We start from the raw sequence: 114889 nt of genomic DNA on the forward strand, positions 1-114889 counted from the left end.
TCGCAGGATCTGCCCGGTCTGTTCCCGACCGGCAGCCGCGTCTACATCACCGATATCGGCACTGATACGGTCGATACGCTGACGGCCGCCGCCAAGCGCGTCAGCGATCTCGGCTACAAGCCCGTACCGCACTTCGCCTGCCGCCGCCTCACGACCAGGACAGCGCTCGAAACCCGCATCCGCCGCTCGGCGCAAGAAGCCGGCGTCACCGATGTTCTCGTCATCGGCGGCGGTCTGGATCGCCCGGCCGGCGACTTCAATTCGACCATGCAAGTTCTCGAAACCGGTTTCTTCGATCGCTACGGCATCACCGAGATGGGCGTCGCCGGACATCCCGAGGGAAGCCCGGAATTTTCAGAAGCGGTCGCCATGGAAGCCCTGCGCCTGAAAAAGAATTTCGGCGAGCGCACCGGCGCCAAGCTGCGCGTTGTCACCCAGTTCGGCTTCGACGCCGAGCGCTTCATCGCCTGGGCGGAAGGCCTGCGCGAAGCCGGCGTCGACCTCCCCGTTCATCTCGGCGTCGCCGGGCCGGCCAAGATCACCACGCTCATCAAATATGCCGCCATGTGCGGTGTCGGCAATTCGATCACTTTCCTGAAGAAAAACGCCTTCGCCCTGACCGCCCTTGCCACCACCCATTCGCCGGAAGGCGTCGTCGGGCCGATCGAGCGGCATGTGCTGGATAATCCGCCAAGCAACATCAAGCAGGTCCATGTTTTCCCCTTCGGCGGCATCAAGAAAGCCTCGGAATGGCTGGTCGAACGCGGCTCATGGCCCAGTTCCGAGCCCAGCTCCGGGAATGTGAACGCCTCCGTCACCGCCCCCGTCGCCGCCGTGCAATAAGGAAACGTCCATGACCCGCACCATCGTCGCCTCCGCGACAAGAGAAATCGTCATCGGTTTCGATCAGCCCTTCTGCGTCATCGGCGAGCGCATCAACCCGACGGGGCGCAAGAAGCTTGCCGCCGAAATGGTCGCCGGTAATTTCGAGACGGTGATCAGGGACGCGCTGGAGCAGGCAGCCGCGGGCGCAACCATGCTGGACATCAATGCCGGTGTCACCGCCGTCGATCCCAACGCGACCGAACCGGACCTGATGGTGCAGACGCTGGAGATCGTGCAAGGATTGGTCGACCTGCCGCTTTCCATCGATTCGTCGGTCAGCGCGGCAATAGAGGCCGGGTTAAGGGTCGCCAAGGGCCGACCGCTGGTCAATTCCGTGACGGGCGAACTGGAAAAGCTCGAAGCGATCCTGCCGCTCATCAAGAAATACAACGTGCCCGTCGTGGCGATCTCCAATGACGAGACCGGCATTTCCGAAGACCCCGACGTGCGCTTCGAAGTGGCGCGCAAGATCGTGCGCCACGCCGCCGATTACGGCATTCCGGCGCATGATATCGTGGTCGATCCGCTGGTCATGCCGATTGGCGCGATGGGAACCGCCGGGCTTCAAGTCTTCCGGCTGGTGCGCCGCCTGCGCGAGGAGTTGGGCGTCAACACCACCTGCGGCCTCTCCAACATCTCCTTCGGCCTGCCGCACCGCCACGGCGTCAACGCCGCCTTCATCCCGATGGTGATCGCCAGCGGCATGACATCAGCCATCATGAACCCCTGCCGCCCGCAGGAAATGGAAATGGTCCATGCCGCCAATGTGCTCAACGGCGCCGACGCCAATTGCGGCAAATGGATCAACAAATACCGCGACCATACGCCGAACAATGCCGCGAATGCCAATGCTGGGCAACCAGTGTCGGGGGGAGATGGAAACGGTCGCCGTCGCGGCGGACGCGAGGCAAGGCGCGGGGTCATGGCGTAAGACATTACTGGTTTGGCGTCCCTTCACCCTCGTGGTTCGAGGCTCGCTCCGCTCGCGCCTCACCATGAGGGTGAAGGGACTGCGCTTTAAATAACCCCAATCCTGAGGGTGAAGGGGCGTCGAGCGCTTGCTTCATTGGCCCTATCCCTGCTTCTCTACGCAGGAGTAAGCCCGAAGCGGCACGTCAGTAGTCCTCATGGTAAGGATGAGGGTGAAGGGCGCGGCGCTCCGGTAGCCCTCATGGTGAAGTGCGATTGGAGCGCAGCGGAATGAGCCTCGAACCACGAGGGCGCTTGGCGCCGACTTCGAGATCAGGGTTTGGGTATGAGATGACTGCGTCGGGACAATTCAGGCAATCCCTCATAATCGAGAGCGATCAGCGCTTCTTTTTTGCGCCGCGACCAGCCCTTGATCTGTTTTTCTCGCGCAATAGCGTCCTTTACAAGGTCATAGGTTTCCGAGAATACGAGTTCCACGGGCCGTCTGTTCCACGTATAGCTCTTTTCATCCGGCAAATTGTTATGTTCCCACACACGGGCTTCAACCGGCTGCTTCGTGATGCCAGTGTAATAGCTGCCATCAAGGCAGCGCAGGATATAGACAGTTGCCTCAACCATTATGCCCCTCGTCCTTCGAGGCTCTCCTTCGACAAGTTCAGGATCACACCTTAGGATGAGTGGCATAATAGCGCCGCCCGAAAGCACTGCAACAGGTAAGCCGATGAGCGATCCCCTCGTCCTCTTCATGCCCTCCGGCAAGCGCGGCCATTTCCCCGTCGGCACGCCCGTCCTCGACGCCGCGCGCGCCCTCGGCGTCTATGTCGAAAGCGTCTGCGGCGGGCGCGCCACTTGCGGGCGCTGTCAGGTCGAGGTGCAGGAGGGCCGCTTCGCCAAGCATGGCATCATTTCCTCCAACGACCATATCTCCGAAATCGGCCCGAAAGAGCTTCGCTATGCCGAAAAGCGCGAGCTGAAGCCCGGTCGCCGCCTCTCCTGCTCCGCCACCATTGAGGGCGATCTCGTCATCGATGTGCCGCAGGATGTGCAGGTCAACACGCAAACCATACGCAAGGACGTCGATACCCGCGTGATCGAGCGCAATCCCGCCGTCCACATGTGTTATGTCGAGGTCGAGGAACCCGACATGCACAAGCCGCTCGGCGATCTCGACCGGTTGAAGAGCGCGCTGGAAAAGGACTGGGGCTACAGCAACCTGCATGTCGATGCCCACCTCCTGCCCCATATCCAGCAGATTCTTCGCAAGGAAAAATGGGGCGTCACCGCCGCCATCCACCATGACGAGGAAACGGACCGCCCGACGCTGATCGCGCTCTGGCCCGGCCTCAAGAACGAGGCCTATGGCATCGCCTGCGACATCGGTTCGACCACCATCGCCATGCATCTGTCCTCGCTGCTTTCGGGCCGCACGCTGGCCTCGGCGGGCGCATCAAACCCGCAGATCCGCTTCGGCGAGGATCTGATGAGCCGCGTTTCCTACGTCATGATGAACCCCGACGGGCGCGAGGCGATGACGCTGGCCGTGCGCGAGGCGGTGAACAGCCTGATCGACAAGGTCTGCACGGACGAAGGGATTTCACGCAGCGACATCCTCGACGCCGTCTTCGTCGGCAATCCGATCATGCACCATCTGTTCCTGGGCATCGACCCGACGGAACTCGGCGGCGCGCCCTTCGCGCTGGCCGTCTCCGGCGCGGTGCATCTGAAATCCTCCGATATCGGCCTGCCGATGAACCCCGGCACCCGCGTCTACATGCTGCCCTGCATTGCCGGCCATGTCGGGGCCGACGCCGCCGCCGCAACCCTTGCCGAAGGCCCGCACCGGCAGGACGAGATGATGCTGCTTGTCGATGTCGGCACCAATGCCGAGATCGTGCTGGGCAATCGCCACCGCACCGTCGCCGCCTCCTCGCCCACCGGTCCCGCCTTTGAGGGCGCGGAAATATCGGGCGGCCAGCGCGCCGCGCCGGGCGCCATCGAGCGCGTGCGCATCGACAGCCAAACGCTGGAGCCGAAATTCCGCATCATCGGCGTCGAGCAATGGTCGGATGAGCCGGGCTTCGCGCAAGCAGCCTCCCGCACCGGCATCACCGGCATTTGCGGCTCGGCAATCATCGAAGTGGTGGCGGAGATGTATCTGGCGGGCATCATCTCGGAGGATGGCGTGGTCGATGGCGCGCTGGCCGCGCGTTCACCGCGCATCACCGCCAATGGCCGCACCTTCTCCTATCTGCTGCACGAGGGCAGTCCGCGCATCGCCATCACCCAAAACGACGTGCGCGCCATCCAGCTTGCCAAGGCAGCACTTTATGCAGGCGTCAAGCTGCTGATGGACAAGCTCGGCATCGATTCCGTCGACCAGATCCGCTTCGCCGGTGCCTTCGGCTCCTTCATCGATCCGAAATACGCCATGGTTCTCGGCCTCATCCCGGATTGCGATCTGGAAAACGTGCATGCGGTCGGCAATGCGGCTGGAACCGGGGCACGCATGGCGCTGCTCAACCGCGATTACCGCCGCGAAATCGAGGAAACGGTCAACCGCATCGAAAAGATCGAAACCGCGCTGGAGCCGAAATTCCAGGAACATTTCGTCTACGCCATGGCCATACCCAACAAGGTCGATCCGTTTCCGAAACTATCGGCGGCGGTGAAACTGCCGGAGCGGAGTTCCGATGGCGATGGCGGCTCCGACGGCCCGGGCGACAGCGCCCCCCGCCGCCGCTCGCGCGAGGAACGCGCGGCAAGAAGGAGTCGGGGGTAGAGCGGGGTTGCTGCTGTGGAATGCCCCTCACCCTTACCCTCTCCCCGCAAGCGGGGAGAGGGAGACGCCAGCGTTTCTGTTTCTTTCTTGACCTCGCGTGCGGGGGAGAAGAAAGAAACGGCGACGTCTATGTCCCCCTCGCCCCGTTTACGGGGAGAGGGTAAGGGTGAGGAGCAATTCGCGCCATATACGCTTGCCCTCTTCCCCCCATCGACACCGGTTTCGCTTTCTGCGAATAAGGCCGCATGATCACATGCTTCGATATCGGCGGCACCGCCATCAAGAGCGCCCGGGCCTCATCGCCAAGGGATATCAAGGCTTTGGACAAGGTACCGACGCCGCTCGATGATTTCGAGGCATTTGCCGCCGCCATCGGCAGGATCGCGACCGAAGCGACGGGCAATGATCACAGCCTTGTCGCCATCTCGCTCGCCGGCATCATCGATTCCGACACCGGGCGCATCACCTGCGCCAATATCCCCTGCATCGACGGACGCCCGCTTGTCGCTGACCTTAGCGCAATCCTGAAAAGGCCTGTGCTGATCGCCAATGATGCAGATTGCTTCGCGCTTGCCGAAGCCATAGCGGGCGCCGGACGCGGCCATCGCGTGGTCTTCGGCGCGATCCTCGGCAGCGGCGTCGGCGGCGGCGTCATCATCGACGGAAAGATATTGTCAGGCGCCGGCGGCTTTGCCGGGGAATGGGGCCACGGACCGATTTCGGCGACATCAGCAGGAAGTCCACCCGTCGCCATACCGCGTTTCCCCTGCGGCTGCGGCCAGACCGGATGTATCGATGTCGTAGGCAGCGCCCGCGGCCTGGAAAGGCTGCATCGCCATCTCCATGGCGCCGACGCATCGAGCACGGAGATCATCGACGCCTGGACAGATGGCAACGCGAAGGCCGCTCGCACTGTGGATTGTCATGTCGATATCCTCTCCGATGCGCTTTCGCTGGTCGTCAATGTGCTCGGCGCATCCATCGTGCCCGTCGGGGGCGGCCTCTCCAATTCGCAACCGCTGATCGAACGCATCGACTTGGGCGTGCGAAGCCGCATCCTGCGCAGGACGAACAAGCCGCTGGTGGTGCGCGGAGAATGCCGTATCGAACCGGGCCTCATCGGCGCGGGACTGCTCGGGCTGGCGGAAGTACAATCATGAGCCATATCCTGCTTGAAGTCTGTGTCGACGATGCGGAAGGGCTGGAAGCGGCGATCGAAGGCGGAGCCGATCGCATAGAGCTCTGTTCAGCACTGCAACTGGGCGGGCTCACCCCCTCGCCCGGCCTGATCGTAACTGCGGCACAGGCAACGATCCCCGTTTATGCGATGATCCGGCCGCGCGCCGGAGATTTCATCTATACGCAGCGCGAGATCGACCAGATGCTGCGCGAGATCGATGCGGTCCGTGCAACAGGCCTCGCAGGCGTGGTGTTCGGCGCTAGCAAGCCGGACGGCAGCCTCGATGATCACGTGCTGGATCGCCTCAAGCGACACGCGACGGGACTTGGCACGACACTGCATCGCGCCTTCGATCTGGTGCCGGATATCGACGAAGCGGTCCGCATCGCTTTTCACACCGGTTTCGAACGCATTCTCACCTCCGGTCGGGCGCCGACAGCGCTCGAAGGGCTCGACGATCTGGAAAGAACCTTTGCGGCAGCGGACGGCAACATCGCGATCATGCCCGGATCGGGATTGACGGCAGACAATGTGGGGACCTTGCTTGCCCGGTTGCCCATAACCGAGCTTCACGCCTCGTGCAGCACTGCCCTTCCGCCACCGGATGGAAACATCATCCGCATGGGTTTTGACGATGGGCTGCGGCGCGGGACGGACAGGCACCGTGTGGGTGCGCTTAAGCAGAAGCTTGTGTAAAGACAGTTAGTTGGAACAGTTCACGGATTCAAATTGGGAAGCGTTTTCGCCTGTCATACCCCCCTCTGGCTTGCCAGCCATCTCCCCCTCAAGGAGGGAGATGGCTGGCAAGCCAGAGGGGGGTATGAGGAAGCGTGCAACGGCCAATCCATCAACTCCCCCACTCCCATTCAAAACTTCCCCGTGCGCTCATATTTTTCGAAGATTCCGCGCAGATGCTCGGCTACCACCTGGACATGCTGGCCGGCATCCTTGGCGACGACCACGCCAAGCTGATAGCTACCGAGCGGCGGCAGGCCGTGTTCCGGCCCGAGCGCAACGATCCCCTCGCCCAGAAGCGTCCTGCCGAAGGGCGCGATGGCGAGATCGGCGAGGATCGCCGAGCGTTGCCCCGTCGTATGCGCGCTCATATAGGCGACGCGATAGTTCCGCCCCGCCTTTTCGAGCGCTTCCGAGGCATTGCCGCGCCAGGCGCAGCCTTCTTCCCACATCGAAAGCGGCAGCGGGTCGCGTTCATGCGCGGTGCCGCATTTAGCGCCGGCCCATACCAATTGCTCCGTCATCAGCACTTCGACATCGTTGGTCTTCGGCACCGTGTTCGACACATTGATCATGGTGATGTCGAGCCGGCGTTCATCCAGCCGCTTGCGCAGATTGACGCTCTGGTCGATGACGACATCTACCGTCACGTTCGGATGTGTCTCGGCGAAGCGCTTGAGCACGAAGGGCAGCACCCATTCGCCGACATCATCGGGCGATCCCAGGCGAACCACGCCCGACACGGTCGGCGCCACGAATTTCGCCGCCGCCTCCCGGTTGAGCGCCAGCAACCGCCGCGCATAGCCCAGGAGCATCTCGCCATCGCTGGTCAGCGCCACCGATCGCGCGTCGCGCTCCAAAAGCGTGGCGCTGAGCGTTTCCTCCAGCTTCTTGATCTGCATCGATACGGCTGAAGGCGTGCGGAACACCGCATTGGCCGCCGCAGAAAAGCTTCCGGTCTCCGCGATCATCACGAATGTCCTGAGAACATCGAGATCGAGGATCGGCAGCGGGTGGTGCATCGGAGCTGTCATGATCGGGCCTCATTAATCAATTATTCTGAATTTATCTGTTCCTTAATTTCATTTGATTGAACCTCAAGCCTTCGACATAGTCAAGTCGGCAATACGGAAATGGCATTCAGGAGAAAGACCATGACCACCTACGACAATGGCTATCGCGATCGTTCCCGAGACCCTCACGCGGCATGGCCGGACCTGTTTTCGGATCGGATCGTGCGGATGATCGAGAGATCCACAGCTCAGATCGCCAGAAACATCAAGAAGATCGCCACAAGGAAGCGTCAGCGTGACACCGACCGCGCACTGGCGGGCCTGTCGGAGAATATCCTTCATGATATCGGCTGGCCCGACCTTTATGAGCGACAGCATCGGAAGGACGAAAACTGATGCCGCCAGACAAAGATCGACGGGCGGCATGGCTCTGTTCCCGCCGCCCGTCGATCTGTTCCTTGCACGTCAAATTTGCCGGTTTGCGACAGCTATTTCGCCGCACTTCCTTTTGGAATAATTCTATGGCTCAATAGTTTTTGGGTCTTAACTGCGCCTGAATCGCACTGAATCATGGTTCAGATGCGACAGAGTAGAGCATCGGGACAGCAGAACGGCAGCGGGAACTTGTCAGCCATGAATCAGAAAACGCTTATCAAGCGCTCATTCGTCTTCTTTCTCGTTCCCGATTTTTCCATGATCGCCTTTGCGACGGCCATCGAGCCGCTGCGGATTGCCAACCGCATGCTCGGCTATAACGCCTATCACTGGCGTCTGGCATCAACAGACGGCAAGCCTGTCACCGCATCCAATGGTGTCGAATGCGCCGTCACCTCCTCGCTCGAGGATGAGCGCCGCTTTTTGACCGGCGAGGAACGACCGTCGATGGTCTTCGTCTGTTCGGGCGTCCATGTCGAGAAATTCCAGAACAAATCGGCCTTCGCCTGGCTGCGTGAGGAGTTCAATCGTGGCGTGGCGGTCGGCGGTCTCTGCACGGGAGCCCATATTCTCGCCGCCGCAGGCCTCCTCTCCGGCAAGCGCTGCGCCATCCATTGGGAGAATTTGCCCGGCTTTGCCGAGACCTTCCCCAAGGCCGATGTCTATGCCGATCTCTTCGAGGTCGATGGAAATATTCATACCTGCGCCGGCGGAACCGCGGCGCTCGACATGATGATCAAGCTCATCAGCGACGATTTCGACGACAATCTCGTCAACCGGGTCTGCGAACAGGCCCTGACCGACCGGGTACGCAATCCGCATGATCGTCAGCGCCTGCCCTTGCGCGCCCGCCTCGGCGTACAGAACTCAAAGGTGCTGACCATCATCGAGCTGATGGAGGCGAGCCTGACCGAGCCCTTGTCTCTGATCGAGGTGGCGGATCACGTTGGCCTGTCGCGCCGCCAGATCGAGCGCCTGTTCCGCCAGGAAATGGGGCGGTCGCCGGCACGATATTATCTGGAAATCCGCCTCGATCGCGCCCGCCATCTGCTCATCCAGTCGTCCATGCCAGTGGTGGAAGTGGCAGTCGCCTGCGGCTTCGTCTCGGCATCGCATTTTTCCAAATGCTACCGCGAACTCTATGGACGTTCGCCGCAGCAGGAGCGCGCCGACCGCAAGCCACTCGTTGCAGCGTGATCAGAGTAGTGAAACAGTGAAAATTACCTCTATTCACTGTTTCACTACTCACTATCTCACTTCTCCTTCATCGCCACTCCCAGTCCTGCATTCGCCGCTGCCAGACCCGTTCACCGCTCATGCAGTCATGGGATTGCTTGGCCTGCACTTTGAGGACGGGGGCATCACCCCGACTGTTTTCGGCCTGCATCGCGCCAATCGCCCGCGCCGGATCGCCTGCCAGTTCCAGCACCAGCTTGCGCCGCACCGCTTCCGGGAATTGTTCCCATGATTTGACCGGTATCATGAATGCTCCCGGCCCGCCGATGACGCAATTTTCGTAATAGAGATCGAGATCCTTCACATCCCAGCCGCTATAGAGCGAACCGCGCGTCATCAGCGGCAAGCCGTTGAGGGTAATGCCCTTCTCAAGGGCGGCGGCTCGCGCATCGGTTACCGACCGGCCATGATTGTTCGGCCCGTCGCCCGAAATATCGACGACGCGGCGCTGTCCCTTGAAACCACTATTGTCGAAAAGCCCGGCGCTGAAATCGATAGCGGCGGAGATCGAGGTGCGGCTTTGCGGTGGCGGGACTGGCCGGTCGAGTTCGGCGGCGAGCTTTTCCGCCGCTTGCTTGCCGTCCACCAATGTCCAGGGGATGATGATGCGCTGAAAGCCGAATCCGGCCCATTCGACATAGGTGATGGCGACACGGCCATAAAGCCCTTCCAGGATGGCTTTGATCACCTGCGGGTGACGCAGCGCCGCGACATAGCCGTCGCGCTGAATCTTCTGCTCGAAAGCCTCCATCGACCGCGATGCATCAACGGCCAGCACCAGTTCCACATCGACCGGTATCTCGTCGGCGCGTGCAGGAACCGAGGCCATCATGGCCACGACTATGACCAGCATCTGGATCATTCGCAGTCCCATGCCAGACATAATACCATAGGAAATGAAAATGCCGCGGCGAAAACACGCGCCGCGGCGCTACAGCATTATGCATCTTTCAGGACGCACAAAGGACGTTGTAAGTTATTGAATCTGCGCATCGCGCTTTCCGAAAACCGATTCCAGTTTTCGGGCCGATGCGCTGATCACGATCAGTTGAACAAGGTCAGGCCTTCAGACGCTCGTTTTCGGTATCGAACGGTGATTCGACGATGACGGTCGCCTTGTGCATCTTGCCGAGAATCCCGATCTCGAATTCGGTACCGGGCGCAGAGAATTCCGGCCTGACCATGGCAAGCGCAAGGCTCTTGCCCAGACGCCAGCCATAACTGCCATGCGTCGCCCGGCCGATGAGCTTGCCCTCCTTGTAGATCGCTTCCGAGCCGCGCGCATCGGCATCGCCGATATCATGCACTTCAAGCGTCACGAAATTCCAGTTCAGCCCTTCCTCACGCGCCTTCACCACCGCGTCACGACCGATGAAATCGCCCTTGTTGGGATGCACGAAGCGGTCGAGACCGGATTCGTAGGCGTTGTATTCGATGGAAAGTTCGCGCGGGATCAGGCGATAGGATTTCTCCACCGCCATCGCCGTCATGGCGCGGATGCCGAATGGCTTGATGCCGAATTCCGCGCCCGCTTCCATCAGCAGATCGTAGATCGTGCTCTGCTGCTCGATCGGGTGATGCAGTTCCCAGCCAAGCTCACCGACGAAATTGACGCGCAGCGCGTGCGCGCTCGCCGGACCGACGCTGATTTGCCTGCCCGACAGCCACGGGAAATCCTCATTCGCCAAGCTCGTGCGGGTGAGCTTCTGCAACACCTTGCGGCTGTTCGGCCCGGCCAGCACCAAAACGCCGAACAGTTGCGTGATCGGCTTGAGCCTCACCGATCCGTCGGACGGCAGCAGCTTATAGAGATAATCATGGTCGTGGTTCTCAAAGGCGCCCGCCGAAACCAGATAGAACGAGCCCGGTTTCCATTCATAGACGGTGAACTCCGAGCGCACCCCGCCATTTTTCGTCAGAAGATGGCAAAGCGCGATGCGTCCCTGCTTCTTCGGGATACGGTTGGCGAGGATCGAGTCCAGCCACGCCCGCGCACCCGGACCTGAAACCTCCATCTTGGCGAAGGCCGACATGTCGAGAAGACCGACATTTTCGGTCACGTTCTTCACCTCGTTGCCGACATGCTCGAAATAATTCGAGCGGCGGAACGACCATACTTCCTTGACCTTGCCTTCCGCATCGGGCTTGGGGTGATTGTGGTTCATGAGCACGTCCGGCTTGTCGAGCGTGGCGACATCGATGCCATAGCCCTCGGGCGCGAACCAGTTGGCGCGCTCCCAGCCATAGACCGAGCCGAAAACGGCGCCGAGCGCCTTCTGGCGATCATAAGACGGCGAACGCTTCAAGGGCCGCGCCGCACCGCGCTCCTCGTCGGGATAATGCACCGAGAAGACCTCCGCATAGGCTTCCTCGTTCTTCTCTTTCAGATAACCCTCGGTCGCATAAGGGCCGAAGCGGCGCGGATCGACACCCATCATGTCGATGGATGGCTCGCCCTCGACGATCCATTCCGCCAACTGCCAGCCGGCTCCGCCCGCCGCCGTCACGCCGAAGGAATGGCCTTCGTTGAGCCAGAAATTCTTCAGTCGCGGCGCCGGGCCGATGATCGGCGAACCATCCGGCGTATAGGCGATGGCACCGTTATACACCTTTTTGATGCCGACCTCGCCGAAGGCGGGAACGCGGGCAATGGCCGTTTCGATATAGGGCATCAGCCGCTCCAGATCCTCCTGGAACAGCTCGTACTCGCTCTGGTCGGAGGGCCCGTCGACATAGCAGACCGGCGCGCCCTTTTCATAGGGCCCGAGCAGCAACCCGCCATTTTCCTCGCGCATGTACCAGGAGGAATCGCTCTCGCGCAGCACGCCCATCTCGGGCAGGCCCTTGGCTTTGCGCTCCAGGATCGCCGAATGCGGCTCGGTGACGATGTACTGATGCTCCACCGGAATGACGGGAACGTCGAGGCCGACCATCTGGCCGGTCTTGCGCGCGAAATTGCCGGTGGCGGAAATCACATGCTCGGCGAGGATATCGCCCTTGTCGGTCTTGACCAGCCATTGGCCATCCGGCTGCTGCTCGATGCCGGTCACCGCCGTGTGGCGATGAATAGTCGCGCCAAGATCGCGCGCGCCCTTGGCCAGCGCCTGCGTCAAATCCGCCGGCTGAATATAACCGTCATCCAGATGCTGGATCGCGCCCAGAACGCCGTCCATCTCGGCCAAAGGCCAGATTTCCTTGACCTCTTCAGGCGTCAGCAGCTTGACCGGCACGCCGATCGTCTCCGCCACCCCGGCATAATACATATATTCGTCCCAGCGGTCCCTGGTGCGCGCCAGCCTGATATTGGTGCAATTGGTAAAACCGACATTCATGCCGGTCTCCTCCTGCAATTCCTGATAGAACTTCACCGAATATTTGTGGATCTGGCCGACCGAATAGCTCATGTTGAACAGTGGCAGGAGACCCGCCGCGTGCCAGGTCGAGCCGGATGTGAGTTCCTTGCGCTCGATCAGGACGACGTCGCTCCAGCCCTTCTTCGCCAGATGGTAGAGCGTCGAAACGCCCACCACACCGCCACCGATCACCACTGCACGGGCATGGGTCTTCATATCGTGTCATTCCCCTGAATAAAGGCGGGTTCGCAGCCCGCGCATAAGGACGATTTTTCCGCACTATGCCGAGTGCCCCGGCCATTGGTAAGGCCTGTTTGCGACATGGCCGCAAAATGCCGCGACGCCATGGCGACATTGACTGGATGTAAGTTTTAACTTACAAATATCTATGACAATCTTCAAGCAGACCGCCACCTTTCAAAAGTGGTACCGGAAACTGAAGGACGCCAAAGCCAAAGCGGCGATTGTCCTGCGCCTTCAGCGGCTTGAAATCGGCAACCCGGGCGATGTCGCCCCGGTTGGTGAAGGCGTTAGCGAAATGCGCATTCATTATGGCCTCGGCTACCGCATCTATTTCCAACGTCGTGGCAACACCATCATCGTGCTTTTATGCGGCGGGGACAAAAGTACACAGGAAGCCGACATACGGACAGCGAAGCGCTTGGCCGCAGAATGGAGTGAAGACGATGGCTGAAAAAATTTCCAATCTCGATCTGGCTGACATGCTCGATTCCGACGAAATTATTGAAGCATTCCTGACCGAAGCGATGGAATCGGGCGATGCAAAACTCATCGCAGCTTCCCTGGGTACTGTCGCCCGCGCCAAGGGCATGACCAACATTGCAAAAAAGACCGGACTGGCTCGCGAGCATCTTTATACCTCGCTCAGTGAAAACGGTAATCCGACCCTGGAAACCACATTGGCCGTCCTGAAAGCCCTCGGCTTTCATTTGGCCCCAAAGCACGACGCAACCGGCTGAACACGGCTGCAGTGTCCACCGGCACGCGGCAGCAATCGGTAACGGTCCGCACATCCAAGCCTTGCCATTTCATCTTCCATCACCGATGAAGGGCTGAGTGGGGAAGATCAATCATGACAGACATGCCGATTGAACAAACCGAGGGGAAGCGCGACGGCCGGCGGCCTTTCCTGCGTCGTATCGCAACGGCGCCGCTGGCGTGGCTCGCGCTCGTCCTCCTCTTGCTTTGCGTTCTCCTGAGCATCCGCCTCATCCTGCCGATCGGCGCGATGTACTGGGACACTTATATCTATTTCGATGCCGCGCAACGCATCTATAACGGCCAGATACCCAACACCGATTTCCTGACGCCGGTCGGGCCGCTCGACTATTATCTGTTCGCATTGGGGCTGAAATTTTTCCCCAATGCCCAACCGCTTCTGCTCGCCCAATGGGTCATCCTGCTCGTCGCGGCACCGCTGATGGCGGCGATCATCGATGATGTCGCCCGCAAAGAGCGCCGTATCGCCTTTGCCCTGCTCATCCCTTTCCTGATATTCGCCATCTGCCCGGCCAATGTGCAGACATTCCATTCCTATCCCGGCCTGGATGGCTTCGGCATCTACAATCGCCATGCGACGCTGTTGCTCTACGTGCTGGTTTCCGCGCTGATGTTCGTGAAGGATGGCCGCAGGCTTGCCATCCTCTGCGGGCTGACGATGCTGGCGCTCTTCCTCATCAAGGTCACCGGGTTTCTGGCGGGAGGGCTGATCGGTCTTCTGGCGCTTTTGTCCGGGCGCATTTCCTGGCGCAGCGTCGTGTTGGCGGGCGCGATATTCCTCGCCGCCCTCATCTGCCTGGAATTCAACGGGCACATGATAACAGCCTACATCGATGAGATCGCCTTGCTCATCCGCATGAATGAACAGGCGCTGCTGCCGCGCTTTCTGACGGTCCTCTCCACCGATCTCGATATCATCATGGCGAGCGGCATCCTCGTTCTCGCCCTCGCATGGATGGGACGGGAGAAACTCCTCGCTGGCTTCTCTGCCAGCGCAGGCATCGCATCGACCCTGCTCGACAGCAATTTCGTCTGGCTGGCGGTCGCGCTTGTCGCCGGCATTTTCTTTGAAACGCAGAACACCGGCAGCCAGGATTTCACTTTCCTCTGGCCGATCCTTCTGGCGATCTTCATCCAGTCCGCGCACGAACCCGTCTCCCGACGAATTGCGATCGTGGTGCTGATCGGATTTGTCGCCATTCCCTATACGACCAAGATAGCCCACAAGACGCTGCGTGCCGTCGCCGTGTCACCGACCTATGTCGCAGCGCCCGTGACGGATATGAAAACGCTGGGGCAGGTCTCCACGCGCTGGGACATCATGGAGCGCAGCCTGCTTATGGAAAAGCATTATTTGGAGCATGGCGATACCTATAGCGATCTCTCCAGTCAGGGTCAGCTCCCGAGTTGGCAGCTTTATTCCGAACTCGACTATCAGATGTACTGGATCATCTCGGCGGACGAAGCGGTCAAGGCCATCAGGCAGTTCGAGGCCACGAACGGCATTCACCTCGCCACCCTCATGAACCTCGATTTCGCCAACCCGTTTCCGTGGCTCCTCGACCGCGACGCGACGCGCCATATCCAGATCGGCGCCGATCCCTACCGAACCGTGCCGCCGCTCGACGACGCCACCAGGCAATCGATCGCTGAGACCGATGCCGTGCTCGTCCCGCACTGCCCCCTGACCACCGGCCGCCGCGCGCTGCGCCGTATCTATGCCGACGCGCTGAAGGACCGGCAGGAGGTGAAACTCAACGATTGCTGGGATTTGTTGCTGCGGCCGGGAGTTCTCCCATCCTCCTCTTGATGGTGAAGGAAGGAAGTGCCCCCTACTTTACCTGCGCCTTGACGAAATCCCTGACGATCCGGACGATACCGCGAGACAATACCTCGTCGAGCGCCGCAATGAACTGGTCGACATGCGCTCGCTCGCAGATCAGCGGCGGCTCCAGCCTGACCACATTGCGGTTGTATTCGGTGAAGGCCACCAGCACCGCATGGTCGCGCAGGAGATGGCTGCCGATGAAGCCCGGCAGCGAGCCTTTCAACTTGTCGTCCAGCATCGCCAGGACTGGCCGCAACACGACGGGTACGGACTTGGAAAAATCGTGGAACTCGAGGCCGATCATCAGCCCCTGCCCGCGCACATCCTTGATCAGCGACGGATATTTCTCCTGCAGCACCTTCAACCGCTCGACGAGATAGTCTCCGACCGCAGCGGAATTGTCGATCAGGTGCTCGTCATAAAGCACGTTCAGCGCTTCGATGGCCGTGATGCAGGCCTCGCCGATGCCGCCGAAGGTGGCCATGGCGTGGATCAGCGCCGTCTTCGGCGTTCCATAGGCCTTCATATAGACCTCGCGCCTGGCGATCATCGCCGCCATGGCGGCCTTGCCGCCGCCGAGCGATTTCGCCAGCGCCGTCACGTCAGGCACGACGCCATAATGCTCGAAAGCATAGAATTTGCCTGACCGGCCAAGCCCGCACTGCACCTCGTCGGCCACCCACAAGACGCCGTAACGGTCGCAGAGCGCCCGCAGATTCTGCCAGAATTCGGTCGGCGCGGTGATGATCCCCGCCCCGCCCTGGATGGTTTCAAGAACGATGACGCCGATCTCCGGATCGGATTTGAAGGCGTTCTCGATCGCCTCGATATCGCCGAAGGGCACGCGCACCGTATTGCCGCTCAGCGTGAACTCGCCGCGGTAGAGCTTGCCGTCGGTGACGTTGAGCACGCCCTTGGTCTTGCCGTGGAACGAGTTCTCGGCATAGACGACTTTCGGACGCTTCGGCCCGGCGGCACGTTCGGCCACCTTCAGCGCCGCCTCCATCGCCTCCGAACCGGACGAGCCGAAGAACACCATATCGAGATCGCCGGGGCTGCAGGCAGCGATATTATGCGCCAGCGCCGCCGCATATTGCGACATGAAGGCCATCGCGATCTCGTGGCGCTTTTCCTCCTGGAAAGCCTGACGCGCCGCGAGGATGCGCGGGTGGTTGTGACCGAAGGCGAGCGAGCCGAAACCGCCGAAGAAATCAAGGATCTTCCGGCCGTTCTGGTCGATATAATACATGCCTTCGGCACGCTCGATCTTGATCTTGTTGAAGCCCAGCAGCTTCATGAAATGCAACTGGCCGGGATTGATATGGGCGGAGAAAAGCTCCGTCATCCGCGGCAGATCCATCGATTTCGCCTGCTCGACGGTCAGCAGATCCGGCTTCGCCGTCCCCCCGCTCATTGGCACCGCCGCATGGATAATAGGCGCTTCTTTTTTCACAAATCCCACGGCCTTGGCCATCGTTCTTCCCCCGTTGCTATTCCGCTGCGAGCGGCACCATCTGCGCCACCGGCTTGCCGTCCATCTTGTTGCGATATTCCTTGTAGGCGGCGACCAGCATGTCCTCGTCGCGGAATTTCGGCTTCCATCCGAAAGCCGCGAACGCGCGTGAAGTGTCCCTCACGCAATATTCGTCGGCGATCAGATATTGCTCGGGATCCATCAACGGTTTGTTGATGGCATCGAGCATTGCCAAGGCGCCCTTGACCGCCCAGGCGGGCGTCGGCAGCAGGATCGATTTCGACCCGGCCTGCTTGATCAATCCCCCCAGCAGCGCGCGCACCGAAGGCGGGTTGGAGGAGCCGAGATTATAAGCATCGTTCGGCACGCCATGCTCCCAGGCGAGACGCGCGATCTCCGCACAATCATAGACGGAAATGAACTGGTACGGGTTCTTGCCCGAGCCGATCATCGGCACCGGCAGATTATGATCGATCAGCTTGAACAGCTTTTCCAGAATGCCGAGACGGCCCGGGCCGATGATCAGCCGCGGGCGCATGATCGAGATGTTCATGCCGCGCGTACGCCAATCGATGGCGAGCGCTTCGGTCGCAGCCTTGGACTTGCCATATTCGCCGAGCGGCGCGATCGGATGGTCCTCCGTCTGTGGCGAGACGACGGTATTGCCATAGACCATATCGGTGGTGAACTGCACCAGCTTCGACGTTCCCGCCCGGTCCATGGCGCTCATGATATGAGCGGCGCCGTGATAGTTCACCGGCCAGAAGAACTCGTGGCGCTTGGCGCGAACCTGGATCGGCGAGAGCATCTTGGCCGCCAGATTATAGACCATATCGTCAGGCTTGAGACCGACTGCGTTCACCTGCGCTTCGCTGGTCACGTCGCAATGGACGAACTTGGCCTTGCCATAGTGCGGCAGGTCGGTCTTGACGATATCGGCGACGACGACCTTTTCGCCTTGATTGACCAGATCGTTTGCCAGATAGCGGCCGACGAAACCGTCGCCGCCGAAAATGATATGTCGCATGTTTTTACCCGCTACCTTGGAATCAGGCCCCAATATCAGACCCTAGTATTTTGATTTTGAATCGATCTGCGCCGTCTCGCGAGATGCTGCCCCGCTTCCATGTCCGCTCTGTGCGATCAGCACCGTACCGACGCAGATGAAGGCGATCCCGGCGATCTTCAACGCACCGAGATCCTCCTTGAAGACCGCCCATGCAAAAACGGCGACCGCCACATAGGCGAGGCTGAGAAACGGATAAGCGAAGGAAAGATCGACCTTCGAAAGCACGTAGAGATGCGATGCCATCGAGATGACGAAGACGGTGAGCCCAGCGAACACCCATGGGTTGAACAGGATCTGGAAAATGCGCTGGATCGCAGTGTCGGCGCTGAAGCTGATGGGACCGAGCGTGATCATGCCGTATTTGAGCATGATCTGTGCCGCGGCGTTGGTCATCACCGTGAACAAAATGAAAGGAATGTATTTCGTCATCGTACCCTTGCCTTACCCGCCTTGGGCTGTTGATCGCCGCACGCTACGACCAGTGGCGGACCGTTACACCGAGCATGTTGAGAAGCCGCAAAGCACTTCCCTAAAATTCGAACCATCCGCAATTTTCGATTGCAATTGGTATTCTCATATATCTCCGGATCAAACCAGCGTCAGCGCCGTTCTCTGCCAGAAATTCGAGGAGAACGCCGGATCACGATGCTCTTCAAGCTTTTTCCACTGAGGAAATGACGCAGCGAAGGTCGCCGCCGGCATCCTCTGGTCCTTATAGGGATTGACCCGCCCGCCAGCCGCGATCGTCAAGCGATCGAGTTCCGACAAAAGCGCCAATGTTCCCGCCCCCTTATTGGGAAAATCGAGCGTCAGAGTATAGCCCGGCTGCGGAAATGACAAAAGCCCCGGCGAGCCGGTCGTCCCGAACCGTTTCAGCACGGTCAGGAAAGACACCTGGCCCGCCTTGCGCGTTGCTTCGAGCATGGCCGGGATCGTATCCGGCGCTTGTGCATAAGGGATGACGCTCTGGTGCTGGTAGAGCCCCGCCGGACCATAGAGCCGGTTCCAGTCGCGTACGCTGTCGAGCGGATAGAAAAATTGTTCATATCCCGAGAGATGCTGCCCCGCGCCCCTTCCCTTCAAGTTCAGGTATGCGGCATTGAAAAGCGTCAGGCTCGCCCGGTTCAGCGCCGAAAAAGGCAATTCGAACGGCACACGCAGCCGCGTCGGTCGGGCATCGACGTTGAAATTGCCGTTCCCCGCATGATTACCGGTCAGGAGCAGGCCACGCCCGGCGCGCCGTCCCCCGGCGATCTGGTCGATCCAGGCGACCGCATATTCGTTCTCCTCATCAGCCTTTTCGGCGAGCGCGAAGAATTGATCCAGATCGGCAAACCGCGTGATCCGTTCCTCGACATCGAGCGATGCGACACGCATCAGCCTGATCCGGGCCGTCACGATCAAGCCGGTCAGCCCCATTCCGCCGATAGTCGCTGCAAAAAGCGCCTGGTTCTTGAGCGGCGAACAACTGACCGTCCTTCCGTCCGAACGCGACAACGCGAATGAAACCACATGGCGGCCGAATGTGCCGCGCCGATGATGGTTCTTGCCGTGCACGTCATTGGCGATGGCGCCGCCCAGCGTGACGAAGCGCGTACCTGGCGTTACGGCTGGAAAATAACCATGCGGCGCGGCGAAGGCGATGATCTCGGCCAGAAGCACGCCGGCCTCGGCATCGAGAATGCCGCTTGCCGCATCGAACCCCAATATCCGAGCTTTCCGGCGCATCTCGACCAGCGATCCGCGATCATTGTGACAGCTGTCGCCATAGGATCGGCCATTGCCGAAGCCGAGGAAAGCGCCCGCACCGACCGGGCCGTTTTGCAGCGACCGCTCGGCATCAGCAAATGAAACCGCCCTTCGCGGCTTTCGCTCTATGCGGCCGAAGCTCTCGAACGACATCAGCGCATGCCCGCCGTCATCAGCATCACACCGCCAAGCAGGATCATCATGATGCTGCGCCAGTCGCTGAGGAGGAACACCACGGGATCGTCATGCATCTGGTCGCGATGCGCCAGTATCCATATACGCAGATTGATGTAGAGCACGATCGGGCAAAGCGGCCAAATCATCCAGGGATAGGCATAGAGCGTCCTGACGGAATCGCTGTCGATATAAAGCGCCAGAACCATGACCGCGCCGAATGCCGAGGCCACGCCGCTCTGGGCGATGACTTCGCGATCATGGCCGAGATAGCCCCTGCCGGCGAGTTTCTCGTTCTCCTCCGGCGGCGCGTTGCGCAACTCGACATAGCGCTTGACCAGTGCCAGCGACAGGAAGAAGAAGATCGAGAAAGACAGGAGCCAGAATGAGCCGGGCGTCGCGTTGGCGGCGGCGCCGGCGAGCAGCCGCACCGTGTAGAGCCCCGCCAGCACCAACACATCGATAAGCAGCATCCGCTTCAATGCCGCGGAATAGGCTGTCGTGACGAACAGATAAAGCGTCAGGACCAGCATATATTCGGTCGGCAGTAGGGCAGCGACGCCATAGGCGAGCGCCAGCAGTGCGCCGGACGCACAAACGCCAAACCACACTGGCAGTTCACCACTGGCGAACGGCCTCTTCTTCTTGCGGGCGTGGCGCCGGTCGAGTTGCAGGTCGAACAGATCGTTGACGATATAGATGGACGATGCGGCCGCACAGAAGGAGATGAAGGCGAGAAAGGTTCGCCCGAAGACATCGTGATAAAGAATGTCGTGGGCCAGGATGGCCGGGACGAAGACCAGCGTGTTCTTCATCCATTGATGGACGCGAAGCATTCTTAAATAGCTGGCGAACCGCACGCGCGGCGCGGCGAAGAACGCATCGCCATCACTGCCCGGATTATGCTTCCGTCGCCAGGCCCGCACGGCCCGGTCAGGCGCGACGACGATGGCTTTCCGTGCCTCGTCGAAAATGGCGATATCGGCACGTGAATTGCCGGCATAGTCGAACCCGTCCTCGCCGAAGGCCTCGACCAGCATCTTCAGCTTCGCTTTCGAGGCAAGATTCCGGTAGCGGTCCGTCGAATACACCGCATCGAAAATGCCGAGGTGCTTCGCAACCGCCTCGGCGAAGGGTGTGGCAGCGGCGGTTGCGAGAACCAGCCTGCGCCCCTCCGCATGTTCCTTCTTCAGGAATGCCAGAAATTCAGGCCGGTAGGGCAGTGTCGCGGCATCGACCGTGACGCGCTCGGCTATTTCATGTTTCAGCCGCGCCTTGCCCTGCAACGCCCATATCGGCAGCAGAAAGACAAACAGAAAGTTCTTTTTCAGAAGCAGGAAGATGCCTTCCCACAAAAGATCCGTGGCAATCAACGTGCCGTCGAGATCGACGGCCAAAGGTACGTTCTTATTGGTCTTGCGCGCAGCCATCGGTTTCCACCCCCTTACCCCCCAAAGGCATTTTGTCGTCCTAGAGCAAGTCCAGGAAATTGAGAACCGGTTTTCCCAACTGCTTTTCGTTCGAACTTATCTGCGAACAAGGAACGGAGCGGTTCTCGTTTCGATCAAAACTGAAACTCCTCTAGCAGGTGATAAGAAAACGATGGATGAACGTCAGGACGGATGCCCGGCCACACCTGCGCAACTATAAGATGGGGTAAACATGAACTTAAAAAAGCCGGGAGGAAAGCCCTGCCCGGCTCTTTGCAACGACCTATACCTTGATACGACTAACCAGACGATGGTCGGGTAAGATCGAGTGTCCACGTCTGCCCGACGAGATCCTTGCCGAACGAATGATGACCTAGTTGATCGTAGCCTGGCCGCCGGTGATCTCGATGGTTTCGCTTCCCGTCAACGCCTGACGGTCACCATTGGGGAAGGTGACGAAGCAGCCGGCAGGGCAGAAATCCACCGTTTCGCCTGGAGAGAGAACCAGATCGCTCTTGGTCGAACCCTCCGTGACGACGAGGGTGCGGGGTTCGCTGTCATTGTTGACAGCGCTGGCGGCGAATGCCGGCCCGGCCCCGATGGCGACAAGAAGAAATGCAATGGCATATCTGTTCATATCATTCCCGGTGTTGCCACCGCCCCTGTGTACGGCGTTATCGCCGCCTCGACCTATAGGGCATCTCTGCCCCGTTTCAGGCCCACTTATAAAGGTCGCAAGCTGAACGGCAACTGAACGCGGTCAGATTTTTATCCCGGCAATGCCGGCTTTGGCGGCCCCCGCCGTCACCTTTCCTTTCCCGCTGCCAGTGCCGACCTTTGGCTGGCTTTTCCGGGCGGCAATCGCATCGGCGATGGCTTCGATCTGCTCGACGCGCAAATTGATGTCGCGCTGCGGGAACGGAATCTCGATCCCTTCCTCGGCAAATTTTTCCACGATCAGGAAGCGCAATTCATTCTCTACCAGGACGATTGAAGATATGTCGGACAGGAACACCCGAAGTTCGAAATCGAGCGAAGAATCGCCAAATCCCTTGAAGGCGACGAAAGGTTCGGGGTTCTTGAGCACCTGCGGATGGGAGCGCCCGATATCCAGCAGCAACGCATGGACCTTGCGCGGATCGCTGCCATAGGCCGCGCCGATGGGTATATCGGCGCGGCCGAGCTTGTTGCGATGCGTCCAGTTGGCGACATTGTCATTGATCAGCGAGGAATTGGGAACGATGATCGACTGGCGCTGGAATGTTTCCACTTCCGTGGCGCGCACGCTGATCTTCTTGACGATACCGGCAACGCCGCCGGCCTCCACCCAGTCACCGACCTTGATGGGCCGCTCCACCAGAAGGATAAGACCCGAAACGAAGTTGGACACCACGTTCTGCAGGCCAAAACCGATGCCGAGCGAGAGACCTCCGGCAACCAGCGCCAGATTGGAGAGATTGATCCCGGCCGCCGATATGCCGACCAGCGCGGCAAGCGCCAGCCCGAGATAACCGACGACGGTGCGGATCGAATTGCGCACCCCCGAATCGACCCGCCCGCGCGCCATGACGCTACCATCGAGCCAGTTCTGAAACCAGCGCGTAATGAAATAACCGATGACGAACAACAGCAGGCCGGTGAAGATGCTGGTGAAGGAGATCGAGAAATTGCCGACTTGGAAGCCGGTCATCAACCGAAGGAACCATGTCTGCAACTCCGACCACTGGAACCCGAGTTGCAGAAGGATCAGAGGCACGCCGATCAGAAGAACGACGAAATTGGTGAGAATGCCCGCAACCAGGCCGAGCTGATCGAGCGATGTCTCATCCATGCCGAAACGCTGCTGCATGGCGCGCCCGACCGAGGTACTGCCGAAGGCCTGTTCGGCCGTGATGGCTCGCGCGGTGAGGAAGCCTAGATACATCGTCACCAGAAACGCGCCATTGACGACGATCTGCTGAGAAGCGAAGCGTGCCAGCCCGATATAGCCGAGCAGCGCGGCGACGATCGGAAACAGCCCCAGGCATATGAGGAAAACCCGCAACGCCTTGGGCCACGGTCGGACAGCCCCCGTTTCCTCCTGTTCAAGCGGCTTCACCCACGCAATGGCGATGATCAAAAGCCCCACCAGCACAGTGGCGAGCAGGCTTTTCGCCACGGTCAGCGATAATGGCGACGCCAGCACCTGGTTGACCGTATTGAGAAAATAATCGAGGCCGTTGATCAGTGCGGTCGTGGTGATGAGGTAGGTGAGCACCCGCGCCGGCTTCGGCGCGATATGCACCAGCCGCCAGTTCGGCATGTCCGAGCACAGCACCGCTTTTGCCAGCCTGTGGATGAAATAGACGATGACGATCACGCTGAATAGCGACGACAGCATCTTCGCGATGTCGGTGCGCAGGACATTGAAATAGTCGAGGAAGAAATAGGTTGTCCCGAGGAAAACGCCGACCGCCGCCGAGGGAATGAGTGTCGACCAGAAGGCGGCGGAAAGCCGGCTCAGATAGGACGGGGCCTCGACGGTGGGATCGCGCAGGAAAAGATCGCCCAGGAAACGCCTGGCGCCGAAATGCAGGACAAGCGCTGCGGCCAGGGCAAAGAACGCCGCCGCCAGGAAGGGTTTGAGCTTGAACGACAAGACGAACCGCCACCAGGACGAGATCCTCCGTCCAAGCTTTTGCGTCTCGTATCCTGCGGCGCCCACGACCTGGCTGCCCAGCGAATAATTGATGTCGACACGCTGCGAAAGCGTGCGCGTGAACAATTCGCGGCGCATCTCGCCGATCCGCTCGATCATCTGGTTGACGGTAACGGAACTATCCTCCGTCTCCCCGATCATGGCGTTGATCTGCGCCTTTTCACCGGTCAGCCGGTTGCGTTCGTCGGTGACGATCGCAGGCTCTGCAGGCTGTCCCTGGGCCGGTGCTGGACCGAGTTGCTCCAGCCGCGCGTTGATCTCCGTCAGCCGCGGCCTGAAAGCCAGACCAACGCCGAGCAGCTTCTTCGTCACACCCTCCATCTGCAGGCGCAGATCGGCCAGTTCCTCGTCGCTCGTCGAGGCTTTTGCCATCTGTCCGGACAGGTCGGCCGTCTGCTTCTTCAGCGAATCGATGATTGGACGTTGTTCCGCGATGATATTCTGCTGCGCGAAGCCATGGCTGACTGGCGCCAGAAACGCGAAAAATATCGCGAAAACAAACAGGAATTTCGAGAGTTTACCTGAAAATATCAATTTCGATCCGCCCATTTCGATCCGTTATCCGCCCTGAAGCGCTTCCCGGACCTCCATTCATAGAAAACCGTGCTACCGTTCACAAGTAAAACGGGGCACAATCATGACGTCGAAATGAATCGGAATTGCAAAATCTTTCCGCAAAACACCGCAAGCGACCGATATTTTCTTGTCCCGCGGCCCCTGGGTGGCTAATGAGAGATTGCGATTGGCGCGATTTTCGTGCAGACGGACCTTTACTGTCCGGATATCGCCGTGATGTCATGACATCCACGAAACTGCGGGAGTTGATCGAGGCAATGCATTTCACAAGCGACGCAGAACAGGAAAAGCGCGGAGTTGTGCCGCTTTTCGCCTGCGTCCTATGGATCGCCGCTATTCTCTTCGCTTTTCACTGGGCCGTTCCCGGCGAAAATGACGTCGATGACGTTCTTGCCATCGCCGCGGGAAATCAGGGTGATATGCGTTCGCCGGTTCCGGCAAGGGAACAATCGGCTCCTGCACAAAACCCGATGCGGGCGGCAGCGCTGGAAGCCTGGCATCTGAAGGCCACGCCGCTTCGCCACGACGGCGGACAGGATCCAGCCCTTTTGCCCGCTTCATACGAATTCGGCATATGGAATATTGGCGGCGCTATCCCAAGCCGGATCGCCGCGCCGTCAACCGGGATATTCGGCCGCGCCTTTGCTGCGCGTGCCCCGCCGGCTGCCGCCTGAGCCTTACTCGGCGCACGGAATTGTCCCTTTGAGGGGAACTTCATCTTAAGAAAACCGGCGCTCGCGAATATCCCAGCATAGGTTTCAGCGAGCCCAACTTTACCGGATCATAAAAATGCGCACTTCAAAATGGGTCGTCGCGACCTACAGCTTCGTCATTCTGATCGGCATCATCATAGCGCTGCCGAACCTGTTCACGCAGCAGCAATTGGCTTCCCTGCCGAGCTGGTTCCCGAAAAAGCAGGTCACGCTTGGTCTCGACCTGCGCGGCGGCTCATATCTCGTCCTCGAGGTCGATGCCGCGAGCCTCAAGAAGGACCGCCTGCGCTCGATACTCGATGACGCGCGCAGCAAGCTGCGTGCCGAGCGCATCCAGCCCCAGTCGATCCGTGTCGTTGGCGACGCGGTGGTGGTCAGCATTGCCGATGCCGATCAGCGTGCGCGCGCCGAAACGGCGCTGCGCGAGCTTGCCACTCCCATCGACGACCAGACGGGTTTCGGCGCAGCGACCAACGATATCGACGTCAGCGCCGCCGATAACCAGATCCGTCTCACCCTGACGGAGGCGGGCATGCAGTACCGCCTCAACAGCGCGCTCCAGCAGAGCCTCGAGATCATCCGCCAGCGTGTCGACCAGGTCGGTGTCGCCGAACCGTCGATCCAGCGCGTCGGCTCCGATCGCATCGTGGTTCAGCTTCCCGGCCTCCAGGACCCCGCACAGTTGCGCCAGCTCCTCGGCAGCACGGCGAAGATGAGCTTCCACATGCTTGCCGACGTCAATCCGAACGATGTGCCGCCTCCCGGCGTCACGATCATGCCGGATGCGAAGGACCCGAATATCAAATATCCGATCGAGGATCAGGTGGCGCTGAGCGGCGAAAGGCTGACGGATGCGCGCGCCGGCTTCGATTCACAAACCAACGAACCGATCGTCTCCTTCCGTTTCGACAGTCTCGGCGCGCGTCAGTTCGGCGATATCACCAGCCGCAATGTCGGCCGTCCATTCGCCATCGTCCTTGACGGCAAAGTGCTGAGCGCCCCCGTCATCCGCGAGCCGATCACCGGCGGTTCCGGCCAGATCAGCGGCAGCTTCACGGTCGAGGACACCGTCGTCCTGTCGGCTCTCCTGCGTGCCGGCGCCCTGCCCGCTCCGCTCACCGTCATCGAAGAGCGTACAGTCGGCCCCGACCTCGGCGCAGACGCTATCAAGATGGGCCTTTACACCGGTCTGATAGGCTTTGCCCTTGTGGCGGTGTTCATCATCGTCCTCTACGGCTACTGGGGTATGATCGCCAATCTGGCGCTTCTGCTCCACACGATCCTCACCTTCTCGGCCCTCAGCCTCATCGGTGCGACGCTGACGCTGCCGGGCATCGCCGGCATCATTCTCGGCATCGGTATTGCGGTCGACGCCAACGTCCTCATCAATGAACGTATCAAGGAGGAAACCCGCAAGGGGCTCAATGCCATGCCGGCCCTCGACAGGGGGTTCAAGAGCGCTTACGCCACCATCGTCGACGCCAATGTGACGACGCTCATCGCCACCGGCCTTCTCTTCCTGTTCGGCACCGGCCCTGTACGCGGCTTCGCCATCACCATGATGCTCGGCATTGCCATTTCGATGTTCGCCGACGTCAGCCTCGTGCGCATGATGATGGCCTGGGTCGTCCGTCGCTGGAAGCTGAAGAAGCTGGAAATCAAGCCGTTCATCCGGTTTGGACCCGAGGGTACGAACTTCCAGTTCATGCGGGCACGCTTTTTCGGCATCGGCGTTTCCATCGTACTCTCGATCGCATCGATCGTGCTCTTCATCACGCCTGGCCTCAATTACGGCATCGATTTCAAGGGCGGCATCCAGGTCGAGATCGATACGCCGCAACCGGCCGATCTCAGCCAGTTGCGCTCGACGCTCGGTGCTCTCGACCTCGGCGAAGTCGCGCTGCAGAATATCGGCGGCCCCAGCAGCGTCCTGATCCGCGTGCAGCGTCAGGACGGCGGCGAGAAAGCACAGACGGAGGCAGTCACCAAGGTCCGTGGTGCGGTTGAAAAGCTCATCCCCGGCGTCAAGATCGAACGCACGGAGGTCGTCGGCCCGAAAGTCAGCGGTGAACTGGCACGCTCCGGCATCCTCGCCGTAGCTCTCGCTGCAGTCGCGATGCTGTTCTACATCTGGTGGCGCTTCGAATGGTATTTCGCACTCGGCGCCATCGCTACGCTCATCCTCGATACCACCAAGATGATCGGCTTCTTCGCCTTGACCGGCCTCGACTTCAACCTGACGGCCATCGCCGCCCTCCTGACGATCATCGGCTATTCGGTGAACGACAAGGTGGTGGTCTATGACCGGATGCGCGAAAATCTCAGGCTCTATAAGTCCAAACCTCTGCGCGAGATCATCGACATGAGCATCAATCAGGTGCTGGCGCGTTGTATCTTCACCTCGCTGACCACCTTCCTTGCCATGCTGCCCATGGCGATCTGGGGTGGCAGCGCGGTCGAGAACTTCGCCGTTCCGATGATCTTCGGCATTGTGATTGCGACCAGCTCGTCGATCTACATCGCCGCTCCGATCCTTCTGTTGCTGGGCAACTGGTGGAAGCGTCGTCAGGCCGAACAGCAGAAAACCGAAGGCGCGATCACCCAGAACCGATGAAAAACCCGACGGCGCACCGGGAAATCGATCTTTCCGGATGCGCCATCGGCACTTCCAAATATACTCCGGCCGTCATCCAGACGGCGAACGAAGCAAAGATGGAACACCCGTCGTCCGGAGGAGATTTCCCGCCCAATGCCGCATGAGACGCCTCTGATTGCAACGATCGTCGTCGGGCTCTGCCTTGCCTTCGTCTTCGGTGCGATCGCCAATCGGTTGCGTATCCCTCCCCTTGTCGGCTACCTGCTTGCAGGTGTCCTTGCCGGACCGCATACGCCAGGCTTCGTCGCCGACCAGGAACTGGCGCCGGAACTGGCCGAAATCGGCGTCATTCTCCTGATGTTCGGCGTCGGCCTGCATTTTTCCCTGAAGGACCTTCTCTCGGTCAGGGCGATCGCGCTGCCCGGCGCAATCGTGCAGATCGCCGTTGCCACCGCACTCGGCACGGGCCTCGGCCTCATTCTCGGCTGGAACCTCGGTGCCGGCGTCGTTTTCGGCCTGGCTCTTTCGGCAGCCAGCACGGTGGTTCTGCTGCGCGCCATGCAGGAGCGCCGCCTCATTGAAACCGAACGCGGCCGCATTGCCGTCGGCTGGCTCATCGTCGAGGATCTCGCCATGGTGATGGCGCTGGTTCTCCTGCCGGCGCTGGCAAGCGTCATCAACGGCACGCCCAGCACGGCGCTCAGCGATCCTATCGCCATCTATTTCGGCCTTGGATTGTGGGGCGTCATCGGCCTCACCTTCGGCAAGGTGGCGCTCTTCGTCGTGCTGATGCTCGTCATCGGGCGGCGCGTGATCCCATGGGTCCTGCATACGATCGCACATACGGGATCGCGCGAACTCTTCCGTCTTGGCGTCCTCGCGATTGCGCTCGGCGTCGCCTTCGGCGCGGCGAAACTCTTCGGCGTATCGCTGGCGCTCGGTGCTTTCTTCGCCGGCATGATCATGAGCGAATCCGAGCTCAGCCACCGCGCCGCCGAGGAATCGCTGCCTTTGCGCGATGCCTTTGCCGTCCTGTTCTTCGTCTCGGTCGGGATGCTGTTCGATCCGGCCAGCCTGCTCAACGATCCGCTGCCGATGCTCGCCACGCTCGTCATCATCATCCTGGGAAAATCCGTTGCCGCCTTCCTGATCGTGCGTTCTTTCGGCCATCCCATCGGCACGGCACTGACGATTTCGGCAAGTCTGGCGCAGATCGGCGAATTCTCGTTCATTCTGGCCGAACTCGGCGTCGGGCTGAAACTGCTCCCGGAAGAAGGCCGTGACCTGATCCTCGGCGGAGCCATTCTCTCGATATTGCTGAACCCTCTCGTCTTCCTCGCGATGGACCGGCTCCGACCAAGACTGGAAAAACGTCTCGCGACGGCTCCGGATCAGGCCGCCTCCATGGCTGAGCAACGAGCAGAGCCGGAAGCCGAAGTGGAGGAACTGCCGGTCACCTCCTTGACCGATCATACAATCCTCATCGGCTATGGCCGCGTCGGAAGCCTGGTGGGCGAAGCCCTGAAGGCGGCAGGGGAGCCCTTTCTCGTCATTGAGGACGCCGACAAGCCGATCGGAAAATTGCGCGACGAGGATGTGGAAAATCTCATTGGCAATGCCGTGCGCGACGAAGTGCTGAATGCCGCCAATCTCCCAAAGGCGCGCCAGCTCGTTCTTGCCATTCCCAATGCGTTCGAAGCCGGTCAGATTATCGTCAAGGTTCGGGCAGCCAATCCAGGCATCGGCATTGTTGCACGCGCCCATTCAGACGCCGAGGCGCAGCATCTGACCGATCTTGGTGCGGATATCGTTATCATGGGCGAGCGCGAGATTGCGCGCGGCATGGTCACGCATCTTCTGGAAGCAAATTCACCCATCGCCGGCGAAGCTGGTGTGATCTAACTAGATACGAAAGGTATAAGACTGGCAAAATGGGTTCGGGCAACAGGCAACATGAAGCTTAAAGATTACATATGGCCAATCGTCGGCGTCATCGCGGTCCTTGTTTCGGCATGGCTGCTCTACAAGGAGCTGCGCAGCATATCGCTCGAAGATGTAATCCACAGCCTTGATGCCATCAGCCTGCATCGCTGGTTGCTGGCCGGTGCCTCGGCGATGCTGTCCTATGTCGCGCTCGCCGGTTATGACCGCATTGCGCTGCTGCACCTGAAGAAGACCATCTCCTGGGTGTTCATCACGCTGAGTTCCTTCACGACCTACGCGCTGTCGCACAATATCGGTGCCTCCGTTGTTTCAGGGGCGGTCGTGCGCTACCGCGCCTATAGCTCACAGGGGCTGACCGGCAGCGAAGTGGCGGTTCTCGTCGCCTTCTGCTCCTTCACCTTCGTCCTCGGAACAACGATCCTGAGCGGCATCGTCCTCCTCATCGAGCCCGATATCCTGCAGCGCTTTAACGACGAGATCCCCACACATCTGGCGGTCGGGCTCGGGCTCTTGATGATCCTTCTGGTGCTGCTCTATGTCTTCGGCAGTTGGCTGCAATTGCGCCCGCTGGTCATCGGCAAATTCCGGCTGGAATATCCGCGCCTCAATCTGGTCTGGCAGCAGCTTCTGATCGCACCGCTCGAACTGATCGGCGCCGCCGGCATCATCTATTTCGCCCTGCCAGAGGCAGGCAATCCGGGCTTTCTCATCGTGCTCGGCATCTTCCTCGTGTCGTTTTCCGCAGCCCTCATCTCGCATGCGCCCGGGGGCTTGGGCGTTCTCGAGATTGTTTTCCTGACCGGACTGCCCGACATGAATCAGGCCGACGTGCTGGCGGCACTGATCGTTTTCCGCCTGCTCTATCTGCTAATCCCCTTCGCGATTTCGCTGTTCATCGTACTGATCTTCGAAAAGACCCAGTTCGCGCTGCGCTGGCGGGAAAAGGACAAGCAGCCGGATCAATAACCAGGGATTGCAGAACCCAAATTTTCGCGCCAACCGGCTATTGTTAGGCGATTAGTTTCCAAAAGCCCGGTAACGATAGCCGAGCTTTTCTTCATCAGAATCGTGCCGCGACATATTCTTGAACCAGATTTGGTTTGAGGAAGCGTCATGACGACATTGATCATACCCGGTTACAGGGGATCGGAAGCCGGTCACTGGCAGCGCCAATGGCTTTGGGACGATCCGCAGGCGAAAATGGTCGAGCAGGAGGATTGGGAAAACCCGGTTCTTTCCGATTGGTTGCACGTGCTGGAGGCGCATCTGGCCGAACATCCCGGCGCCATTCTGGTCGCGCACAGCCTCGGCTGCGTACTGGTTTCCCATCTGGCAAACCGTCCGGCGGCGGCGCATGTCGCCGGTGCCCTGCTGGTCGCTCCGGCCGATACCGAAAGGATGGCGCGCCAGGATGCGAAATTCGTAAGCTTCGCTCCCCTGCCGCGCCGCGAGCTGACCTTTCCCTCGATCGTCGTCGCCAGCCGCAACGACGAATATATGAGCTTCGCCAAGGCGCAGGCATTGGCCGATGTGTGGGGCTCTGGCTTCGTCGATCTCGGCCATGCCGGCCATATCAACCCGGCAAGCGGCTTCGGCTATTGGCCGGAAGGCATGATCCTCACCTCCTCCTTCCGCCAACCGGCGCTGATCGCGGCGGAGTGAGGATCAAGGGCGTGTGGCTATTCGAAAGCCGCTGGCGCTCTCACCCCCCTCTGGCCGGCAGGCCAGAGGGGGGTGAGAGGAAGCCCGTGGCCATCAAAACAGCAACCGCTAAGCGTGTGCCTTGCGCTCCAGAATATACTTGAGAACCAGCGTCAAAAGCGCGATGAAAGCAAGTGTCGAGGCCGCGGCAAACGCCCCGACTGTGTTGTAATCATTGAAGAGCTGCTCCACCTGCAAAGGCAGGGTATTGGTCTTGCCGCGAATGGCGCCGGAGACGATCGATGTCGCACCGAACTCGCCCATCACGCGCGCGTTGCAGAGTACCGCGCCATAAAGAAGCGCCCATTTGATATTGGGCAAGGTGACGTAGAAGAAGGTTTGCAGGCCGGTAGCGCCAAGCGAGATCGCCGCTTCCTCATCGTCATTGCCCTGCACCTCCATCAGCGGAATGAGTTCACGCGCCACGAATGGACAGGTGACGAAAAGGCTGACCAGGAAGATCGCCGGAACCGTGAACATGATCCTGATATCGTGCGCCTCGAGGAACGGCCCGAGCAGGCCCTGCGAGCCATAGAGGAAGAGATAGGTCACGCCTGCCACGATCGGCGAGACCGAAAATGGAATTTCGACGAAGGTGATGAGCAGCCGCCTTCCCGGAAAGCGGAACCGCGTCACCAACCAGGCGACGCAGATGCCGAAAACCATATTGATCGGCACGACGACAACGGCGGTGAGAACGGTGAGCCAGATCGCGTGCAGGGTCGCCGGCTCGGTGATCTCGCTCCAGAAGACGCCGATCCCGCTGCTGAAGGCATAAATGAAGATCACCGCCAGCGGCACGCCGAGGAAAAGCACCGAAAGCACGATGGCGGAAAGGATCAGCGCGACCTGCCAGGGGCCGCGCTTCTTCTTCAGCGTACCGGCGGCCGTGGCGGACGGCCGGCCGATCGCAAGACTAGCTGCGCTCTGCATATCGTAACTGCCAGGCCTGGATGAGATTGGTGGTGAGAAGCATGAGGAAAGCCATGATCAGCATGACCATCGCCAGCGCCGCCGCCTGGGGATAATCGAACTCGTCGAGCCGGATGAAGATCAAAAGCGCCGTCACCTCCGTCTTGAACGGCAGATTGCCCGAGATGAAGACGATCGCCCCGAACTCGCCGAGGCTACGGGCGAAGGACAGCGCCGACCCTGCGAGAAAAGCCGGAAAGATCATCGGCCAGATGATATGCCGGAAAATCTGCCAGGGCTGCGCGCCGAGCGTCTGCGCCGCCTGCTCGACATCATCGGACAGATCCTCCAGCACCGGTTGCACGGTGCGGATGACGAATGGCGCACTGGTAAAGGCCATGGCGATGGCGATACCGAGCGGCGCATAGGCGATCTTGATGCCCATCGGCTCGAGATACTGGCCAAACCAGCCATTGCGCGAGAAAACCGTGACCAACGCCAGGCCGGCAATCGCCGTCGGCAGGGCGAAAGGCAGATCGATGAGCCCGTCGATCAACCGCTTGCCGGGAAATTCGTAGCGCACCAGCACCCATGCAAGGAGGAGGCCGAAGCTGGCATTGATCAGCGTGGCGATCGCCGCGGTACCAAGCGTGATGCGATATGTGGAAAGCGCGCGGTCCGAGGTGACGATCGACCAGAACTCGGCCCAGCCGAGGCTCGCCGTCTTCAGCACCATGGCCATGAGCGGCAGCGCCACGATGATGACCAGATAAAGCAGCGTGACGCCCATGGTTATGCCGAAGCCGGGCAGAACGCCTTTTCTGATCCTGGATGATTTTGAAAACATGGCAGACAATAGGTCCGGTTTCAAACTTTGTGGCAGGTGAGTGCCGCTTCTTCCTTCTCCCACAAGGGGAGAAGGAAGAAGCGGCACCGTCACATTACTTCAGGAACCCGCTCTTAGTCACCGCGCCGTGAAGAGCTGATCGAGGATGCCGCCTTCGGCGAAATGCTCCTCCATCACCTTCTTCCAGCCGCCGAATTCGTCTTCCACGGTGACGAGGCGGACCTCGGGAAACTGATCCGCGTATTTGGCCTTGACCGTCTCGTCATGCACCCGGTTGAAATTCTGGGCGAGGATATCCTGCCCTTCCGGCGAATAGAGATAGTTCAGGTACGCTTCCGACACGGCGCGCGAGCCGCGCTTGTCGACGACCTTATCCACCACCGTCACCGGAAATTCCGAGAGAAGGCTGATGGGCGGCACGACGACATCATAGTTGTCCTTGCCGAGTTGCTTCTGCGTTCCCAGCACTTCGGCCTCAAAGGTGATCAGCACGTCGCCGATACCGCGCTCGGTGAATGTCGTGGTCGCGCCGCGCCCGCCGGTATCAAAAACCGGAACTTGGCGGAACAGCTTGGTGATGAATTCGCGCACCTTGGCGTCGTCATTGCCAAACGCTTCCCGGGCATAGGCCGTCGCCGCCAGATAGGTGTAGCGCGCATTGCCCGACGTCTTCGGATTGGGGAAGATCACCTCGACATCGTCGCGGACGAGATCGCCCCAGTTGCGGATGTTCTTCGGGTTGCCGGCACGCACCAGGAAGGCCGGCAGCGAATAATAAGGCGAGGAATTGTTCGGCAGGCGCGACTGCCAATCGGCGGGGATGAGATTGCCCTTGTCGTGCAGGACCTGCACATCTGTCACCTGGTTGAAGGTGATGACGTCGGCCTCCAGCCCTTCCAGGATCGAGCGCGCCTGCTTCGACGACCCGGCATGCGACTGGTTGACGGTGATGTCGTTGCCGGTCTTTTCTTTCCACGCCGCCGTAAAGGCCTTGTCGATCTGCTCGTAGAGCTCGCGCCCGATATCGTAGGAGACGTTGAGGATCTCCTTCGGCTCGTCGGCACGCGCGGGCGAAGCGCCCAGCGCCAAGGCCGGTGCCAGAGCCAGAGCCAGAGCCATTGCTGCATATAGAAAAATTTTCTTCATAGATCGTCATCTCCACGGGCACGCTTGCGCAAAGCCGCCTTGATCAAAGGAACCATGGAAAAACAATCTAGTGCCGTATATGGCAAAATCAATCTAAATCATTGATTTGAATAGATAAACTAACATATTAACTGATCGCGCAATGCTTATCGCGGACCAATGCAAAAAAGCGGGCATTTTTTTCGGAAGGCAAGCGTAGGGAGGAAATGATTTCCCGCAAAAAGAAGGCTGGAAAGGAGCTCGCTCCATCCAGCCTTTGCGCGGGGCCACATCACCCGCTCAGTTCCCACTCAAACCTCGACCGTTGATCGGTCTCTCACCTCAAACCGGAAATCCGTCTCACCAGAAGCCGCGCTGTTTCCAGCACCACAGGACGTCATCTTCTACCCGTTCGGTCCTGCGCCTGCGCCTCGCGGCGATTTCGTCGGTGTCATGCGCCATGGCGAAAAGAGGCCGTTCCAGACAGGCAAGCGCCCGTGCAAACAGCTGGCTGACCGGGAGAACACAGAGTTGGTAGATGCGTGTCATTCCAATCTCCTATACACTCACGGGAAGGCGCAAATGCTACCCTCTTCAAATTGCCCTGTTTTCGCCACACAGGTCAACGTTCCCCTAATGATGGAGGCTTTCCCCTGATTGTCAATAAGGTCGCGGCGCTGATGGTATATAAATACGATATATATTTTGTGATAAGGCGTCGAGGACACATTTCTCACGCAAAAGCCGCCCCTGCGATCAACAGGAGCGGCTTGAAATGAGGACCGAAACAGATGGCCGATGCGCTAGGCGCTGCGGATCGTCTTGAGGCCCGTTGTCCAGCGCTGCAGCTCGTCGAGCACTGTCGTGGCGCTCGCCGTGATCAGTTCGTTCGGCTTGAATACGCCCTCCTCATCGATGAACTGCATGAAGCTGGGCACCGGAATGCCTTCCGGGATCGCCACCATCTTGAGGTTCGAAAGCTGCAGCCGTGCGATCTGCGCGGCACGCAAGCCCCCGGACACACCGGCGTAGCTCAGTATGGCGGCGGCCTTGTAATGCCATTCCGATGCAAGATAGGTGACCGCATTGAAGAAGGCCGGAGGTGGCGAATAATTATATTCCGGCGTCACGAAAACGAAGGCGTCGGCGGCTTCGACGCTGGCGCTCCAGTCCTTCGTGTGCTGGTTTTCATATTGCTTGAGACGCGGATGCTTCGGTTCGTCGAAAACCGGCAGGGCAAATTCCGCCAGATCGACCAGGGCGGCGTCGAACTTGCCATGATCCATGGCAAAGCCATGAAACCATTCGGCGATTTTAGGTCCCTGACGTCCTGGTCTGGTGCTGCAGATGATGATGTGAAGTCTGGGCTTCATCAGGCAATTCCTCTGTCGGTTGGGGATTTCCCAGACGGCATAACCTGCTCCTGCCAAGGCGGGCAAGAAGGCACCTGGAGGTAACCGGCCTGAAAAGGACGGGTTCAGGAGAAAGTGATTGCCGCTTTTTTGCGGTCGCCTCATCGGCTGGCGAAATTCATTCCGCCGGTGATATCTGTACTCCGCGCCGGCGGCGCGGGCGCGATTTGAACATGCGAACACCGAAGATCGTGGCGACGGTAGCGAGGATCGTGACGCCGAGCGTCAGCCACATCCAGTCACCGCCATTCATGCCGGCGAAAATGCCCGCTCCCTTGCCGGCAAGCCAGCCGGGCGAGAACATCACCGGCGCCCATACGGCGGCGGAAAGGACATTGGCGGTCTGGAAACGCTTCTGATCCATCGACATCATGCCCGCCACCAGAGGCACTGTGCAGCGGATGGGACCGAAGAAACGGCCGAAGAACACCGCGGCGAAACCATAGCGGCGGAAATAGAGTCGCGCACGGGCGACGCCCTGGCGATGCCGGTTGAGCGGCCATTTGTGAACGATGCTGCGCCCCACCCACCAGCCGAGGAAATAGGAGATGATGTCGCCGATCACCGCGCCGATGATGGCGCCGAGAATGACGGAAAACGGCTCGATGATACCGGCGCCGATCAGCCCGCCGATTAAAAGCATGATGGCGGTGGCCGGAATGAACATTCCGATCAGGGCAAGCGATTCGCCGAATGCGATCAGCCCGACGATCGGCCCGGCCCATGCTCCATGCGCCGAGATGAAATGCCCGAGCTCGCCCAGAAAGCTTTCCATGCAGTCCCCAATACCATCAACAAGACGTTAGCTGACAGAGTTTAAGGAACTGTACAGCGATTTTCGAAAACCACGGCAGGACCACCGCGACCGCCGATTGTTGTCTTTCTAAATGTGGCAGACAAGGATCAAATATTGATGACAGGAATTTGTCTTCAAGACTGACGCATATCCCTCACCTACCGCTTCTGCGGCAACATATGGCAATCGGATGGGGCAGTGGCAAGCGCGGGAGAAGAAGATGGCGAAAACAGTTTCGGCCCCATCGAGGCGAAACTCCGGCCCACAAATCGGCATCAAGCAACAATGTATAGAAACCGGATTAAGTTTCAGCGGCAAACCATTGAAAGGTTTGGTGGGTGCGACAGGGATCGAACCTGTGACCCGCTGATTAAGAGTCAGCTGCTCTACCAACTGAGCTACGCACCCGCTTCGTCTGGACAGCGTCCTGTCGAAGTGAGCGGTTCTATAACCGCACTCATCGCACCTGTCCAGCCTTCAATCGCGCAATTTTGCAGAAAGCCTGTATGGAAGACGATCTATTCCCGCAGTCAGGCCGGTTGCGGTCAGACGAATATCATGCCTTCCGCCACTTTTACCGCCGATCCGCCGATGCGGGCGCCCGCTATGCGCCGGTTCTCGATATCGATCTCGAGCCTGATGCGCGAGGGCCGTCCCATCTCCATGCCCTGCTCGATCCATAGCTGTGTTATGCCATCCACCGGCTTGTCGAAATGATGGATTGCTCCGGCAAAGGCGGCAACGGCCGATCCGGTCGCCGGATCCTCATAGTGATTTCCCGCCGTCACGAACATGCGCGCATGAAAATCGCTGTCGAAAAGCCGCGTCTCGCGGCAATAGGCGTAGATCGGCAATTGCCGCCCATCGATTGCCGGCATGTTTTCCCTGACAAAAACCGTATCGACCGAGATCTTGGCCGCCGTGATCAGATTGTGCACAGGAATGAGCACATAGGGATTGCCGCCGCTCCAGACGCTCGGCACGTGATTCTCGAAGCCGATCTCATGCGTGCCGACACCGAGCGCCGCCGCGGCGACCTCCTTTTCGACCTCGATATCGAGCTTTTCGGGCAGACGCGGCAGATCGAATTCAGCGAAAGCGCCCTTCTTTGAAAGCCCGACGCCGCAGCGCACCACGCCGATCTTCTCCTCCAGGGCGATCAGCACATCGGCATCTTCACCGTTGAAGCCGCTGCGCTTGCGGGCAAGCGCAATGGCCGTTCCCACCGTCGGATGACCGGCGAAGGGAAGTTCGTAATCCGGCGTGAAGATGCGGATCGCGGTCGTATGGATCGGATTTTCGGCTGGCGTGATGAAGACCGTCTCTGAAAGGTTGAACTCACGCGCGATCGCCTGCATACGCTTCTCGCTGAGCCCCTCGGCATCATGGACGATCGCAAGCGGATTGCCACTCAGCGTCTCCTCCGTGAACACGTCGAATATCTCATAGGCCCGCCCCGAGGCCGTTTTACCATCCATACTTCACAATCTCCATTCCTACAGCGCCATGCGTCCTCTGTGACGCTACACAAGGACGCCGTAGACTATTGAACGGCGCATCGGGCTTTCCGAAACCCGTAACAGGTTTTCGGACCGACGCGCCGGCACCGGCATAGGCCCCGAGCATAGACATGGAGACGTCGGGCACAATCGAATATGCATTTCCGGTCAATGTTTTTCCGGCATCATCCCGCATCGTTGAAATGCCAGTCGGCAAAGGCCTTGACATAACTTGGTGTGGCCTCCCCCATTTGCCCCGGTCCGGTCACCTTGATGATCTGGTCCAGTTCCGGATCGTCCTGGCCGGCGAGATGATCCTCGATGCGGCCGATCAGCGTCGCCGCATCCTCGGCGAAGCGGTAGCGGCGGAAAAGCGCAATGCTGCGATTGCCGGTTACCAGATGGATCTTCGTCTCCTGCCGGGCATGCGACAGATCGAGGCCGGTTTCCTCATGCACTTCACGCCTGCTATTGCTGTCATAATCGACCATCCCGTCGGCAATATCATTGTCGTCGATGGAACCCGCCGGAAAATAGATGCGCCCGCCGCCGGCATTGCGCGCGGCCATACGCGCGGCGATCAGATGATTGTCTGCAGAAACCACCACACCGACGCCAAAGATATGCCATGGCCGGATTTCTTGCGGATCACGGCGCCAATAAAGCAGCGTCTCGTAGAGCGTGCGGACGAAATCGGCGCGCAGAACACCATCCCCGATGCTCGCCTGCGGCGCGAAATAGAACTCGCCATTGAAAAGATTGGGATTGGCGGCAAGCTCATCACGCCAGTTGCGCTCGATCGCCGCCTTGTTCGCAATGGCGTAATCAAGTGCTCCCGGCACGACGCGCACCTCGACGCGATCGATCGGAATGACCGTGTTCTCGGGAATTCCATCCATCAAAGAATATCCAGCGTCATTGCAACAGGGCAATGGTCGCTGGCCTTTGGTCTGTCCCAGCCGGTCCTCGGATAGCGCTCAACCGTTTGGCCCTCCGGGAAGATTACACGCCAGGGCTGACCGCGGCGCACGATATCAGGCACCGCCTGGGCGTTCTTGCGGCTGAGTGCCGGAGAGGACAGGATGTAATCGAGCTGGCAGAGATGGCGCTCCAGCGGGCCACGGGTATGATAGAGCGTCCAGCGATCCATGATGGGCCGGCGTTCCACCAGGTTTTCCGCGAACCCGTCCTGCAGCAGGATATCGATCGAACTGACGCTTTCCGTCGCCGGCTCGAAGACATAGCCGTTCACCTCATCGCCGCCGATGATGATGCGCTCGCGGTAATCGTTGAAGTCGCCGCAGATCAGCCAGCGCTTGTGTGGCGCGCCCTCGCGTCCGAACTTCTTCTCGATGATCCAGCGGACCGCCTTCGCCTCGGCGACACGCACCGGCATGGTTGCCATACGTCCGTCGAGCCCATTGCGCTGGCCCGCCATCGATTTGAAATGGCAGACGAACAGCGAAAGCGGCCGGCCGCCGACGCGAATGTCTATCTCCAGGCAGTCGCGCTTGAAGATGCGCTCATGCGGCTCGATGCCGAGCGTTGCGAGGATCGGATCGTAAAGCTCCAGATCGGCGTAGGTCAGATGTGCGTGGCTCTTCATCGAGACGAACTCGATCGGCTGGCCATCGCGGGTTTCCTCGCGCATCATCACCGCCACGTCGATGCCGCGGCTGTCATTGCCCTCCACGATGTATTTGTGACGATAGCCGTGCCCGACCATCTTGAAGAGATAGCCATATTCGAAGGCTTTGAGCGCGGCGAGATTGTCCACTTCCTGCAGGCAGAGGATATCGGCGCGGGTATCGGCAATGGCCAGCGCCGTCATCTGGCGGGTATCATCGGCATGGCCGATGGCGCGCGCCTGTTCGAGCAGCTTGTACTGCGCCTCGTCATGAATCTCGAAGAGCTGAAGACTGCGGTCCTGATGTAGTTCGTTCCGGAAGCCCGAAAAATCGAACCGGTGCATCAGATTTTCGACGTTGAAGGTGGCGATCGTTAAGGACATGCGCGGCGGAGTTTTGCCCGCCGCGTCCAAAATGACAAGACCCGCCGGCAATCTTTTACAGCCAACCACTGGGCGATCGCGTTAATCACCGCCCGGGTTTGCCAGCGCCCGGCCTGAACCCTATATAAAGGGGAAGGATGCGATGATGATGATGTCGAGAACACTCTGGATGGTGCTATTGGCGGGAAGCTGGCTGTTGCCGGCCGTCTCCGCCGCTTCGGCGATCGAGATTCGCCAGCAATCCGGCATTCAGCCGCTGCGGCCCGAGAGCCCCTCGATCGTCGGTGGCACTGGCAGCGGGGGTGGCAGCTATTATTCCGAACAGGGCGTGCTGCATTACAAGAACGGCGATCCGATCGAGCAACGGCAGCGCTCGCCCGGCGTCAAGGCGCGCGGAGCCACGCCGAGCGTAAATCACATCCAGTGGTGCCAAAACCGGTATCGCTCCTATAGCATCAACGACAATACCTATCAGCCTTTCGCCGGCACACGCCGCGGCTGCTCGTCGCCCTTCAGTCCCTAAATGCAGCAGCCATTTGCGTGCGAACGAGCCGCCCGAGACGGCTGATCCCTTCCTCGATCATCGCCTCATTGGCGCATGAGAAACTGAGTCGCAGCGTATTGGCGCCCGAACCGTCTGCGAAGAAGGCTTTTCCCGGAACAAAGGCCACCTTCTCGCTTTCGACCGAAGCGGCGAGAAGTTCCGCGCCATCGAACCCTTCCGGCAATGTCACCCAGATGAACATGCCGCCCTCCGGCCTGGTCCAGGAAATTCCTTCGGGCATATGTCTTTCGAGAGCCGCCAGCATACCGTCACGACGCCGCCGATAGGTGTTCCTGAGCTTCTCGACCTGCCCCTCGAAGCCGCGCTCCGCCACGCGGCATATGGCGATCTGGTTGATGGTCGGGGAATGGAGATCCGCCGCCTGCTTCATCAGCACGAGCTTCTGGACAACCGGCTTCGCCGCGCAGACCCAGCCAACCCGCAATCCCGGCGCCAGCGTCTTGGAGAAGCTGCCGCAATAGATCGTCCGGGTCTGCTCGATGCCGCCCGTCCGGGCGATATCGAGCGCCAGGAGCGGCGGGATCGCCTCTCCATCATAACGCAGCGACTGATAGGCCGCGTCCTCGATGAGGCCGATATCGAGCTCGTCTGCCAGACCGAGCAGACATTGTCGCGCAACACGATCGAGCGTCTCGCCCGTCGGATTGGCGAAGTCGGCAGACGCATAGGCGAATTTCACCCGCCCTCCGGCATTTGCCGCCGCCTCGCGGTAAGATAAAGGCGTCCGGTTGCCATCAGGCGAAAGACGATCATAGGCCGGTTCATAAGCATTGAAGGCCTGAAGCGCCCCAAGATAGGTCGGCCAGGCCACGAGCGCCGTATCGTTTGGCGACAGGAACAGCTTGCCGAGATAATCGAGCGCCTGCTGCGAACCGGATGTGATGAAGATATTGTCGAGTGAACAGTCGATTCCGAGCGCATTCATTTGGCCGCCAATCCATTCGCGTAAGGGCCCATAGCCTTCGCTGACCGAATATTGCAACGCGGCAGCCGTTTCCGGACCGCCGAGAATCTCTCCATAGGCTTCCCGGAATGCCGCGTCGGGAAACAGCGCAGGATCGGGAATGCCGCCCGCAAACGAGATGATGTCGGGACGTTCGAGAAGCTTCAGGAGCTGTCGGATTTCCGAAGCGCGCATCCGTGACGAACGGGTGGCGAAGATATTCTCCCAGGCAAACATGTCGCGGTCCTTGAACGTTGAATCCGATCAAATGTCAGCAATACTGACCTAAATGGCAATACCCGAAAAAGCCGGGGATGTCTCCCCGGCCCGTATTTCCCGCCTGTCGCAGTTGCGTCAGGTATTCGCTTAGTTCTTGGCCTTGTCGACCAGCGCGTTCGACTTGATCCACGGCATCATCCCGCGCAGCTTTTCACCGACCTCTTCGATCTGGTGCGCGTCGTTCATGCGGCGGATACCCTTGAAGCGCGATGCGCCCGCCCGGTATTCCTGCATCCAGTCCGAGGTGAACTTGCCGGTCTGGATATCCTTCAAAACCCGCTTCATCTCGGCCTTGGTCTCTGCCGTGATGATGCGCGGGCCGGAGACATATTCGCCCCATTCGGCGGTGTTGGAGATCGAGTAGTTCATGTTGGCGATGCCGCCTTCATAGATCAGGTCGACGATCAGCTTCACCTCGTGCAGGCACTCGAAATAGGCCATCTCGGGCGCGTAACCCGCCTCGACCAGCGTCTCGAAGCCGGCGCGGATGAGCTCGACCAGACCGCCGCACAGCACGACCTGCTCGCCGAACAGATCGGTTTCACATTCCTCGCGGAAATTCGTCTCGATGACGCCCGAACGGCCGCCGCCGACGCCGCAGGCATAGGACAGCGCCAAATCATGTGCATTGCCGGAGGCATCCTGGTGGACGGCGATCAGGCAGGGCACGCCGCCACCCTTCTGGTATTCGCTGCGAACCGTGTGGCCGGGCCCCTTCGGCGCGATCATCACCACGTCGACGGTCTTCTTCGGCTCGATCAGGCCGAAATGCACGTTGAGGCCGTGAGCGAATGCGATCGCCGCGCCGTCGCGGATATTGTCGGCGATATGCTCCTTGTAGATGTCGGCCTGAAGTTCGTCAGGCGTCGCCATCATCATCAGATCAGCCCATTTGGCGGCTTCGGCGACGCTGACGACCTGAAAGCCGTCGGCTTCCGCCTTTTTGGCGGTGGCGGAACCGGCGCGAAGCGCGATGCGCACATCCTTGGCGCCGGAATCCTTCAGGTTCAGCGCATGGGCGCGGCCCTGGCTGCCATAGCCGATGATGGCGACTTTCTTCGACTTGATCAGATTGAGATCAGCATCGCGATCATAATATACGCGCATGAGGTATTCCCTTCCTTATGTTTCCATCCAACTTTGCTCCGTAAAGAGCGAAAAACTGCTGCGTCGCGCGCCTAGAATCCCGGACGATCGCCGCATCAGTCAATTCCAGCCGGTCGCCGAGCAGCAGCCGGATTTGCATGTCCCGGACGACAAGCCCGAAGAACGTGCGAAATGCATCTTCCGTATCCTCAAAGGTAAGGAGGCCCGCCTCGCGGCCGATGTCGAGAACCGGCTTCAGCCGCCGCGCCATGGCGAACGGGCCGTTGGCCAGCACGATGGCGCCAAGGTCGGATTTCCCGGTTCCGGCATGGCTGACCGCCAGACGGTTGAGCGCCACGGAAATCTCCCCGGAGAGAACACGCAGCCAATCGCGGGCGAAGCCTTCAAGGCTGGTGAAGAGCGATTTCGCATCGAGCCCTTCGCGTGTCACCGGCACGACCCGCACCTTCGAAGCCTGCCACTGCACCGTCGCGGTCAAAAGCCCGTCGCGGTCGCCGAACCATTTGTAGAGCGTTTCCTTGGAACAGCTGGCGCGCCGCGCGACGCCCGTCATGGTCAGCGCATCGCCGCCCTCGACGAGCAGGCCGAGCGCTGCATCCAGCACGTCCTTCTGACGCGCCGTCAGACTGTCGCCGCTCACGTCCACCCTGCCCTGCACCTTCGCTCCCGCGCTGCCGTACCGTACGTTACGGTTCGGCACCATGTCGAAAGCGAAGCCAGAATGCAAGTCCTTCCGGGATCAATTTCATGAGAGGTGAAGTGCTACAGTCACATTGATGCGCCGCGGCAGTTCAAACATCGAGCCATGGGTTCTCGGGTCAAGCCCGAGGCCCCATGGCTGAGGGGCAAAAACAGTCCTGTCACCCACTTCAGGATCCAGAAATCACCAGCTGCCATGCCTTCCACGGCAACGACACCCAGCCCCCTCTCCCGTTCACATATTGACCTGGGTCCCGACCTCCACGACGCGTCCGGTGGGTATCTGGAAATATTCGGTTGCATCGGATGCCGTGCGTGCCAGGAGAATGAAAAGCCTGTCCTGCCAGAGCGGCATTCCCGAATTGGGCGAGGCTTTCAGTGTGCGCCGCGACAGGAAGAAGGAGGTCTTCATGATATCGAATTGCCAGCCAAGCTTGCGGCAGATCGCCAGCGCGCGCGGAATATTGGGCTGTTCCATATAGCCGAAGGTCAGCGTCACCTGCATGAAGCGCTCATTGTACTGCGACACGCGGGCCCGGTCGGCGGTGGCGACGCGCGGCGTCGGCGCGGTCACCACAGTCAGGATGACATTGTTCTCATGCAGCACCTTGTAGTGCTTGAGACTGTGCATCAGCGCCGTTGGCGCGCTTTTCGAATCGCTTGTCAGGAAAACGGCGGTTCCCGGTACGATGATCGGCGGCTTCTTTGATATTTGATCGACAATCAGGTCGAGGTCCACCTCGCTCTTGCGGGTCTTGTGGAAGAGGTGCCGGGTGCCGCGCACCCATGTCACCATCACCACCATGACGATAGCGGCCATCAAGATGGAAACCCAGCCGCCCTCGTGGACCTTGGCGATATTGGCGCTGAAGAACACCAGATCGACCAGGAGGAAACCTGCGGTCACCAGGCCTGCTGCCGCCAGCCGCCATTTCCAGATGCGGGTCATGACAACGAACAGCAACGAACTCGTCACGATCATATTGCCGGTGACGGCGATGCCGTAGGCCGAGGCGAGACGGGAGGAACTTCCGAAACCGATAACCAGCAGGATGACGGCGATGCCGAGCAGGAAATTGACGCGCGGAATATAGATCTGGCCAAGCAGCTTATCGGATGTGTGCTGGATTTCGAGCCGCGGCAGCATATTGAGCTGCACAGCCTGGCGCGCAAGGGAATAGGCGCCAGTGATGACGGCCTGGCTGGCGATGACGGTCGCAGCCGTCGCCAGCAGCACCATTGGTATGAGCCCCCAGGCCGGTATCATCTCGAAGAACGGGTTCGAAGCAGCCTTTCCGTGTGACAGGATGAAGGCGCCCTGCCCGAAATAGTTCAGAAGCAGGCTGGGAAACACGATCCACAGCCAGGCAGTCACGATCGGCTTGCGCCCGAAATGGCCGAGATCGGCATAAAGCGCCTCGGTGCCGGTGACCGCAAGGAAGATCGCGCCGATCGTCGCAAATGAGGTCGCGGGATTTTCCAGCAGGTAATCGACCGCATAATAGGGATTGATGGCGAGGAAAACCGTGGGATCGTCGAAAATATGCCAGAGGCCGGTAAGCCCCAGCGAGAGGAACCAGAGCGCGGTGATCGGCCCGAACACCGCGGAGACCTTGGCCGTACCGAAGCGCTGCACCGAAAAGAGCGTCACCAGGATGGCGATGGTCACCGGCACGACGAAAGGCGTCAATTCCGGCGTGATGACTTCCAAGCCTTCAACGGCGGAGAGGACGGAAATGGCCGGCGTAATGACGGCATCGCCGAAAAATAGCGCTGCACCGCATATGCCGATGCCCAGGACGACATTTGGCCGCTTACGGAAGCTCGACCGGACAAGCGCCATCAGCGAGAGGATGCCGCCTTCGCCATTATTGTCGGCGCGCAGCACGAAGAGGATGTATTTGATGGTGACGATCAGCGTCAGCGCCCAGAAGATCAGCGAGATGACGCCCAGAATATCCGCGCGGGACAGCGTTCCGTCGCTTGCGGCCGCATGCAGGCCTTCGCGAAAGGCATAGATCGGGCTGGTGCCGATATCGCCATAGACGACACCCAATGCCCCCATGAGCAGAACGCGGAAGCTGTCGCCTTCAGGTCCCGTATGCTCGGCCATCCCGTTTTCGGGACCGGCAGCTCCGGCCTCAGGCGTAACGCCGTTCCGCACATTGTTCATTGCTGATACCTCACTGCCTCAGTATCTCGCTCGCATCCCGTAACGCAACTCTCCGGGCGCCGTTCCTGAGGACGTGGGCGGACCGGATAGCCACACCGCACCGCAAATGCTTGCCAGTGAAGTTATGCGCTGAGCGAATACCCATGCCCCCTGAGCAACGAGAGCGCTATGCCTGCACGATTTCATGAAATTTCCTAATATTTTGAAATGCCGCAGGGTTAAGGAATTATGCAGTGGTCGCCAGCGCTGCCAGGAAGCGCCTGACGGTCATCGCCATTCCATGCTCCAGCGCATCGGCCGTAAGTCCGTGACCGATGGAAACTTCGGCAAGCGCCGGGATACGCCTGGCCAGCGGTGGAATGTTTTCCACCGTCAGGTCGTGACCCGCATTGACGCCGAGACCCAGCGCAAGCGCCGCGTCGGCGGCAGCGCCGAGTTTGCGCAATTCTTCCGCCGCGGCTTTCGGTGAAGCATGCGCCCCGCCATAGGGCCCTGTGTAGAGCTCGATCCGGTCCGCGCCGATGGCCTTCGCCGAAGCGAGCCCTTTCGTATCAGGATCGGCAAACAGTGATACGCGCACCGTGCGTTTCTTCAATCGCGCCACGATGGGTGCCAGGAAATCGGCTTTGCTGTCGAAGTCCCAGCCATGATCGGAGGTGGCCTGCGTCGGATCGTCGGGCACCAGCGTTACCTGTTCCGGCTCATATTTTTCGACTATATCCAGAAAATGTTCCGTCGGAAAACCCTCGATATTGAATTCGGCCCCCGGAAATTCATCATCGATCAATGCCCTGATATCACCGAGATCGGAAAAGCGGATGTGGCGCTGGTCGGGGCGCGGATGCACCGTCAACCCGGACGCACCGGCATCGAGCGCGATGCGTCCGATGCCGGTAACGCTCGGCCATGGCAGGTCGCGGCGGTTGCGCAGCATGGCGGCGGCGTTAAGATTAACGGAAAGTTTTGCAGTCATTCCCGGCCTGGCTCCTCAACGAAAGTGCTGTTGCAGCGTTATAATGGAAAATCAGCCGGCTGAAAGCTGTAACAGCGCCGTGCGTCCATTGGGACGCACAAAGGACGCTGTAAGTCATTGTATCTGCGCATCGCGCTTTCCGAAAACCGATTCCGGTTTTCGGGCCGATGCGGTAACATAACTTTCCAGTTCGACATAAGGAATCATGATGAGGCCCGAGACCACCATTCCAGTCGTCCGCCGCATCCCGACCAATCGGGCGGATGCCTTCGCCTTCACCATAGAGGGCCATCTCTCCAACGCTGATGTCGAAAACGTCTACGGTCTCTTGGAAGCCGCCTATGAGCAGCACGACAAGATCGATCTTCTGGTGCGGCTCAACGGCTATGAAGGGTTCGACTGGAACGCCGCATTCAAAGATACCACATTTGCCATGCAAACGCGTTCGCTCAAGCACATCCGCCGCTATGCGATCGTCGGCGGCCCGGCATGGATCCATGTCTGCGCGAACCTGCTGAAACCATTTCTTTCCATCGACATGAAGACATTCGATTCATCAGATGAAATCAAAGCTTGGCAATGGATCGGCGCCGAAGAGATAGGGGAATAGGGGAATAAGGCAGTAGGGGAATATGTTTTATGTCCTATCCGCGTGTAGGAAAGCGGACGCAAACGGGCAATAAAAACATATTCCCCTACTCCCCTACTCCCTTATTCCCCTATCTGACGATCGTCAGCCGTTCCGCCGCTCGGGTGATTGCCGTATAAAGCCAGCGCTCGCGCGTATCGCGAAAGGCGAAGCTTTCGTCGAACAGCACGATTTCGTTCCATTGCGAGCCCTGCGCCTTGTGGACGGTTAGCGCATAACCATAGTCGAAATCGTCGAAACGCTTCTTGGTCTGCCACGGGATTTCCGTGTCCGGCTCCTCGAACTGCGCCTTGAGCAGCTTGATCTTGGCCACGCCCCTGCCCGGCTCCTCGTCTTCCGGCGAAACCAGAAGATTGATCCCCGGCTTCACCGTTTCCCTGGATGCGGTCATCACCTTCCACAAGGAACCGTTGAGCAGGCCCTTGGCCGGATCGTTCCTGAGGCAGACAAGCTTGTCGCCCGCCTGCGGATAATCGGCGGTGAAGCCTTTCAGCTCGCGCAGGCGTTGATTGTAGCGCCGCCTGGTCCGGTTGGTGCCGACCAGCACCTGATCGGCGGCAAGCACCAGCTCCTGCGTCACGTCACCCTTGTTGATGACCTTGGCCGTACCATAGTCGCCATGCCCGAACTCGCGGCCCTCGCGCACGTCGAGCGCCAGCCGGATGATCGGATTGTCACGCGCCTGGCGATGGATTTCCGTGAGCAGGAAATCCGGCTCGTGCTCCGTGAAGAACCCGCCGCCCGAGATCGGCGGCAACTGACCGGGATCGCCCAGCACGAGGATCGGCGTACCGAAGGTCATCAAATCGCGGCCAAGCTGCTCGTCCACCATCGAACATTCGTCGACGACGATGAGCTTGGCCTTGGCCACCGGGCTCTGCCGGTTGAGCGAAAAGGTCGGCGAGATGCTGGTCTTGCCCGTGGTCTCGTCCTCTACCGCCTCTTCACCCTTCGGGCGATAGATCAGCGAATGGAGCGTACGCGCATTGGTCGCGCCTTTGGAGCGCAACACCTGCGCCGCTTTTCCGGTGAAGGCCGCGAACTGCACGTCGCCATCGACATGCTCGGCGAAATAGCGCGCAAGCGTCGTCTTTCCGGTTCCGGCATAGCCGAACAGCCGGAAAATCGGCCGGCGGCCTTCACTCAACCACTCTGAGACGGCCTTGAGCGCCGCGTCCTGTTGGGGAGAAAACTGCATGGGGTTCAATGGCAGGATTCTTCACCGAAGAGCAAGATACAATCGTTAAGGAAGTATGCTTGTTTAGGGATCACCGCCAAGCGCCCTCGTCCTTCGAGGCTCTGCTTCGCTTCGCACCTCAGGATGAGGGCTACTGGAGCTGCCGCCCTTCACCCTCATGGTGAGGTGTGAGCGAAGCGAGCCTCGAACCACGAGGGTGAAGGACTCATCAAGCCGAACGGAGCAACTGGCAAAACTGCCCGAGATCGACATTTCCGCCGCTGACGATCACGCCGACCCGCAGCCCCCTAAGCTGCGGCCCGAGTTTCCTCGCGCCGGCAAGCCCGAGACAGCCGGTCGGCTCGACGATCATCTTCATGCGCGACGCGAAGAACCGCATGCTTTCGACCAGTTCGCTGTCCGCAACCGTCAGGATATCGTCGACATCCCGCCGGATGATGGCGAACGTATAGTTCCCGAGCGACTGGGTCTGCGCGCCGTCGGCAATGGTCTTCGGCGTCGCGATACGGACGATTTTGCCCGATCTGAAGGATTGCTGCCCGTCATCACCAGCCTCCGGCTCGACGCCATAGATCTTGCACCCGGGCACCAGCGCCTTCGCGGCCAATGCGCTGCCGGACAGAAGCCCGCCACCGCCGAGACAGACGAACAGCGCGTCGAGTTCACCGACCTCTTCCAACAACTCCTTCGCCGCCGTGCCCTGGCCGGCGATGATGTCAGGATGATCATAGGGCGGGATCAGCGTCAGCCCCTGCTCTTCCGCCAGCCGCCGGGCAATCGCGTCGCGATCTTCGCTGTAGCGGTCAAAGGTCACGACGGTCGCGCCATAGCCCCGCGTCGCCGCCATCTTCGCGGCAGGCGCATCCTCGGGCATGATGATGGTCGACGACATGCCGAGCAGGCTTGCCGACAAGGCGATCGCCTGCGCATGATTGCCCGAGGAGAATGCAAGGACGCCGGCCTTCCTTTGGCTCTCGTCGAAGCGCGAGAGCGCATTGAAGGCCCCGCGGAACTTGAACGCCCCGATGCGCTGGAAATTCTCAGCCTTGAAGAAAATCTCCGCACCGAGTTCCCGCTCAATGGTGCGCGACCGCAAAACCGGCGTGCGATGCGCATGCCCCTCGATACGGCGCGCCGCCGCCAGAACGTCTTCATAAGTCGGGAGGTTTTGCATGGAGTATCCCTTTTGTCGGTACTATACATTACGCCCCTCACCCTTACCCTCTCCCCGTAAAAACAGGGAGAGGGAGGCGTCAGCATTATCGCCTCTTTTTTCTCCCCTGCACCTGGCAGAAAGAAAGGCAAAACGCCAGTGTCCCCCTCTCCCCGTTCTTCACGGGGAGAGGGTAAGGGTGAGGGGCCACTCTCCCTACATCCCCTCCGGCCCCCGGTTCATCGCAGCTACACCCGTGCGGCAGATTTCCACGAGGCCGAGCGGCTTCATGATGGCGATGAACTGGTCGATCTTGGCGCTTTTCCCGGTGATTTCAAAAATGAAATGCTCCGTAGTCGCATCGGTGACCTTGGCGCGGAAGGCATCGGCCAGACGCAGGACCTCAACGCGGTCCTCGCCGGTTCCCACGACCTTGATCAGCGCCAGTTCGCGCTCGATCGGCCGCTCATGGCCGAGTTCCGCCGCGCGCATGGAAAGATCGATCACCCGGTGCACCGGCACGATGCGCTCGAGTTGATGGCGGATCTGGTCGAGCACATGCGGCGTACCGCGCGTCACGATGGTGATGCGCGACAGATGCTGCTCGTGCTCCGTTTCCGAAACGGTGAGGCTTTCGATATTGTAGCCGCGCCCGGAGAAAAGGCCGATGACCCGGGCAAGAACGCCCGGCTCATTATCGACCAGCACCGCCAGCGTGTGCGTCACCGGCTTTTGCGTCTCGCTGGCGATGAAATAGGCCGAGCCGGAAGCTAGGTTTTGTGCGTTCATGGTTTTCCTCGGGAATATCCTGTAAAAATCAAGTCACTTGCCACTGTCTCTTCGTGCAATCGCCCGTCGAGTGCAGCCACGATGGTCTCCAGGACGGCATTGCTTTTGCCAAGCACATCCACATTCCAAAACCGGATGACAGCGTAGCCTTCATGCTTCATGAAGGCGTCGCGTCTGCGGTCATATTCACTTTCAGCATGCTGGCTGCCATCCACTTCCACAACCAGCTTGCGTTCCCGGCAAACAAAATCCCCATAGTAGGGACCGATAGGAAATTGCCGAATAAATTTATAGCCGTTCAGCCGTCTACCCCTGAGCTCGGACCATAATTTGTGTTCGGCGTCATTGTCTTGTTTTCGCAGCGACCGCGCCCGCTCGATAACCTTTTTAGGACCGCGCATCGATCGCCCCTCACCCTTGGAGTTGGCCCCTCACCCTTACCCTCTCCCCGTAAACGGGGAGAGGGAGACATCAACGTTCTGCCTCATTCTTCTTCCTGTGCGCGGGGAGAAAGGAGAAACGGCAAGGTCTATGCCCCCCTCTCCCCGCATGCGGGGAGAGGGTAAGGGTGAGGGGCAACTTGAACGGCAATCTTCTATCATCACACCAATTCCCGCCCCTTGGCGTCGATGGCGTTGGCGACGGCTTCGTCGGTCGCCTCGTCGGGCAGCAGCATCTCGTTATGCGCCTTGCCGGAAGGGATCATCGGGAAGCAGTTGGCGAGATTCGCCACGCGACAATCGAAGATCACCGGCTTCTTGACGTCGATCATCTCCTGGATCGCATCGTCGAGATCGCCCGGCTTCTCGCAGCGTATGCCATGGCCGCCATAGGCTTCCGCCAGCTTGACGAAATCCGGCATCGCCTCCGTGTAGGAATGCGACAGGCGGTTGCCGTGCAAGAGCTGCTGCCACTGGCGCACCATGCCCATATATTGATTGTTCAGGATGAAGATCTTGATCGGCGCTTCGAATTGAACCGCCGTACTCATCTCCTGCATGGTCATCTGCACCGAAGCATCGCCGGCGATATCGATGACCAGCGCATCCGGATGCGCGATCTGCACGCCAAGCGCGGCAGGCAGGCCATAGCCCATCGTGCCGAGGCCGCCCGAAGTCATCCAGCGATTGGGCGCTTCGAAGCCGAAGAACTGCGCCGCCCACATCTGGTGCTGGCCAACTTCCGTGGTGATGTAGGTGTCGTGCCCCTTGGTCATCTCATAAAGCCGCTGGATCGCATATTGCGGCATGATGACGTCCTTGTTGGACGCATAGGCCAGCGAATTGCGCGTCCGCCATTTGTCGATCTGCGCCCACCAACCGGCAATCGCCCTCTTCTCGGGCTTCGTCTCCGATGCCCGCCACTGGCGCACCATATCCTCCAGAACACGGCCGACATCGCCGATAACAGGCACATCGACACGGACGACCTTGTTGATCGAGGACGGATCGATATCGATATGGATCTTCTTCGAGTTCGGCGAAAACGCATCGAGCCGGCCGGTGATACGGTCGTCGAAGCGCGCGCCGATGCACAGCATGACGTCGCAATCATGCATCGTCATGTTGGCCTCGTAGGTGCCGTGCATGCCGAGCATGCCGAGCCAGTTCTTTCCCGATGCCGGATAGGCGCCGAGCCCCATCAGCGTCGACGTGATCGGAAAATTGGTCAGTTCCACCAGTTCGCGCAGCAAGTGACTTGCCTGCGGGCCGGAATTGATGACGCCCCCGCCGGAATAGATGACCGGCTTCCTGGCCGAGGTCAGAAGCTCGATCGCCTGCGCAATAGCATTCTGGTCGCCATCCATGGTCGGACGATAGCTGGTGCGCGGCGCGGTCTGCGGCGGCGTGTATATCCCGGTGGCGAACTGGACATCCTTCGGAACATCGACGACGACAGGCCCGGGACGGCCCGTGCTGGCGACATGGAAGGCCTCGTGCAGGACGCGGGCGAGATCATTGACGTCCTTCACCAGCCAATTGTGTTTGGTGCAGGGACGGGTGATACCGACGGTATCGCATTCCTGAAACGCATCGGAACCGATGAGCGAGGTCGGGACCTGACCGGAAATGCAGACGAGCGGGATGGAATCCATCAGCGCATCCTGCAGTGGCGTGACGGCATTGGTCGCGCCGGGACCTGACGTCACCAGCATGACGCCGACCTTGCCGGTCGAGCGCGCATAGCCTTCCGCCGCGTGGCCTGCGCCCTGCTCGTGACGCACCAGGATGTGCTCGATCTGATCCTGCTGGAAAAGTTCGTCATAGATCGGCAGAACCGCACCGCCCGGATAGCCGAAAATATGCTCGACGCCCTGGTCGATGAGCGCCTGCACAACCATCTCGGCACCCGTCATCTCGCGGTTTCCCGCCATGTCACGGCCTCCCCGGCGCGTCTCTGTTTCGCGTTTTCCTGCCGTCATCGTCGTTTTCCCGTCTATCGTTCCGTCTCTATCGGATTTGCGTTTCGTTTAGCTGGATTGAGGATAATAAAAAAGGCCCCCGAAGGAGCCTTGTGTGTCGCGCATGGGAGGCCAATGCCGGATGGTTACACCATCCTGCCCACGCGCGCTCGTACTACGATAAGAATTGTCTTCATGGTTGGAAAGATTAATCGCGGAACCATCGCGCGTCAACGGCTAAAATGAAAGGGCCGGGAATGACGACCGGCATTACTAACCTTATCTCAATACGCAGCCGCTAGCGTCTGTCTTATGGAATCGGCGCCAAGCGCCCTCGCCCTTCGAGGCTCCGTTCCGCTTTGCTCCACTACGCACCTCAGGATGAGGGCTGTTGGAGCGACGCCGCCCTTCACCCTCATCCTGAGGTGCGAGCGGAGCGAGCCTCGAAGGGCGAGGGTGAAGGGACTAACGGGGGCAAGTGGGATGCAGCACGAACAGGAGCGCGTTGTCGCGCGCAACCGCACCGAGGGCTATATCATCGAATGCGACGGCGACCGCGCCACCATCGCGGCCATCGCCGGCCCCTCGGTCACCGCATCGGAAGATTACTGGGCCGTCGGACAGCTCATCTCCGTGCGGGTCGGGGAAAACCGGCTGGTCGGGCTGATCCACAAGGTGGATATGCCCGATGCCGCATGGCAAAAGGATGCAGACAATATCATCCACATCCATATCGAGCTGATCGGCGAGGTGCGCAGCGGCCCCGAAGAAAACGCGTCCTTCACCTCGGGCGTTTCGCAATATCCGCATATGGGCGCCATCGCGCACCGCATCCGCGCCTCCGATCTCGCCGCCATCTATGCCGCGAGCGAACGTAAGACCGTTGCGATCGGAACGCTGACGCAGGACAAAAATATTCCCGCGCTCGTCTCCATCGATGATCTGCTTTCGCGCCATTTTGCCGTCGTCGGCACGACGGGCGTCGGCAAATCGAGCGCGGTAACGCTTCTGTTGCGCAAGGTGGTGACCGAGCGCCCAGACGTTCGCGTGTTGATCCTCGACCCGCACAATGAATTCGCCACCGCCTTCCCCGATCACGCGATCGTCGTCGATCCCGCCAATCTCGACCTGCCCTTCTGGATGTTCCGGCTGGAGGAATTCGCCGACGTGCTGTTCCGCGGCCGCGAGCCCAATGCGGGCGAGATGGATGCGCTGCGGGACATGATCCAGATCGCCCGCGAGCGTTTCCGCATGTCGGACAGCCAGGCATCGACGCTTCTGCGACGGCGCGAACGTGATACCCGGCCGGTAACGGCGGATACGCCCATCCCCTACCGCATATCCGATCTCCTGGCGCTGATCGACCAGCGCACGGGGCAACTCGATGGAAAGGCGGAGCGGCCGCATCTCAAGGCGCTGAAGACGCGGCTGGAATCGATTGTCAACGATCCCCGCTTCCGCTTCATGTTCGCCGCCTCGACCATCGCCGATACGATGCGTCAGATGATCGGACGCATCTTCCGCATTCCACAGGACGGCCGCCCGATCTGCGTCTTTCAGCTCTCCGGCCTGCCGTCGGAGGTCGTCAATGCGGTCGCTTCGGTACTGTGCCGCCTGGCCTTCGATATCGCAGCGTCGAGCGACGGCAAGATCCAGACGCTCGTCGTCTGCGAGGAAGCCCACCGCTACATCCCCGCCGATCCGGACGCCGGGTTCTGGCCGACACGCCAGGCCATCTCCCGCATCGCCAAGGAGGGCCGCAAATACGGCGTCTATCTCGGCGTCATCACCCAGCGCCCCGGCGAGCTCGACCCGACGATCCTGTCCCAGTGCAACACGATCTTCGCCATGCGGCTCGGCAACGAACGCGACCAGCAGATCATCAAGGGCGCCATAACAGGGGCCGCGAAGAGCATGACGAATTTCCTGTCGTCCATCGCCAATCGCGAGGCCGTCGCATTCGGTGAAGCGCTGTCGACGCCGATGCGCATGACCTTCGAGACCATTCCCGCCAACAAGCTGCCTGGCGCGCATATCCAGGAACAGCAGCAATCCATGCGCACGGGCGACAGGCGGATATCGCTCGAAAGCGTCGTCGAGCGGCTGCGCCATTTCGACAGCTCTGCCTCCGAGACCTCCGATTATGACGCGGAGGCGGAGGGCCCCGACGAGCAGCGCCCGTCGCTTCCACCGATCCTGCCGCTCGATCCCGGCCAACGTACGGCGGCGGCGCCTGAATCCGACTGGCGCATGCGCCACGCCGAAACGCGGGAAGAGCATCTCAGGATGATAGAAAAACAGCAACACCCCCGCGCCAACGACCTCGTCCGGTCTTTCCGCAATGATAGGAGCTAGGTGTTCGGTCCCATCATTTCCAGGCAGCGCAGGGCCAGTTCTTCTTCGGAAACATCTTCTCCGACATCAATGTTCGGAAGGGACAACCGAACGACTTCGCTGCGGATGAAGTGATTGAATGCCAGTGTCCGATCGAGAAAGCGATCGACCAACTTCCGGCCGAATGGCACCATTTCTGAGTAGCGGCTTTCCGCATAAATACGATTTCTGATCAAATCTTCCGACGCGGTGAGCCAGGCAGCAAAGACTCTGTCCGTCAGAACCTGAACGGCATGATCCGGCAGCAGCGCCGATCCCTCCAGAACAAGACTTGACGCCGTTTCATCGGAAGACTGCCGGATGATCAGCGGTTCTATGAGAGGCTTCCACATGGCCTTATAATGCGAGAGAACCGACGACATAAGCTGATCTGCATCAAGCCTGTCATAGTGCTCCATGACATGCGGGGGGAGGCTCTCGGGCGGGCTTCGCCACGGTCGGCCAGGATGGCGCGCCAAACTGTCAGTGGATTCATGCTTCCAACCAAGCTTACGAGCCAGATTTTCCGCAAGAGTCGATTTTCCCATATGGGAGGTTCCACCGATCAGGACAAGCGATTTTTCGTTCGTCATGACTTGATACAGCAGTCCTGCCCGTCAGAAGTCAACGAAAGCCCACCCGATCACACACAAACGCGGTCGCGGCCCATATTCTTGGCCTTGTAGAGCAGCTTGTCCGCCCGGCGATAAAAATCCTGCCAGCCCTCGCGCTTGTCCCATACGGCAACGCCGATGCTCGTCGTCACTTTCAGATGCGCATCGTCTATCGTGATATTGATTTCCGAAATGGCCTTGCGGATCCGGTCGGCGAGCTTGGCCAGCAATTCCTTGTCCATATTGGGGGCGACGACAGCGAATTCCTCCCCGCCGAGGCGCGCGACGACATCATGATAGCGCGTATAATCCTTCAGGCAGCGGGCGACCTCGCGCAAAACCGCATCTCCGACGACATGCCCATGTGTGTCGTTGACTGATTTGAAATGATCGAGATCGAGGATCATCAGCCCCACCGGCTTGTTGATGCGGCCGAACTGCGCCAGGTATTCCTTCAGCGCTTCGTCGAAATAGCGCCTGTTCTGCATTCCGGTCAGCCCATCGGTCAGCGCCGCATGCGCCAGTGATTCGGATCGGGCCGAGAGAATTTGCGCCATCTCCTGGAGTTTTCCGTGATCCTGCGCCTGAAAGCGGATCAGCGGATAGATCAGAAAAATTCCGCAAAACAACGCAGCAACCAGAAACAGAGCGGCAAGGCTGTTGGCGGCGGCGATATAGTCGACCAGCGTGGCTGCATTCTCGCTCGCCGATATCGGAGACAGAATATCCACAGCCGTCTTGACGCGATAGAGCATGATGCCCACGCCGCCCAGAAAGACGATCAGGATAAAGAATGATGTCTCTGATTTATGAAAACGCATCTGTACGCGCTGCCCCCTGCGACGCCATATTCAACCTATAGGCGTTTCGCTCCCGTTAATCGCGTCATCCGAATAAGCTGCTTTGATCCCGCCGTCAGGAAAAAGATTCCGTCTGGTTTACATCGCGTAAAATCTGCCAGCCGGAATCGAGCTGATTGCGGAACCAGGTCATCTGCCGCTTGGCATATTGCCGCGTCGCGATCTTCGCCCGTTCCGCCGCTTCCTCGAACGTAATTTCCCCGGCCAAAGCAGCGCCGATCTCGCGCACGCCAATGGCCTTCATCGCCGGCAGCGCCTCGGAAAGCCCCAGCGCAAGCAATGCCTTGACCTCATCGACGGCACCGCTGTGCATCATCATGTCGAAGCGCCGCGAAATGCGCTGGGCAAGCAACGCCCTGTCCGGCAGGATCACCACGCGGCGTACGGCTTCGGCATCGACCAGTGCCCTGCCCTTCTCCTTCTGCCAATCGTAGATCGACCGCCCTGACGCTTCCATCACCTCCAGCGCCCGGACGATCCTCTGCCCATCCGTTGGCCGAAGAATCGTGGCTGCAACGGCATCCATGCCGGAAAGCACGCGATGCAGCGCCGGCGCCCCCTCCGCCGCTAGTCTTCCCCGCCAGCGCTCGCGCACTTCATCTGGCACATCGGGCATATCGGACAGCCCGCCGGTGAGCGCGCGGAAATAAAGCCCCGTGCCGCCGACGAAAACCGGCACGCGCCCCCGCAGCTCGGGCCGGTTCAGCAGCGCTTCCACATCCCCGAGCCACCGTCCGGTCGAATAGAGTTGCGACGGCGGCACGTGTCCGTAAAGATAATGCGGAGCAGCTAGCAGATCGTCGGCTTGCGGCCGCGCCGTCAGGAGGTCGAGAACGCCATAGACCTGCATGGAATCGGTATTGACGATGAACCCGTCCCGCTCCTTGGCGAGACGCAGCGCCAGCGCCGACTTGCCGCTTGCCGTCGGTCCGGCTATCAGGATCGCATTCTTGATCGTCACATCACCCACCATGCCGGGAATTGCTTCATGTCACTGGTCGCCACGCTCATCGCCAATCCGGCTCGCCCGATACTGTCCTCGTCGCTGGGGATTAAAGCTTGCGCCGCGGTGAATGCAACCGGACTTTATTGGCTGGCCGACGGCATCGCCTGCGATCTGGCCCTGAAGGACGGCACCGATGCCGCCGAGGCAGCAGCACGTCTGCGCGACGCGGTCGATGGCGAGCCGGTCGATATCGTCGTGCAGGAACAGGACGGAAGACGCAAGAAGATGCTGATCGCCGACATGGATTCCACCATGATCGGCCAGGAATGCATCGACGAACTGGCTGAGGAAGCAGGCCTGCGCGATGCCGTGGCGGCAATTACCGCGCGCGCCATGAATGGCGAGATCGCCTTCGAACCGGCACTGCGCGAGCGCGTGGCACTCCTGAAGGATCTGCCGCTTTCCGTCATCGACAAGGTGATCGCCAGCCGCATCACGCTGACGCCGGGCGGTGTCGAGCTGGTGCGCACGATGAAGAAGCATGGCGCCTACACCGCGCTGGTATCGGGCGGCTTCACCGTTTTCACCCGGCGCATCGCCCAGATGATCGGCTTCAACGAGGACCGCGCCAATCTGCTCCTCGATGATGGCAAGTTGCTGACCGGCGAAGTGGCCGAACCGATCCTCGGACGCGAGGCGAAGGTCGAACGGCTGATCGATATCTGCGGACGGCTCGGGATCACCACCGAGGACGCGATTGCCGTCGGCGACGGCGCCAATGATCTCGGCATGCTGCAGCTCGCCGGAACCGGCGTCGCGCTCCACGCCAAACCGGTGGTCGCCGAGCAGGTGAAAATCCGCATCGACCATGGCGACCTCTCCGCACTTCTCTACATCCAGGGCTATCGCAAAACGGATTTCGTGACATGATCATTACAGAGACCGAACGGCTGATCATCCGCAACTGGCAGGAGCATGATCGCGCGCTTTTTCATGAGATCAACTCCGACCCTGAGGTCATGGAGTATTTCGGTTTCCTCCGTGACCGTGAGCAATCGGACGAATTGCTCGACAGGCTCAAGATGGACATCGACGCGACGGGCTATGGCTTCTATGCGCTGGAGGAGCGCGCCACGCGCGCCTGCCTCGGCTTCGCCGGCCTCGCTCTCACCGATCTCGAACCGCATTTTCCCAAGGGAACCGTCGAAATCGGCTGGCGGCTGGCGAAACGCCACTGGGGCAAGGGCTATGTGACGGAAGCCGGACGCCAGCTGCTTGCGCACGGCTTCGACGAGCGCGGGCTGGACGAGATCGTCTCCTTCGCCGTCTTCAACAACCACCGCTCGACCGCCGTCATGCAGCGCCTCGGCATGAAACGCGATCCGGCCCGCGACTTCGACCATCCGAAGGTGAGCGACGCGACACCGCATCTCAAACCGCACGTCGTCTACAGCATCGCACGGCAGGATCGGCTCGGAATCAAAACCTGAGCACTTGCGGGTAAGCGATTCGAATCGCGAGGGTTTCTCTCTGGAATCCGCTGCAGCAGCGGAGAGGTATATGCTCCTCAGCCGTGGGTCCTCGGGCTTGACCCGAGGGCCCACGGCAAAGAGGCGAGACCATTCCGGTCAATCCCGACGCGATCCATCCTGGCGGACGGTGTATCCTCACTCCACCCTTACAGTCACAAACCGCAATTCGCCGGTTTTCGAGGCGAGCATCAGAAGTGCATTCTTGCGGCCTTCCTTGCGCAGCCCGTCGACACGCTTCTCGACATCATCGGGCGAACCGACCGTTTCCTGGCCGATATCGACGATCACCTCGCCGGGCGCGATGCGTTTTTCCGCTGCCGCCGAATTGGGCGCAACTTCCGTGACCACCACGCCCTGAACATCGGGCGCTATCTCGAACCTCGTCCGCATCTCATCATCGAGGGCCGCAAGCTTCATGCCCAGGACGTCAACCGAAGCGGGCTTATCAGGCTGTTCGGTGCTCTTGTCTGTCCCCTCGTCGTCGGTATCGTCTTTCGTTTCTTTCTTTTCGAATTCCTCCAGGCGACCGAGCTTGACCTTGACGGTCTCTTGCCTGCCCTTGCGGATGACGACCACTTCGACTTCCTTGCCGACCGGGCTTTCAGCCACGACGCGCGGAAGATCGCGCGCGTTTTCAATGGTCTTGCCATCGAATTTGACGATGACGTCGCCCGGCTGGATTTCCTTGTTGTCGACATTGCTACCTTCGACCAATCCCGCAACCAGCGCGCCCGTGGTCGATTTCATTCCGAGGCTCTCGGCAACATCGTCGGTGACGGGCTGGATGCGCACGCCGAGCCATCCGCGCCGGGTTTCGCCGAATTCCCTCAACTGGTCGATGACGCTCACCGCCATTTCAGTCGGAATGGCGAAGCCTATACCGATCGAGCCGCCGGAGGGTGAGATGATGGCCGTATTCACGCCGATGACCTCGCCATCCATATTGAACAGCGGCCCACCGGAATTACCCCGATTGATCGCCGCGTCCGTCTGGATGAAATTGTCGTAGGGGCCGGAATTGATATTGCGATTGCGCGCCGAGATGATGCCTACCGTCACCGTGCCGCCAAGGCCGAACGGATTGCCGATGGCCATTACCCAATCGCCGATGCGCGCTTTCTGCGAATCACCGAATTTCACCGCCGTCAGCTTGTGCTTGGTCGGATCGATCTTCAAGACGGCCAGATCGGTCTTGACGTCCTTGCCGAGCAGTTCCGCCTTCAGCTTCGATCCATCATTGAAATTGACCTCGATGTCGTCAGCATCCGCAATGACGTGATTGTTGGTGACGACGATACCCTGTTGTGCATCGACGACGAAGCCCGAGCCAAGTGACTGGACCCGGCGTGACTGCCCCCTTTCTCCGCCTCGTCCCTGAGGTCCGAAGAAATCATCGAAGAACTCCTGGAAGGGCGAGCCCTCGGGTATTTGCGGCATGGGCACTTGATTGCCGCTTCCCGGTCCCTGCACGTTTTGTGACGTGGAGACGTTTACCACCGCGTCGAGACGTCCCTGAGCAAGATCGGCGACTGATGCCGGGCCTTCGGCGGCCTGGACCGGTGTCGTCCACACCGGCGCGATCGCGCCGAACGTCACCGCACCGATGGCAATTGCCGCAATGCCGCTGCGAAGAAAACCGGATCGAGTTCCGAAAGCCATAAGCGCAAACTCCGATAATTGTGTTGCAGGCAGTCGACCGCGCCACGCGCGGCGGTCGCACCAATGCTAAGGTCAGCACCTAGTTTCAGTGCCTAAAAAATACGGCTTGTTTGCGGCCTTGAAAAGCCACTGTGAATGAAAAGAATTACCCGCGTGCCAGCCAGACGATCACCACGCCGGCGGCAATGGCGAGAATGCCGGCGATGCGCAGTACGCCATCGGGCAACTCGACCACGTCGCGGGCAAAATGCTTCGCCAGAGATGGAAAGCCGCCGTAGAGCAGCCCCTCGAACACGAAGAGCAGACCTACGGCGGCAAGAAAGTCGTTCATAGACCTCTATTCCGTTCGCCGCAGCCTATCATTGCGCCGGCGTCGACCGATTGGCCGGAGCAGCCGCCGGCGCCTGTCGGTTCACCGCAGGAACGTTGCCCTTTGCGTCCTGGAAATAACGGAAGAATTCCGAATTCGGCGACAGCACCATTGTCGTACCTGATGTCTCCAGCGCCTGCTCATAGGCTGCCATCGAACGGTAGAAGGCGAAGAAATCCGGATCCTTGGTGAAGACATCGGCAAAGATGCGGCTGCGCTCGCCTTCGCCCTCACCGCGCAGGATTTCCGATTCCTTGCGGGCATCGGCAAGGATTTCCACCACCTGGCGGTCGGCCACGGCGCGGATGCGCTGCGCCGCCTCACGGCCACGGGCACGCAAGCGTTCCGCTTCCGCAAGACGTTCCGCCTTCATCCGGTCGTAGGTCTGCTGCGAGACCTCCGCCGTCAGATCGGTACGGCGGATACGCACATCCGCGATGGTGAGGCCGAGCGAGGTAGCGTCGGGGCTCAACTGTTCGCGCACCTCCCGCATCATTTCGCCACGCTCCTCGGAAAGCGCCGCCTCGAAGCCGCGCAGACCGTAGACGCCACGCAACGCCGCATCGAGACGTGTGCGCAGACGCTGTTCGGCGAGCGTCGTATTGCCCGAAACCGTCTGGCGGAAGCGCCGTGCATCGGTGATCCGATAGACCAGGAAGGCATCGACATCGTAGAACTTGCCGCCCGAGACCTGAACGCGGATATCGTCCAGATCGAAGCGCCGCAGACGATCATCGATCATCTGCACATTGTCGGCATCGAAGAAGCTAAAGGGCAGTTTCAGATAAATGCCGGGCTGGGTCTTCACATCGATGATCTGGCCGAAGCGAAGAACGATAGCCTGCTGACGCTCGTTGACGATGAACACCGACGAATAGAGCAGGAAGACGGCGATCGCGATGATGCCCGCAATGATGGGGAAACGGTTCTGGTTCATCACTGGCTGGCTCCTGTCACGCTGCTGGCCCCGGTGGTAGTCCCGCCGGTCGTACTTCCAGTCGTGTTGTTCGGTGGAGTCGTTTGGGGCGCGCGCTGGCGCATCAACTCATTGAGCGGCAGATAAGGCACAGCGTTATTTCCCTGCTCCATGATCACCTTGTTGGAGCCCTTCAGAACGCGCTCCATGGTTTCGAGGAACAGGCGCTTGCGCGTCACGTCGGGCGCCTTGACATATTGGTCATAGACGGAGGTGAAGCGCTGCGCTTCACCGATCGCCTCCTGGACGATTCGGTCCTTGTAGGCCGCAGCCTCCTCGCGGACCTGCGCGCCCTGACCACGCGCCGCGCCGAGTTTCTGGTTGGAATACTGGTTGGATTCTTCGACGAAACGGTCTTCGTCCTGTTCAGCGCGCTGCACCTCGTCGAAGGCATCCGCCACTTCGGGTGGCGGCGCGGCGTCCTCGATGGAAACGGCGTTGACCTGAATACCCGCATTATAGTTATCGAGTGCCGCCTGCACGATGGCGCGCACGTTCTGGGCGATATCCGCGCGGTTGTCACGGAACACGTCCTGTGCCGGACGACGACCGACGACCTCACGAATGGCGCTTTCGGAAACCTGCTGCACCATGTTGTCGGGATCCTGCACATTGAACAGATAAGCGCGCGGCGCGATCACCTGATAAAGCACCGAGAACTGGACGTTGACGATGTTCTGATCGCCGGTCAGCATCAGCCCCTGCGTGGCGCCGCGCGTACCCTGACCGCCGATATTGATCTGCTTTTCGACGATCTGCGCCTTCTCATAGGTTTCGATGGGCCACCAATGGAAGTGCAGGCCGGGCCCGGAGATTTCTTCCTTCGGTTTTCCAAAACGCAGTTCGACGGCAAGCTCGTCCGGCTGCACCGTATAGACCGACTTGAAAAGCCAGAAGGCGAGGAGCACGACGCCCGCCACGATATAGATAGTGTAATTATTGCCACCACCACCACCGCCGGGAAGTGCCCGTCTCAGCCGGTCTTGGCCCTTGCGCAGGATATCCTCTAGATCCGGTGGCGTACCGGGGGCGCCACCGCGCGGGCCCTTCGGCCCCTGTCCCCACGGACCGCCATTGTTGCCGCCGCCACCCCAAGGGCCGCCGCCGCCATTTTGATTACTCCAGGGCATTCTTACCTCTCATTTCGTACGCAAGAGGCAACGTACGACCTCCCGACATCAATTCATGTTTCCCGTTTATAGGGATGGTGAAAGCCGCTTTCAACGCAAGCGGAGAACTTTCGATGCTCATTTGGAAAATCAGCATGTTTTGCGAAGCCTCAGCGTGTCCATTCAGCTTCTTTCATAGACGATATAGCGCGTGGCATGGCTGTCCTTCTCTCCTGCCGGCACCTCTTCCGCTGAAACCTTGCGCCAATCAGCCGGATCGATCGCCGGAAAATACGTATCGCCCACCACCTCGCCGAGAACCTCGGTCACATAGAGCCGATCCGCAAGAGGCAATGTCTGGCGATAGATATCGCCGCCGCCGATCACACAGATCTCGTCGGCGCCCGCCTCCTCCGCGCGCCCTCGGGCCAGTGCCAGCGCGTCTTCGACCGAGCCCGCCACATCGATCCCATCGACCGCGAAATCCGGGTCGCGGGTAACGACGATATTGGCGCGTCCGGGCAGCGGCCGGCCGATCGATTCCCAGGTCTTGCGGCCCATGATGATCGGCTTGCTCATGGTGACCGCCCTGAACCGCTTCATATCGGTAGAAAGCCGCCATGGCAGACCATTGTCGCATCCTATGATTCCGTTTTCCGAAATGGCGACGACGATCGAAATAATGGGGGAAACCGCTTTCATCAGACCGCCACATCTGCCTTGATCGCGGCGTGCGGCTCATACTCCGTCACCTCGAAATCATCGATCCGGTAGCCGTCGATGCTGGGAGGCCGGCGCAGCAGGCGCATCCGGGGAAAAGGCCGAGGCTCCCGTCTCACCTGCTCGCGCGCCTGTTCCAGATGGTTGAGGTAGAGATGCACGTCGCCTCCCATCCAGATGAGTTCGCCCAGTTCGAGACCGGTCTGCTGGGCCACCATCATCTGCAATGCCGCGCCGCCGACGAAATTAAACGGCGCGCCGAGTTCCAGATCGCAGCTGCGCTGGTAAATCAAAAGGTTGAGCCGGTTTCCTCCCGTGACATGGAACTGATAGACCATGTGGCAGGGCGGCAGCGCCATATCAGGCAGTTCCGGCACGTTCCAGCCATGAAAAAGCATGCGCCTGCTCGACGGATTGGTCTTCAGCGTCTCGATGACGGTGGCGATCTGGTCGTGCTCGACACCGTCCGCGCCGCGCCACCGGCGCCACTGCTTGCCATAGACAGGACCCAGGTCGCCCCATTTGCGCGCGAAATCATCATCCTCGAGGATGCGCTTCTCGAATTCGGGCTGCGAAATGTCCTCGGCCGTCGCCTTGCGGTATTTGTCCAGCGGCCAATCGGTCCAGATCCGGACATTCTCTTTCAACAGCGCCTGGATATTGGTTTCCCCCGTCAGGAACCACAGCATCTCCTTGACGGCCAGCTTCCAGTAGACCCGCTTCGAGGTCAGGATCGGCACCGTGCCGTCCGAAAGATCGAACCGCAGCATCGTGCCGAATGTCGAAAGCGTGCCGACGCCGGTCCGGTCGATTCGCCTGTCCCCCTTCTCCAGAACGTGGGACATGAGGTCGAGATATTGATATTCGGGGTGGCGCGGCATTGTTTTCTCCTGGAAGCCGTCCTGTTTCGATGGAATCGCAGAACCGCTCCAATCCTATATGCCAAAATAGCAAAACCCCGGCGCAAAGCACCGGGGTATCACATGTTATCATCAAAAAATCAGAGGGTTTCGAGTTTCCCAAGCGCTTTCGCGGTCAGATAGTAGAAGGTGACGCGCTGCTTGTCGCGATCGCCTTTCATGATTTCCCCGACGCTCTGGATAGCAGCACTGCCCTTGTCGGCATCGGCAATGCCGAGCTTCTTCTCGACCCAGCTCTTGCGCACGCGCTCGACTTCGCTTGGGTCCGACATCGCGACGAGCGAAGCATCCCTGCTGCGCAGCGCTATGCCCAGATGCTTGACGATTTTTTCGACGATGGCCGGATCTGCACCGGCATCGTAACGGCGGACGTCTTCGATATATTCACTCATTGACCGTTCTCCTTCGACTCTGGCCACATCATCGGCTGCAGGAACAGCAGAATGGAATCGTCAGTTAAATCCACTGTTGCAAAACATTGACTAGCAAAAAACGCCTGTCAATGCCGCTTGAACATTGCCGGTCCGATTGGCTGCGTATGGAAAACGGTGAAGCTACCCTGGAAACGCACCGAAAACATTCCGGCGCCGTTGAAAAACGATAACCCGGACCAGCGCAAATCGTACCAGGGGCCCTTCCAATTCCCGCCGGGCGCGTCTATATACGATCTGCCGGTCTCGACCGGCTATGGTGATAAACGGACGATGTAATAAGCCTATTGGACCCGGGGGCGGTACCCGGCGCCTCCACCAGAATGCAGCCAGAGCAAGTTCAGGAAAAGTGTAAAACGGTTTTCCGTCCGGAGTTGCGAGATAGATTAAGGCGGCTGCCTTGTGGCGGGGGCGAAATAGGATCGACAAGGGTGTAAAGATCGCTCTTTTGCCCGGCATAGTACCACCGTTATCGGGCTAACTCAGTAGTTGCAAACGACAACTATGCGGAGGCACGTCTCGCCGCTTAATGCGGTGCGATAGCTTCAAATCAAGCCTTAGGCCGTCGCAGGTCTAAGCGGGGTTCGGAGGCACCTGGCAACAGAAGCCTCCACTTCTCCCCGCTTTTCCCTTCCTATTCCGCCGGCACATCCACCGGGATTTCCGTTGCGCCCGTGCTGCGCCGGCGACCCAGCGACAACTGCGTGAGCAGGAATGCGCCGATCGCGCAGGCGGCAATGCCTGCAATCATTGGCAGCGCGGTGCCGTCGAAGAATGCGCTGGCAATCCCCATGGCTATCGCCGCGGCAACGAAATGCAGCGTCCCCATGAGAGCCGATGCCGTACCCGCGATTACACCATGATCCTCGAGCGCCAGCACCGCCGTCGTCGGAAACACCAGTCCCAGGAAACCATATCCGATGAACAGGAACGCGGCCATGACAGGCAATGACTGGAAGCCTGATATCGTCACGATGAGCAGCAGCGTCATCGCCGCGGCGTAGCCTGCAACAGCCATCCGCACGACCCGCACCAGTCCGAATCGGTCGGCCAGCCAGCCGCTCAACTGCGATACGCTGAAGAACGACACCGCATTGATGGAGAAGGCGATGCTGTACTGGGTCGGCGTGAGACCGTAATGGTCGATCAGCACGAAGGATGAGTTGGCGAGATAGACCAGGAACGACGACAGGCCGAGACCGCCGATGAAGGTCAGCCCAAGGAAATTACGATCCTTCAGCAGCAGCCCATAGGCGGCGAGTGCACTGCCGAGGCTGCTTTCCACCCGCATGGATTTCGGCCGCGTCTCCTTCAGCGACGTGGCAAGCAGCACCATGCCGATGAGCGCGGCGATCAACACGGCCCAGAACACGCCGCGCCAGCCGAAGAAGGAGATGATCGCCGTGCCGGTCAGCGGCGCGAGGATGGGCGAAATGCTGAAGACGAGCATTAGCAGCGACATCAGCCGCGCCGCATCGACGCCGGTATGCAGATCGCGCACGATGGCGCGCGGAATGACCATGCCTGCACTGGCCCCGATCCCCTGCAGGAACCGGAAAGCGACGAGCGTGTCGATATCGCCGGCGAGCGCCGATCCGATGCTGCCGATGGAGAAAAGCACGAGCCCGCCATAGAGCGGGACCTTGCGGCCCAGCATGTCGGAAAGCGGCCCGCAGAAAAGCTGTGCCAGGCCCATGGAGATGAAGAAGGCGAGCAGGCTCATCTGTACGGCGCTCGTCTCCGCCGAAAGATCTGCTCCGATCGTCGGCAGCGCCGGAAGATACATATCGATCGCAAATGGCCCTATAGCTGACAGAAGTCCAAGAACGATCGCAGTGCGAAGAAATCTGGATGACATCGCGGATACTTTCGAAATGAAGGATCGACCGGGCGTCGCGGTACACGGGGCGCGGCACGGGCTCCGCCGGTCGGTCATAATAGAAACGGGGAATGCCGAACGCCTCTCCCATTGCGGAAGATGACGGCAGGCTATATTCATCACGTCCAATTGTTTGGACAGTGATGTCAAATTAGACACCATTGTCTAAATCGTCAACCCGTCTTAATCTTGGTGTCATGAAGAATACTGACAAATCTGCTGCCACCGCGCGTCCGGCGCCTGGCTCCTGCTCCCCCGGCCCCTTCTCCAATGCCAAGGGACCTGATCACAGGGGACAAGCCTTTACCCGGCCCGGCAGCGGGCAATGCATGAAGCGCAATTCCATACTGGATGCGGCCGCGCGCACCTTCTGCCGTGACGGTTTCACCGGCACCAGCATCGACCTGATCGCCGCCGAGGCCGGCGTCTCGCGGCAGACCATCTACAATCACTACCGTGACAAGGAGATGTTGTTCGGCGCGGTCGTCGATGAAATCATCGGACGCATGAACGCCGTTCTTTACGGCATTCTCGCCACCTTTCCCGAAAAGCCGGACAATCTCGAAGCCGATCTCGTCCTTTTCGCCACCCGGCTCGGCAAGAATTGCATGTGCAACCAGGATGGGGAGTTCCTGCGCAAGCTGATCCAGGCCGAGGGCGAGCGCTATCCCGAACTGTTCGCGATCTGGCGCGAGAACGGTCCCGCCAGGGTCTGGTCCGCCATCGCCGCAAGGCTCGCACGGCTTGCCCATTGCGGCGCTCTCGACATCGATGACCCCGACCTTGCCGCGCGCCAATTCATGGCGCTGATTAATACCGACCTCCAGTTTTGCGGAATGCTGGGCGAAAAGCCGACGGAAAAGCAGATCGAGGACGGTGCACGTAACGGCGTACGCACCTTCCTGCGCGCCTTCGCATCTCGCGGCAATCCGTCGACCAAAGCCGATCCGGCGGTAAAACCCAATATGGCGCTTTTCTGACGCCATTGCCCGTCAATTACCGCATATCCCATTTCCCCGGTCGCAATTGCTATGGCCTTGCGCCATAATGGCGACGCTTTATGGCTCTTTCGTTCCACATCGAACTTGACATCGAACTGCGAATCCGTGGGATAAGCACCTTATGGTCCAGGATCTGATCCGTTATGATATTCTCGCCCAGGAAGCGCTTCGCGGTGTCATCCGCAAAGTGCTGATGGAAGTCGCCAAAGCGGGACTTCCGGGCAATCACCATTTCTTCATCACATTCCTCACGGAAGCCCCCGGCGTTCGCATTTCGTCTCGTCTGAAGGAGAAATATCCCGAGCAGATGACGATCGTGATGCAGCACCAGTTCTGGGATCTGCAGGTCACCGAACAGTTGTTCGAGGTCGGCCTGTCCTTCGGTGACGTACCGGAACGCCTCGTCGTCCCCTTCTCCGCCGTTCGCGGCTTCTATGATCCGTCGGTCAATTTCGAACTGGAATTCGACGTCTCGTCGCTGGAACCTGCCGGCGACAATGATTCCGACGCCGAGATCACCACCATCGAACAGATGCGGGCCGACGAGCCGCAGGAGACGGTGAAGCCGAAAGCCAGGTCCGCCGGCAAGGCCGCAAAGAAGCCTTCCGCGAAAACATCGAGAAACGCGACAAAGGACGGCGAAGACGAGGCCAAGCCCTCCGCTGATGTGGTCTCTCTCGATTCCTTCCGCAAGAACAAATAGCGCGGCCCGCGCCGATGAGCGACATCGTCAATCTGCGCCAATTCAAGAAGCGCAAGGCGCGGGACGAAAAGGAAAAGGCCGCCGCGGGGAATCGTGTCCGGCACGGGCGGACCGGGGCCGAAAAGAATTTCGAGCGCGAACAGGCGCGCAAGACCAGCCAATTCCTCGACGATAACCGTATCGAGCCGGCAAATACCGCTCCCGATGAGGCAGAGGGCGGCGACGTATGAGCGTCGGCCCTGCGCCCGCATCCCAATCCGGCAGTATCGTACGCAAACGTTCGGTCAGCATTCGCGGCCACGCCACCAGCTTCTCGCTTGAGGACGCCTTTTTCGAAATCATCGAAGCGATCGCACGCCGGCGCGGCATTTCGCTTGCCGCCCTGGTCGCCGAAATCGACGATCATCGCGACAAACGGGCGAACCTCTCCTCCGCCCTCCGCCTCCATGCGCTCGAATGGGTGAAATCTGGCGGTAGGATCGATCCATAAGGGCTTTCTCACCCGCCAATCGGAAGTGCTCTTATAAGCCGCTCACTTTCAGGCCAGAGAGGGGTGTGAAGGAGCGCAACCACGCCGTTTTGCCGAATAATCCACAGTTTCAACAGTGCAAAGCCACTCCGGCCAGGCGATCCAAAACCGCGCTACGGCGATGGCGTTTCCAGTGTCCTCAGGAATTCGTCGAGTGACTGGCCGTCATTGGGCAGAAATGCGTCCCCGCCCGGAGCGGGAGGCCGGTTCGGCGGAATGATGCTGCCCGATGTAGCAGGAGCCTGCTGCTGCGCTCGGCGTGTAGCTTCCTCCGCTTGTGTCTTGCGTGCGGCTTCTTCCTCTGCCGCCCGGCGCGCCTCCTCCTCGGCCAGCCGGTGTGCTTCTTCCGCCCGCGCCCGTGCTTCCTCTTCAGCTTTCCTGCGTGCCTCTTCTTCGGCGCGCTGGCGCTCCTCGGCCCGCGCCTGATAAAGCGTCACCTCACGGCGCAGCCGCTGCTTTTCCACCAGCGCCGCCTGCATCGCCTCGACCCGGTCCTGCTCGCGCTCCAAAGCGCGTTGCGTCAAGAACTGCACCAACGGCTGGCGGTCGAATGTCACGGAGGGGTCGCGGTAAGGCCCCTCGGCATTGAAGCGCACGACCGGTTCGGCACCGACGAGCGCATCGGCGCCCGGCTTGAACGTAAACGTTCCCTGCGCGCCGATCGTCATATCAGCGAGATTGAGCCGGAAGTCGGAGGCAAGCGCCGCCCTTTCCGTTTCAAGCTGGAAAGACGGCACGCGCGCCGTACCCCCGGCGACCGTGAAGGCCAGTTCCGCCGGTCCGGGGCTGAACGCGCCGGATCGAAGATGATCCACCACCATGGCGCCGAGAGTTGCGGCTGGCGCGTTCGGGTCTGCCTTATCCGCCGCATCGAGTATCGGTTGCAGCGCGTCCTGGTTGAACCCTTTGATCGACAGCCCGTCGACGGCAAGGACGCCTGATCCCGCCATCGATGCCATCAATTCGCCCACGCTCTTGCCCGTGCCGTTGAGCGAGGCCGAAAGCTTGGCCACCCCGCCGAGCGGCGCATGGCCATCCTCCAGCCGGTAAAGCGCGCCGAGATCGCCACCCTCCCAAGTAAACTGTGTGGAGGCGAGCGCGGTGCCGCCCGTGTTGCGCAGATCGAAGCTTCCGCCAAGCTTGCCGCCGAGAAGCGCACCGGCAAGATCGCTCAGGTTCAGTTCGTCACTTCCCCCGGCAAGCTTCGCCGAAAAGCCCGTGATGTCGCCGAACGAACCGGCATGGGCCGTTTCGGCGGCAAGCGTCAGATCGGCCAGAAACGGAAAAGCCGGCGCATTGGCGAAATCACCATTGGGCCAGATGTCGCCTTTTTTACCACCATCCTGCCTCTCGAATGCTTCCGGTCCCAGCATGAAGGCGGCAAGCATGCCAAGATCGAGCCTGTGGACCTTGGCCTCGCCCTTGATCTGCGGTTCACCGCCATCGGCAAGGCTTGCCTCGAGCTTCGCCGCGATCGTCTCCTCATCCACCGTACCCGCCAGATTGGGCAGGCGCACGATGCCCTTGGCGAACTGGAAATCGCTGGAGAGATCGACGGGCAACCCTTCGCCGAAGCCCGGGAGCGTATATCCCGCTGCCGCCGCGAAAGGCTGGAGATCGGCGGTCTTCAACACTGCCTTCCCGCTGCCGGTCAGATCGTCTGGCCGAAGCGTGAAGACACCGTCGATCGACGCCGACCCATCCGGCGCCTTCAGCGTCAGCTGTGTCTTCATCCCTTCCGCAGGCACGCCCTGCAGCGAAAGATTGGCCTCGAGTTCACCGGCGATGCCGAGCGGCAGCGCGGGAAGCCCGATGAGCGCCATCAGCGGTTCGCCCTCGGCCGCATCTGCATCCGCCGTCAGCGATAATTGCAGCGGCGTATTGCTCCACAGATCGCCGCGTGCCATGCCGGAAAGACCGATATTCATACCACCCGTCTTGCCGTTGGCGCTGAAGGAGAATTCGCTGGCACCATTCTTGTCCGCTGCCGGCGCTGTCTTGACCGCACTGCCGACCAGCGTGATTTGGCTGTCGGAGAAAAGCCCGGGATAAGCCTCGGCCCGCTTCGCCAGCCCTGTGAACAGCGGCACCGAGGGATAACGCGCCGCCAGCGTCCCGATCAGACGCGAAAGATCTTCGGAGAGGATGGTCGCATCAAGCGATCCATTGGGCTCCGGCTTGAACGGTTCGATCATCCCCGTCGCCGTCAAGGTCGCCCCCGCTATATCGGAGAGGATCAGCCTGTCGATGTCGAAACGGCCCTCGCGCAGCCGGAACGCCGTATCGACGGAAGCCGCCTTGAAGCCGCCATGGCTGACCGGCCCGGCCTTCAGCGTCACGTCGATATCCTGCTCGCTCAGGCGAGGCGCGCCGCTATCGCTGGCGAAAAGCGTCGCCAGCGCTTCCAGCGCATCGCCATCGAGTGCCCCGCCTTCGAGCGAAAGCTGCATCGACGGCAGCATTCCGTCTCCCGACTGGCGCATGAAGGAGCCTTCCAGCGAAGCCCCGCCCAACACCAGTTCCAGATCATCGGCGCGCTGCACGCCCTCATGCAGGCTGACCCGGCCGGAAAAGCCCGCAGCCGGCAGCCGCCTGATCGCCTCATCCACATCCGCCGTCAGCCATGCTGCGAAACCGGACGGCTGGCGCGAAGCCATTAAGAGATCGCCGTCAAAGCCGAAATCCGCGCCGACGGAGAGCTTGCCCTTGGCCTCGATCTGCGTGCGGCCGGGAAGATCGGCCTTCAACTGCTTGATATTCCAGCCGTCACCGCCCGGCTCCGCCCGAACGGTCACGGCGCGAATGGTGGTGTCGCCCGCTATGATGGCCGGAAGACTAAGGTCGATACTGCCCTGGATAGAGGGAATCGGCACCCGCTCCATCAGATCGCGGAATGAGGCAATGCGCTGCGACAGCGGAACGGCCGGAGTCGGCTGGGACGATGCTGCATCGCCGTCAAGCATCTCCTCGCCCTCCACCGGTCCGATACCGTCGAGCAGCACCTGCTGTCCTTCGGCGCTGACCATGAAGCGCGGATCGCTGCCATAGTCGAACAGCGCCTTGCCACTGACTACATAGGGATTGTCGGCCGGCCCCTGCTCCACGCGGAATTCCGGCATATCGAGCTTTGCGTGATCGGCCGAAAAATTGCCGGTGATGCGCAGATCGGCGAAGATCGGCTTTTCCTGCGCCCCGGTAGCCTGTGACGCGATGTCTGCCTCGCCGCCTTCGCCATCGCGCGGTTGCGCCGATCCGGCCAGGTCCGACGAGCGCAGAGCGAATGTTCCGCCATAGGATAGCTTTCCCCCGGCGAGCGCCATATCACCATCGGTCTCGAAAACCGCCGGCAGGTTCTGCGGTTGGACACGGGCGCGCACCCGCAATGTTCCTTCGGCCTTGGCCTCTCCGGTCGTCACTTCGAGGCCGGCCTTCTGGCCGTCGAGCGTCAGCGCGCCATCGAAGCGCCAGGGACCGGCAAGGCTCGTGGCCGTCATCGTCGCGTTGAGATCGGAGATCACATGCTCGCGGTTATTGCCGCGGTCGTGCACAGCGACTGATCCATCGGTAACGGTGAGGTTTTCCAGCTTGATCTGCGCCGGTTCCAATCGCGTCGACGGTCGTATCGCCCAGTCGACTTTGCCGGCCTCGTCAAGCGTGATCACCGCATGCGGCTTTTCCACCCGCATGTCGAAAATCAGGATCTGCCCGCGCAGAAACGGCATGAGTTCGGCGCCCATCGAAAACTTGTCGACGGTCATCACAGGTCGGTCGCCCCTATCGCCGACACGGACACCGGAAAAGGTCACGGAGGGAAACGGCAGAAGCCTGGCGCTGGCGACGCCCGCAACCGTCACCGGACGGCCTAGGATACGGCTTGCCTCACGCTCGAAATCGGCCCGGTAGCCCGTCCAGTCGATAAAGGGCGGCACGACCAGCGCCGCCGTCAGGAGCAGCACCAGCAAACTGCCGAGAAATACGAAAACGCGCCCCAAACTTTTGCTCCGGAAACCCACACTCATCACATACGCGTGACAGCCCGCAACATAACGGCACCGATCCGGCGACAACAAGGCAAATCGCTTTTTCTGGCACGGAAAATATGAGAGAGCGGCCCATTCACTGGAGAAATTTACAGTGACCAGATCAATAAACGTTGCAGAAAGGCGGTTAGCAGAAGCTCCGAGCCACCGCGCGAAATAGCCGCTTTGTGCACAATTGGTTATTATATGCGGCGTGCGTTGACTGATTAGGACGTTTGTCCTAAAAATATCGAAACCTGACAGGACAGCGACGCACATGCCGGCACCAGCCACCCAAGACCTGATCGTCCAGAAGGCAGATGCCCTCTTCTATGAAGGCGGGTTCGCGGCCACGTCTTTTGCGGAGATTGCAACGGCGCTCGGCATTTCGCGTGGGAATTTCTATTATCACTTCAAGACCAAGGACGAGATCCTCGATGCCGTCATCGCACGGCGCTTGGAGCGGACGCGCGCGATGCTTGACCGTTGGCAGACTGAAAGCGAAGCCCCCCGCGAACGGATCCTGTCATTCATCCGCATCCTGATCAGCAACCGGACGAAAATCATGGCTTTCGGCTGCCCTGTCGGAACGCTGTGCTCGGAACTTGCCAAGCTCGATCATGCAGCACAGAGCCGCGCGGTCGAGATATTCGGCCTGTTCCGCGACTGGCTGGCCGGGCAGTTTCGCGCGCTTGGGAACGGCGACAGGGCCGAGGCGCTGGCACTGCACCTTCTGGCTTGGTCGCAGGGCGTGGCCGTCATGGCTTCGGCCTTTCGGGACGAGTCTTTCGTTCGAAGCGAAGTAGCCGGAATCGAACACTGGCTAGCCACCCTGCCGGACCTTCCGCAAGCCACCTGACCAAGGAGCATCAATGTTTGTCACCTTCCTGAGATTCGCTGAAAACCGCGGCGCCGCGCCCGAATTCATGGCCGCTCATAATGACTGGATCGCAAAAGGTTTCGCGGATGGCGTGTTTCTTTGTGTGGGTTCACTCCAACCCACCGCCGGAGGCGCTATCCTTGCACATGGCGAAAGCCGTGCCGCACATGAGACCCGTATCGCGGCTGATCCTTTCGTTTTGCAAGGCATTGTAACTGCTGAAATCCACGAGATCGATCCGAAGCGCACCCATCCCGCGCTGGATTTTCTGAAGGCTCCGGCATGAGCGCGGTCATCCCCGGTCCGGACGGCCGCCCGCGCTGCCGCTGGTGTGCCGCTGCACCCGAGTTCTTCGACTATCACGACCAAGAATGGGGTTTCCCGGTCGTCGAGGACATCCGACTGTTCGAAAAGCTTTGCCTTGAAAGCTTCCAGTCAGGTCTGAGTTGGCGCACCATCCTTGTCAAGCGCGAGAACTTCCGGGCAGCCTTCGCCGATTTTGATTTTCGCAAGGTGGCGCTGTTCGATGAAGCCGATGTGGCGCGACTACTGGCGGATGCGGGGATCATTCGCCATCGCGGCAAGATCGAGGCGGTTATCAACAACGCCCGTCGCGCCTGCGAAATGGTCGAAGCCGAAGGCTCTCTGGCCGCCTTCCTCTGGCGTTTTGAACCTGCCGCTGACGGAATACCCCCGCAAAGCCGCTCCACCTCGGCAGCCTCCGAGGCACTATCCAAGGAACTGCGCAAACGCGGCTGGAAATTTGTCGGCCCCACGACAGTCTACGCCTTCATGCAGGCAATGGGGCTGGTCAACGACCATGCAGAGGGTTGCGTCATGAGGGACGAAGTGGAGAAGGCGCGCGTGGCGTTGTCCCGCCCTTAATGACGGCATGTCCGCAAGGCGCTCAAAGCGGCATCAAACAGCACTCGCGCGAGCGCGCAGCATCGGATCGTTTCATGTCGGATTAATGCAACCCGATATCGCCGCACGCCTTTCGGCACATACAACCCGCCGCACGTGCCTCCTGAATCAATCTCTCAGCCTACAGCCGCAAGATCTTGCCCGGATTCATGATATTGTCCGGATCGATGGCGCGCTTGATCGACCGCATGAAATCAACAGCGCCGCCAAGCTCCAGCTCGAGATACTTCATCTTTCCCTGCCCGATGCCATGTTCGCCGGTGCAGGTGCCCTCCATGGCGATGGCGCGGAGCGCCAGGCGATCCATGAACGCCTCGGCCTTGTCGATCTCGGCGGCGTCGTTCGTATCGAGCAGCAATTGCAGATGGAAATTGCCGTCGCCGACATGGCCGACGATGGGTGCGAGAAGCCCGGTTTCCGCCAGATCGACCTCGGTTTCGCTGATGCAATCGGCAAGGCGCGAGATCGGCACGCAGACATCGGTGGCGACCGCCTTGGCGCCCGGGCGTAGCAAGAGCGCCGCGAAATAGGCGTCGTGGCGCGCCCGCCACAGCCGGTCGCGCTCTTCCGCATTGGCGGTCCACAGGAACGGGCCACCGCCATTTTCAGAGGCGATTTCGCCGAACAGCTCCGCCTGCTCCGCCACGCCCGTTTCGCTGCCGTGGAACTCCACGAAGAGATAGGGCTGCGGCTCGTAGGGCAGTTTCGAATGGGCGATCAGCGCCTGCATCTGCAGCGTGTTGACCAGTTCGATGCGCGCCACGGGAACGCCCATCTGGATCGTCTCGATGACCGTGCGGCAGGCCGCCTCGACGCTCGGGAACGGGCAGACGCCGCCGGAAATCGCCTGGGGGATGCCATAAAGCTTCAAGGTGAGTTCTGTGATGATGCCGAGCGTCCCCTCCGAGCCGATCAGCAGACGGGTGAGATCGTAGCCGGCGGCGGTCTTCTTGACGCGCTTCGCCGTGGTGATCAGCCGCCCGTCCGGCATCACCGCCTTCAGCGCCAGCACGTTCTCGCGCATGGTGCCGTAACGCACCGCATTGGTGCCGGACGCGCGCGTCGCCGCCATGCCGCCGAGGCTGGCATTGGCGCCGGGATCGATGGGAAAGAAAAGCCCGGTATCGCGCAGATACTCGTTGAGCTCGCGCCTGGTGACGCCGGGCTCGACCACGCAGTCGAGATCGTCGGCATTGACGCGGATGATGCGGTTCATCCTGGAAAGATCGAGCGAGACGCCGCCAGCCGGCGCATTCACCTGCCCTTCGAGCGACGAGCCGGCGCCGAAGGCGACGATGGGAACGCGGTGCTCGCCGCAGACCCGCACCACCTCCTGCACCTCCTCGGCATTTTCAGCGAAGATGACGATATCCGGCGCCTGCGTCGGCACATAGGTCGTCGTGTGGCCATGCTGATCGCGGATCGCCTGCCCCGTCTGCGCCCGCTCGCCGAAACGCTGCTTGAGGATGGCGGCAGCCTTGGCAATCCCGACTTCATTGCGGCTGAGCGCGACCGCATCTCTAAGCGACATCGTTGTTCTCCTTACGCCTGCGCGAGAGCCAGCGCGGCGGCATCTGCGCCGAGCACCGCGGCAAGCGCCTTGACGACCAGATTATGGTCCTCGCGCTGCGGCAGGCCGGAAACGATCGCCACGCCGATGACGCCGGCGCCCTTGGCGCGGATCGGAAAGCCGCCGCCTGCAAGCGCATAATCTTCCACATCGACTGCGCGATGCGGCGGGAACATGCGATCCTCGCGATCCTGCTCCAGAACCAGGCGGTAGCTGCTGGCGAGAAAGCGCCGAACGACATTGAACTTGCGGCGCACCCATTCCTGATTGTCCGCCGTCGCCCCCGGCGTCGTCGCATAGAACAGCCGCCGATCCCACAGGCTGATCTCGATGGCCACACCGCGTCCGTCCTCAAGCGCGAAATTGCGTATCCGGCTTCCAAGTTCAAATGCCGTCGCCTCGTCGAAGACCTCGAATACAAGTGTCTTTTCCTGAACGAGGATTTTTTCGATATCTTCGCGATGGCCCATTCGTCTCTCCTCCGAAATCGGCTGTTCTTTTGCTCTTTCCGGGCCGGGATTGCAATGCCCAGCCAGCTAGCCCTACATAGGATGCTGCGCGCCATGCTTGATTGATGGCGCGGTTGCGGCTAGTGACGCGCCATGCAGAATAAAAATTATAAGGGCGGCCTGCCCGACGATCCGGAACAGCGCGAATTCGTCGTGACCGCCGTCTTCAAGCGTGACGTGTTTTCCGAGACGCGCGCGGGCTATTTCGTCGGTGATCAGGAAACACGGGTGATCCGCCGGCTGGTCAGCGCCGCGCCCTGGTGGTCGCGCCCGCTCGCCTGGATCTTGGCCAGGCGCGAGATACGCGGCCTCGAGACCGTGCGCGGGCTCAAGGGCGTGCCGCAGCTCATCACCGCCGACCGCCACGGCCTCTACCGTTCCTGGACGGAAGGCACGCCGCTGCATCTCGCCCGCCCCGCCGATCCGCAATGGTATCGCAGCGCCCACCGCATCCTGCGCAACATGCGCCGTCTCGGCGTCACCCACAATGATCTGGCCAAGCCGCAGAACTGGCTGATGACGCCGGAAGGCGAAGCCGCGGTCATCGATTTCCAGCTCGCCTCCGTCCATCGCCATCGCGGATCGCTCTACCGCATGATGGCCTATGAGGATTTCCGCCACCTCATCAAGCAGAAGCGGGCTTTTGCCAAGCATCTGATGACGCCGACCGAAAAGCGCATCCTGGCGCGCCGCTCACTGCCCTCGCGCATCTGGCGGGCGACCGGCAAAAAACTTTATAATTTCGTCACCCGCAGCCTTTTTCATTGGTCGGACGGCGAAGGCACCGGCGACCGCATCGACAATGAAGGCCCGGCGATCATCGCCGCGCTGAAATCCGATCCCCGCGTCAGCGATGTGGCGCTGGCGCTCTATTCCCTGCCGGCGAAGGGCGTCGGCATCTACGCCTTCGTCGAAACGACGAAAGCCGACGAGCGCAGCCTGCGGGCGCGGCTCAAAGGCCTCAGGGTCGAGTTGGTCCAGCCGGTCGCGCACCTGCCGCGCCGCGCCGACGGCACCGTCCGCGACGATATTCTGCGCCTGATCGCCATGAACCAGATGACGGAACTCGATGATCTCCTGGCACGCGAACCGAAGTTGCGCCCGCTGGTCGAGGCGCTAGCCGCCCACCGGCTCAACTTCACCGACCGCCGGGTGACGCAGCTGGAGCGGTGAAGCCGGATAGCTCAATGCTATTCACCCCCCTCTTCCCTGCCGAGCATCCCCGGCAGGGCAGAGGGGGGGGTGAAGGAGCGGCACCCTGCAAATTGACACCCCTCACCCCAGATATTTTTTGAAGAACGCGATCGTCCTTTCCCACGCAAGATCGGCCGCTAGTCTGTGATAACGCGCCGCCGATGTATCATTGTTGAAAGCATGGTTGGCGCCTTCATAGATATGGATCTCGAATGTCTTGCCGTCCTTCTCCAGCGCGGCCTTGTAGGCATCGATCCCGGCATTGATGCGCTCGTCGAGTCCGGCATATTGCAGAAGCAGCGGCGCCTTGATCTTCGCCACCTCGTCCGCCGCAGGCTGACGCCCGTAATAGGCGACGCCGGCATCGAGATCAGGCGCGTTGACCGCAAGATCGTTGACCAGCCCACCACCCCAGCAGAAGCCGACAGCGCCGACCTTTCCCGTCGTCAGATCATTCTCCTTGAGATAGGCGACCGTCGCCACGGCATTGGCGATGGTCGCCTTTTGATCGAGCCCGCCGATCATCTCGCGCGCCTTGTCCTCATCGACGGGCGTTCCGCCCGACGGCGACAGGAAATCCGGAGCAAGCGCGACGAAACCTTCCAGCGCCGCGCGCCGCGCCACATCGCGGATGTGGTCGTTTAGCCCGCGGTTCTCATGAATGACGATGACGGCCGGAAACTTGCCGGTGCTGTCGGCGGGCCGCACCATATAGCCCTTCATCTCGGTGCTACCCGCACCCGGATAGGTGATATCCGTGGCCGTGATGCGCTGGTCGTCGGCAGCAATGATCGCGGCTTGCGCCGAATTCGCCGCCAGCATCGGTGCGACCATGGCTGCTGCAGCGCCCGAGCCTGCGAGCTTCGTCAGCTTTTCCATGAAGCTGCGGCGGTCGAGGGTCAGATGGGTGTATTCGTCATAGGCATCGATCATGGCCTGGGTAATGACAGGCTTTTCCATCGCTCTTCTCCTGCTGGGAACACTTCCATCAGGATAAACGGCTGGGCGTTTCGATCAAGCGTATGCGGATGATTCGCCGCGCGCATCTTTTCAGGCCCGCAGGCCGATGCCGCAACGCTTTGAATTACCGCAGAATTCCGCGCGGGAATTGATTTCCGCTGCCGGAATCACGCAATATCTCTGCCGTTTTACTGGCGTTTAGGCCCCGAATCACTACATCAGGAGGAAATGTCAGATTTTCCGGACGACATGCCTTTTTTCGGGGATCCTGCTGCGCCGCGTGCACAGGCGGGCGGCACCGGCGCGCCCGAAGGTATCGCCGCGCGCGCGCTGAAGGCTCGGGGCGGCGCTCCGAACTATCTCCAGGGCCTCAACCCCGAACAGCGCCTCGCCGTCGAGACCACCGAAGGCCCGGTCCTGGTGCTGGCGGGCGCCGGCACCGGCAAGACACGGGTTCTCACCGCCCGCATCGCCCATATCCTGTCGCAGGGGCTCGCCTATCCAAGCCAGATTCTCGCCGTCACCTTCACCAACAGGGCGGCGCGCGAGATGAAGGAGCGCATCGGCGTGCTCGTCGGCGGCGCGGTCGAGGGCATGCCGTGGCTCGGCACCTTCCACTCCATCGGCGTCAAGATTCTGCGCCGCCATGCCGAACTCGCCGGCCTGAGATCCGATTTCACCATCCTCGATACCGACGATGTCATCCGCCTGATCAAGCAGTTGATCCAGGTCGAAGGGCTCGACGACAAGCGCTGGCCGGCGCGCACCTTCGCCAATATGATCGATGGCTGGAAAAACAAGGGCTTGGCCCCCTCCGAAATCCCGGAAGGCGATGCCCGCGCCTTCGCCGATGGCAGGGGACGCAAGCTCTATCAGGCCTATCAGGACCGGCTGAAGACACTCAACGCCTGCGATTTCGGCGACCTGCTCTGCCACCCCATCCGCATCCTGCGCGCCAACCCCGATATCCTGCGGGAATATAACGCTCGGTTCAAATACATCCTCGTCGATGAGTATCAGGACACCAACACCGCGCAATATATGTGGCTGAGGCTGCTGGCGCAGCGGCCTGAAACTGCAAGAAGCCCCTCATCCCCTGCCGGACCTTCTCCCCGCACGCGGGGAGAAGGAAGCAGCGTCAACGTCGATGCCCCCCTCTCCCCGTCCTTACGGGGAGAGGGTAAGGGTGAGGGGCAATCCTCGACCATCAACATCTGCTGCGTCGGCGACGACGATCAGTCGATTTATGGCTGGCGCGGGGCGGAAGTGGACAACATCCTCCGCTTCGACAAGGATTTCCCCGGTGCAGCCGTCATCCGGCTTGAGCGCAACTACCGCTCCACCGCCCATATTCTCGGCGCCGCCTCGCATCTGATCGCGCATAATGAAGGCCGGCTCGGCAAGACGCTGTTCACCGACGCCGCCAACGCGGACGATGACAAGGTGCATGTCCACGCCGCCTGGGACTCCGAGGAAGAAGCCCGTGCGGTGGGCGAGACGATCGAGCAGGCCCAGCGCAAGGGCCACCTCCTTAATAACATGGCGATATTGGTCCGCGCCTCCTTCCAGATGCGCGAGTTCGAGGATCGTTTTGTCACGCTTGGCCTGAATTACCGCGTCATCGGCGGTCCGCGCTTTTATGAGCGGCTCGAAATCCGCGATGCGATGGCCTATTTCCGCGTCGTCGCCCAGCCTGCCGACGATCTCGCCTTCGAGCGCATCGTCAACACGCCGAAGCGCGGCTTGGGCGAGGCCGCCATCCGTCAGGTGCACGATTACGCCCGCGCCCGCGACATCCCGATGCTCGCCGCCGCCACCGATCTGGTGGCAACCGAAGAGTTGAAGCCCAAACCCCGCTCGGCGCTGAAGCAGGTAGTCGATAATTTCAACCGCTGGCATTCGCTTCTCGATTCCAAGCCGCATACCGAGTTGGCCGAGATGATCCTCGACGAGAGCGGCTATACCGCCATTTGGCAGAACGACCGCACGGCGGAAGCGCCGGGGCGCCTGGAAAACCTCAAGGAACTCATCCGCTCCATGGAGGAATATGAGAGCCTGCGCGGCTTCCTCGAACATGTGGCGCTGGTGATGGATGCCGAAAAGAACGAGGATCTCGACGCCGTCAACATCATGACGCTGCACTCCGCCAAGGGGCTGGAATTCGAAACCGTGTTCCTGCCCGGCTGGGAGGAAGGCCTCTTCCCGCACCAGCGCTCCCTCGATGAGGGCGGTCGTTCCGGCCTGGAGGAAGAGCGTCGCCTCGCCTATGTCGGCCTGACGCGCGCCAAGAAAAACCTGCACATCTGGTTCGTCTCCAACCGCCGCATTCACGGCATGTGGCAATCGACCATCCCCTCGCGCTTTCTGGAAGAACTACCCGAGGCGCATGTCGAAGTATCGGAATCAGGCAATTCCTATGGCGGCTACGGCCAGTCGCGTTTCGACCGCGCCGATCCCTTCCAGAACAACTATTCCACCCCCGGCTGGCAGCGCGCGCAAGCCAACCGCTCCGAGGCGACGCGCTCGAACTGGGGCTCACGCTCGGGCGCCAATGTCGAGCGCATCGGCTATGGCGAGACCGATTCCGGCTTCGGCGCCGGGCGCGGCTCGGTCAAGGGCCGCATGATCGATGGCGAGTTGGTAGCGAAATCCGTTTCCGACACGCCCTCGGCCTTCAAACCCGGCGACCGCGTTTTTCATACCAAGTTCGGCAATGGCAATGTCGCTTCCATCGACGGCAACAAGCTTACCATCGACTTCGACCGCGCCGGCCAGAAGCGGGTGCTGGATAACTTCGTTCAGCGGGTGTGAGGTTTACCAGAGCGCTGGCGCCAGAATCATGGCCCAAAGCGCCCTCTCCTCATAGATCGACCTCTTACTCCGGCTTACCCTTCGTCCACGTCACATTGCTGGCAAAAAGCGGGATCGTCGAGATCGAGGTCTTGGCGGAGCCGTCCTGTACTTGCGCTGCATGGGCCAGATAGATCATCGTGTCGTTCGCCTTGTCATAGATGCGGGTGATGACCAGCTTTTTCCAGATCAGGCTGGTGCGTGCGGAAAAGACGCGTTCGCCGCCTTCGCCCAGCGCGATATCACCAACGGTAACCGGCCCCGTCTGCTGGCAGGAAATGGATGCGTTGGAGGGGTCCTCGAACCAGTTGCCCTTCTGCAGCCGGTCGATGATCCCACGCGAAAACGAGGCGAGATGGCAGGTGATGCCCTGCACTTTCGGGTCCTGTACGGCGTCGATGACGATATCATTGCCGAGCCAGTCGACGCCGACCTTGCCCACCTCCTCGGCCCCGGCTGATGCGGCCAAGCCCAGAGTTGCGCCGGCGAAGAGAACCATGGCGGCGAGAACATGCTTCATCGAAACCTCCAGTTGAAAAAGGAAAGAATATATCCCGCATCAGAATTGGGACGCCGACGCGAAGATTGCAAGCATGGATCATCGCCGGGGCGAAACAGGGTTTACGCCCATTTATCAAGAAACGCGGCGATATCGAGCTTCTGCATGTCAGGGACCACCTCGTAAAGCCGCTCCACGGGCCAGTCCCACCAGCAAAGCACCAGAAGTCGCTCGATGATATCAGCGTCGAAGCGCGAGCGGATGGCGTGGGCCGGACTGCCGGCGACGATGGTGTAGGCAGCCACATCCCGCGTCACCACCGCATTGCCCCCAACCACCGCGCCGTGGCCGATCGAAATACCGGGCATGATCACCGCGCCATGGCCGATCCAGACATCGTGACCGATCGAGACGCGGCGCGCCTGGCGACGGGCGCGGAATTCGCCGTCGACGCCCAGATAGCGGAAATATTCGTTGGGCCGGTAGCTCAGCTTGTGCGTCGTGATGCGCTCCATCGGGTGCTCAAGCGCATTGATGCGGACATTGGCGGCAATCGAGCAGAACCGGCCGATATCGGCATAAATTGCCTCGCCGTTGCGTTCGAAATAGCTGAAATCACCGACCGTCACATCGCGCAGGATCACCCGCTCGCCGACTTCCGCATAGCGCCCGAGCTTCACCGATTTGAGCTGTGCCGTGGGATGAATGCGCGGCTCGTCATTCTGGAAGCGCAGATCTTTTTCGTCACTCATTTCGCAAACCCGATCGAATTGTTGGCGGAGACGCTTTTCGCCGCCGTTGCGACAGCCTATAATGGAGGAATGAAGACGGTGCACGATCATAGTTTACGGAAATATTCGCTCGCCGCCCTGACGGCGTTTCTCGCCGCTGGCGCGACCGGCCTTGCCTTCGCCGGCTGGCTCAACCATGGCGAGGGCATTTTCCAGTCGATGATCCAGACTGGCCTGTCCTGGTGTTTCTAGCAGAAATGTTTCCGATCCATGCGTAAAGCCCTCCCCGTTTTTCTCATCGTCCTGATCGCGGTTCTTGCCGGCGCGTTCACCTTCAATTTCTGGCGCGACCGCTCCAAGGGCGATGACGCCCCGTTCGGCGGACCGTTCCAACTCGTCGCCACGAATGGCCAGCCGATCACCGAAGAGGCTTTCCGCACGCACCCGTCGGCAATCTTCTTCGGCTTCACCCACTGCCCCGATGTCTGCCCGACGACGCTTTTCGAGCTCGACGGCTGGCTGAAGCAGCTTGGCCCCGAAGGCGAGCCGATCCGCGCCTATTTCGTCACCGTCGACCCCGAACGCGATACGGTGGAGACGATGAAAAGCTACGTCGGCAATGTTTCAGATCGCATCATCGGCATCACCGGCGAGCCGGACAAAATGGCGGCGATGCTGAAATTCCATCACGTCTATTTCCGCAAGGTGCCGAGCGAAAATGGCGAAACCGGCGACTACACCATGGATCACACCGCCTCGATCTTCCTGCTCGATGCCAAGGGCCGTTTTCGCGGCACCATCGCCTATGGCGAAAAGCCGGATACGGCGCTCGAAAAGCTGAAAAGGCTCGCGGCAGGCTAGCTCGCAACTTTTGCTTTACCCCCTCTCTTGCAAATTCTATGGGCTTAGCTTCGCTAAACCCGAGAATTTGCTTTCTCCCCTGCCAAGGGGGAGATAAGGCTGGCAGAATGCACGCTTCCAATCACCAATGTTTGTGATTGGCAGTGAGGTTGATGTAGTGCTTTATCTCTCCCCTTGCGGGAGACAAAGCGATTTCAACAACTTAGCAAAGCTAGGTGTCAGAAATCGCAAGAGAGGGGATTTTCCAAACCCATGACGCAGACCCGCCTGTTCCTCACCGCCGGAAAAGACGAAGCCGAACGCATCTACCGCCTGCTCGAAGAGGCGTTCGAAGAAGACGGCCTGCCCATCGCCATCGTCGAAATGGACGAGGAGCGGCAGATTTTCGAGGTCTCGCTTTATGTCGAGGAGGATGCGGACACCGCGGCGGCCCGGATCGCTGACAAGATCGGCTCCGATGCCTTCGGCCTTCAGATCGGCCGCGAGGAGTTGCCTGACATCGATTGGGTGGTCCATTCGCTCGAGGGGCTGAAACCGGTGCGCGCCGGCCGCTTCTTCGTCCATGGCTCGCATGATCGCGACAAGCGCCGGCCCCACGATATCGCCATCGAAATCGATGCGGGCCAGGCCTTCGGCACCGGGCATCATGGAACGACGGCGGGCTGCCTGCAGATGATCGGCGAAATCATCCGCCGCGAGCATCCGCGCAATGCGCTCGATCTCGGCACCGGCAGCGCGGTGCTCGCCATCGCCATCGCCAGGCTGGCGCCGATCCCGGTGCTCGCGACCGATATCGATCCGGTCGCCACCGCCATTGCCAGGGAAAACACCGTGAAAAACGGCGTCGGCTCACGCGTGCTGACGGCGACCGCCACGGGCTTTCACCATCCGGTCATGCGCAATGCCGCGCCCTTCGATCTGATTGTCGCCAACATCCTGGCGCGCCCGCTGATGCAGCTCGCGCCCGCCATGCGGCGGCATCTGGCATCGGGCGGATCGCTGATCCTCTCAGGCATTCTCGATAGCCAGCGCGACAAGGTGCTCGCCGCCTATCGCACGCAGGGGATTTTCCATCAGCGCACCCTGCACCGCGAGGGCTGGGTGACTCTACATCTGAAATAAGTGGCGGAACTCACCCATTTGAAACGAAAAAGACGGCCACCTTGCCTTCTGGCAGAAAGTGGCCGCCTTTGAAATCTTTATCGATCGATCCGATCAGAACGGATAATAAGAGCTGCCGCCGCGCTTCAGACCTTCGCGCGAATAGCCATTGGCCTTCAGCGTCTCGTCATCCATCATCAAAAGCGCGCCATTGACGTAGCGGGCAACCTGCCTGCTCCGTGCGGCAACGAGATTGTCCATTGCAGCCCGGAAGAAGCCGCGTTTTGCACTATTGTTTGCCATCGTCTTTTCCTTTGCCCAAGTGAAATAGCTGTTTTGGGAAGCACCCCGTCTTCTTGAACAAAATGTAGGCGCTATCGGCTCCCTCAGCTACGGACAATGCTGCATGACAGCAATGCGTTTTCGCAGGAGCACAACAAATGTTGCACTGCAAAAGAAGCGATCTGGAAAGATCGATAGGTAGAACCTCCCAGCCTCCATTGCGCCGGGTGCATCGGACGGATAATTTCGCGGGGCAAACAACCAAAGGTTCACAAATCAGATGTTCCAGTCCTTCGACGTCACCAGCAATCCGGCCAGCGCCGCACCGCGCGTGGCAAAACTCAGGGCCGAGTTGGAAACGCTCGAGCTCGACGGCTTTCTCGTGCCCCGCGCCGACGAGCATCAGGGCGAATATGTGCCGTCCCGCGCGCAACGCCTCGCCTGGCTCACCGGCTTCACCGGTTCGGCGGGCGTCGCCCTGATCTTCAAGCATGATGCCTTCATCTTCGTCGACGGACGCTACACACTGCAGGTGCGCGATCAGGTCGATCCGTCGATCTTCCAGGTCGAGAGCCTCGTCGATACGCCGCCCGCCGTCTGGCTCGCCGAACATGGCAAGGGACTTGCCATCGGCTTCGATCCCTGGCTCCACACCATCGCCGAAGCCCAGGCGCTGCGTGATGCGCTGGAGAAGAACGGCGGCAGGCTGGTGCCTGTCAAGGACAATCCGGTCGATCTCGTCTGGACCGACCAGCCCTCCCCGCCGCTCGAAGCGGTCACCATCCAGCCCATCGCCTTCGCCGGCAAGGAAGCGCGCCAGAAACTACAGGAGCTGTCTGCGGCCGTCGCCAAAGCAGGCGCGGCGGCGACGGTATTGACCGACCCCTCCTCCATCGCCTGGGCTTTCAACATCCGCGGCAAGGACGTGAGCAATACGCCGCTGCCGCTTTCCTTCGCCATGATCGCGGCGCAAGGCGAGCCGTCGGTCTTCATCGACAAGCGTAAGCTGCCGATCGAAACCGAGGCCTATCTGACGCAATTGGCGAAAATCCGCGCTCCCAATTCGCTGGAGGAATATCTGCAGTCATGCGCCGCCGCCGGCGATGCGATCCTGCTCGATCCGGCATTGGCGGCGGAAAAACTGCGGATGATCGTCGAGGAAGCCGGCGGCCGGGTCATAGAGGGCAAGGATCCGGCGCGTCTGCCGCGCGCCATCAAGAATGAGGCGGAACTCGCTGGTTCGCGCCGTGCCCATGAGCGCGATGGCGTGGCCATGGCTTCGTTCCTGTCATGGCTCGATGATCAGACGCCCGGCACCATCGACGAAATCACTGCCGCGACCAAGCTGGAGGAAACCCGCCGCAGCGTCGCCGAAACTTTCCAGATGCCGCTTGAGGATATTTCCTTCGACACGATCTCCTGCGCCGGACCGAACGGCGCGATCATGCACTACCGCGTCAATACCGATACCAACCGCATCCTGAACGAAGGCGAGCTCTATCTGGTCGATTCCGGCGGGCAATATCGCGACGGCACCACCGACATCACCCGCACTGTTCCAATCGGCACGGTTCCGGATGAGCAGAAACGCGCCTTCACGCTAGTGCTGAAGGGCATGATCGCCATTTCCACCGCACGCTTTCCCAAGGGCACGCGCGGCATGGACATCGATGTGCTTGCCCGTATCGCCCTGTGGAAGCATGGGCTCGATTACGCCCATGGCACCGGCCACGGCGTCGGCTCCTACCTTGCCGTCCACGAGGGGCCGCAGAATATCTCGCGGCGCGGCACGCAGGAGCTTTTGCCGGGTATGATCCTTTCCAACGAGCCCGGCTACTACAAACCCGGCGCCTTCGGCATCCGCATCGAAAATCTCGTTGCCATCACCGAACCGGAAATACCCGAGGGCGGCGATATCCCGATGATGGGTTTCGAAACCCTGACCTTCTGCCCGATCGACCGCCGGCTGATCGATACCTCGCTCCTGACCAGAGAGGAACTCGTCTGGCTCGATGCCTATCACGCCCGCGTCCGCGACAATCTCCTGCCGCACACAAGCGGAAAGGTGCGCGGCTGGCTGGTTTCCGCAACGGAATCCTTAGGCTCTAAATCGGAAAGAAATGACGCAGTAGGATGATGAATGCCGCGCCGGAAAAGAACATCGGCATCATGCTGAAGCGCGTCGCGATCAACCCGGAGAACAGCAGCGTCGCGAACTCCTGCCAGCCATTGGTGAAGGCGGGAGGCGCGACGAGCGTGGTCAGCACCGCCGCGGGAACGGCATTGAGCCCCGCCTCGACGCGGTAATGGATCCGCTCGAAACGCGAGAGGACGAGATGGCCGCCGATGCGCGTGAGGAAGGTCATGATGGCGGCGGCGAAGATGATCCAGACGATGGTCGACATCGATCAGTTCTCCTCTGAATTCGCAGGTTTCGCCAGGACGGCAGCCACCAATATTCCCGCTATGGCGCCGATGCTGACATGCCAGGGCGAGCCGACGGTGTTGTAGGCGAGAACCGAGGCGACGCCGCTTGTGATCACCACCGGCAACCATCTAGGCCGCGAGCGGAAGCCCATGACGAGGCCCAGGAAATAGATCGGCAGCAGGACATCGAGGCCGATCGCATGGGGATTGGAGATGAGATTGCCGAATACGCCGCCGATGAAGGCCTCGCTCACCCACATGACGTAAACAGGCGTCGCAAGGCCGAGATACCAGGCAAAGGTAACCGGCAATCCCGCTTCGCCGCGCTTCTCGGTCTCGGCATATTGCGGATCGACCAGCAGGAAGAAAGAAACGACTTTCTGCCAGAAAGTGAAGTGACGGATGCGCCGTCCGACGGAAGCCGAATAAAGCACATGACGGAAATTGACCGCAAAGATCGACAGCACGATCAGCCATGGCGCGATCTTCTGGCCGAAAAGCTCCAGCCCGACCATCTGGCTCGCGCCGGCATAGAGCGTGGCGCTCATCAGCACCGCCTCGAATACCGTGAAGCCATTATCGACCGCCACCGCGCCAAAAAGCAGGCCGAACGGCGCGGACGCGACCATGATAGGAAGCCCCTTGCGGAAGCCTTCCCAGAAGTCGCCGCGCGGCCGCCCTGCTGTTTCGGCGCTGACCGCCTGATCCATGATATCTCCTCGAAGCCGTCGCGTATCTCTTGAACGCAAAGGCCGCTGTACCCGAAATCTGTGTGATGCCGGAGAAATTTCAGGAAAAAGGGGAACGGAACCGGTTTTCCCTAGACTTGATCTAGATCAGGCCGGTGACAATGTCACATCAGAACTCTTGATGAATAGGTCACAAATTCTTCAACGTTCAGCCATCTCCAACGATCAGGCAGGCACTCTCTTCTCGATTTTCTTGCCCCAATCGATCAACGGCTTTGCCCTGACGGCGAAATCGAACAGCCGATCAGCAAGGTCCGGCGAAGTAATGCTGTCGGGCTCGATATCGAGACGCACGACGAAATGCCGGTTGCGCAGAGCCTCTGCGATATCGGCCTCATCGGTGTCGAAGCCGCGTGGCAGCCGCTTCAGCCGGTCCACGTCGTGTAAGCTCAGCCTGTTGCGCTTCAAGGCCTTGACCATCGCCCGGTATTCCTCCGGCTTCTCGACAATCGCCTTGCGCATGGCGAGAAGCAGTTCCGGCTTCTGCTGCCACCACGCAACCGCTGCATAGCAGTCGCGCACGCCGGGCAAGCCGATGCAGACATAGAAGCAGCCGCTCTCGGTCCATTTGCTGCCATCCGCCGAAAGCAGCGCCGAAAGATGCCGGTTGTAAGGGCTTTTGTCCTTGGCAAATCGCGTGTCGCGCTTGATACGGAATTGCGATTTCACCCGGTCGCCGCGAAACGGCAGGCCGGCCCCGGCGAAACGCTCCGTCATATCCTCGACGAGATCACCAAGCGGCTCCTTCAGATGGCTCTCGAACAAATCCTTGTTTTCCAGAAACCATTCCCGGTTCTGGTGAAAATCGAGTGCCTTGAGGAAAGGCAGCGCCTTGTCGCCGAAGCCCTTGAAACGCCGCTCGCTCATGCGCCTTCCCCTACCAACGCCAGCCACGCATCCTCGTCGATCACCTCGACGCCGAACTCGGTAGCCTTGGCGAGTTTCGAACCCGCACCCGGACCGGCCACCACAAGATCGGTCTTTTTCGACACCGAGCCTGACACCTTCGCGCCATAGCGCTCGGCCATCGCCTTGGCCTCGTCGCGCGACATTTTTTCGAGCGAGCCGGTAAACACCACCGTCTTGCCGGCCACGGGCGAACCGCTGGCAACGCGCAGTTCCTCGTCGCGCGGCGTCACTTCCTTAAGCAGCGCATCAAGCACTTCGAGATTGTGCGGCTCGTTGTAGAAATCGACCACGGCCTCGGCGACGATCCGCCCGATGCCCTCGATATCGTTCAGTTCGAGCCAGGCCTCGTTGCCCTTGTCCGTCCGATCAGTGGGATCCTGCGACGGCTTGGCTTCGCGGGCGCTGCGGGCGAAGGCCTCGTAGGAACCATAGGCGCGGGCAAGGCGCTTGGCATTGACCTCGCCGACATGCCTGATGCCGAGCCCGAACAGAAACCGGCTCAGCGGTATTTTCCGGCGTTCATCGATCGCATCGAACAGCTTCTTCACCGAAACCGCGCCGAAACCATCGATATTTTCGAGCTTGGTCAGCGAACGACCCTGCCGCTCCCTCAAGGTAAAGATATCGGCCGGCGAACGCACGCGCAGCGCCGTATCCTCGGAATTGAAGAAGAACTCGACCTGCTTTTCGCCCAGCCCCTCGATGTCGAAGGCATTGCGCGAGACGAAATGGCGAATGCGCTCGACCGCCTGCGCCGAGCAGATGAGCCCGCCCGTGCAGCGGCGCACCACCTCCCCCTCCTCACGCACCGCATGGCTGCCACAGACCGGACAGGTATGCGGAAAAACGTAAGGCACCGCCGATACTGGGCGCTCATCCAGCACCACATCGACGATCTGCGGAATGACGTCGCCCGCCCGCTGGACGATGACCATATCGCCGACGCGGATATCGCGGCCCTCGCGGATCGGTTGGCCGCCGCTGCCGATTCCCTTGATATAATCCTCATTGTGCAGCGTCGCATTGGTGACGACCACCCCGCCGACGGTGATCGGCTCCAGCCGCGCCACCGGCGTCAGAGAACCGGTGCGGCCGACCTGAATGTCGATGCCGGTCAGGCGCGTGAAGGCCTGCTCGGCGGCGAATTTATGCGCCGTCGCCCAGCGTGGACTACGCGAGCGGAAGCCGAGGCGGGTCTGCAGATCGAGCCGGTCGACCTTGTAGACGACTCCGTCGATGTCATAGTCGAGCCCCGGACGCAGCCGCTCGATATGATGATAGTGCTCCAACAGTTCCTCGACCGTGCAGAACCGCTTCATCAGCGAATTGACCGGAAAACCCCATGCGCTAAACGTTTCCACCATGCCGAGTTGCGTGTCGGCCGCCATCGCCGACATCTCGCCCCAGCCATAGGCGAAGAAACGAAGATTACGGCTCGCCGTCACCTTGGCGTCGAGTTGCCGCAGTGATCCCGATGCCGTATTGCGCGGGTTGACATAGGTCTGCTTGCCCTCCGCCTCCATCTGTGCATTGAGCGCAAGGAAGTCGGACTTGGCCATATAGACCTCGCCGCGCACCTCCACCACATCGGGCACACCGGCGGGAAGCTCGTTCGGTATTTCCTTGATGGTGCGGATGTTGGCCGTGACGTTTTCGCCCGTCGTGCCGTCACCGCGCGTCGCGGCGCTGACGAGCCGCCCCCGCTCATAGCGCAGCGACATCGAAAGCCCGTCGATCTTCGGCTCCGCGGTAAAGGCGATGGAGCCGTCCGGGATCTTGCCGAGAAACCGATAGACGCTGGCGATGAAATCGCGCACATCCTCATCTGAAAAGACATTGTCGAGCGACAGCATCGGGCGGGAATGGACGATGGGAGCGAACTGGCCGGACGGCGCCGCCCCCACCTTGCGCGACGGGCTGTCGGGCCGGATCAGCGTCGGAAAGCGCGCCTCGATTTCATCGTTGCGCCGCTTCAGCGCATCATATTCCGCATCCGAAATCTCCGGCGCATCCTTGCCGTGATAAAGCGCATCATGCCGCGCAAGCTCGGCGGCGAGAAAAGCCAGTTCCTCGACGGCTTCGGCTTCGCTCAGGACGCTGACGGTTTTTTGTTCGATGGGCATGCAGGGAGACTCCGATATTTCCGAATCGTTTTAGTCGAAAATGGCGGAATGAAAAGACGGCATGGAGAGGCTGTTGCCATGGGTGGAGTGGATTTGCACATAACGTGCTCGTCATCTCACTCCCCTCTACCCTGCCGGGCATCTCCCCCTCAAGGAGGGAGATTAGCTGACAGAAGCGATGGTGTTCACTCTTCAACGTCTGCGATTGGTGCTGCCGTCAATGAAGGCGTAATCTCCCTCCTTGAGGGGGAGATGCCCGGCAGGGCAGAGGGGGTATTCCTAAAGCGCCCCCTCTCAGAAGCACCACTACCCCGCCCCACTCAGCAGCCGCGCCGCCGCCGCACGCGCCTCATCAGTAACCGAGGCCCCCGCCAACATACGGGCGATTTCTTCGGTGCGCGCCTCATGATCCATATGTGCCACGCGGGTGAAGATCATATCGGAAGCCTCGCCCGTCGGCCCCTTGGAGATCAGCAGATGGGTCATGGCACGCGCCGCCACCTGCGGCGCGTGGGTGACGGAAAGCACCTGCACATTGCCGGAAAGGCGGTGCAACCGCTGGCCGATGGCATCGGCCACCGCGCCGCCAACGCCGGTGTCGATCTCGTCGAAGACCAGCGTCGGTGCCGAGCCGCGATCGGCCAGCGCCACCTTCAGCGCCAGCAGGAAACGCGAGAGCTCACCACCCGAGGCGACCTTCATCATCGGCCCGGCCCGCGTGCCGGGGTTGGTCCGCACCCAATATTCGACCGTGTCGATGCCTTCCGCGCCACGCGCCTCTGCATCGCTCTTCATCTCCACGATGAATTCGGCGCGCTCCAGCTTGAGGGCCGGCAGTTCGGCCATAACGGCTGCTTTAAGGTGTTCCGCCGTCTCGCGCCGGCTGGCGGAAAGCCGTGCGGCCGCCTCGCCATAGGCGGCGCGGGCCGCAACAGCCTCCTTTTCCAGGATCGCCAGACGCTCGGCTCCGGCATCGAGATCAGTCAAATCTGTATCCATCCGATCGCGCAGCGCCGCCAGATCATCGACCGGCACGGAGAATTTCCGCCCCGCCGCCCTCAGCGCGAAAAGCCGCTCTTCAACCTGCTCCAGCACGCGTGGATCGAAATCGATCGCCCGCATCGCCGCCTCGATACCACTCTGCGCCTCGCCCAGCGCATCCAGCGCCTCATCGATCGCCTTGATGACCGGCTCGAGCAATTGCGGGGCCTCGCCGGCCTTGCGCTCCAGCCGCCGTACCAGGCTTGCAAGCGACGGCACCGGCGACGTAGATCCCGACAGGATCTCGTTCGCCTCGTTGACGTCGGCAGCGATCTTTTCCGATTTCATCATCGTCGCGCGCCGCTCAGCCAGCGTCTCTTCCTCGTCCGGTTGCGGATCGAGCTTGGAAAGCTCGTCCACCGAAGCGCGCAGATAATCCGCCTCGCGCGCAGCGGCCTCCACCTTCGCCCGATGCCGCGAAAGCGCCTGCTCGGCGTCGCGCCAAACACGGTAGCGGCTGCGGACGAGCGAAACAGTCGGCTCCAACCCGCCAAAGGCATCGAGAAGCGTGCGGTGAATGTCGGTGTCGATCAGCGCCCTGTCATCGTGCTGGCCGTGGATTTCCACGAGCCTGCGCCCGACCTCGCGCAGGAGCGCAACGCTCGCCGCCTGATCATTGATGAAAACGCGGGTGCGCCCGTCCGCCGTCTGCACCCGGCGCAAGATGACATCGCCATCCTCATCGATATCGTTCTCGCGCAGGAGAAGCCGCGCCGGATGATTGCCGGGAATATCGAAGACGGCCGTCACCTGCCCCTGATCCGCGCCGTGGCGAACGAGCGAGGCATCACCCCTGGCGCCAAGCGCCAAGGAAAGTGCATCAAGCAGGATGGATTTGCCGGCACCCGTCTCGCCGGTCAGCACTGAAAGGCCGTCGCGGAACTCGATATCGAGTCTTTCGATCAGGACAATATCGCGGATCGATAATTGCGACAGCATTAGGTTTAGCTTATGCGCCCCCGCCGGTGATTAACGTTGCCGCTTTCGACAGCCACGAACCCGTGTTCTGGCGCGGCTCCAGCCCCTGACTCTGCAGGAGCTTGTAGGAATCCTTGTACCACTGGCTGTCCGGGAAATTCTGTCCGAGCACCGCCGCCGCCGTCTGCGCTTCCGAAGTCAGGCCAAGCGCATAATAAGCTTCGACCAGACGCGCCAGGGCTTCCTCGACATGGCGGGTGTTGGAATATTCCTCGACCACGGAGCGGAAACGCTTGACCGCCGCCAGATATTCCTTGCGTTCGAGATAATAGCGCCCGATCTGCATTTCCTTGCCCGCAAGTTGGTCGCGGGCGAAACGGATCTTCGCCTTGGCGTCCTCGACATATTCGGACTCGGGATAGCGTTCGATGACTTCGTTCATCGCGGCGATCGCCCGGCGCGTCGCCACCTGGTCGCGCGTCACGTCGGGGATCTGCCGGAAATAGGACAGGCCGATGATGTAATAGGCATAGGCCGCTTCCTTCGACGTCGGATAGAGCGTCGTGTAGCGCTTCCCCATATTCACGGCTTCGTCGTAATTGCCCTGCCGGTAATTGGTGAAGGCGGCCATGACCAGCGCCTTGCGGGCATATTCCGTATAGGGATGCTGGCGGTCGATGGCCGCGAATTTCTTCGCCGCCTCGTTCAGTCGGCCGGCTTCGAGATTGGCCAGGCCCTGGTTGTAGAGCGTATCGGCCGGGTCGATCGTCTCGACATATTTGCTCAGATCGATATCGTCATCCTTGGTCGCGCAAGCCGAAAGCGGAATAGCAAGGGCGAGCACGCCGGTCAGAACGACCTTGCGCAGTACATGATGGCGTGAAACATCAGGATTGGCTTCCGGCCCAGGCGCAATGTTCACCGGCAAATTCGAACTCGTCATGCTGTCTCCGGCCCTTCGGCACTCTAAAATCGTGCTAGCGTTCGGTCGCCCATAAACCACAAGCGGGGTGAATCGGCAACGTCGTTGCCGGTAAATAGCCCGAATTTGTGATCCAAGCGCCTTACCCCGTCAATCATCCGTTGACGGCCCAATTATGGCCAAGCGCCAACCTATCGCCATGACAGGCGCAATCCACAGGATATTCGGCCAGTTTGAAGCTTAAAGCACCCAGGGCGCATGAACGGGCGCGTTCACCGCAACCAGCTCGGCGCCCCGTCCGCCTGTCCGCCGACCCGATGCCTCGACGATCTCGAAGGCCGAATGATCGGACAAAAGCGCGCGCAGCGTCGCGGCATTCAGGCGATGGCCGCTGCGGTAGGAGCGGAAGCAGCCGATGAAAGGCACGCCGGCAAGCGCCAGATCGCCCACCGCATCAAGCGCCTTGTGCCGCACGAATTCGTCGGGAAAGCGCAAGCCGCCCGGATTGATGACCGAATTATCGTCGCCGATAACAAGCGAATTGTCGAGCGAAGAGCCGAGCGCATGGCCCGAAGCCCAGAGCTTCTCGACATCCTTCATGAAGCCGAAAGTGCGCGCGCTGGCGATCTCGCGGCGGAAAACTTGCGCATTCATATCGCTGGCGAAGCGCTGCCGCCCGATCAGCGGGCATTCGAAATCGATCTCGACCTCGAAGCGCGTGCCGTCATAGGGGCGGAATTCCGCCCAGGAGCCGCCGGTTTCGACACGTACGGTCTTGGTGACGCGGATGAAACGGCGCTTGGCCGCCTGGACGGCGAGACCCGCCTGCTCGAACGCTTCGATGAAGCAGGTCGATGTACCGTCGAGAATCGGAACCTCGGAACCATCGATCTCGATGATCAGATTGTCGATTTCCAGCGCCATCAGCGCGGCCATGAGATGTTCGACCGTATCGACCTTGACGCCGCGGTTGCCGAGCGACGTGCACAGGTCGGTCGCTCCGATCTCGGAGGCAAGCGCCTTGATCTCGTGCAGCCTGCCATCCGCATCGGTGCGGTGGAAGACAATGCCCGTATCAGGATCGCCTGGAAGGAAATTGGCGGTCACCGGCTTGCCACCATGCACGCCTATGCCGGACAAGGTGACCGGATGTGCAAGCGTTTTCTGATATCCCAAAACGATCCCCATGGATGCCCACCTCGGTTGCAGATTGACAGACATGGCTCTCATGTCCAGCGCCAGTTTGGCCCAGTATGTCATTGTCCCCAACCAGACACCGTTCAGGACTCAGATCGTTGGACACTTGGTTGTGCCTGGAAGATAATGTTCGCCCCCCTAGCGTCCAAATCACGGTTCTTTACGATTTATTACATGGCTTATGCCTGGGACGCAGAAGAATTATCCAATAATTTCAGCTGCATGAAAAGAAAACCCCCGCCGGTCTTGCGATCGGCGGGGGTTGCTTTGTGACAAAATTGCGAAAGCTGCTGGATGCGCCCGATCGGACGCGCAGCGTTTTAATTGGCCTGGCGGCGCAGGAAAGCCGGGATTTCCAGCTGATCCTCTTCCGAAACCTGGCGCGGCTGCGGCCGGCCCTGCTCGTCGAGTTGTCCGCGGCGCGGCGCATAGATCGAGGCATCCTGCGAAAGCGGACGGCGGGGTTCGGCCGGGCGCATCGCAGGCTCGCGGTGCTGTGCCGGCTCGAGCCGTGCCGCAGGCTCTTCCTCGCGGCGCGACAGCCCATGGGTCAGCCGCTTGAGGAGCCCCATCGGGCCACGCTCTTCGGCAGCCGGATTATGCTGCGCATTCAGTTCCGCCTGAACGACCGGCGGAAAGTCTGCGACATTAGGCATGCGCGGCGCGGGCCGCTGCTGGACCGGAGTGGGAGCCGGCGCCGCCTGCATCGGATGGTGATGCTGCTGCGGGGCCGGAGCATGCTGCTGCATCTGCGGGCGCGGCGCGGGCGCAGCAGGTGCAGGAGCGCGGGTTTCGAGCACTTCCGGCGCCGGAGCCTGGAAAATGCGGCTCTGCGGACGGAACTCCTGCTCCGCAGCGGATGACTGCGCCATATGCTGCGGCACTTCGGCTTCAGCCGTCTGGATCGCCTGGGCGACCGGATCGGCCGGCCTTTGCTGGGCGACGGCTTGCTGTTCCACGGGACGCTGCACAGTCGCCTGGGCAGCGGGCTTTGCACCCGGCTTCATTGCCTGGCGAAATTCGAGCGGCGCAGGCGCCGCGTCTCCGATCTGCTTGTCGATGCCAGTTGCCACGACCGAAACGCGGATGACGCCTTCCAGCCCTTCGTCGAACGTTGCGCCGAGGATGATGTTGGCATCCTGATCGACTTCTTCGCGGATACGCGTCGCCGCCTCATCCACCTCGAACAGCGTCATGTCGCGCCCGCCGGTGATCGAGATCAGCAGGCCCCTGGCGCCGCGCATCGAGGTTTCATCGAGCAGCGGGTTGGCGATCGCAGCTTCTGCCGCGGCCATTGCGCGACCGTCGCCTGAGGCTTCGCCCGTGCCCATCATCGCCTTGCCCATCTCGCGCATCACCGAACGAACGTCGGCGAAGTCGAGGTTGATCAGACCTTCCTTGACCATCAGGTCGGTGATGCAGGCAACACCCGAATAAAGCACCTGGTCGGCCATCGCGAAGGCGTCGGCGAAAGTCGTCTTGTCATTGGCGATGCGGAAGAGGTTCTGGTTCGGAATGACGATCAGCGTATCGACGTTCTTCTGTAACTCGTCGATGCCCATATCGGCAGTCTTCATGCGCCGCGCACCCTCGAAATGGAAGGGCTTGGTTACGACGCCGACGGTCAGGATACCTTTTTCACGTGCAGCGCGCGCAACCACCGGAGCAGCCCCCGTACCCGTGCCGCCGCCCATACCGGCGGTGACGAAGCACATGTGCGTGCCCGACAGATGATCGTTGATCTCGTCGATGCATTCCTCGGCTGCCGCACGTCCGACCTCGGGCTGTGATCCGGCGCCGAGACCTTCGGTGACGGCAGTGCCGAGTTGGACGAGGCGCTCCGACTTCGACATGGCCAGCGCCTGTGCGTCGGTGTTCGCCACCACGAAATCAACGCCGCGCAAACCGGCATTGATCATGTTGTTGACCGCATTGCCACCGCCGCCGCCGACACCGAAAACGGTGATGCGTGGCTTCAGCTCGGTGATATCAGGCTTTTGCAGATTGATAGTCATCGTTCCTCGTCCTTTTTGCCTTTTCCACCGCTTCGCCGCCGCGGTGCCGAATGAGTTGTTTCGAATAGATCGTCATTGCCGGATTACGTTGCTTGCCATGCTCAGAAACTCTCTCTCAACCATTGACCGACACGCTGGATACGCCCGCCCGTACCCGTCATGCGGCTGGCTGAATTCGCCTTCACGGAGCGCTCGTCGAGGCCCGCGATCTGTGGATAGATCAAAAGCCCGATAGTGGCCGCGAATGCCGCTCCCTTGGCCGCCTCGGGAAGCCCCGCGACGCCCAGAGGCCGCCCAATCCTGACATTGCGCGCGAGAATCCGCCGCGCCACTTCGGGCATGCCGGTCAGCTGGCTTGCGCCGCCCGTCAGCACCACCCTTTTTCCAACGATATGACCGAGGCCGGACTGGTTCAGCCGGTCGCGCACCAGTTCCAGCGTCTCCTCGACACGGGCGCGAATGATGCGGGTGAGCACCGAGCGCGGATATTGGTTCGGCACGTCCCGGTCGTCCTCGCCGATCGGCGGAACGCTGATGAGATCGCGATCATCGGCGGCGCTGGGCAGCGCCGAGCCGTACATGACCTTGAGCCGTTCCGCATCGTCCATGCGCGCCGAAAAGCCGCGCGCCAGATCCATCGTCACATGATTGCCGCCGATGGCGATGGCATCCGCATGAATGAATTTCCCCTCGGAAAAAACCGAAATCGTCGTCGTGCCACCGCCCATGTCGATGCAGGCGGCGCCCATCTCCGCCTCGTCGTCGACGAGGGCGGAAAGGCCGCTCGCATAGGGCGTGGCGACGATCGCCTCGACCGAAAGGTGGCAGCGGTTGATGCACAGCTCCAGATTGCGCAGCGGAGCGGCATCAGCGGTCAGCACATGCATGTCGACGCCGAGCGTATCGCCCAGCATCCCGAGCGGGTCGCGGATGCCGCGCTCGCCGTCGAGCGTATAGCCGACGGGCAGCGAATGAACGAGATGGCGTTCGGCGGCAAGCGCCTGCTTGGCGCCGGCGGCGAGGACGCGGCGGATATCCGCCCTGTCTATCTCATGGCCGCCAAGGCTGACGCTGGCGCTGAAATTCTCGCTCTTCAGCCGCCCGGCGGAAATGTTGACGATGAGCGAATCGACCGTAAGTCCAGCCATGCGCTCCGCCGCATCGACCGCCAGGCGGATCGACTGCTCGGCAGCGTCCAGATCGGTGATGACGCCTGATTTCACGCCGCGCGATTTTTGATGCCCGATTCCCAGCACCTCGATGCGATGCGTCCGGCCGGGCAGAAATGCACTCTCCTCGCGCGGCTTCAGCTTCGCGATCACACAGGAAACCTTGCTGGAGCCGACATCCAGAACGGTCAACAGACGTACGCGACGCCCTGAAGATCCTGCCTGGGATGTGGCTTTGCCGCCCAGAATACTCATACGCGTTTCCTCGCACGGGCCAATTGCTTGTCACGATCCTTGAGCGCCTTCTCCCGACGCTCCATCGCGTCGGACGTCAGACGAACGCTCATCCGGTCCTCGATGCGCATGTCGACGGCAAGAATATCGCGCGACAAGAGCCCGTTCTCCTGGTCGAGATTTTCAAGTGCGGCCAACGTCGCCTCGACCTTGTTTTCAGGCAGCATGACCCTGACGCCATTCTCGAACAGGATATCCCAGCGGCGGTCAGCAACGCGAATATAGGCGCGCACCTTGCCGGCGAGATGCGGAAACGCCGCAACCTGCGCGACGAAATCCTTTGCAGCCGTCCCGGCGCCATCACCGACGATCAAAGGCAGATCCGCATGACGGCCGGAGAAGGGAACGATGTCATCGCCCTCGCTGTCGATCAGCGACAGTTCCTTGTCGCGTTGCCAGATCGCGAAGGCTTTGCGCTCGCGCATGGAGACATGGACCGTACCGGGATAGATCTTGCGTACATCGACGGATTCGACCCACGGCAGAGCGGCGATCGCCTTGCGCGCTTCCTCGGCGTTCAAGCCGATCAGCGACGTCTCGCCATCGAGCGCGAGTTCGCCCAGGACATCGATATCGGACGTCTCGCGATTGCCTGCGACATCCACCTTTTCGATCGCGAAGCCGAAAGTGGAGGTGGTCGCCTTCACGACTTCGGGTGCATGTCCGCCGAGCAGCATTCCGTAGAAACCGGTAAGACCGAGAAAACCCAGCGCGCCAACCGCCCCAAAATGACGCGGAATCGTCACGCTGCCCTCGAAAAGCCGGACAGCAAGGCGAAACGGCTTGCGCAGGAAGCGCGGCAGAACGAAAGCGCCATGCGTCGCCGCCAATGCCTGACGCATCGCAGCCGCGCCATGGGCGCCAGACGTTCTGTCCTTCAACGCAAACACGATGCGTCCTCCACTATCCAACTCAACAATTCACCAAAGGAATGCCCTGCAGCCCTGGCAATATCAGGCACCAGCGATGTTGGCGTCATGCCCGGCTGGGTATTGATCTCCAGCCAGACAAGCTCGCCATCTTCCGAAAAACGGTCGTCATAACGGAAATCGGAACGGCTCACGCCCTTGCAGCCAATCGCTTGATGCGCATTGAGTGCCATTGTTTGTATTTTTTGGTAAATTTTCGGTGAAATTTTTGCAGGGCATTCGTGTTTTGATGCGCCAGCAACATATTTCGAATCGTAATCGTAGAACTGATGACCGACCGGAACGATCTCGCAGACACCGAGCGCCACATCGCCCATCACCGCGCAGGTCAACTCACGCCCCGCGACATAGTGCTCGACCATGACCGAATCACCAAATCTCCATTCAGGCGACGTGAAGATCTGCGGCGGATGCGACTGATCCTCCTTGACGATCACCACACCGAAGCTCGACCCCTCGCGCACAGGCTTGACCACGTAGGGCGGCCTCATCGGATGGCTGGATGTGAAATCGAGGCGATCCATCAGCTTCGAGTCGGCGACCGAAACACCGGCGGCGACAGCAACCGTCTTCGCCCGCCCCTTGTCCATGGCGAGCGCCGAGGCGAGCACGCCGGAATGGGTGTAGGGAATTTGCAGATATTCGAGAACGCCCTGGATCGCACCGTCTTCACCGAAGGGACCATGCAGCGCATTGAAGGCGACATCGGGCTTCAGCTCGGCAAGCACGCTTGCAACGTCGCGACCGACATCGACCCGCGTCACCTGATAGCCTTCCGCCTCCAGGGCCTCGGCGCACGCAGCACCCGACGAGAGGCTCACCGGACGCTCCGCTGAAAACCCACCCATCAAAACTGCAACATGCTTCTTCGCCATGCGAGAAATCCCCTCTGCGCGATCCCCGGCGCATGCTGAAAAGAGGCTGAATCGGACCTGCCCGGCGACAAGAAATCGCAGACACCCGGGACAGACGAAAACGTCTGCCGACTCAAATCAGTTAACGCTTGGACCTAAAGAATCAGAGAGTTGATTCGCTGGCAACCCCTGTCTGCATTTCTCATTGCTAAAACATGCTTTTGTTAGAAAATCAGACCGGCCAAAAGCGACGATCCGGGGGAAGAAACGCAGCGATTATCGTTGCTTCAAATGGGCCAGTATTGCATCTGTGGAACTGATGCGGGAAACGCGCGGCAGCACCTTCTCTATCGCAAAGCGATGCATGGCCTCTTCGAAGCTCGCCGCCACATCCTCGGCAATAATGACGGAATAGTTGAGCTGCCAGGCGTCCCGCGCGGTCGACTCCACGCCAAAATTGGTCATCACGCCGCCCAGCACGATGGTATCGATGCCCCGGCGCCGCAGTTGCAGGTCGAGCTCCGTCCCGAAGAATGCGCTCCACTGACGTTTGGTGATCACCACATCCGCTTCTATTCTGGCTAGTTCAGCAGCAAACTCCATGGCGCTTTCGGACAATCCGCCTTCCGGCCGGCCGATCGGGACATCGACATCGGCCGGCGGCGCATCGGCGAAACCCTGGGAAAACCCGACCCGGACCAGAACCAGAAGCGCTCCGGCCGATTTCATGCTTTCGGCAAGTCTTACGGCATTCCCCATCACTTGCGCACGCGTGTAGGGCGCCATGGGCATACCGAGCGTCCATTGCTGCAGATCGATCAGGACGAGTGCTGTCTTGCGTGGATCGAAATTGGGCATGGAAGACATCTCCAGTTAATGAATATGGACCCTGAGCGACGGCAATGAGCCCTCAAATGATCTGGCCAAGGAATTCCTGAATGTCCTGGTCCTGCCGGAAAAGCCCGAGACGCTTGATCTCCCATTGCAGGCGGATGCCGGATTTTTCCAGGACGCGGGCACGCACGGTTTCGCCGAGCGTTTCCAGATCGTGGCCGCTCGCCAGGCCGGTATTGATCATGAAATTACAGTGCATCGGCGACATCTGCGCGCCGCCGATCATTCGGCCGCGGCAGCCGGCCTTGTCGATTTCTTTCCAGGCCGACGATCCATCGGGATTCTTGAAGGTCGAGCCACCGGTCTTCTCGCGGATAGGCTGCACCGTTTCGCGGTGATGCTGCACGGCGTCCATCGCCGCCTTGATCTCGTCATGCTCGCCCGCCCCCCCCTCGAACAGCACCGAGGTGAAGATCATATCCTTCGAGGCGGAAGAATGGCGATAGGCATAGCCCATATCCGCATTGGAGAGGATGTGCAGATCGCCCTTGCGATCGAACGCACGTACCTCGACCACGCGCTCGCGCGTCTCGACGCCGTTGGCGCCCGCATTCATGCGCAGCGCACCGCCGATCCCACCGGGTATGCCGTGGTAGAAATGGAAACCGGCGATCCCGGCCTCGAGCGCCGCCGCCGCCACCCGCTTGTCGGGCGTCGCGGTTCCGGCGCGAAGCCGCGTCTCCGACACGCGTTCGATCTCGCCAAAGCCTTTGGCCGACAGGCGGATGACGAAGCCCGGAATGCCGCCGTCGCGCACCAGCAGATTGGAGCCTATGCCGACCACCATCACCGGGATTTCCTCCGGCACGCCCCTCAGGAAAGCCGCCAGATCCTCTTCGTCGGCCGGCTGGAACAGAACCTCGGCCGGCCCGCCGACGCGGAACCAGGTGATCTTGTCCATGCCCGCATTGGGCGTCAGCCGCCCCCGCAGTCCCGAAAGCCTGTCGCCAAGCCTGGCTATCAGCGCTTCACCGTCACCGATCATCCCTACCGACATCACTTCCCTCCCCCAGCCGCCAATTCCTTCGGCAGCGCATAGGCCCATTGGGTGATATTGCCCGCACCGAGGCAGATGACGAAATCACCCGGCTCGCCAACCGAGGCGACCAGCGGCGCGAGCGCTTCGGGACCGGTGACATAGCGCGCGTCGCGATGCCCCGCCGTCTTGATCCGGCTGACCAGCGTTTCGGAATCGACCCCCTCGATCGGCTCTTCGCCCGCCGCATAGACCGGCGTCACGACGACCGTATCCGCATCGTTGAAACAGGCGGCGAAATCGTCGAACAGGCTCGCCAGACGCGTATAGCGGTGCGGCTGGACGATGGTAATGACGCGGCCATGCGCCGCCTCTCGCGCGGCTCTCAGCACCGCCTTGATCTCGACGGGATGGTGGCCGTAATCGTCGAATATGTCGACGCCGTTCCACGAACCGGTATGGGTGAAGCGCCGCTTGACGCCGCCGAAGGAGAAAAGCCCCTTCTTGATGTCCTCGTCGGAAATGCCGAGCTCATGCGCCACGGCGATCGCCGCCGTCGCATTGGAGACGTTGTGACGCCCCGGCATCGGCAGGCGCAGCCCCGTGATCTCCGATATCTCGCCGCTCTTGCGGGTGCGGATGACCACATCGAAGATCGATGACGGACCGTCGATGACGTGATTGACGAAACGCACATCGGCCTGCGGGTTCTCGCCATAGGTGATGACGCGGCGGTCCTCGATATGGCTGACCAGCGCCTGCACCTCAGGATGATCCAGGCACATCACGCCGAAGCCGTAGAACGGCACGTTCTCCACGAACTGGCGGAAAGCCTCGCGCACATTGTCGAACGAGCCGTAATGGTCGAGATGCTCCGGATCGATATTGGTGACGACCGCGATATCGGCGGGCAGCTTCAGGAACGTGCCGTCGCTCTCATCCGCCTCGACCACCATCCAGTCGCCCGCGCCCATGCGCGCATTGGTGCCATAGGCGTTGATGATGCCGCCATTGATGACGGTCGGATCGAGATTGCCCGCGTCGAGCAATGCTGCGACCATCGAGGTCGTGGTCGTCTTGCCGTGGGTTCCCCCAATGGCGACCGCCTGGCGAAAGCGCATCAGCTCGGCCAGCATCTCGGCGCGGCGCACGACCGGCAACAGGCGTTCGCGCGCTGCAACGAGCTCCGGATTGTTCTTCCTGATCGCGGTCGAAACGACGACGACTTCCGCATCGCCTAGATTTTCGCTCCTGTGGCCGACGAACACCTCGATGCCCTTGTCGCGCAGGCGCTGGACATTCGCCCCATCGGCCTGATCGGAGCCCTGGACCTGATAGCCGAGATTGTGCAGCACCTCGGCAATACCGCTCATGCCGATACCGCCGATCCCGACGAAATGCACAAGTCCGATATTCAGCGGCATCTTCATGGCCGCTCTCCTTTTTTCAATTCCGAAATGGGTTTACCCGATGCAATAGCCTCTGCGAGATCGGCAAGCAACCGCGTGGCATCCGGCCTGCCGGCGCTCTGCGCCGCCTTCGCCATTGCCGCGAGTTGCCCATCGTTCTTGAACAGCACCGCAATATCTCCGGCCAGGCTTTCGGCGGTGATTTCCGGCTGCCGTCGCAAAAACGCCCCACCGACGTTCACCAGAAGCTGTGCGTTGTGGCCTTGATCGTCGTCAAGCGCGTGCGGCAGCGGCACCAGGATCGCCGGCCGTCCGATGACGGAGAGCTCAAGCACCGTCGAGGCGCCGGAACGGGCTATGACGAGGTGGCTTGCAGCCATGCGCGCTGGCAGGTCGGAAAAGAAGGGTGCGACCTCGGCCTCGACACCAAGCCCGGCATAGCGGTCCCGAACGCGCTCCTCATCCTCCGGCCGCGCCTGCTGGGTGATGTGCAGACGGGACCGCAGGGCCTCTGGCAGACACGCGATCGCCTCAGGGACCACATCGGAGGAGAACCGCGCCCCCTGGCTTCCACCGAAAACGAGAAGGCGCAAGAGCCCGGCTCCCGCCGGGACCTCATAGGGCGTATCGGCGACATCCAGGACCGCTTGGCGGACCGGGTTGCCAGTCTCGACGATCTTCTCTGCATAGGGCCCCCGCGCTTTCAGAAAGCCGCCGGCGATCGCATCGACGCGCGCGGCAAGCCCCTTGTTGGCACGACCCATCACGGCATTCTGCTCGTGGATGAAAGTCGGGATACGCATCCGCGTTGCCGCATAGAGCGGCGGCAGCGTCGGATAACCGCCGAAGCCCGCAACGAGCTTCGGCTTGAGCCGGCGGAAAAGCCGCCTTGCATCGAGATTTCCCTGCCAGAGCCGCCACAGCGTTTTGGCGAGCGCCACGGGATTGCGCCCGGAAATCGTCGCCGAGCGGATGACGTGCACGGCCTTGGCCGGAAACTTAGCCGCGAAGCGCTGCGCCCGTGCGTCGGTGGCAAGATGCACCTCCCAGCCCCGCGTCGTCAGCTCATGCGCCAGCGCTTCCGCCGGAAACAGATGGCCGCCGGTTCCTCCGGCGCAAAGGATGATGATTCCCTTCGACATGCCGTTGCCTACCGAGCGTGGAGCCGGCGACCGGCGGCGAAATCGAGCGTAGCCGACATGCGCCCCTCCGGCCTGCGCCGCGTCAATGCCAGCAGGATGCCCATCGAGATCGCCACCGCGATCAGCGACGAACCGCCATAGGAGATGAAGGGCAGCGTCATGCCCTTGGCCGGCATCAGATGCAGATTGACCGCCATGTTGATGATCGACTGGAAGCCGAACAGGATGACGATGCCGGAAACCGCAAGGCGGGTGAACTCGTCGCGCTCCTTCAATGCGATGGAAAGGCCGCGCACTACGATGAAGGCGAAGATCAGCATGATCAACAGGCATAAAATGATGCCGTATTCTTCCGCCGCCACCGAAAAGATGAAATCGGTATGGCTGTCGGGAATGATGCGCTTGATCGTGCCCTCGCCCGGCCCCTGGCCGAACCAGCCGCCGCGAATGATCGCCTCGCGTCCGGCATCCACCTGGAATGTATCGCCTTCGCCGGTCATGAAGCGGTCGATACGACCCGCGACGTGCGGGAAGAAAGTATAGGCGCTGAAACCGCCCACGACCGCGCCAGCGCCGAGGATGACGATCCAGAACCACGGCACGCCGGCCATGAAGAACATCGCCCCCCATGTCGCCGCCGTCAGCATCGTCTGGCCGAGATCGGGCTGCGCCACCAGGAGGGCTGAAACCAGCGCGAACAACAGCATGGCGAACAGGTTGCCGGGAATGTCGGGGCGGCGCTCATGTTCGGCGAAAAGCCAGGCGCAGATGACGACGAAGGCCGGCTTCATGAACTCCGACGGCTGGATCGAGATGCCCATGAGCGATATCCAGCGCCGCGCCCCCTTGACCTCGATGCCGAAGAAAAGTGCCGCGACCATCGCCAGAACAGAAAAAATAAGCAGGATCAGCGCGAAACGCCTGATCTCCCGCGGTGCTAGGAAGGAGACGGCAATCATCACGAAAAGCGCTGGAAGCATGAAGACGATCTGGCGCTCGACGAAATGGAAGCTGTCAAGGCCGATACGCTCGGCCACCGCCGGGCTCGCGGCAAAGGACAGAAGAATGCCGAGCCCCATCAGCACGAGACAGGCTGCGAGAAAATAACGGTCGATCGTCCACCACCAATTGGCGGCCGGCCCGCGGTCAACACGGCTTACCATCAGCGTCCCCCTTCAATTGGTTGCGCGCCATCGAGCGCCAGTACGGCCTGGCGGAATGCCTCGCCGCGTTTCTCGAAGTTCTGGAACTGGTCGAAGCTGGCGCAGGCGGGCGACAAAAGCACCACCGGCTCAGCCCCATCATCCTTTTCCGCATCGCGCGCCGCATGTTCGACGGCGGCGGCGATCGTACCGGAAATCTCGTATGGCGCCGCCTCGCCAAGCGTCGCGGCGAATTGCGGCGCTGTCTCGCCGATCAGATAGGCCTTGGCAATGCGCGGGAAAAAGCCGGAGAGAGCGGCGATGCCGCCTTCCTTGGGCAAGCCGCCGGCGATCCAGTATATCCGTTCGAAGGACGAAAGCGCCGGCGCTGCGGCATCCGCATTGGTCGCCTTGGAATCATTGACGAACAGCACCTTGCCGCGTGTCGCGACCTGTTCCATGCGATGGGCAAGGCCGGGGAAGGATTTGAGGCCGGCGCGGATTTCCTCGATGCCGAGACCGGCAGCGAGGCAGGCGGCCATCGCGGCAAGCGCGTTCTGCGCATTGTGCTCGCCGCGCAGGGAGCCGATACCTTCGAGCGAGGCGATTTCCTTCGCACTGCCCGCGCTGGCGTGCATCAATTTCGGGCCATCCGCGAAAAAGCCACTGATAACAGGCTGACGCTTGGAGATGCGGATGACGGTCTTGCCGGTGCGTTCCAGCCGGTCGGCGATCTGCGCTGAGTAGCTGTCATCGACGCCGATGATCGCTGTATCGCTGCCTGCCACCAGCCTTTCCTTGATCTCGGCATAGTGCTGGATGGTGCCGTGCCGGTCGAGATGATCCGGCGTCAGATTGAGCAGTATCCCGGCAGTCGGATTGATCGAGGGTGCGAGATCGATCTGGTAGGAGGAGCATTCAACGACGTAATATCTGTCACTGGCAGGCGGGTCGAGCGTCATCACCGCCGTGCCGATATTGCCGCCAAGCTGCATGTCGCGGCCTGCCGATTTGATGATATGCGCGATCAGCGCCGTCGTCGTCGACTTGCCGTTGGTTCCGGTGATGGCAATGAAAGGACAGTCGGGCGCGGCGCGGTTGCGCTCGCGCACGAACAGTTCGATGTCGCCGATGATCTCGACGCCCGCCGCCCGCGCAAGATCGACCGTCCAGTGCGGGCGCGGATGGGTGAGCGGCACACCGGGCGAAAGGACGAAGGAGGAAAAATCCTTCCAGCCTGCCTGCCGGAGATCGCCGGTCGTGATGCCCGCCGCAGCAGCGCGTTCCACGCTCGTCGGATTATCGTCCCACGCCAGAACTTCGGCGCCGCCGGCCATGATCGCCTTCGCCGTGGCAATGCCCGAACCGCCGAGCCCGAACAGCGCGACGATCTTGTCCTTCATGGCGTGGGCGAGGATCATGCGTCTATCTCAGCTTCAGCGTGGAGAGGCCGATCAGGGCGAGGATGATCGACACGATCCAGAAACGGATCACCACCTGGCTTTCCGTCCAACCCTTCTTTTCGAAATGGTGATGGATCGGCGCCATCAGGAAGACACGCCTGCCGGTCCTCTTGAACCAGGCGACCTGGATGATCACGGAGAGCGCCTCTACGACAAACAGGCCGCCGATGATGGCGAGCACGATCTCGTGCTTGGTGGCGACGGCAACCGCGCCGAGCGCACCGCCAAGTGCCAGCGATCCGGTATCACCCATGAAGATGGCGGCGGGAGGCGCGTTGAACCAGAGGAAACCGAGGCTCGCGCCGATCACCGCGCCGAGCACGACGGCAAGCTCGCCCGTACCTGGAACGAAATGGATCTGCAGATAGTCGGCAAAAATGGCGTTACCCGAGAGATAGGCGATGAAACCGAAGGATGCGGCTGCCACCATTACCGGCACGATGGCGAGACCGTCGAGCCCATCCGTCAGATTGACTGCATTTCCCGCGCCGACCATGACGAAGGCGGCAAACGGGATGAAGAATATCCCGAGATTGAGAACGAACTGCTTGAGGAAGGGAAAGGTCAGCGACGAGGAGAAGGGCTCCTGCCCCGCACGCATGATAAACCATCCGGCGATCCCGGCGATCAGGAATTCAATGCAGAGCCGCGCCTTGCCGGAAAAGCCCTTGTCGGATTGCTTGGTGACTTTCAGGTAGTCGTCATAAAAACCGATGGCGCCGAAGCCGACGGAGACGAGCAGCACCACCCAGACATAGACGCTGGAAAGATTGGCCCACAGGAAGGACGAGCCGAGAATGCCCGAGAGGATCATCAGGCCACCCATGGTCGGCGTACCCGCCTTCTTGAAATGGGTTTGCGGTCCATCGGCCCGGATCGGCTGGCCTCGCCCCTGCCGGATGCGCAGCGAATTGATGATCATGGGGCCGAACAGAAAGACCAGCAGCGCCGACGTGATCAATGCGCCGCCGGTACGGAATGTGATGTAGCGGAACACGTTGAACAGCGTCACGTGTTCGGAAAACTGGGTCAGAAGCGTCAGCATGCGGAAGCGGTCCCCTCGAAAAACAGCCTATTCGGCCGGCCCCAGTGGCTCGGCAGGCGGATATTTGGCCATCAGTGCCCTAACGATTTTGGAGAACCCGATCCCCTTCGACGATTTCACCATGATGACATCGCCGGGACGGACCGCCTTTACCACCAGCGGCTGCAATTCATCGACGCTCTGCCTGTATTCGGTCTGAATTTCAACCGGCAATGCGGAATCGAGCACCGACATTTCCGGCCCTCCGATGAAAAGCGCATTGACCTTCGCGCCTGATATGGGCCGGACGAGATCCATATGCAGCTTTGCCGCCTGTTTTCCAAGTTCCAGCATGTCGCCCAGAACCGCGATGCGGCGCCCACGCGCTTCCGGCTGCGCAGCATGCAGGAGTTCGAGCGCCGCCCGCATCGAGGCCGGATTGGCGTTATAGCTCTCGTCGATCAGCGTGATGACGCCATCGGGATGGCGCAGCCTGTGGCGTGCACCGCGTCCGCTTTCTGGTATCAGCGTAGCCAACGCCATCGCGACCCTGGCTATATCGGCGCCGGCCAGATGCGCCGCGCCCAGCACCGCCAGCGCGTTTTGCGCGATATGACGGCCGGGAGCACCGATCTTGACCACCACCTCCTGTCCGGCCAGCCGCGCCGTCATGCAGGAGCAAGTGGGGTGGAGTTTCATTTCATGTGCACGGTAATCGGCGCGGGCATTCTCGCCGAAGGTGCGGATATGCTCGACGCCGGCCTTCCGCGCTAACTGTTCCAAAAGCTTGAAGCGCTTGTCGTCGTGGTTGATGAGCGCATAGCCGCCCGGCACGATCCCTTCGAAGATTTCCGCCTTGGCCGTGGCGATCTCGTCCAGATTGTTGAAATGGCCGAGATGGGCGTGTGCGATCAGCGTGATGATCGCCACATGCGGGCGGACCATCTTGACCAGCGGCCGGATCTCGTCGACGTGGTTCATGCCGATCTCGAAGACGCCGTAATCGGCATCAGCCGGCATGCGCGCCAGCGTCAGCGGCACACCCCAATGATTGTTGAAGGAGGCGGCGGAGGCATGCACCATGCCGACTTCTGCAAGCACATGCCGCAAGGCCTCTTTGGTCGTCGTCTTGCCGACGGAACCGGTTACCGCGATGATCTGGGCCTGGCTGCGGGCGCGCGACGCGATGCCAAGTCGCACGAGGCCCTCCAGTACGTCATCGACCACGATCATCGGCACCTTCAATTTGCCGAGTGCGGGAAGTTTCGCCTCCGCCACCACGATCAGGCCGGCGCCGGCCGCCATCGCGGCGGTCGCGAAATTATGGCCATCGAACTGATCGCCCTTAATGGCAAAAAACGCCTCGCCCGGCGCCAGCGTGCGTGTGTCGATGGAAATTCCGGTGATGCCTTCGGGCAGCATGCCGACCGGCCTGCCGCTCATCGCCTCCACCATGTCGGCCGAAGTCCACAGCCAGGTCATTTCAGCCGTTCCTTCAAAGCCAGAGCCACTTCGGCATGATCGGAGAAGGGATATGTCACCTCACCGACTGTCTGGCCCTCCTCATGTCCCTTGCCAGCGACGATCAGCGTATCGCCGGCTTTCATCATACCGACGGCCGTGTTTATCGCCAGGCGTCGATCGCCGATTTCAATTGCGCCGGGCGCCGTCACCATGATTTCGGCGCGGATCGTCGCCGGCGCTTCCGAGCGCGGATTGTCGTCGGTGACGATAACCACATCAGCGAGCCGCGTCGCGATCTCGCCCATCATCGGGCGTTTGCCCGTGTCACGATCGCCGCCGCAGCCGAAGACGACGATGACCCGGCCCGTGGTGAACGGACGCACGGACGTCAGGACATTTTCCAGCGCATCCGGCTTGTGTGCATAATCGACATAGGCCGGCGCCCCATCCTCCGTCGCTCCGACCAGATCGAGACGGCCAGGCGCGCCTTTCAGTCGTTCGAGCGCGCGCATGGCAGCCGCGGCCGGAACCCCCGTCACCATTGCAAGCGCGGCTGAGACAAGAGCGTTGGCGACCTGGAAATCGCCCGCGAGCGGCAATGAAATCTCGTAGATGTCATTGCCGATCTTGACCTCCGCATGCTGACGGAAGCGCTCGTGCTCCACCCGCTTCAAGGCGATGAACGAGCCTTTGCGACCAACGGTCAGGACCTCGTTGCCTGCAGCCTTCGCCACATCGATCGCCATGGGCGAAAACTCGTCATCCGCAAAGATGACGGCAGGTGCGCCCTTGGGCAGGAGCGCATCGAACAGCCGCAACTTGGCGGCGAGATAGTCCTCAACCGTCGGATGATAATCCATGTGGTCGCGGCCAAGATTGGTGAAGGCGCCGGCGGCGAGTTTCACCCCGTCGAGACGCCGCTGGTCGAGACCGTGCGAAGATGCCTCCATCGCCGCATGCGTCACGCCCTCATCGGCAAGCGCGTGCAAAACCCGGTGCAGTTCCACGGGATCCGGCGTCGTCAGCGATCCATAATCGCTGCGCGTCGGCGAAAACACGCCGGTCGTGCCTATATTAGCCGCCGGAAATCCCGCATCCGCCCAGATCTGCCGCGTGAACGACGCCACCGAGGTCTTGCCGCTGGTGCCGGTGACGGCGACCATCATTTCCGGCTGCTTTTCATAGAATGCGGCAGCGGCGAGCGCCAGGGCGCGGCGCGAGTCCTCGACACGGATGATCGGCACGTCGGGTGCACCGATCTCGGCATCGCTTGCCGCGATGATCGCGGCCGCGCCCCTGGAAACGGCATCGGCGGCAAATGCGCTGCCGTCGGCCCTGCTTCCTTTCAGCGCTGCAAAGAGATAGCCGGGCCCTACCTTGCGCGAATCGGAGGTCAGCCCGGTAATGTCCATTTCTCCGATGGCTGGATCGGCAAGATTGGCAAGATCGGCGATATCCTTCAGCTTCATATAGGGTCCAGACATTGTCTCATTGTATGCCATTCGTGCCGGCGTGACTGTTTTATCCTGCCAGCATCGAATCAATCATTATCGTATGAAACCAGCATGGGGGCCGCTTCTTGGCCGAAATCAGGCTTTACACCCAAAAAGGACGCAGAACGGCGTATAATATTGGCCACCATCGGCGCAGCGTTGAGACCTGCAGTGGCGCTGGCTTTGCCTTCTTCGGGTTTCGGCTCGTCGATGATCGTTAGAACAATATAGGTCGGATCGTCCATCGGGAAAGCCGCGAGGAAGGCGTTGAAACGCACATCCTTGGAATAGCGGCCATTGACCACCTTTTCCGCCGTGCCCGTCTTGCCGCCGACGCGATAGCCCTTGACCTCCGCACGTCTGCCCGAGCCGATCTCGGCATTCAAACGATAGAGATATTTCATGTCCTCGCTGGTTTTTGCGGTGACCACCTGCTTGGCGACGGCATCCGCCTGCTCCTGCGTGCGCGGCAGGAACGTCGGCTCGATGAGCTTGCCGCCATTCATCAGCGCCGCAGCGCCCACCGCCGTCTGCAGCGGCGTCGTCATCATGCCGTGGCCGAACGCGATCGTCATCGAATTGATCTTCCTCCAGACTTTCGGCTCCACCGGACGGGCGACCTCAGGCAGTTCCGTCTGCATGCGGTCGAGAAGCCCCATCCGCCTGAGAAAGGCCCGATGCCCTTCGATGCCGACCTGCTCAGCCTCGCGCCCCGAACCGATGTTCGACGAAAAGATGAACACCTCCGGCAGGGTCAGCACCCGGCCCTTGCCGTGGAAATCATGAATGGTCTGGCGGCCTATCCTTAAGGGACGTGACGCGTCGAACCTGCTCTGCAGCGTCGCTCCGCCGTCATTGAGCGCCATGGCGGTGGTGAAACTCTTAATCGTCGAGCCCATTTCGTAGGTGCCCGCCGACATGCGGTTCAGATGGTCCTTGTCGAGAGCATTGACGGGATTGTTCGGATCGAAATCGGGCACCGATGCCATGGCCATGACCTCGCCCGTCTTGACGTTCAGCACCACCGCACCCGCCGCGATAGCGCGATAGCGCTGCATGGCCTGGACGAGTTCGTCGCGCACGACGTGCTGCACGCGCAAATCGATCGAAAGCTTGACCGGCTCCAGCCCCTGCTGGAAAGCAAGTCCCGTCGATTGAAGAGCCGTCAGCCCCTGCGAATCGAGATATTTCTCCATTCCCGCAATACCCTGATTGTCGATATTGACGAGGCCGAGAATGTGTGAGGCAGTCGGACCACCGGGGTAGAAGCGGGTCTTTTCGGTGCGAAAGCCGACACCGGGAAGCCCCAGCGCCATGATCTGGCTCTGTTGGCGCGGCGTCAGCCCACGCTTTATCCAGATGAACCCGGCACCGCTCTTCAGCTTGCGATAGGTCGATTCCCAATCGAGATTGGGCAGGACCGTCGACAAAAGCTCGATGGTTTCATCAGGATCGACGATGCGCTTTGGTTCTGCATAGAGTGAAGCCGTTTTGATATCCGTCGCCAGCACTTCACCGTTGCGGTCGACAATATCCGGCCGCGTCGCAAGGTTCTGGACCGCCGGGCCCTGATAACCGGCCTCATTGTCATTCTGCATGCCGTAATAGACGAGCCGCCCGCCGATAATGGCGTAGATGCCCATAAAGCAGCCCATCGCCATGATCACGCGGTTGCGCGCGCGGTTTCCGCTTTTCTTGCGCAGGCCTTCGAAAGCGATATTGCTCTTTGCGGGACTGTTCACGACAGGCTGCTCGGCTGCGACGCTGTCCCTGAATTTTCCGCGTCTGATCCAGTTCGCGCTCATTCTATTGCCCCTGCCTCACGCTGCCGGTTTTGATCTCGTCGGTCTTCTTGATGGCTGCCAGCAATTCGTCGCTGCCGGAGATGATGTTCTCGATCTCGTCGGCGGGACGCTCCGGAATATCGTTGAGACTGCCGATCTGCTTGGCGTCGATCGGCGCGAGATCGAGCTCGGACTGATAGACTTCGACCAGTTTCTGCAGGCGGTTCGGCTGGGTGAGCAGGCTCCAGTCGGCTTTCAGGAGCGTGATCGTATCCTTCTCGAAATCGATCTTGCGCTGCAACGTACGGATTTCGGCCATGCGCTTCTCGGCGTCGTATTTGATCTTGTAAGTCACAGTCGCCGCCGCGAGCATAACCGTGATCAATATGATGTCGAAGGTTCGCAGCACGGGCTAGTTCCTATTGATATCGTTGGCATCGGGCAGCTTCGGCAGCCCGAAAATGGAGAGATCGGCGGCAAGCGGCGGATTGGCGGTTCGG

General features: G+C 60.7%; 103 protein-coding genes, 1 tRNA gene, 1 other RNA gene and 2 pseudogenes (2 of these 107 only partly in view). 35 read left to right on the forward strand and 72 right to left on the reverse strand.

The window, feature by feature from the left end; all coding sequences use genetic code 11:
* Both C5748_RS02450 and C5748_RS02455 read left to right on the forward strand, forming a co-directional pair.
* Nucleotides 1–843 carry the 3' portion of a methylenetetrahydrofolate reductase gene (locus C5748_RS02450; protein ID WP_245428744.1) on the forward strand. 90 nt of this gene lie to the left of the window's left edge, so 843 of the gene's 933 nt are visible here — the last part of the coding sequence; the start codon falls outside the window, past its left edge; it ends in the stop codon at nt 841–843.
* 10 nt (nt 844–853) lie between these two features.
* Entirely contained in the window at nt 854–1816 is a 963-nt protein-coding gene (locus C5748_RS02455) for a methyltetrahydrofolate cobalamin methyltransferase (RefSeq protein ID WP_105740360.1), read from the forward strand.
* A 311-nt stretch (nt 1817–2127) separates the two neighbouring features.
* Here the strand turns inward: C5748_RS02455 and C5748_RS02460 are convergent, their stop codons facing one another.
* A complete protein-coding gene (locus C5748_RS02460; RefSeq protein ID WP_105740361.1) occupies nt 2128–2433 on the reverse strand; it encodes a GIY-YIG nuclease family protein in 306 nt (101 codons plus the stop codon).
* 55 nt (nt 2434–2488) lie between these two features.
* Between C5748_RS02460 and C5748_RS02465 the strand changes: the two genes are divergently transcribed.
* From C5748_RS02465 to C5748_RS02475, 3 genes are all read left to right on the forward strand, one after another.
* Nucleotides 2489–4594: an ASKHA domain-containing protein gene (locus tag C5748_RS02465; protein ID WP_105740362.1), complete on the forward strand. Its 2106-nt coding sequence runs from the start codon at nt 2489–2491 to the stop codon at nt 4592–4594.
* Nucleotides 4595–4839: 245 nt separating this feature from the next.
* On the forward strand, nt 4840–5754 hold the full coding sequence (locus C5748_RS02470) for an ROK family protein (RefSeq protein WP_105740363.1): 915 nt from the start codon (nt 4840–4842) through the stop codon (nt 5752–5754).
* Nucleotides 5751–6470 carry a copper homeostasis protein CutC gene (locus C5748_RS02475; RefSeq protein WP_105740364.1) on the forward strand — a complete coding sequence of 240 codons (720 nt, stop codon included), beginning with the start codon at nt 5751–5753 and terminating at the stop codon, nt 6468–6470. Before C5748_RS02470 ends, C5748_RS02475 begins: the two co-directional genes overlap by 4 nt.
* Nucleotides 6471–6640: 170 nt before the next feature.
* Here C5748_RS02475 and C5748_RS02480 read toward each other — a convergent pair whose 3' ends face one another.
* Entirely contained in the window at nt 6641–7543 is a 903-nt protein-coding gene (locus C5748_RS02480) for a LysR family transcriptional regulator (protein ID WP_105740365.1), read from the reverse strand.
* 120 nt (nt 7544–7663) lie between these two features.
* Between C5748_RS02480 and C5748_RS02485 the strand changes: the two genes are divergently transcribed.
* A complete protein-coding gene (locus tag C5748_RS02485) occupies nt 7664–7918 on the forward strand; it encodes a hypothetical protein (RefSeq protein WP_105740366.1) in 255 nt (84 codons plus the stop codon).
* A 237-nt stretch (nt 7919–8155) separates the two neighbouring features.
* Nucleotides 8156–9154, forward strand: a complete 999-nt coding sequence (locus C5748_RS02490) for a GlxA family transcriptional regulator (RefSeq protein ID WP_105740367.1) — start codon at nt 8156–8158, stop codon at nt 9152–9154.
* Between the two features lie 67 nt (nt 9155–9221).
* Here the strand turns inward: C5748_RS02490 and C5748_RS02495 are convergent, their stop codons facing one another.
* Nucleotides 9222–10055, reverse strand: a complete 834-nt coding sequence (locus tag C5748_RS02495) for a DUF1194 domain-containing protein (protein ID WP_245428745.1) — start codon at nt 10053–10055, stop codon at nt 9222–9224.
* Nucleotides 10056–10251: 196 nt separating this feature from the next.
* The gene (locus C5748_RS02500; protein ID WP_105740368.1) at nt 10252–12762 is read right to left on the reverse strand and encodes a GcvT family protein; all 2511 of its coding nucleotides are present in this window, start codon (nt 12760–12762) and stop codon (nt 10252–10254) included.
* 172 nt (nt 12763–12934) lie between these two features.
* On the opposite strand from C5748_RS02500, the gene C5748_RS02505 reads away from it, so the two are divergent.
* From C5748_RS02505 to C5748_RS02515, 3 genes are all read left to right on the forward strand, one after another.
* Complete coding sequence (locus C5748_RS02505; protein WP_105740369.1) at nt 12935–13240, forward strand: type II toxin-antitoxin system RelE/ParE family toxin; 306 nt, start codon at nt 12935–12937, stop codon at nt 13238–13240.
* Nucleotides 13233–13526: an addiction module antidote protein gene (locus tag C5748_RS02510; protein ID WP_105740370.1), complete on the forward strand. Its 294-nt coding sequence runs from the start codon at nt 13233–13235 to the stop codon at nt 13524–13526. The genes C5748_RS02505 and C5748_RS02510 overlap by 8 nt, the downstream gene beginning before the upstream one ends.
* A gap of 122 nt (nt 13527–13648) precedes the next feature.
* On the forward strand, nt 13649–15376 hold the full coding sequence (locus C5748_RS02515) for a hypothetical protein (protein ID WP_425350198.1): 1728 nt from the start codon (nt 13649–13651) through the stop codon (nt 15374–15376).
* 22 nt (nt 15377–15398) lie between these two features.
* Here C5748_RS02515 and C5748_RS02520 read toward each other — a convergent pair whose 3' ends face one another.
* The 7 genes from C5748_RS02520 to C5748_RS02550 form a co-directional block, all read right to left on the reverse strand.
* On the reverse strand, nt 15399–16808 hold the full coding sequence (locus C5748_RS02520) for an aspartate aminotransferase family protein (RefSeq protein WP_199194694.1): 1410 nt from the start codon (nt 16806–16808) through the stop codon (nt 15399–15401).
* Between the two features lie 76 nt (nt 16809–16884).
* The gene (locus C5748_RS02525) at nt 16885–17895 is read right to left on the reverse strand and encodes an NAD-dependent epimerase/dehydratase family protein (protein WP_105740372.1); all 1011 of its coding nucleotides are present in this window, start codon (nt 17893–17895) and stop codon (nt 16885–16887) included.
* A gap of 42 nt (nt 17896–17937) precedes the next feature.
* Complete coding sequence (locus tag C5748_RS02530) at nt 17938–18366, reverse strand: EamA family transporter (RefSeq protein ID WP_105740373.1); 429 nt, start codon at nt 18364–18366, stop codon at nt 17938–17940.
* Nucleotides 18367–18525: 159 nt separating this feature from the next.
* Entirely contained in the window at nt 18526–19839 is a 1314-nt protein-coding gene (locus C5748_RS02535; RefSeq protein ID WP_105740374.1) for an FAD-binding oxidoreductase, read from the reverse strand.
* Entirely contained in the window at nt 19839–21290 is a 1452-nt protein-coding gene (locus tag C5748_RS02540; RefSeq protein ID WP_105740375.1) for a UbiA family prenyltransferase, read from the reverse strand. The genes C5748_RS02535 and C5748_RS02540 overlap by 1 nt, the downstream gene beginning before the upstream one ends.
* Nucleotides 21291–21663: 373 nt before the next feature.
* Nucleotides 21664–21927 (reverse strand): hypothetical protein, encoded by a 264-nt coding sequence (locus tag C5748_RS02545; RefSeq protein ID WP_105740376.1) that lies wholly within the window; start codon nt 21925–21927, stop codon nt 21664–21666.
* A gap of 123 nt (nt 21928–22050) precedes the next feature.
* On the reverse strand, nt 22051–24537 hold the full coding sequence (locus C5748_RS02550) for a mechanosensitive ion channel family protein (RefSeq protein WP_105740377.1): 2487 nt from the start codon (nt 24535–24537) through the stop codon (nt 22051–22053).
* A 248-nt stretch (nt 24538–24785) separates the two neighbouring features.
* Here C5748_RS02550 and C5748_RS02555 point away from each other — a divergent pair, with 248 nt between their 5' ends.
* The 5 genes from C5748_RS02555 to C5748_RS02575 all read left to right on the forward strand — a co-directional run bounded on the left by C5748_RS02555 (nt 24786) and on the right by C5748_RS02575 (nt 31479).
* Nucleotides 24786–25238, forward strand: a complete 453-nt coding sequence (locus C5748_RS02555; RefSeq protein ID WP_105740378.1) for a hypothetical protein — start codon at nt 24786–24788, stop codon at nt 25236–25238.
* A 115-nt stretch (nt 25239–25353) separates the two neighbouring features.
* Nucleotides 25354–27891, forward strand: coding sequence for a protein translocase subunit SecD (gene secD, locus C5748_RS02560; protein WP_105740379.1), 2538 nt, complete (start codon nt 25354–25356; stop codon nt 27889–27891).
* 135 nt (nt 27892–28026) lie between these two features.
* Entirely contained in the window at nt 28027–29775 is a 1749-nt protein-coding gene (ybaL, locus tag C5748_RS02565) for a YbaL family putative K(+) efflux transporter (protein ID WP_105740380.1), read from the forward strand.
* 51 nt (nt 29776–29826) lie between these two features.
* On the forward strand, nt 29827–30783 hold the full coding sequence (locus C5748_RS02570) for a lysylphosphatidylglycerol synthase domain-containing protein (RefSeq protein WP_105740381.1): 957 nt from the start codon (nt 29827–29829) through the stop codon (nt 30781–30783).
* 147 nt (nt 30784–30930) lie between these two features.
* A complete protein-coding gene (locus C5748_RS02575; protein ID WP_105740382.1) occupies nt 30931–31479 on the forward strand; it encodes an alpha/beta hydrolase in 549 nt (182 codons plus the stop codon).
* Between the two features lie 108 nt (nt 31480–31587).
* Here C5748_RS02575 and cysW read toward each other — a convergent pair whose 3' ends face one another.
* The 10 genes from cysW to C5748_RS02625 all read right to left on the reverse strand — a co-directional run bounded on the left by cysW (nt 31588) and on the right by C5748_RS02625 (nt 40120).
* Entirely contained in the window at nt 31588–32451 is an 864-nt protein-coding gene (gene cysW / locus C5748_RS02580) for a sulfate ABC transporter permease subunit CysW (protein WP_105740383.1), read from the reverse strand.
* Entirely contained in the window at nt 32435–33277 is an 843-nt protein-coding gene (cysT, locus tag C5748_RS02585) for a sulfate ABC transporter permease subunit CysT (RefSeq protein ID WP_105740384.1), read from the reverse strand. Before cysT ends, cysW begins: the two co-directional genes overlap by 17 nt.
* Before the next feature lie 117 nt (nt 33278–33394).
* Entirely contained in the window at nt 33395–34423 is a 1029-nt protein-coding gene (locus tag C5748_RS02590) for a sulfate ABC transporter substrate-binding protein (RefSeq protein ID WP_105740385.1), read from the reverse strand.
* Nucleotides 34424–34762: 339 nt separating this feature from the next.
* Nucleotides 34763–34951 carry a hypothetical protein gene (locus C5748_RS02595; RefSeq protein WP_105740386.1) on the reverse strand — a complete coding sequence of 63 codons (189 nt, stop codon included), beginning with the start codon at nt 34949–34951 and terminating at the stop codon, nt 34763–34765.
* Nucleotides 34952–35205: 254 nt separating this feature from the next.
* Nucleotides 35206–35775, reverse strand: coding sequence for an NADPH-dependent FMN reductase (locus tag C5748_RS02600; protein ID WP_105740387.1), 570 nt, complete (start codon nt 35773–35775; stop codon nt 35206–35208).
* A 157-nt stretch (nt 35776–35932) separates the two neighbouring features.
* The gene (locus tag C5748_RS02605; protein WP_105740388.1) at nt 35933–36589 is read right to left on the reverse strand and encodes a DedA family protein; all 657 of its coding nucleotides are present in this window, start codon (nt 36587–36589) and stop codon (nt 35933–35935) included.
* Nucleotides 36590–36942: 353 nt separating this feature from the next.
* Nucleotides 36943–37018, reverse strand: a tRNA-Lys gene (locus C5748_RS02610).
* A gap of 137 nt (nt 37019–37155) precedes the next feature.
* Nucleotides 37156–38088, reverse strand: coding sequence for a PhzF family phenazine biosynthesis protein (locus tag C5748_RS02615; RefSeq protein WP_105740389.1), 933 nt, complete (start codon nt 38086–38088; stop codon nt 37156–37158).
* Between the two features lie 206 nt (nt 38089–38294).
* The gene (locus C5748_RS02620; protein WP_105740390.1) at nt 38295–39008 is read right to left on the reverse strand and encodes an NUDIX hydrolase; all 714 of its coding nucleotides are present in this window, start codon (nt 39006–39008) and stop codon (nt 38295–38297) included.
* A complete protein-coding gene (locus C5748_RS02625) occupies nt 39008–40120 on the reverse strand; it encodes an endonuclease/exonuclease/phosphatase family protein (RefSeq protein ID WP_245428749.1) in 1113 nt (370 codons plus the stop codon). Before C5748_RS02625 ends, C5748_RS02620 begins: the two co-directional genes overlap by 1 nt.
* A gap of 145 nt (nt 40121–40265) precedes the next feature.
* Here C5748_RS02625 and C5748_RS02630 point away from each other — a divergent pair, with 145 nt between their 5' ends.
* Entirely contained in the window at nt 40266–40643 is a 378-nt protein-coding gene (locus tag C5748_RS02630; protein ID WP_245428750.1) for a BA14K family protein, read from the forward strand.
* Here the strand turns inward: C5748_RS02630 and C5748_RS02635 are convergent.
* The 5 genes from C5748_RS02635 to C5748_RS02655 all read right to left on the reverse strand — a co-directional run bounded on the left by C5748_RS02635 (nt 40633) and on the right by C5748_RS02655 (nt 46859).
* A complete protein-coding gene (locus tag C5748_RS02635) occupies nt 40633–41865 on the reverse strand; it encodes an aminotransferase-like domain-containing protein (RefSeq protein ID WP_105740392.1) in 1233 nt (410 codons plus the stop codon). The two genes, C5748_RS02630 and C5748_RS02635, sit on opposite strands and share 11 nt — an antisense overlap.
* A 129-nt stretch (nt 41866–41994) precedes the next feature.
* Nucleotides 41995–43014, reverse strand: a complete 1020-nt coding sequence (ilvC, locus tag C5748_RS02640) for a ketol-acid reductoisomerase (RefSeq protein ID WP_105740393.1) — start codon at nt 43012–43014, stop codon at nt 41995–41997.
* On the reverse strand, nt 42998–43741 hold the full coding sequence (locus C5748_RS02645) for a TetR/AcrR family transcriptional regulator (RefSeq protein ID WP_245428752.1): 744 nt from the start codon (nt 43739–43741) through the stop codon (nt 42998–43000). The genes ilvC and C5748_RS02645 overlap by 17 nt, the downstream gene beginning before the upstream one ends.
* 207 nt (nt 43742–43948) lie before the next feature.
* Nucleotides 43949–45826 (reverse strand): potassium transporter Kup, encoded by a 1878-nt coding sequence (locus C5748_RS02650; RefSeq protein WP_245428780.1) that lies wholly within the window; start codon nt 45824–45826, stop codon nt 43949–43951.
* Between the two features lie 286 nt (nt 45827–46112).
* Nucleotides 46113–46859, reverse strand: coding sequence for a pyridoxine 5'-phosphate synthase (locus tag C5748_RS02655; protein ID WP_105740395.1), 747 nt, complete (start codon nt 46857–46859; stop codon nt 46113–46115).
* A 208-nt stretch (nt 46860–47067) separates the two neighbouring features.
* Between C5748_RS02655 and C5748_RS02660 the strand changes: the two genes are divergently transcribed.
* Complete coding sequence (locus C5748_RS02660; RefSeq protein WP_199194685.1) at nt 47068–47469, forward strand: SpoIIAA family protein; 402 nt, start codon at nt 47068–47070, stop codon at nt 47467–47469.
* Between the two features lie 109 nt (nt 47470–47578).
* Here the strand turns inward: C5748_RS02660 and C5748_RS02665 are convergent, their stop codons facing one another.
* The 5 genes from C5748_RS02665 to C5748_RS02685 form a co-directional block, all read right to left on the reverse strand.
* A complete protein-coding gene (locus C5748_RS02665; RefSeq protein ID WP_105740397.1) occupies nt 47579–48706 on the reverse strand; it encodes an ATP-dependent DNA helicase in 1128 nt (375 codons plus the stop codon).
* A 208-nt stretch (nt 48707–48914) separates the two neighbouring features.
* The gene (locus C5748_RS02670; RefSeq protein ID WP_105740398.1) at nt 48915–49880 is read right to left on the reverse strand and encodes a threo-3-hydroxy-L-aspartate ammonia-lyase; all 966 of its coding nucleotides are present in this window, start codon (nt 49878–49880) and stop codon (nt 48915–48917) included.
* Between the two features lie 195 nt (nt 49881–50075).
* The gene (gene ilvN / locus C5748_RS02675; protein WP_105740399.1) at nt 50076–50648 is read right to left on the reverse strand and encodes an acetolactate synthase small subunit; all 573 of its coding nucleotides are present in this window, start codon (nt 50646–50648) and stop codon (nt 50076–50078) included.
* Nucleotides 50645–51049, reverse strand: a complete 405-nt coding sequence (locus tag C5748_RS02680) for an endonuclease domain-containing protein (RefSeq protein WP_105740400.1) — start codon at nt 51047–51049, stop codon at nt 50645–50647. Before C5748_RS02680 ends, ilvN begins: the two co-directional genes overlap by 4 nt.
* 200 nt (nt 51050–51249) lie before the next feature.
* A complete protein-coding gene (locus C5748_RS02685; RefSeq protein WP_342588340.1) occupies nt 51250–53070 on the reverse strand; it encodes an acetolactate synthase 3 large subunit in 1821 nt (606 codons plus the stop codon).
* Between the two features lie 462 nt (nt 53071–53532).
* Between C5748_RS02685 and C5748_RS02690 the strand changes: the two genes are divergently transcribed.
* Nucleotides 53533–55404 carry an ATP-binding protein gene (locus C5748_RS02690; RefSeq protein ID WP_105740401.1) on the forward strand — a complete coding sequence of 624 codons (1872 nt, stop codon included), beginning with the start codon at nt 53533–53535 and terminating at the stop codon, nt 55402–55404.
* Here C5748_RS02690 and C5748_RS02695 read toward each other — a convergent pair.
* The 3 genes from C5748_RS02695 to miaA all read right to left on the reverse strand — a co-directional run bounded on the left by C5748_RS02695 (nt 55401) and on the right by miaA (nt 57869).
* Nucleotides 55401–56015: a hypothetical protein gene (locus tag C5748_RS02695; RefSeq protein WP_146119461.1), complete on the reverse strand. Its 615-nt coding sequence runs from the start codon at nt 56013–56015 to the stop codon at nt 55401–55403. The genes C5748_RS02690 and C5748_RS02695 overlap by 4 nt on opposite strands.
* Nucleotides 56016–56065: 50 nt before the next feature.
* Nucleotides 56066–56857, reverse strand: a complete 792-nt coding sequence (locus tag C5748_RS02700) for a GGDEF domain-containing protein (protein WP_105740403.1) — start codon at nt 56855–56857, stop codon at nt 56066–56068.
* A gap of 94 nt (nt 56858–56951) precedes the next feature.
* Nucleotides 56952–57869 carry a tRNA (adenosine(37)-N6)-dimethylallyltransferase MiaA gene (gene miaA / locus C5748_RS02705; protein ID WP_105740404.1) on the reverse strand — a complete coding sequence of 306 codons (918 nt, stop codon included), beginning with the start codon at nt 57867–57869 and terminating at the stop codon, nt 56952–56954.
* A 15-nt stretch (nt 57870–57884) separates the two neighbouring features.
* Between miaA and serB the strand changes: the two genes are divergently transcribed.
* A complete protein-coding gene (gene serB, locus C5748_RS02710; protein WP_105740405.1) occupies nt 57885–58772 on the forward strand; it encodes a phosphoserine phosphatase SerB in 888 nt (295 codons plus the stop codon).
* On the forward strand, nt 58769–59332 hold the full coding sequence (locus C5748_RS02715; protein ID WP_105740406.1) for a GNAT family N-acetyltransferase: 564 nt from the start codon (nt 58769–58771) through the stop codon (nt 59330–59332). The genes serB and C5748_RS02715 overlap by 4 nt, the downstream gene beginning before the upstream one ends.
* 177 nt (nt 59333–59509) lie before the next feature.
* Here C5748_RS02715 and C5748_RS02720 read toward each other — a convergent pair whose 3' ends face one another.
* From C5748_RS02720 to C5748_RS02750, 7 genes are all read right to left on the reverse strand, one after another.
* Nucleotides 59510–61033, reverse strand: coding sequence for a DegQ family serine endoprotease (locus C5748_RS02720; protein WP_105740407.1), 1524 nt, complete (start codon nt 61031–61033; stop codon nt 59510–59512).
* Nucleotides 61034–61178: 145 nt separating this feature from the next.
* Complete coding sequence (locus tag C5748_RS02725) at nt 61179–61364, reverse strand: DUF2065 domain-containing protein (protein WP_105740408.1); 186 nt, start codon at nt 61362–61364, stop codon at nt 61179–61181.
* A gap of 28 nt (nt 61365–61392) precedes the next feature.
* The gene (hflC, locus tag C5748_RS02730) at nt 61393–62340 is read right to left on the reverse strand and encodes a protease modulator HflC (protein WP_105740409.1); all 948 of its coding nucleotides are present in this window, start codon (nt 62338–62340) and stop codon (nt 61393–61395) included.
* Nucleotides 62340–63509 carry an FtsH protease activity modulator HflK gene (gene hflK / locus C5748_RS02735; protein WP_105740410.1) on the reverse strand — a complete coding sequence of 390 codons (1170 nt, stop codon included), beginning with the start codon at nt 63507–63509 and terminating at the stop codon, nt 62340–62342. Before hflK ends, hflC begins: the two co-directional genes overlap by 1 nt.
* A 162-nt stretch (nt 63510–63671) precedes the next feature.
* Nucleotides 63672–64190 (reverse strand): dihydrofolate reductase, encoded by a 519-nt coding sequence (locus C5748_RS02740; RefSeq protein ID WP_105740411.1) that lies wholly within the window; start codon nt 64188–64190, stop codon nt 63672–63674.
* Nucleotides 64190–65089: a thymidylate synthase gene (thyA, locus tag C5748_RS02745; protein WP_105740412.1), complete on the reverse strand. Its 900-nt coding sequence runs from the start codon at nt 65087–65089 to the stop codon at nt 64190–64192. Before thyA ends, C5748_RS02740 begins: the two co-directional genes overlap by 1 nt.
* Before the next feature lie 119 nt (nt 65090–65208).
* Complete coding sequence (locus C5748_RS02750; RefSeq protein WP_105740413.1) at nt 65209–65520, reverse strand: DUF2853 family protein; 312 nt, start codon at nt 65518–65520, stop codon at nt 65209–65211.
* A gap of 239 nt (nt 65521–65759) precedes the next feature.
* Here C5748_RS02750 and ssrA point away from each other — a divergent pair.
* Nucleotides 65760–66174, forward strand: a transfer-messenger RNA (tmRNA) gene (gene ssrA / locus C5748_RS02755).
* 19 nt (nt 66175–66193) lie between these two features.
* Here ssrA and C5748_RS02760 read toward each other — a convergent pair.
* The gene (locus C5748_RS02760; protein WP_105740414.1) at nt 66194–67417 is read right to left on the reverse strand and encodes a multidrug effflux MFS transporter; all 1224 of its coding nucleotides are present in this window, start codon (nt 67415–67417) and stop codon (nt 66194–66196) included.
* Between the two features lie 350 nt (nt 67418–67767).
* Here C5748_RS02760 and C5748_RS02765 point away from each other — a divergent pair, with 350 nt between their 5' ends.
* The 4 genes from C5748_RS02765 (at nt 67768) to C5748_RS02780 (ending at nt 69632) form a co-directional block, all read left to right on the forward strand.
* Entirely contained in the window at nt 67768–68418 is a 651-nt protein-coding gene (locus C5748_RS02765) for a TetR/AcrR family transcriptional regulator (protein WP_105740415.1), read from the forward strand.
* Between the two features lie 142 nt (nt 68419–68560).
* Nucleotides 68561–69142: an SspB family protein gene (locus tag C5748_RS02770; RefSeq protein WP_105740416.1), complete on the forward strand. Its 582-nt coding sequence runs from the start codon at nt 68561–68563 to the stop codon at nt 69140–69142.
* 14 nt (nt 69143–69156) lie between these two features.
* Nucleotides 69157–69372: a DUF4169 family protein gene (locus C5748_RS02775; RefSeq protein ID WP_105740417.1), complete on the forward strand. Its 216-nt coding sequence runs from the start codon at nt 69157–69159 to the stop codon at nt 69370–69372.
* A complete protein-coding gene (locus C5748_RS02780) occupies nt 69369–69632 on the forward strand; it encodes a ribbon-helix-helix domain-containing protein (RefSeq protein WP_105740418.1) in 264 nt (87 codons plus the stop codon). The genes C5748_RS02775 and C5748_RS02780 overlap by 4 nt, the downstream gene beginning before the upstream one ends.
* Before the next feature lie 152 nt (nt 69633–69784).
* Here C5748_RS02780 and C5748_RS02785 read toward each other — a convergent pair whose 3' ends face one another.
* Entirely contained in the window at nt 69785–73663 is a 3879-nt protein-coding gene (locus C5748_RS02785; protein WP_146119462.1) for an AsmA family protein, read from the reverse strand.
* 304 nt (nt 73664–73967) lie between these two features.
* Between C5748_RS02785 and C5748_RS02790 the strand changes: the two genes are divergently transcribed.
* The 3 genes from C5748_RS02790 to C5748_RS02800 are packed head-to-tail and all read left to right on the forward strand — an operon-like array spanning nt 73968 to nt 75455.
* A complete protein-coding gene (locus C5748_RS02790; RefSeq protein WP_105740420.1) occupies nt 73968–74549 on the forward strand; it encodes a TetR/AcrR family transcriptional regulator in 582 nt (193 codons plus the stop codon).
* 13 nt (nt 74550–74562) lie between these two features.
* Nucleotides 74563–74856, forward strand: a complete 294-nt coding sequence (locus tag C5748_RS02795; protein ID WP_105740421.1) for a YciI family protein — start codon at nt 74563–74565, stop codon at nt 74854–74856.
* Nucleotides 74853–75455 (forward strand): DNA-3-methyladenine glycosylase I, encoded by a 603-nt coding sequence (locus tag C5748_RS02800; protein WP_105740422.1) that lies wholly within the window; start codon nt 74853–74855, stop codon nt 75453–75455. The genes C5748_RS02795 and C5748_RS02800 overlap by 4 nt, the downstream gene beginning before the upstream one ends.
* Nucleotides 75456–75615: 160 nt before the next feature.
* On the opposite strand, the gene C5748_RS02805 is transcribed toward C5748_RS02800, so the two are convergent.
* Together C5748_RS02805 and C5748_RS02810 are read right to left on the reverse strand one after the other, a co-directional pair.
* Nucleotides 75616–77025: an FAD-binding oxidoreductase gene (locus C5748_RS02805; RefSeq protein WP_105740423.1), complete on the reverse strand. Its 1410-nt coding sequence runs from the start codon at nt 77023–77025 to the stop codon at nt 75616–75618.
* Between the two features lie 11 nt (nt 77026–77036).
* Nucleotides 77037–77534, reverse strand: a complete 498-nt coding sequence (locus C5748_RS02810) for a heme-degrading domain-containing protein (protein WP_105740424.1) — start codon at nt 77532–77534, stop codon at nt 77037–77039.
* A 132-nt stretch (nt 77535–77666) separates the two neighbouring features.
* Between C5748_RS02810 and C5748_RS02815 the strand changes: the two genes are divergently transcribed.
* The gene (locus C5748_RS02815; RefSeq protein WP_105740425.1) at nt 77667–78746 is read left to right on the forward strand and encodes a serine/threonine protein kinase; all 1080 of its coding nucleotides are present in this window, start codon (nt 77667–77669) and stop codon (nt 78744–78746) included.
* A 102-nt stretch (nt 78747–78848) separates the two neighbouring features.
* On the opposite strand, the gene C5748_RS02820 is transcribed toward C5748_RS02815, so the two are convergent.
* Nucleotides 78849–79727 (reverse strand): dienelactone hydrolase family protein, encoded by an 879-nt coding sequence (locus tag C5748_RS02820; protein WP_105740426.1) that lies wholly within the window; start codon nt 79725–79727, stop codon nt 78849–78851.
* Between the two features lie 228 nt (nt 79728–79955).
* Here C5748_RS02820 and C5748_RS29365 point away from each other — a divergent pair.
* Together C5748_RS29365 and C5748_RS29370 are read left to right on the forward strand one after the other, a co-directional pair.
* Nucleotides 79956–80802 (forward strand): annotated as a pseudogene (locus C5748_RS29365) (ATP-dependent helicase); the annotation flags it as partial.
* A 134-nt stretch (nt 80803–80936) separates the two neighbouring features.
* Nucleotides 80937–82538, forward strand: a pseudogene (locus tag C5748_RS29370) (ATP-dependent helicase); the annotation flags it as partial.
* 64 nt (nt 82539–82602) lie between these two features.
* Here C5748_RS29370 and C5748_RS02830 read toward each other — a convergent pair.
* Nucleotides 82603–83097 carry a CreA family protein gene (locus C5748_RS02830; protein WP_105740428.1) on the reverse strand — a complete coding sequence of 165 codons (495 nt, stop codon included), beginning with the start codon at nt 83095–83097 and terminating at the stop codon, nt 82603–82605.
* A gap of 101 nt (nt 83098–83198) precedes the next feature.
* Nucleotides 83199–83828 (reverse strand): DapH/DapD/GlmU-related protein, encoded by a 630-nt coding sequence (locus C5748_RS02835; protein WP_105740429.1) that lies wholly within the window; start codon nt 83826–83828, stop codon nt 83199–83201.
* A 21-nt stretch (nt 83829–83849) separates the two neighbouring features.
* Between C5748_RS02835 and C5748_RS02840 the strand changes: the two genes are divergently transcribed.
* The 3 genes from C5748_RS02840 to C5748_RS02850 all read left to right on the forward strand — a co-directional run bounded on the left by C5748_RS02840 (nt 83850) and on the right by C5748_RS02850 (nt 85790).
* Nucleotides 83850–84059: a hypothetical protein gene (locus C5748_RS02840; RefSeq protein ID WP_146119463.1), complete on the forward strand. Its 210-nt coding sequence runs from the start codon at nt 83850–83852 to the stop codon at nt 84057–84059.
* Nucleotides 84060–84077: 18 nt separating this feature from the next.
* Nucleotides 84078–84668 (forward strand): SCO family protein, encoded by a 591-nt coding sequence (locus tag C5748_RS02845; protein ID WP_105740431.1) that lies wholly within the window; start codon nt 84078–84080, stop codon nt 84666–84668.
* Between the two features lie 252 nt (nt 84669–84920).
* Nucleotides 84921–85790, forward strand: a complete 870-nt coding sequence (locus C5748_RS02850) for a 50S ribosomal protein L11 methyltransferase (protein ID WP_105740432.1) — start codon at nt 84921–84923, stop codon at nt 85788–85790.
* Between the two features lie 93 nt (nt 85791–85883).
* On the opposite strand, the gene C5748_RS02855 is transcribed toward C5748_RS02850, so the two are convergent.
* Nucleotides 85884–86072 carry a hypothetical protein gene (locus C5748_RS02855; protein WP_105740433.1) on the reverse strand — a complete coding sequence of 63 codons (189 nt, stop codon included), beginning with the start codon at nt 86070–86072 and terminating at the stop codon, nt 85884–85886.
* A gap of 259 nt (nt 86073–86331) precedes the next feature.
* On the opposite strand from C5748_RS02855, the gene C5748_RS02860 reads away from it, so the two are divergent.
* Nucleotides 86332–88188, forward strand: a complete 1857-nt coding sequence (locus tag C5748_RS02860; protein WP_105740434.1) for an aminopeptidase P family protein — start codon at nt 86332–86334, stop codon at nt 88186–88188.
* On the opposite strand, the gene C5748_RS02865 is transcribed toward C5748_RS02860, so the two are convergent.
* From C5748_RS02865 to rsmH, 23 genes are all read right to left on the reverse strand, one after another.
* The gene (locus C5748_RS02865) at nt 88157–88456 is read right to left on the reverse strand and encodes an AzlD family protein (protein WP_105740435.1); all 300 of its coding nucleotides are present in this window, start codon (nt 88454–88456) and stop codon (nt 88157–88159) included. The two genes, C5748_RS02860 and C5748_RS02865, sit on opposite strands and share 32 nt — an antisense overlap.
* Nucleotides 88457–88459: 3 nt before the next feature.
* Nucleotides 88460–89188, reverse strand: coding sequence for an AzlC family ABC transporter permease (locus C5748_RS02870; RefSeq protein ID WP_105740436.1), 729 nt, complete (start codon nt 89186–89188; stop codon nt 88460–88462).
* A 204-nt stretch (nt 89189–89392) separates the two neighbouring features.
* Entirely contained in the window at nt 89393–90094 is a 702-nt protein-coding gene (locus C5748_RS02875; RefSeq protein WP_105740437.1) for a DUF2461 domain-containing protein, read from the reverse strand.
* The gene (gene ligA, locus C5748_RS02880; protein ID WP_105740438.1) at nt 90091–92259 is read right to left on the reverse strand and encodes an NAD-dependent DNA ligase LigA; all 2169 of its coding nucleotides are present in this window, start codon (nt 92257–92259) and stop codon (nt 90091–90093) included. The genes C5748_RS02875 and ligA overlap by 4 nt, the downstream gene beginning before the upstream one ends.
* 306 nt (nt 92260–92565) lie before the next feature.
* Nucleotides 92566–94239: a DNA repair protein RecN gene (gene recN, locus C5748_RS02885; protein ID WP_105740439.1), complete on the reverse strand. Its 1674-nt coding sequence runs from the start codon at nt 94237–94239 to the stop codon at nt 92566–92568.
* A gap of 10 nt (nt 94240–94249) precedes the next feature.
* Nucleotides 94250–95161: an outer membrane protein assembly factor BamD gene (locus C5748_RS02890; RefSeq protein ID WP_105740440.1), complete on the reverse strand. Its 912-nt coding sequence runs from the start codon at nt 95159–95161 to the stop codon at nt 94250–94252.
* 219 nt (nt 95162–95380) lie between these two features.
* The gene (gene lpxC, locus C5748_RS02895) at nt 95381–96328 is read right to left on the reverse strand and encodes a UDP-3-O-acyl-N-acetylglucosamine deacetylase (protein WP_105740441.1); all 948 of its coding nucleotides are present in this window, start codon (nt 96326–96328) and stop codon (nt 95381–95383) included.
* Between the two features lie 329 nt (nt 96329–96657).
* A complete protein-coding gene (gene ftsZ / locus C5748_RS02900) occupies nt 96658–98352 on the reverse strand; it encodes a cell division protein FtsZ (RefSeq protein WP_105740442.1) in 1695 nt (564 codons plus the stop codon).
* Nucleotides 98353–98453: 101 nt separating this feature from the next.
* A complete protein-coding gene (gene ftsA, locus C5748_RS02905) occupies nt 98454–99776 on the reverse strand; it encodes a cell division protein FtsA (protein WP_105740443.1) in 1323 nt (440 codons plus the stop codon).
* The gene (locus tag C5748_RS02910; protein WP_105740444.1) at nt 99773–100705 is read right to left on the reverse strand and encodes a cell division protein FtsQ/DivIB; all 933 of its coding nucleotides are present in this window, start codon (nt 100703–100705) and stop codon (nt 99773–99775) included. The genes ftsA and C5748_RS02910 overlap by 4 nt, the downstream gene beginning before the upstream one ends.
* Nucleotides 100693–101619: a D-alanine--D-alanine ligase gene (locus C5748_RS02915; RefSeq protein WP_105740445.1), complete on the reverse strand. Its 927-nt coding sequence runs from the start codon at nt 101617–101619 to the stop codon at nt 100693–100695. Before C5748_RS02915 ends, C5748_RS02910 begins: the two co-directional genes overlap by 13 nt.
* A 255-nt stretch (nt 101620–101874) precedes the next feature.
* Nucleotides 101875–102456, reverse strand: a complete 582-nt coding sequence (locus C5748_RS02920; RefSeq protein WP_105740446.1) for a hydrolase — start codon at nt 102454–102456, stop codon at nt 101875–101877.
* Nucleotides 102457–102508: 52 nt separating this feature from the next.
* Nucleotides 102509–103477, reverse strand: a complete 969-nt coding sequence (murB, locus tag C5748_RS02925) for a UDP-N-acetylmuramate dehydrogenase (protein WP_105740641.1) — start codon at nt 103475–103477, stop codon at nt 102509–102511.
* An 11-nt stretch (nt 103478–103488) separates the two neighbouring features.
* Nucleotides 103489–104898, reverse strand: a complete 1410-nt coding sequence (gene murC / locus C5748_RS02930; RefSeq protein ID WP_105740447.1) for a UDP-N-acetylmuramate--L-alanine ligase — start codon at nt 104896–104898, stop codon at nt 103489–103491.
* Nucleotides 104895–106019 (reverse strand): undecaprenyldiphospho-muramoylpentapeptide beta-N-acetylglucosaminyltransferase, encoded by a 1125-nt coding sequence (gene murG / locus C5748_RS02935; protein ID WP_105740448.1) that lies wholly within the window; start codon nt 106017–106019, stop codon nt 104895–104897. Before murG ends, murC begins: the two co-directional genes overlap by 4 nt.
* An 8-nt stretch (nt 106020–106027) precedes the next feature.
* Complete coding sequence (gene ftsW, locus C5748_RS02940) at nt 106028–107182, reverse strand: putative lipid II flippase FtsW (protein ID WP_105740449.1); 1155 nt, start codon at nt 107180–107182, stop codon at nt 106028–106030.
* A complete protein-coding gene (gene murD / locus C5748_RS02945; RefSeq protein ID WP_105740450.1) occupies nt 107182–108582 on the reverse strand; it encodes a UDP-N-acetylmuramoyl-L-alanine--D-glutamate ligase in 1401 nt (466 codons plus the stop codon). Before murD ends, ftsW begins: the two co-directional genes overlap by 1 nt.
* Nucleotides 108583–108586: 4 nt before the next feature.
* Nucleotides 108587–109669 carry a phospho-N-acetylmuramoyl-pentapeptide-transferase gene (mraY, locus tag C5748_RS02950; RefSeq protein WP_105740451.1) on the reverse strand — a complete coding sequence of 361 codons (1083 nt, stop codon included), beginning with the start codon at nt 109667–109669 and terminating at the stop codon, nt 108587–108589.
* A 27-nt stretch (nt 109670–109696) separates the two neighbouring features.
* Entirely contained in the window at nt 109697–111130 is a 1434-nt protein-coding gene (locus C5748_RS02955) for a UDP-N-acetylmuramoylalanyl-D-glutamyl-2,6-diaminopimelate--D-alanyl-D-alanine ligase (protein WP_105740452.1), read from the reverse strand.
* Nucleotides 111127–112581 carry a UDP-N-acetylmuramoyl-L-alanyl-D-glutamate--2,6-diaminopimelate ligase gene (locus C5748_RS02960; protein WP_105740642.1) on the reverse strand — a complete coding sequence of 485 codons (1455 nt, stop codon included), beginning with the start codon at nt 112579–112581 and terminating at the stop codon, nt 111127–111129. Before C5748_RS02960 ends, C5748_RS02955 begins: the two co-directional genes overlap by 4 nt.
* 71 nt (nt 112582–112652) lie before the next feature.
* Nucleotides 112653–114410, reverse strand: a complete 1758-nt coding sequence (locus C5748_RS02965) for a peptidoglycan D,D-transpeptidase FtsI family protein (protein WP_105740453.1) — start codon at nt 114408–114410, stop codon at nt 112653–112655.
* A gap of 1 nt (nt 114411) precedes the next feature.
* Nucleotides 114412–114798 carry a cell division protein FtsL gene (gene ftsL / locus C5748_RS02970; protein WP_105740454.1) on the reverse strand — a complete coding sequence of 129 codons (387 nt, stop codon included), beginning with the start codon at nt 114796–114798 and terminating at the stop codon, nt 114412–114414.
* A gap of 3 nt (nt 114799–114801) precedes the next feature.
* A protein-coding gene (gene rsmH / locus C5748_RS02975) for a 16S rRNA (cytosine(1402)-N(4))-methyltransferase RsmH (RefSeq protein ID WP_199194686.1) crosses the window boundary here: on the reverse strand, nt 114802–114889 show its end. The gene runs 938 nt beyond the window's last position; only the last 88 of its 1026 coding nucleotides appear in the window; its start codon lies beyond the right edge, outside the window; its stop codon occupies nt 114802–114804.

The organism is Phyllobacterium phragmitis, from assembly GCF_002980495.1.
Lineage (GTDB): Bacteria > Pseudomonadota > Alphaproteobacteria > Rhizobiales > Rhizobiaceae > Paramesorhizobium > Paramesorhizobium phragmitis.

What these genes read in the sequence shown, in the direction of transcription:
- C5748_RS02455 (WP_105740360.1), top strand. Translation starts at nt 854, where the DNA reads ATGACCCGCACCATCGTCGCCTCCGCGACAAGAGAAATCGTCATCGGT.
- C5748_RS02460 (WP_105740361.1), bottom strand. Translation starts at nt 2,433, where the DNA reads ATGGTTGAGGCAACTGTCTATATCCTGCGCTGCCTTGATGGCAGCTAT.
- C5748_RS02465 (WP_105740362.1), top strand. Translation starts at nt 2,489, where the DNA reads ATGAGTGGCATAATAGCGCCGCCCGAAAGCACTGCAACAGGTAAGCCG.
- C5748_RS02470 (WP_105740363.1), top strand. Translation starts at nt 4,840, where the DNA reads ATGATCACATGCTTCGATATCGGCGGCACCGCCATCAAGAGCGCCCGG.
- C5748_RS02475 (WP_105740364.1), top strand. Translation starts at nt 5,751, where the DNA reads ATGAGCCATATCCTGCTTGAAGTCTGTGTCGACGATGCGGAAGGGCTG.
- C5748_RS02480 (WP_105740365.1), bottom strand. Translation starts at nt 7,543, where the DNA reads ATGACAGCTCCGATGCACCACCCGCTGCCGATCCTCGATCTCGATGTT.
- C5748_RS02485 (WP_105740366.1), top strand. Translation starts at nt 7,664, where the DNA reads ATGACCACCTACGACAATGGCTATCGCGATCGTTCCCGAGACCCTCAC.
- C5748_RS02490 (WP_105740367.1), top strand. Translation starts at nt 8,156, where the DNA reads ATGAATCAGAAAACGCTTATCAAGCGCTCATTCGTCTTCTTTCTCGTT.
- C5748_RS02495 (WP_245428745.1), bottom strand. Translation starts at nt 10,055, where the DNA reads ATGATCCAGATGCTGGTCATAGTCGTGGCCATGATGGCCTCGGTTCCT.
- C5748_RS02500 (WP_105740368.1), bottom strand. Translation starts at nt 12,762, where the DNA reads ATGAAGACCCATGCCCGTGCAGTGGTGATCGGTGGCGGTGTGGTGGGC.
- C5748_RS02505 (WP_105740369.1), top strand. Translation starts at nt 12,935, where the DNA reads ATGACAATCTTCAAGCAGACCGCCACCTTTCAAAAGTGGTACCGGAAA.
- C5748_RS02510 (WP_105740370.1), top strand. Translation starts at nt 13,233, where the DNA reads ATGGCTGAAAAAATTTCCAATCTCGATCTGGCTGACATGCTCGATTCC.
- C5748_RS02515 (WP_425350198.1), top strand. Translation starts at nt 13,649, where the DNA reads ATGCCGATTGAACAAACCGAGGGGAAGCGCGACGGCCGGCGGCCTTTC.
- C5748_RS02520 (WP_199194694.1), bottom strand. Translation starts at nt 16,808, where the DNA reads ATGAGCGGGGGGACGGCGAAGCCGGATCTGCTGACCGTCGAGCAGGCG.
- C5748_RS02525 (WP_105740372.1), bottom strand. Translation starts at nt 17,895, where the DNA reads ATGCGACATATCATTTTCGGCGGCGACGGTTTCGTCGGCCGCTATCTG.
- C5748_RS02530 (WP_105740373.1), bottom strand. Translation starts at nt 18,366, where the DNA reads ATGACGAAATACATTCCTTTCATTTTGTTCACGGTGATGACCAACGCC.
- C5748_RS02535 (WP_105740374.1), bottom strand. Translation starts at nt 19,839, where the DNA reads ATGTCGTTCGAGAGCTTCGGCCGCATAGAGCGAAAGCCGCGAAGGGCG.
- C5748_RS02540 (WP_105740375.1), bottom strand. Translation starts at nt 21,290, where the DNA reads ATGGCTGCGCGCAAGACCAATAAGAACGTACCTTTGGCCGTCGATCTC.
- C5748_RS02545 (WP_105740376.1), bottom strand. Translation starts at nt 21,927, where the DNA reads ATGAACAGATATGCCATTGCATTTCTTCTTGTCGCCATCGGGGCCGGG.
- C5748_RS02550 (WP_105740377.1), bottom strand. Translation starts at nt 24,537, where the DNA reads ATGGGCGGATCGAAATTGATATTTTCAGGTAAACTCTCGAAATTCCTG.
- C5748_RS02555 (WP_105740378.1), top strand. Translation starts at nt 24,786, where the DNA reads ATGACATCCACGAAACTGCGGGAGTTGATCGAGGCAATGCATTTCACA.
- secD (WP_105740379.1), top strand. Translation starts at nt 25,354, where the DNA reads ATGCGCACTTCAAAATGGGTCGTCGCGACCTACAGCTTCGTCATTCTG.
- ybaL (WP_105740380.1), top strand. Translation starts at nt 28,027, where the DNA reads ATGCCGCATGAGACGCCTCTGATTGCAACGATCGTCGTCGGGCTCTGC.
- C5748_RS02570 (WP_105740381.1), top strand. Translation starts at nt 29,827, where the DNA reads ATGAAGCTTAAAGATTACATATGGCCAATCGTCGGCGTCATCGCGGTC.
- C5748_RS02575 (WP_105740382.1), top strand. Translation starts at nt 30,931, where the DNA reads ATGACGACATTGATCATACCCGGTTACAGGGGATCGGAAGCCGGTCAC.
- cysW (WP_105740383.1), bottom strand. Translation starts at nt 32,451, where the DNA reads ATGCAGAGCGCAGCTAGTCTTGCGATCGGCCGGCCGTCCGCCACGGCC.
- cysT (WP_105740384.1), bottom strand. Translation starts at nt 33,277, where the DNA reads ATGTTTTCAAAATCATCCAGGATCAGAAAAGGCGTTCTGCCCGGCTTC.
- C5748_RS02590 (WP_105740385.1), bottom strand. Translation starts at nt 34,423, where the DNA reads ATGAAGAAAATTTTTCTATATGCAGCAATGGCTCTGGCTCTGGCTCTG.
- C5748_RS02595 (WP_105740386.1), bottom strand. Translation starts at nt 34,951, where the DNA reads ATGACACGCATCTACCAACTCTGTGTTCTCCCGGTCAGCCAGCTGTTT.
- C5748_RS02600 (WP_105740387.1), bottom strand. Translation starts at nt 35,775, where the DNA reads ATGAAGCCCAGACTTCACATCATCATCTGCAGCACCAGACCAGGACGT.
- C5748_RS02605 (WP_105740388.1), bottom strand. Translation starts at nt 36,589, where the DNA reads ATGGAAAGCTTTCTGGGCGAGCTCGGGCATTTCATCTCGGCGCATGGA.
- C5748_RS02615 (WP_105740389.1), bottom strand. Translation starts at nt 38,088, where the DNA reads ATGGATGGTAAAACGGCCTCGGGGCGGGCCTATGAGATATTCGACGTG.
- C5748_RS02620 (WP_105740390.1), bottom strand. Translation starts at nt 39,008, where the DNA reads ATGGATGGAATTCCCGAGAACACGGTCATTCCGATCGATCGCGTCGAG.
- C5748_RS02625 (WP_245428749.1), bottom strand. Translation starts at nt 40,120, where the DNA reads ATGTCCTTAACGATCGCCACCTTCAACGTCGAAAATCTGATGCACCGG.
- C5748_RS02630 (WP_245428750.1), top strand. Translation starts at nt 40,266, where the DNA reads ATGATGATGTCGAGAACACTCTGGATGGTGCTATTGGCGGGAAGCTGG.
- C5748_RS02635 (WP_105740392.1), bottom strand. Translation starts at nt 41,865, where the DNA reads ATGTTTGCCTGGGAGAATATCTTCGCCACCCGTTCGTCACGGATGCGC.
- ilvC (WP_105740393.1), bottom strand. Translation starts at nt 43,014, where the DNA reads ATGCGCGTATATTATGATCGCGATGCTGATCTCAATCTGATCAAGTCG.
- C5748_RS02650 (WP_245428780.1), bottom strand. Translation starts at nt 45,826, where the DNA reads ATGGCCGAGCATACGGGACCTGAAGGCGACAGCTTCCGCGTTCTGCTC.
- C5748_RS02655 (WP_105740395.1), bottom strand. Translation starts at nt 46,859, where the DNA reads ATGACTGCAAAACTTTCCGTTAATCTTAACGCCGCCGCCATGCTGCGC.
- C5748_RS02660 (WP_199194685.1), top strand. Translation starts at nt 47,068, where the DNA reads ATGAGGCCCGAGACCACCATTCCAGTCGTCCGCCGCATCCCGACCAAT.
- C5748_RS02665 (WP_105740397.1), bottom strand. Translation starts at nt 48,706, where the DNA reads ATGCAGTTTTCTCCCCAACAGGACGCGGCGCTCAAGGCCGTCTCAGAG.
- C5748_RS02670 (WP_105740398.1), bottom strand. Translation starts at nt 49,880, where the DNA reads ATGCAAAACCTCCCGACTTATGAAGACGTTCTGGCGGCGGCGCGCCGT.
- ilvN (WP_105740399.1), bottom strand. Translation starts at nt 50,648, where the DNA reads ATGAACGCACAAAACCTAGCTTCCGGCTCGGCCTATTTCATCGCCAGC.
- C5748_RS02680 (WP_105740400.1), bottom strand. Translation starts at nt 51,049, where the DNA reads ATGCGCGGTCCTAAAAAGGTTATCGAGCGGGCGCGGTCGCTGCGAAAA.
- C5748_RS02685 (WP_342588340.1), bottom strand. Translation starts at nt 53,070, where the DNA reads ATGACGGCAGGAAAACGCGAAACAGAGACGCGCCGGGGAGGCCGTGAC.
- C5748_RS02690 (WP_105740401.1), top strand. Translation starts at nt 53,533, where the DNA reads ATGCAGCACGAACAGGAGCGCGTTGTCGCGCGCAACCGCACCGAGGGC.
- C5748_RS02695 (WP_146119461.1), bottom strand. Translation starts at nt 56,015, where the DNA reads ATGACGAACGAAAAATCGCTTGTCCTGATCGGTGGAACCTCCCATATG.
- C5748_RS02700 (WP_105740403.1), bottom strand. Translation starts at nt 56,857, where the DNA reads ATGCGTTTTCATAAATCAGAGACATCATTCTTTATCCTGATCGTCTTT.
- miaA (WP_105740404.1), bottom strand. Translation starts at nt 57,869, where the DNA reads ATGGTGGGTGATGTGACGATCAAGAATGCGATCCTGATAGCCGGACCG.
- serB (WP_105740405.1), top strand. Translation starts at nt 57,885, where the DNA reads ATGTCACTGGTCGCCACGCTCATCGCCAATCCGGCTCGCCCGATACTG.
- C5748_RS02715 (WP_105740406.1), top strand. Translation starts at nt 58,769, where the DNA reads ATGATCATTACAGAGACCGAACGGCTGATCATCCGCAACTGGCAGGAG.
- C5748_RS02720 (WP_105740407.1), bottom strand. Translation starts at nt 61,033, where the DNA reads ATGGCTTTCGGAACTCGATCCGGTTTTCTTCGCAGCGGCATTGCGGCA.
- C5748_RS02725 (WP_105740408.1), bottom strand. Translation starts at nt 61,364, where the DNA reads ATGAACGACTTTCTTGCCGCCGTAGGTCTGCTCTTCGTGTTCGAGGGG.
- hflC (WP_105740409.1), bottom strand. Translation starts at nt 62,340, where the DNA reads ATGAACCAGAACCGTTTCCCCATCATTGCGGGCATCATCGCGATCGCC.
- hflK (WP_105740410.1), bottom strand. Translation starts at nt 63,509, where the DNA reads ATGCCCTGGAGTAATCAAAATGGCGGCGGCGGCCCTTGGGGTGGCGGC.
- C5748_RS02740 (WP_105740411.1), bottom strand. Translation starts at nt 64,190, where the DNA reads ATGAAAGCGGTTTCCCCCATTATTTCGATCGTCGTCGCCATTTCGGAA.
- thyA (WP_105740412.1), bottom strand. Translation starts at nt 65,089, where the DNA reads ATGCCGCGCCACCCCGAATATCAATATCTCGACCTCATGTCCCACGTT.
- C5748_RS02750 (WP_105740413.1), bottom strand. Translation starts at nt 65,520, where the DNA reads ATGAGTGAATATATCGAAGACGTCCGCCGTTACGATGCCGGTGCAGAT.
- C5748_RS02760 (WP_105740414.1), bottom strand. Translation starts at nt 67,417, where the DNA reads ATGTCATCCAGATTTCTTCGCACTGCGATCGTTCTTGGACTTCTGTCA.
- C5748_RS02765 (WP_105740415.1), top strand. Translation starts at nt 67,768, where the DNA reads ATGAAGCGCAATTCCATACTGGATGCGGCCGCGCGCACCTTCTGCCGT.
- C5748_RS02770 (WP_105740416.1), top strand. Translation starts at nt 68,561, where the DNA reads ATGGTCCAGGATCTGATCCGTTATGATATTCTCGCCCAGGAAGCGCTT.
- C5748_RS02775 (WP_105740417.1), top strand. Translation starts at nt 69,157, where the DNA reads ATGAGCGACATCGTCAATCTGCGCCAATTCAAGAAGCGCAAGGCGCGG.
- C5748_RS02780 (WP_105740418.1), top strand. Translation starts at nt 69,369, where the DNA reads ATGAGCGTCGGCCCTGCGCCCGCATCCCAATCCGGCAGTATCGTACGC.
- C5748_RS02790 (WP_105740420.1), top strand. Translation starts at nt 73,968, where the DNA reads ATGCCGGCACCAGCCACCCAAGACCTGATCGTCCAGAAGGCAGATGCC.
- C5748_RS02795 (WP_105740421.1), top strand. Translation starts at nt 74,563, where the DNA reads ATGTTTGTCACCTTCCTGAGATTCGCTGAAAACCGCGGCGCCGCGCCC.
- C5748_RS02800 (WP_105740422.1), top strand. Translation starts at nt 74,853, where the DNA reads ATGAGCGCGGTCATCCCCGGTCCGGACGGCCGCCCGCGCTGCCGCTGG.
- C5748_RS02805 (WP_105740423.1), bottom strand. Translation starts at nt 77,025, where the DNA reads ATGTCGCTTAGAGATGCGGTCGCGCTCAGCCGCAATGAAGTCGGGATT.
- C5748_RS02810 (WP_105740424.1), bottom strand. Translation starts at nt 77,534, where the DNA reads ATGGGCCATCGCGAAGATATCGAAAAAATCCTCGTTCAGGAAAAGACA.
- C5748_RS02815 (WP_105740425.1), top strand. Translation starts at nt 77,667, where the DNA reads ATGCAGAATAAAAATTATAAGGGCGGCCTGCCCGACGATCCGGAACAG.
- C5748_RS02820 (WP_105740426.1), bottom strand. Translation starts at nt 79,727, where the DNA reads ATGGAAAAGCCTGTCATTACCCAGGCCATGATCGATGCCTATGACGAA.
- C5748_RS02830 (WP_105740428.1), bottom strand. Translation starts at nt 83,097, where the DNA reads ATGAAGCATGTTCTCGCCGCCATGGTTCTCTTCGCCGGCGCAACTCTG.
- C5748_RS02835 (WP_105740429.1), bottom strand. Translation starts at nt 83,828, where the DNA reads ATGAGTGACGAAAAAGATCTGCGCTTCCAGAATGACGAGCCGCGCATT.
- C5748_RS02845 (WP_105740431.1), top strand. Translation starts at nt 84,078, where the DNA reads ATGCGTAAAGCCCTCCCCGTTTTTCTCATCGTCCTGATCGCGGTTCTT.
- C5748_RS02850 (WP_105740432.1), top strand. Translation starts at nt 84,921, where the DNA reads ATGACGCAGACCCGCCTGTTCCTCACCGCCGGAAAAGACGAAGCCGAA.
- C5748_RS02855 (WP_105740433.1), bottom strand. Translation starts at nt 86,072, where the DNA reads ATGGCAAACAATAGTGCAAAACGCGGCTTCTTCCGGGCTGCAATGGAC.
- C5748_RS02860 (WP_105740434.1), top strand. Translation starts at nt 86,332, where the DNA reads ATGTTCCAGTCCTTCGACGTCACCAGCAATCCGGCCAGCGCCGCACCG.
- C5748_RS02865 (WP_105740435.1), bottom strand. Translation starts at nt 88,456, where the DNA reads ATGTCGACCATCGTCTGGATCATCTTCGCCGCCGCCATCATGACCTTC.
- C5748_RS02870 (WP_105740436.1), bottom strand. Translation starts at nt 89,188, where the DNA reads ATGGATCAGGCGGTCAGCGCCGAAACAGCAGGGCGGCCGCGCGGCGAC.
- C5748_RS02875 (WP_105740437.1), bottom strand. Translation starts at nt 90,094, where the DNA reads ATGAGCGAGCGGCGTTTCAAGGGCTTCGGCGACAAGGCGCTGCCTTTC.
- ligA (WP_105740438.1), bottom strand. Translation starts at nt 92,259, where the DNA reads ATGCCCATCGAACAAAAAACCGTCAGCGTCCTGAGCGAAGCCGAAGCC.
- recN (WP_105740439.1), bottom strand. Translation starts at nt 94,239, where the DNA reads ATGCTGTCGCAATTATCGATCCGCGATATTGTCCTGATCGAAAGACTC.
- C5748_RS02890 (WP_105740440.1), bottom strand. Translation starts at nt 95,161, where the DNA reads ATGACGAGTTCGAATTTGCCGGTGAACATTGCGCCTGGGCCGGAAGCC.
- lpxC (WP_105740441.1), bottom strand. Translation starts at nt 96,328, where the DNA reads ATGGGGATCGTTTTGGGATATCAGAAAACGCTTGCACATCCGGTCACC.
- ftsZ (WP_105740442.1), bottom strand. Translation starts at nt 98,352, where the DNA reads ATGACTATCAATCTGCAAAAGCCTGATATCACCGAGCTGAAGCCACGC.
- ftsA (WP_105740443.1), bottom strand. Translation starts at nt 99,776, where the DNA reads ATGAGTATTCTGGGCGGCAAAGCCACATCCCAGGCAGGATCTTCAGGG.
- C5748_RS02915 (WP_105740445.1), bottom strand. Translation starts at nt 101,619, where the DNA reads ATGGCGAAGAAGCATGTTGCAGTTTTGATGGGTGGGTTTTCAGCGGAG.
- C5748_RS02920 (WP_105740446.1), bottom strand. Translation starts at nt 102,456, where the DNA reads ATGCCCAATTTCGATCCACGCAAGACAGCACTCGTCCTGATCGATCTG.
- murB (WP_105740641.1), bottom strand. Translation starts at nt 103,477, where the DNA reads ATGATCGGTGACGGTGAAGCGCTGATAGCCAGGCTTGGCGACAGGCTT.
- murC (WP_105740447.1), bottom strand. Translation starts at nt 104,898, where the DNA reads ATGAAGATGCCGCTGAATATCGGACTTGTGCATTTCGTCGGGATCGGC.
- murG (WP_105740448.1), bottom strand. Translation starts at nt 106,019, where the DNA reads ATGTCGAAGGGAATCATCATCCTTTGCGCCGGAGGAACCGGCGGCCAT.
- ftsW (WP_105740449.1), bottom strand. Translation starts at nt 107,182, where the DNA reads ATGGTAAGCCGTGTTGACCGCGGGCCGGCCGCCAATTGGTGGTGGACG.
- murD (WP_105740450.1), bottom strand. Translation starts at nt 108,582, where the DNA reads ATGATCCTCGCCCACGCCATGAAGGACAAGATCGTCGCGCTGTTCGGG.
- mraY (WP_105740451.1), bottom strand. Translation starts at nt 109,669, where the DNA reads ATGCTGACGCTTCTGACCCAGTTTTCCGAACACGTGACGCTGTTCAAC.
- C5748_RS02955 (WP_105740452.1), bottom strand. Translation starts at nt 111,130, where the DNA reads ATGACCTGGCTGTGGACTTCGGCCGACATGGTGGAGGCGATGAGCGGC.
- C5748_RS02960 (WP_105740642.1), bottom strand. Translation starts at nt 112,581, where the DNA reads ATGAAGCTGAAGGATATCGCCGATCTTGCCAATCTTGCCGATCCAGCC.
- C5748_RS02965 (WP_105740453.1), bottom strand. Translation starts at nt 114,410, where the DNA reads ATGAGCGCGAACTGGATCAGACGCGGAAAATTCAGGGACAGCGTCGCA.